The organism is Janthinobacterium sp. 1L-D-8-B-C4 (assembly GCF_057291295.1).
Genome location: NZ_JBXAVX010000003.1, coordinates 1 through 115,343, shown reverse-complemented (window position 1 = coordinate 115,343; position 115,343 = coordinate 1). Strand labels below are relative to the sequence as shown.

Annotated in this window: 93 protein-coding genes and 1 tRNA gene (1 of these 94 running past the window's edge); 45 read left to right on the top strand and 49 right to left on the bottom strand. The window is 62.9% G+C overall.

Going from position 1 to position 115,343, the window contains the following annotated elements:
• From lpdA to AC0Z42_RS06345, 13 genes are all read right to left on the bottom strand, one after another.
• On the bottom strand, positions 1 to 624 hold the beginning of the coding sequence (gene lpdA, locus AC0Z42_RS06405; protein ID WP_485467412.1) for a dihydrolipoyl dehydrogenase. 807 nt of this gene lie to the left of the window's left edge; 624 of the gene's 1,431 nt are visible here — the first part of the coding sequence; the start codon lies at positions 622 to 624; its stop codon lies off the left edge, out of view.
• A complete protein-coding gene (locus tag AC0Z42_RS06400; RefSeq protein WP_485467411.1) occupies positions 614 to 985 on the bottom strand; it encodes a PspC domain-containing protein in 372 nt (123 codons plus the stop codon). The genes lpdA and AC0Z42_RS06400 overlap by 11 nt, the downstream gene beginning before the upstream one ends.
• A gap of 117 nt (positions 986 to 1,102) precedes the next feature.
• Positions 1,103 to 2,359 (bottom strand): 2-oxoglutarate dehydrogenase complex dihydrolipoyllysine-residue succinyltransferase, encoded by a 1,257-nt coding sequence (gene odhB, locus AC0Z42_RS06395; RefSeq protein WP_485467410.1) that lies wholly within the window; start codon positions 2,357 to 2,359, stop codon positions 1,103 to 1,105.
• Positions 2,360 to 2,439: 80 nt separating this feature from the next.
• The gene (locus tag AC0Z42_RS06390) at positions 2,440 to 5,292 is read right to left on the bottom strand and encodes a 2-oxoglutarate dehydrogenase E1 component (RefSeq protein WP_485467409.1); all 2,853 of its coding nucleotides are present in this window, start codon (positions 5,290 to 5,292) and stop codon (positions 2,440 to 2,442) included.
• A 318-nt stretch (positions 5,293 to 5,610) separates the two neighbouring features.
• A complete protein-coding gene (locus AC0Z42_RS06385) occupies positions 5,611 to 6,150 on the bottom strand; it encodes an NAD(P)H-dependent oxidoreductase (protein WP_485467408.1) in 540 nt (179 codons plus the stop codon).
• A gap of 160 nt (positions 6,151 to 6,310) precedes the next feature.
• A complete protein-coding gene (locus AC0Z42_RS06380; RefSeq protein ID WP_485467407.1) occupies positions 6,311 to 6,655 on the bottom strand; it encodes a winged helix-turn-helix transcriptional regulator in 345 nt (114 codons plus the stop codon).
• A 145-nt stretch (positions 6,656 to 6,800) separates the two neighbouring features.
• Positions 6,801 to 8,105, bottom strand: a complete 1,305-nt coding sequence (gene gltA / locus AC0Z42_RS06375; protein ID WP_485467406.1) for a citrate synthase — start codon at positions 8,103 to 8,105, stop codon at positions 6,801 to 6,803.
• A 121-nt stretch (positions 8,106 to 8,226) separates the two neighbouring features.
• Positions 8,227 to 8,508, bottom strand: coding sequence for an FAD assembly factor SdhE (locus AC0Z42_RS06370; protein WP_485467405.1), 282 nt, complete (start codon positions 8,506 to 8,508; stop codon positions 8,227 to 8,229).
• Between the two features lie 123 nt (positions 8,509 to 8,631).
• Positions 8,632 to 9,342, bottom strand: coding sequence for a succinate dehydrogenase iron-sulfur subunit (locus AC0Z42_RS06365; protein WP_485467404.1), 711 nt, complete (start codon positions 9,340 to 9,342; stop codon positions 8,632 to 8,634).
• A 9-nt stretch (positions 9,343 to 9,351) separates the two neighbouring features.
• Entirely contained in the window at positions 9,352 to 11,133 is a 1,782-nt protein-coding gene (gene sdhA, locus AC0Z42_RS06360; protein ID WP_485467403.1) for a succinate dehydrogenase flavoprotein subunit, read from the bottom strand.
• A gap of 2 nt (positions 11,134 to 11,135) precedes the next feature.
• On the bottom strand, positions 11,136 to 11,501 hold the full coding sequence (gene sdhD, locus AC0Z42_RS06355) for a succinate dehydrogenase, hydrophobic membrane anchor protein (RefSeq protein ID WP_485467402.1): 366 nt from the start codon (positions 11,499 to 11,501) through the stop codon (positions 11,136 to 11,138).
• A 2-nt stretch (positions 11,502 to 11,503) separates the two neighbouring features.
• Positions 11,504 to 11,926, bottom strand: a complete 423-nt coding sequence (sdhC, locus tag AC0Z42_RS06350; RefSeq protein ID WP_485467401.1) for a succinate dehydrogenase, cytochrome b556 subunit — start codon at positions 11,924 to 11,926, stop codon at positions 11,504 to 11,506.
• A 313-nt stretch (positions 11,927 to 12,239) separates the two neighbouring features.
• A complete protein-coding gene (locus AC0Z42_RS06345) occupies positions 12,240 to 13,106 on the bottom strand; it encodes a GntR family transcriptional regulator (protein WP_485467400.1) in 867 nt (288 codons plus the stop codon).
• Between the two features lie 305 nt (positions 13,107 to 13,411).
• On the opposite strand from AC0Z42_RS06345, the gene AC0Z42_RS06340 reads away from it, so the two are divergent.
• The 5 genes from AC0Z42_RS06340 (at position 13,412) to AC0Z42_RS06320 (ending at position 20,323) form a co-directional block, all read left to right on the top strand.
• Positions 13,412 to 14,401, top strand: coding sequence for a malate dehydrogenase (locus AC0Z42_RS06340; RefSeq protein ID WP_426078304.1), 990 nt, complete (start codon positions 13,412 to 13,414; stop codon positions 14,399 to 14,401).
• Between the two features lie 120 nt (positions 14,402 to 14,521).
• Positions 14,522 to 15,520 carry an HpcH/HpaI aldolase/citrate lyase family protein gene (locus tag AC0Z42_RS06335; RefSeq protein WP_485467399.1) on the top strand — a complete coding sequence of 333 codons (999 nt, stop codon included), beginning with the start codon at positions 14,522 to 14,524 and terminating at the stop codon, positions 15,518 to 15,520.
• A gap of 12 nt (positions 15,521 to 15,532) precedes the next feature.
• Positions 15,533 to 16,072, top strand: a complete 540-nt coding sequence (locus AC0Z42_RS06330; protein ID WP_485467398.1) for a hypothetical protein — start codon at positions 15,533 to 15,535, stop codon at positions 16,070 to 16,072.
• A 64-nt stretch (positions 16,073 to 16,136) separates the two neighbouring features.
• A complete protein-coding gene (gene acnA / locus AC0Z42_RS06325; protein ID WP_485467397.1) occupies positions 16,137 to 18,857 on the top strand; it encodes an aconitate hydratase AcnA in 2,721 nt (906 codons plus the stop codon).
• A 212-nt stretch (positions 18,858 to 19,069) separates the two neighbouring features.
• Positions 19,070 to 20,323: a DUF2863 family protein gene (locus AC0Z42_RS06320; protein ID WP_485467396.1), complete on the top strand. Its 1,254-nt coding sequence runs from the start codon at positions 19,070 to 19,072 to the stop codon at positions 20,321 to 20,323.
• Positions 20,324 to 20,405: 82 nt separating this feature from the next.
• Here the strand turns inward: AC0Z42_RS06320 and AC0Z42_RS06315 are convergent, their stop codons facing one another.
• The 3 genes from AC0Z42_RS06315 to AC0Z42_RS06305 are packed head-to-tail and all read right to left on the bottom strand — an operon-like array spanning position 20,406 to position 22,258.
• The gene (locus tag AC0Z42_RS06315; protein ID WP_485467395.1) at positions 20,406 to 20,870 is read right to left on the bottom strand and encodes a CYTH domain-containing protein; all 465 of its coding nucleotides are present in this window, start codon (positions 20,868 to 20,870) and stop codon (positions 20,406 to 20,408) included.
• Positions 20,871 to 20,880: 10 nt separating this feature from the next.
• Positions 20,881 to 22,002 carry a M14 family metallopeptidase gene (locus AC0Z42_RS06310; RefSeq protein WP_485467394.1) on the bottom strand — a complete coding sequence of 374 codons (1,122 nt, stop codon included), beginning with the start codon at positions 22,000 to 22,002 and terminating at the stop codon, positions 20,881 to 20,883.
• Positions 21,992 to 22,258, bottom strand: a complete 267-nt coding sequence (locus tag AC0Z42_RS06305; RefSeq protein ID WP_485467393.1) for a hypothetical protein — start codon at positions 22,256 to 22,258, stop codon at positions 21,992 to 21,994. The genes AC0Z42_RS06310 and AC0Z42_RS06305 overlap by 11 nt, the downstream gene beginning before the upstream one ends.
• A 57-nt stretch (positions 22,259 to 22,315) precedes the next feature.
• Here AC0Z42_RS06305 and AC0Z42_RS06300 point away from each other — a divergent pair, with 57 nt between their 5' ends.
• Positions 22,316 to 22,972 (top strand): TetR/AcrR family transcriptional regulator, encoded by a 657-nt coding sequence (locus AC0Z42_RS06300; RefSeq protein ID WP_485467392.1) that lies wholly within the window; start codon positions 22,316 to 22,318, stop codon positions 22,970 to 22,972.
• Positions 22,973 to 22,975: 3 nt separating this feature from the next.
• On the opposite strand, the gene scpC is transcribed toward AC0Z42_RS06300, so the two are convergent.
• A complete protein-coding gene (scpC, locus tag AC0Z42_RS06295) occupies positions 22,976 to 24,469 on the bottom strand; it encodes a succinyl-CoA:acetate CoA-transferase ScpC (protein ID WP_485467391.1) in 1,494 nt (497 codons plus the stop codon).
• A gap of 151 nt (positions 24,470 to 24,620) precedes the next feature.
• Here scpC and AC0Z42_RS06290 point away from each other — a divergent pair, with 151 nt between their 5' ends.
• Positions 24,621 to 25,514, top strand: a complete 894-nt coding sequence (locus AC0Z42_RS06290) for a LysR substrate-binding domain-containing protein (RefSeq protein ID WP_485467390.1) — start codon at positions 24,621 to 24,623, stop codon at positions 25,512 to 25,514.
• Positions 25,515 to 25,674: 160 nt separating this feature from the next.
• On the opposite strand, the gene fucP is transcribed toward AC0Z42_RS06290, so the two are convergent.
• Positions 25,675 to 26,979: an L-fucose:H+ symporter permease gene (gene fucP, locus AC0Z42_RS06285; RefSeq protein WP_485467389.1), complete on the bottom strand. Its 1,305-nt coding sequence runs from the start codon at positions 26,977 to 26,979 to the stop codon at positions 25,675 to 25,677.
• A 307-nt stretch (positions 26,980 to 27,286) separates the two neighbouring features.
• Between fucP and AC0Z42_RS06280 the strand changes: the two genes are divergently transcribed.
• Both AC0Z42_RS06280 and AC0Z42_RS06275 read left to right on the top strand, forming a co-directional pair.
• Positions 27,287 to 27,520: a DUF3563 family protein gene (locus AC0Z42_RS06280; protein ID WP_485467388.1), complete on the top strand. Its 234-nt coding sequence runs from the start codon at positions 27,287 to 27,289 to the stop codon at positions 27,518 to 27,520.
• Positions 27,521 to 27,780: 260 nt separating this feature from the next.
• Positions 27,781 to 28,209 carry a hypothetical protein gene (locus AC0Z42_RS06275; protein ID WP_485467387.1) on the top strand — a complete coding sequence of 143 codons (429 nt, stop codon included), beginning with the start codon at positions 27,781 to 27,783 and terminating at the stop codon, positions 28,207 to 28,209.
• A 164-nt stretch (positions 28,210 to 28,373) separates the two neighbouring features.
• Here AC0Z42_RS06275 and AC0Z42_RS06270 read toward each other — a convergent pair whose 3' ends face one another.
• Positions 28,374 to 28,586 carry a hypothetical protein gene (locus AC0Z42_RS06270; RefSeq protein WP_485467386.1) on the bottom strand — a complete coding sequence of 71 codons (213 nt, stop codon included), beginning with the start codon at positions 28,584 to 28,586 and terminating at the stop codon, positions 28,374 to 28,376.
• Positions 28,587 to 28,745: 159 nt separating this feature from the next.
• On the opposite strand from AC0Z42_RS06270, the gene AC0Z42_RS06265 reads away from it, so the two are divergent.
• The 6 genes from AC0Z42_RS06265 (at position 28,746) to AC0Z42_RS06240 (ending at position 34,852) form a co-directional block, all read left to right on the top strand.
• On the top strand, positions 28,746 to 30,971 hold the full coding sequence (locus tag AC0Z42_RS06265; RefSeq protein ID WP_485467385.1) for an ATP-binding protein: 2,226 nt from the start codon (positions 28,746 to 28,748) through the stop codon (positions 30,969 to 30,971).
• A gap of 102 nt (positions 30,972 to 31,073) precedes the next feature.
• A complete protein-coding gene (locus tag AC0Z42_RS06260) occupies positions 31,074 to 31,520 on the top strand; it encodes a hypothetical protein (RefSeq protein WP_485467384.1) in 447 nt (148 codons plus the stop codon).
• 126 nt (positions 31,521 to 31,646) lie between these two features.
• Complete coding sequence (locus tag AC0Z42_RS06255) at positions 31,647 to 32,684, top strand: acyl-CoA dehydrogenase family protein (protein ID WP_485467383.1); 1,038 nt, start codon at positions 31,647 to 31,649, stop codon at positions 32,682 to 32,684.
• Between the two features lies 1 nt (position 32,685).
• Positions 32,686 to 33,456, top strand: coding sequence for a PIG-L deacetylase family protein (locus AC0Z42_RS06250; protein WP_485467382.1), 771 nt, complete (start codon positions 32,686 to 32,688; stop codon positions 33,454 to 33,456).
• A complete protein-coding gene (locus tag AC0Z42_RS06245) occupies positions 33,453 to 34,097 on the top strand; it encodes a class I SAM-dependent methyltransferase (protein WP_485467381.1) in 645 nt (214 codons plus the stop codon). The genes AC0Z42_RS06250 and AC0Z42_RS06245 overlap by 4 nt, the downstream gene beginning before the upstream one ends.
• Entirely contained in the window at positions 34,094 to 34,852 is a 759-nt protein-coding gene (locus AC0Z42_RS06240; protein ID WP_485467380.1) for a glycosyltransferase family 2 protein, read from the top strand. Before AC0Z42_RS06245 ends, AC0Z42_RS06240 begins: the two co-directional genes overlap by 4 nt.
• A gap of 367 nt (positions 34,853 to 35,219) precedes the next feature.
• On the opposite strand, the gene AC0Z42_RS06235 is transcribed toward AC0Z42_RS06240, so the two are convergent.
• The 5 genes from AC0Z42_RS06235 to AC0Z42_RS06215 all read right to left on the bottom strand — a co-directional run bounded on the left by AC0Z42_RS06235 (position 35,220) and on the right by AC0Z42_RS06215 (position 46,093).
• On the bottom strand, positions 35,220 to 36,416 hold the full coding sequence (locus AC0Z42_RS06235; protein WP_485467379.1) for an FAD binding domain-containing protein: 1,197 nt from the start codon (positions 36,414 to 36,416) through the stop codon (positions 35,220 to 35,222).
• A gap of 128 nt (positions 36,417 to 36,544) precedes the next feature.
• Complete coding sequence (locus AC0Z42_RS06230) at positions 36,545 to 37,525, bottom strand: alpha/beta fold hydrolase (protein ID WP_485467378.1); 981 nt, start codon at positions 37,523 to 37,525, stop codon at positions 36,545 to 36,547.
• Between the two features lie 157 nt (positions 37,526 to 37,682).
• Positions 37,683 to 38,087 carry a DoxX family protein gene (locus AC0Z42_RS06225; RefSeq protein WP_485467377.1) on the bottom strand — a complete coding sequence of 135 codons (405 nt, stop codon included), beginning with the start codon at positions 38,085 to 38,087 and terminating at the stop codon, positions 37,683 to 37,685.
• A gap of 23 nt (positions 38,088 to 38,110) precedes the next feature.
• Complete coding sequence (locus AC0Z42_RS06220; protein ID WP_485467376.1) at positions 38,111 to 41,896, bottom strand: ATP-binding protein; 3,786 nt, start codon at positions 41,894 to 41,896, stop codon at positions 38,111 to 38,113.
• A gap of 126 nt (positions 41,897 to 42,022) precedes the next feature.
• Positions 42,023 to 46,093, bottom strand: a complete 4,071-nt coding sequence (locus AC0Z42_RS06215; protein ID WP_485467375.1) for a CheR family methyltransferase — start codon at positions 46,091 to 46,093, stop codon at positions 42,023 to 42,025.
• 221 nt (positions 46,094 to 46,314) lie between these two features.
• Between AC0Z42_RS06215 and AC0Z42_RS06210 the strand changes: the two genes are divergently transcribed.
• Positions 46,315 to 47,328 carry a chemotaxis protein CheB gene (locus AC0Z42_RS06210; protein WP_485467374.1) on the top strand — a complete coding sequence of 338 codons (1,014 nt, stop codon included), beginning with the start codon at positions 46,315 to 46,317 and terminating at the stop codon, positions 47,326 to 47,328.
• 59 nt (positions 47,329 to 47,387) lie between these two features.
• Here the strand turns inward: AC0Z42_RS06210 and AC0Z42_RS06205 are convergent, their stop codons facing one another.
• Positions 47,388 to 47,891 carry a hypothetical protein gene (locus AC0Z42_RS06205; protein WP_485467373.1) on the bottom strand — a complete coding sequence of 168 codons (504 nt, stop codon included), beginning with the start codon at positions 47,889 to 47,891 and terminating at the stop codon, positions 47,388 to 47,390.
• A gap of 185 nt (positions 47,892 to 48,076) precedes the next feature.
• Here AC0Z42_RS06205 and AC0Z42_RS06200 point away from each other — a divergent pair, with 185 nt between their 5' ends.
• Positions 48,077 to 48,259, top strand: a complete 183-nt coding sequence (locus AC0Z42_RS06200; protein WP_485467372.1) for a type II toxin-antitoxin system HicA family toxin — start codon at positions 48,077 to 48,079, stop codon at positions 48,257 to 48,259.
• 8 nt (positions 48,260 to 48,267) lie between these two features.
• Entirely contained in the window at positions 48,268 to 48,657 is a 390-nt protein-coding gene (locus tag AC0Z42_RS06195) for a type II toxin-antitoxin system HicB family antitoxin (RefSeq protein WP_485467371.1), read from the top strand.
• 58 nt (positions 48,658 to 48,715) lie between these two features.
• On the opposite strand, the gene AC0Z42_RS06190 is transcribed toward AC0Z42_RS06195, so the two are convergent.
• From AC0Z42_RS06190 to AC0Z42_RS06170, 5 genes are all read right to left on the bottom strand, one after another.
• Positions 48,716 to 48,792 (bottom strand) — tRNA-Pro (locus AC0Z42_RS06190).
• A 90-nt stretch (positions 48,793 to 48,882) separates the two neighbouring features.
• On the bottom strand, positions 48,883 to 49,494 hold the full coding sequence (locus AC0Z42_RS06185) for a TetR/AcrR family transcriptional regulator (RefSeq protein ID WP_485467370.1): 612 nt from the start codon (positions 49,492 to 49,494) through the stop codon (positions 48,883 to 48,885).
• 63 nt (positions 49,495 to 49,557) lie between these two features.
• Positions 49,558 to 51,003 (bottom strand): AdeC/AdeK/OprM family multidrug efflux complex outer membrane factor, encoded by a 1,446-nt coding sequence (adeC, locus tag AC0Z42_RS06180; protein WP_485467369.1) that lies wholly within the window; start codon positions 51,001 to 51,003, stop codon positions 49,558 to 49,560.
• Between the two features lies 1 nt (position 51,004).
• Positions 51,005 to 54,178 carry an efflux RND transporter permease subunit gene (locus AC0Z42_RS06175; RefSeq protein ID WP_485467368.1) on the bottom strand — a complete coding sequence of 1,058 codons (3,174 nt, stop codon included), beginning with the start codon at positions 54,176 to 54,178 and terminating at the stop codon, positions 51,005 to 51,007.
• A 15-nt stretch (positions 54,179 to 54,193) separates the two neighbouring features.
• On the bottom strand, positions 54,194 to 55,423 hold the full coding sequence (locus tag AC0Z42_RS06170; protein WP_485467367.1) for an efflux RND transporter periplasmic adaptor subunit: 1,230 nt from the start codon (positions 55,421 to 55,423) through the stop codon (positions 54,194 to 54,196).
• A gap of 116 nt (positions 55,424 to 55,539) precedes the next feature.
• On the opposite strand from AC0Z42_RS06170, the gene AC0Z42_RS06165 reads away from it, so the two are divergent.
• On the top strand, positions 55,540 to 55,674 hold the full coding sequence (locus tag AC0Z42_RS06165) for a hypothetical protein (protein WP_485467366.1): 135 nt from the start codon (positions 55,540 to 55,542) through the stop codon (positions 55,672 to 55,674).
• A 159-nt stretch (positions 55,675 to 55,833) separates the two neighbouring features.
• Here the strand turns inward: AC0Z42_RS06165 and AC0Z42_RS06160 are convergent, their stop codons facing one another.
• Positions 55,834 to 57,720, bottom strand: coding sequence for an MFS transporter (locus AC0Z42_RS06160; RefSeq protein WP_485467365.1), 1,887 nt, complete (start codon positions 57,718 to 57,720; stop codon positions 55,834 to 55,836).
• A gap of 242 nt (positions 57,721 to 57,962) precedes the next feature.
• Between AC0Z42_RS06160 and AC0Z42_RS06155 the strand changes: the two genes are divergently transcribed.
• Complete coding sequence (locus AC0Z42_RS06155; protein WP_485467364.1) at positions 57,963 to 61,223, top strand: DUF2339 domain-containing protein; 3,261 nt, start codon at positions 57,963 to 57,965, stop codon at positions 61,221 to 61,223.
• Positions 61,220 to 62,659, top strand: coding sequence for a DUF3999 family protein (locus tag AC0Z42_RS06150; RefSeq protein ID WP_485467363.1), 1,440 nt, complete (start codon positions 61,220 to 61,222; stop codon positions 62,657 to 62,659). The genes AC0Z42_RS06155 and AC0Z42_RS06150 overlap by 4 nt, the downstream gene beginning before the upstream one ends.
• Positions 62,660 to 62,663: 4 nt before the next feature.
• Here AC0Z42_RS06150 and AC0Z42_RS06145 read toward each other — a convergent pair whose 3' ends face one another.
• Positions 62,664 to 63,407, bottom strand: a complete 744-nt coding sequence (locus tag AC0Z42_RS06145; RefSeq protein ID WP_485467362.1) for a helix-turn-helix domain-containing protein — start codon at positions 63,405 to 63,407, stop codon at positions 62,664 to 62,666.
• Between the two features lie 150 nt (positions 63,408 to 63,557).
• Between AC0Z42_RS06145 and AC0Z42_RS06140 the strand changes: the two genes are divergently transcribed.
• Positions 63,558 to 63,980: a hypothetical protein gene (locus AC0Z42_RS06140; RefSeq protein ID WP_485467361.1), complete on the top strand. Its 423-nt coding sequence runs from the start codon at positions 63,558 to 63,560 to the stop codon at positions 63,978 to 63,980.
• A 3-nt stretch (positions 63,981 to 63,983) separates the two neighbouring features.
• Positions 63,984 to 64,769 carry a DUF2145 domain-containing protein gene (locus AC0Z42_RS06135; protein WP_485467360.1) on the top strand — a complete coding sequence of 262 codons (786 nt, stop codon included), beginning with the start codon at positions 63,984 to 63,986 and terminating at the stop codon, positions 64,767 to 64,769.
• Positions 64,770 to 64,787: 18 nt separating this feature from the next.
• Here the strand turns inward: AC0Z42_RS06135 and AC0Z42_RS06130 are convergent, their stop codons facing one another.
• The 5 genes from AC0Z42_RS06130 to AC0Z42_RS06110 form a co-directional block, all read right to left on the bottom strand.
• The gene (locus tag AC0Z42_RS06130) at positions 64,788 to 65,861 is read right to left on the bottom strand and encodes an ABC transporter ATP-binding protein (RefSeq protein WP_485467359.1); all 1,074 of its coding nucleotides are present in this window, start codon (positions 65,859 to 65,861) and stop codon (positions 64,788 to 64,790) included.
• Between the two features lie 20 nt (positions 65,862 to 65,881).
• On the bottom strand, positions 65,882 to 67,672 hold the full coding sequence (locus AC0Z42_RS06125) for an ABC transporter permease (RefSeq protein WP_485467358.1): 1,791 nt from the start codon (positions 67,670 to 67,672) through the stop codon (positions 65,882 to 65,884).
• Positions 67,673 to 67,738: 66 nt separating this feature from the next.
• On the bottom strand, positions 67,739 to 68,836 hold the full coding sequence (locus AC0Z42_RS06120; protein ID WP_485467357.1) for an ABC transporter substrate-binding protein: 1,098 nt from the start codon (positions 68,834 to 68,836) through the stop codon (positions 67,739 to 67,741).
• Between the two features lie 44 nt (positions 68,837 to 68,880).
• On the bottom strand, positions 68,881 to 69,870 hold the full coding sequence (locus AC0Z42_RS06115) for a Bug family tripartite tricarboxylate transporter substrate binding protein (RefSeq protein ID WP_485467356.1): 990 nt from the start codon (positions 69,868 to 69,870) through the stop codon (positions 68,881 to 68,883).
• 3 nt (positions 69,871 to 69,873) lie between these two features.
• A complete protein-coding gene (locus tag AC0Z42_RS06110) occupies positions 69,874 to 70,935 on the bottom strand; it encodes a porin (protein ID WP_485467355.1) in 1,062 nt (353 codons plus the stop codon).
• A gap of 187 nt (positions 70,936 to 71,122) precedes the next feature.
• Between AC0Z42_RS06110 and AC0Z42_RS06105 the strand changes: the two genes are divergently transcribed.
• From AC0Z42_RS06105 to AC0Z42_RS06090, 4 genes are all read left to right on the top strand, one after another.
• The gene (locus AC0Z42_RS06105) at positions 71,123 to 71,833 is read left to right on the top strand and encodes a response regulator (protein ID WP_485467354.1); all 711 of its coding nucleotides are present in this window, start codon (positions 71,123 to 71,125) and stop codon (positions 71,831 to 71,833) included.
• 41 nt (positions 71,834 to 71,874) lie between these two features.
• The gene (locus AC0Z42_RS06100; protein WP_485467827.1) at positions 71,875 to 73,359 is read left to right on the top strand and encodes a sensor histidine kinase N-terminal domain-containing protein; all 1,485 of its coding nucleotides are present in this window, start codon (positions 71,875 to 71,877) and stop codon (positions 73,357 to 73,359) included.
• Between the two features lie 127 nt (positions 73,360 to 73,486).
• Positions 73,487 to 74,047 (top strand): outer membrane beta-barrel protein, encoded by a 561-nt coding sequence (locus AC0Z42_RS06095; protein ID WP_485467353.1) that lies wholly within the window; start codon positions 73,487 to 73,489, stop codon positions 74,045 to 74,047.
• A 124-nt stretch (positions 74,048 to 74,171) separates the two neighbouring features.
• Positions 74,172 to 74,528: a ribonuclease E inhibitor RraB gene (locus AC0Z42_RS06090; protein WP_485467352.1), complete on the top strand. Its 357-nt coding sequence runs from the start codon at positions 74,172 to 74,174 to the stop codon at positions 74,526 to 74,528.
• 134 nt (positions 74,529 to 74,662) lie between these two features.
• Here the strand turns inward: AC0Z42_RS06090 and AC0Z42_RS06085 are convergent, their stop codons facing one another.
• Entirely contained in the window at positions 74,663 to 75,985 is a 1,323-nt protein-coding gene (locus tag AC0Z42_RS06085) for a homoserine dehydrogenase (protein WP_485467351.1), read from the bottom strand.
• 72 nt (positions 75,986 to 76,057) lie between these two features.
• Positions 76,058 to 77,287, bottom strand: a complete 1,230-nt coding sequence (locus tag AC0Z42_RS06080) for a pyridoxal phosphate-dependent aminotransferase (RefSeq protein ID WP_485467350.1) — start codon at positions 77,285 to 77,287, stop codon at positions 76,058 to 76,060.
• Between the two features lie 382 nt (positions 77,288 to 77,669).
• Between AC0Z42_RS06080 and AC0Z42_RS06075 the strand changes: the two genes are divergently transcribed.
• The 9 genes from AC0Z42_RS06075 (at position 77,670) to AC0Z42_RS06035 (ending at position 87,741) form a co-directional block, all read left to right on the top strand.
• Positions 77,670 to 78,074: an Mth938-like domain-containing protein gene (locus AC0Z42_RS06075; RefSeq protein ID WP_485467349.1), complete on the top strand. Its 405-nt coding sequence runs from the start codon at positions 77,670 to 77,672 to the stop codon at positions 78,072 to 78,074.
• A complete protein-coding gene (locus AC0Z42_RS06070) occupies positions 78,071 to 79,744 on the top strand; it encodes a glycosyltransferase family 39 protein (protein ID WP_485467348.1) in 1,674 nt (557 codons plus the stop codon). The genes AC0Z42_RS06075 and AC0Z42_RS06070 overlap by 4 nt, the downstream gene beginning before the upstream one ends.
• Positions 79,745 to 79,992: 248 nt before the next feature.
• Positions 79,993 to 81,144 carry a DegT/DnrJ/EryC1/StrS family aminotransferase gene (locus AC0Z42_RS06065; RefSeq protein ID WP_485467347.1) on the top strand — a complete coding sequence of 384 codons (1,152 nt, stop codon included), beginning with the start codon at positions 79,993 to 79,995 and terminating at the stop codon, positions 81,142 to 81,144.
• Positions 81,141 to 82,136 (top strand): glycosyltransferase, encoded by a 996-nt coding sequence (locus AC0Z42_RS06060; protein ID WP_485467346.1) that lies wholly within the window; start codon positions 81,141 to 81,143, stop codon positions 82,134 to 82,136. Before AC0Z42_RS06065 ends, AC0Z42_RS06060 begins: the two co-directional genes overlap by 4 nt.
• Positions 82,136 to 83,068 (top strand): formyltransferase, encoded by a 933-nt coding sequence (locus AC0Z42_RS06055; RefSeq protein ID WP_485467345.1) that lies wholly within the window; start codon positions 82,136 to 82,138, stop codon positions 83,066 to 83,068. Before AC0Z42_RS06060 ends, AC0Z42_RS06055 begins: the two co-directional genes overlap by 1 nt.
• The gene (locus AC0Z42_RS06050) at positions 83,065 to 84,117 is read left to right on the top strand and encodes a bifunctional UDP-4-keto-pentose/UDP-xylose synthase (RefSeq protein ID WP_485467344.1); all 1,053 of its coding nucleotides are present in this window, start codon (positions 83,065 to 83,067) and stop codon (positions 84,115 to 84,117) included. Before AC0Z42_RS06055 ends, AC0Z42_RS06050 begins: the two co-directional genes overlap by 4 nt.
• Entirely contained in the window at positions 84,117 to 85,076 is a 960-nt protein-coding gene (locus AC0Z42_RS06045; protein WP_485467343.1) for a polysaccharide deacetylase family protein, read from the top strand. Before AC0Z42_RS06050 ends, AC0Z42_RS06045 begins: the two co-directional genes overlap by 1 nt.
• 74 nt (positions 85,077 to 85,150) lie before the next feature.
• A complete protein-coding gene (locus tag AC0Z42_RS06040; RefSeq protein WP_485467342.1) occupies positions 85,151 to 85,621 on the top strand; it encodes a peroxiredoxin in 471 nt (156 codons plus the stop codon).
• A gap of 269 nt (positions 85,622 to 85,890) precedes the next feature.
• On the top strand, positions 85,891 to 87,741 hold the full coding sequence (locus AC0Z42_RS06035; RefSeq protein WP_485467341.1) for a PhoH family protein: 1,851 nt from the start codon (positions 85,891 to 85,893) through the stop codon (positions 87,739 to 87,741).
• 94 nt (positions 87,742 to 87,835) lie between these two features.
• Here AC0Z42_RS06035 and AC0Z42_RS06030 read toward each other — a convergent pair whose 3' ends face one another.
• Complete coding sequence (locus AC0Z42_RS06030) at positions 87,836 to 93,421, bottom strand: DUF3320 domain-containing protein (protein ID WP_485467340.1); 5,586 nt, start codon at positions 93,419 to 93,421, stop codon at positions 87,836 to 87,838.
• Positions 93,422 to 93,550: 129 nt separating this feature from the next.
• Positions 93,551 to 93,952 (bottom strand): DUF3304 domain-containing protein, encoded by a 402-nt coding sequence (locus AC0Z42_RS06025; protein WP_485467339.1) that lies wholly within the window; start codon positions 93,950 to 93,952, stop codon positions 93,551 to 93,553.
• A gap of 213 nt (positions 93,953 to 94,165) precedes the next feature.
• Between AC0Z42_RS06025 and AC0Z42_RS06020 the strand changes: the two genes are divergently transcribed.
• On the top strand, positions 94,166 to 94,834 hold the full coding sequence (locus AC0Z42_RS06020) for a site-2 protease family protein (RefSeq protein ID WP_485467338.1): 669 nt from the start codon (positions 94,166 to 94,168) through the stop codon (positions 94,832 to 94,834).
• Positions 94,831 to 95,817: a TPM domain-containing protein gene (locus AC0Z42_RS06015; protein ID WP_485467337.1), complete on the top strand. Its 987-nt coding sequence runs from the start codon at positions 94,831 to 94,833 to the stop codon at positions 95,815 to 95,817. Before AC0Z42_RS06020 ends, AC0Z42_RS06015 begins: the two co-directional genes overlap by 4 nt.
• A 33-nt stretch (positions 95,818 to 95,850) precedes the next feature.
• Here AC0Z42_RS06015 and AC0Z42_RS06010 read toward each other — a convergent pair whose 3' ends face one another.
• The gene (locus AC0Z42_RS06010; RefSeq protein WP_485467336.1) at positions 95,851 to 97,218 is read right to left on the bottom strand and encodes an NAD-dependent succinate-semialdehyde dehydrogenase; all 1,368 of its coding nucleotides are present in this window, start codon (positions 97,216 to 97,218) and stop codon (positions 95,851 to 95,853) included.
• Positions 97,219 to 97,382: 164 nt separating this feature from the next.
• Here AC0Z42_RS06010 and yidD point away from each other — a divergent pair, with 164 nt between their 5' ends.
• From yidD to AC0Z42_RS05995, 3 genes are all read left to right on the top strand, one after another.
• A complete protein-coding gene (yidD, locus tag AC0Z42_RS06005; RefSeq protein WP_485467335.1) occupies positions 97,383 to 97,760 on the top strand; it encodes a membrane protein insertion efficiency factor YidD in 378 nt (125 codons plus the stop codon).
• A gap of 201 nt (positions 97,761 to 97,961) precedes the next feature.
• Positions 97,962 to 98,903: a bestrophin family protein gene (locus AC0Z42_RS06000; RefSeq protein WP_485467334.1), complete on the top strand. Its 942-nt coding sequence runs from the start codon at positions 97,962 to 97,964 to the stop codon at positions 98,901 to 98,903.
• Between the two features lie 73 nt (positions 98,904 to 98,976).
• Positions 98,977 to 99,183 (top strand): heavy-metal-associated domain-containing protein, encoded by a 207-nt coding sequence (locus AC0Z42_RS05995; RefSeq protein WP_485467333.1) that lies wholly within the window; start codon positions 98,977 to 98,979, stop codon positions 99,181 to 99,183.
• 1 nt (position 99,184) lies between these two features.
• Here AC0Z42_RS05995 and AC0Z42_RS05990 read toward each other — a convergent pair whose 3' ends face one another.
• The 3 genes from AC0Z42_RS05990 to AC0Z42_RS05980 are packed head-to-tail and all read right to left on the bottom strand — an operon-like array spanning position 99,185 to position 101,895.
• The gene (locus AC0Z42_RS05990) at positions 99,185 to 99,925 is read right to left on the bottom strand and encodes a glutathione S-transferase (RefSeq protein ID WP_485467332.1); all 741 of its coding nucleotides are present in this window, start codon (positions 99,923 to 99,925) and stop codon (positions 99,185 to 99,187) included.
• A 12-nt stretch (positions 99,926 to 99,937) separates the two neighbouring features.
• The gene (locus AC0Z42_RS05985) at positions 99,938 to 101,011 is read right to left on the bottom strand and encodes an AI-2E family transporter (protein WP_485467331.1); all 1,074 of its coding nucleotides are present in this window, start codon (positions 101,009 to 101,011) and stop codon (positions 99,938 to 99,940) included.
• A gap of 11 nt (positions 101,012 to 101,022) precedes the next feature.
• Positions 101,023 to 101,895 (bottom strand): c-type cytochrome, encoded by an 873-nt coding sequence (locus AC0Z42_RS05980; RefSeq protein ID WP_485467330.1) that lies wholly within the window; start codon positions 101,893 to 101,895, stop codon positions 101,023 to 101,025.
• Positions 101,896 to 102,026: 131 nt separating this feature from the next.
• On the opposite strand from AC0Z42_RS05980, the gene AC0Z42_RS05975 reads away from it, so the two are divergent.
• From AC0Z42_RS05975 to AC0Z42_RS05960, 4 genes are read left to right on the top strand one after another with little or no spacing between them, the layout of a single operon-like run.
• Positions 102,027 to 102,419 (top strand): c-type cytochrome, encoded by a 393-nt coding sequence (locus AC0Z42_RS05975; RefSeq protein ID WP_485467329.1) that lies wholly within the window; start codon positions 102,027 to 102,029, stop codon positions 102,417 to 102,419.
• A complete protein-coding gene (coxB, locus tag AC0Z42_RS05970) occupies positions 102,416 to 103,354 on the top strand; it encodes a cytochrome c oxidase subunit II (RefSeq protein ID WP_485467328.1) in 939 nt (312 codons plus the stop codon). The genes AC0Z42_RS05975 and coxB overlap by 4 nt, the downstream gene beginning before the upstream one ends.
• Entirely contained in the window at positions 103,351 to 105,867 is a 2,517-nt protein-coding gene (locus AC0Z42_RS05965; RefSeq protein WP_485467327.1) for a cbb3-type cytochrome c oxidase subunit I, read from the top strand. Before coxB ends, AC0Z42_RS05965 begins: the two co-directional genes overlap by 4 nt.
• Positions 105,868 to 105,876: 9 nt before the next feature.
• Positions 105,877 to 106,191 carry a hypothetical protein gene (locus AC0Z42_RS05960; protein WP_485467326.1) on the top strand — a complete coding sequence of 105 codons (315 nt, stop codon included), beginning with the start codon at positions 105,877 to 105,879 and terminating at the stop codon, positions 106,189 to 106,191.
• Position 106,192: 1 nt separating this feature from the next.
• On the opposite strand, the gene cueR is transcribed toward AC0Z42_RS05960, so the two are convergent.
• From cueR to AC0Z42_RS05940, 4 genes are all read right to left on the bottom strand, one after another.
• Complete coding sequence (cueR, locus tag AC0Z42_RS05955; RefSeq protein ID WP_485467325.1) at positions 106,193 to 106,615, bottom strand: Cu(I)-responsive transcriptional regulator; 423 nt, start codon at positions 106,613 to 106,615, stop codon at positions 106,193 to 106,195.
• Positions 106,616 to 106,618: 3 nt separating this feature from the next.
• Positions 106,619 to 109,009, bottom strand: coding sequence for a heavy metal translocating P-type ATPase (locus AC0Z42_RS05950; protein ID WP_485467324.1), 2,391 nt, complete (start codon positions 109,007 to 109,009; stop codon positions 106,619 to 106,621).
• 72 nt (positions 109,010 to 109,081) lie between these two features.
• Complete coding sequence (locus tag AC0Z42_RS05945) at positions 109,082 to 109,828, bottom strand: FecR family protein (RefSeq protein ID WP_485467323.1); 747 nt, start codon at positions 109,826 to 109,828, stop codon at positions 109,082 to 109,084.
• A gap of 4 nt (positions 109,829 to 109,832) precedes the next feature.
• Positions 109,833 to 115,343, bottom strand: a 5,511-nt coding sequence (locus AC0Z42_RS05940; protein WP_485467322.1) for a YDG domain-containing protein, incomplete at its 5' end; no start/stop codon positions are given.

The window sequence follows — 115,343 nt, the reverse complement described above, 5'->3', positions numbered from 1 at the left end:
GGAACCCAGGCGGCGCCATACGCTGCCCATTTCCAGGCCGATCACGCCGGCGCCGATCACGCCCAGCTTGGCCGGTACGGCGTCGATCGCCAGTGCGCCGGTGTTCGACAAAATCAGTTTCTCGTCGAATGGCGCGCCTGGCAGTTCGCGTGCGTTCGAACCGGTGGCGATGATGACGTGCTTGGTGCTCAACGTTTCATTGGCTTCGCCAACCACGCTGATCTCATAGCCTTCGCCAGCGGCGCCGGCAAACGATGCGCGGCCGTGGAAGAAGGCGATCTTGTTCTTCTTGAACAGGTACAGGATGCCGTCGTTGTTCTGCTTGACGACGGTATCCTTGCGCTTCAACATCTGGCCCAGGTTCAGCGTCAGGCCGGCAACATCGATGCCGTGCTCGGCGAAGCTGTGGCCAGCGTGTTCGAAATGCTCGGACGATTGCAGCAGCGCTTTCGACGGGATGCAGCCGACGTTGGTGCAGGTACCGCCAGGAGCGGCGCCGCCCTTGGCGTTCGACCATTCGTCGATGCAAGCGACGGTAAAGCCCAGCTGGGCTGCGCGAATGGCGGCGATATAGCCGCCAGGGCCGGCGCCGATGACGACGACGTCAAATTGTTTAGTACTCATGTTTTGTTATTCCAATCTCTTCGTCCGGGACGAAAATCCACAATAGAAGGTAAATCACCACGCCAAAGCCGAAGGTCAGCGTAAACAGCACGAACACCAGGCGCCAGATCCACGCTTCCATGCCGGAAGCGCGGCCCAGGCCGCCACATACGCCACCCAGCCAGCGGTCGCCGCGCGAGCGGCGCAGCCGGCTGAATTCCTGTACCAGGTCGTTCGCGGGACCATCGTCGAACGCGGTGTTCGGCTGGTCCGGCCTGATGCCGCCCAATAGCTTGGCCTTGGCTTGCGCAAATTCAGTATCGCTTAATGCGCCAGCCAGGTGTAACTCATGCAGACGCTTGATTTCTTCAGAGACGTTCATAGGAATCCTCTTTGAGTTGAGATCAGCCAGCTGCGTCTTCTGGCACGGGGTACAACGGTACTGCCTGCGCTGCCCCGGCGGCTGCGCCGGGGTGAACGCGGTACTACAGCTCCGGCATTACAGGTCCAGCAGCAGGCGTGCCGGATCTTCCAGCGCTTCCTTCATCGCGACCAGGCCCAGCACGGCTTCGCGGCCGTCGATGATGCGGTGATCGTACGACATGGCCAGGTAGTTCATCGGACGCACCACGATCTGGCCGTTTTCCACGACTGCACGGTCCTTGGTCGCATGCACGCCCAGGATCGCCGATTGTGGCGGGTTGATGATCGGGGTCGACAGCATCGAGCCGAAGGTGCCGCCGTTCGAGATCGAGAAGGTACCGCCGGTCAGGTCGTCCAGGGTCAGCTTGCCTTCTTTGGCTTTCGCGCCGAATTCGCCGATTTTCTTTTCGATCTCGGCGATCGACATCTGGTCGGCGTTGCGCAGGATAGGCACCACCAGGCCGCGTGGCGAACCGACCGCGATGCCGATGTCGAAGTAGCCGTGGTAGACGATGTCATTGCCATCGACCGAGGCGTTGATGATCGGGTACTTTTTCAGGGCGGCGACGGCGGCCTTGACGAAGAACGACATGAAACCCAGCTTGACGCCGTGCTCTTTCTCGAACTTGTCCTTGTACTTGTTGCGCAATTCCATCACTGGCGCCATGTTCACTTCATTGAACGTGGTCAGGATGGCGTTGGTCGATTGCGATTGCAGCAGGCGCTCGGCGATACGGGCGCGCAGGCGGCTCATCGGCACGCGCTCTTCCGGACGGTCGCCCAGGCTGGCGGCGCCAGGTGCGGCAACTTGCTGCAGGGCCGGCTTGGCGGCAACCGGCGCAGGCGCGGCAGCAGCTGGCTTGGCGGAAGCGGCCAGGGCGTCGCCCTTGGTGACGCGGCCGTCTTTGCCGGAACCGGCAACGTCGCCAGCGGCCAGACCTTTTTCGGACAGGATCTTGGCAGCGGCAGGCATCGCCACGTCACCCTTGGTAGCAGCGGCAGGCGCCGAAGCAGTCGAGGTTTCCTGGGCGGCGGCCGCCAGTGCTGGCGCAGGGATGGCCGACACTTCCAGCGGGCTGACCTTGGCCGAACCTTCGGTATCGATGATGGCGATGACTTCGCCGGCCACCACGGTGGCGCCGTTGTCCTTGATGATTTGCACGATCACGCCAGCGACCGGCGCCGGCAATTCCAGTACCACTTTATCGGTTTCGATATCGATCATGTTCTCGTCGCGCGATACTGGCTCGCCGACTTTTTTATGCCATGCCAACAGGGTTGCTTCCGCAACCGATTCCGACAACTGGGGTACTTTGACTTCGATTTGTGCCATGTAAAACTCCGTTTATTTTGTTATTGCGGCGCCGCCGCTGCGTAGCAGTGGCGGCGCTCCGTGACGTTACAGTCGACCGCTTACTTGGTGAGAATAAAGCCCTTGAGCTTCGAGAACGCCGTTTCCAGCAGGTCTTTTTGCTGGGCGTAGTGCTTGTCATAGTAACCGACAGCCGGCGACGCCGAAGCAGGACGGCCGGCGTAGGCCAGGCGTTGACCCGATTCCAGGCCTTCGAAGATGTTGTGCTGGATCTGGAACCAGGCGCCCTGGTTCTGCGGCTCGTCCTGGGTCCATACCACTTCGACCAGGTTCGGGAACTTTTTCAGTTCCGCAGCGAACGACTTGTGCGGGAACGGGTACAGCTGTTCCAGGCGCACGATGGCCGTGTCGGTCTGGCCGCGCGTCTTGCGTGCGTTGACCAGGTCGTAGTAGACCTTGCCCGAGCAGGCGATCACGCGCTTGACCTTCTTGGCGTCGATTTTGTCGTCGACTTCGCCGATCACGGTCTGGAAGCTGCCCTTGGCCAGGTCGGTCAGCGGCGAGCCGGCGTCCTTGTTGCGCAGCAGCGACTTCGGCGTCATGATCACCAGCGGCTTGCGGAACTGGCGCACCATCTGGCGGCGCAGCAGGTGGAAAATCTGCGCGGCCGTGGTTGGCTGCACCACTTGCATGTTGTTGTCAGCGCACAGCTGCAGGAAACGCTCTGGACGGGCGGACGAGTGCTCCGGACCCTGGCCCTCGTAACCGTGCGGCAGCATCATCACCAGGCCCGAAGCGCGGCCCCATTTCACTTCGCCGGAGCTGATGAACTGGTCGATCACCACTTGCGCGCCGTTGGCGAAGTCGCCGAACTGGGCTTCCCAGATCGTCAGGGTGTTCGGCTCGGCCGTCGAGTAGCCGTATTCGAAGGCCAGTACGGCTTCTTCGGACAGCACCGAATCGATGACGGTGAACGGGGCCTGGCTGTCGGACACGTTTTGCAGCGGAATGTAGGTACCGGCATCCCAGCGCTCGCGGTTCTGGTCGTGCAGCACGGCGTGGCGGTGAACAAAAGTACCGCGGCCGGCGTCCTGGCCGGTCAGGCGGATCGCGTAGCCGGACGATACCAGCGAGGCGTAGGCCAGGTGTTCGCCCATGCCCCAGTCCAGGTTCATTTCGCCGCGGCCCATGGTGGCACGGTCGCCCAGTACTTTTTCAACCAGCGAGTGGACCTTGAAGTCTTCCGGCACGGTGGTGATACGGGTGGCCAGGCGTTTCAGTTCGGTCATCGGCACGGCGGTGTCGGCCGAGTCGGTCCATTTCTTGTTCAGGAACGGCAGCCAGTCGACCGCGTACTTGTTCTTGAAGTTCGAGATGACCGGGTCGACGGTGTGCTTGCCGGCGTCCATGGCGTCGCGGAAGGCGGCCACCATCTTGTCGCCGCCATCGGCAGGAATCACGCCCTGGGCAATCAGTTTGTCCGCGTACAGCTTGCGGGTGCCTGGATGCTGGCCGATCTTCTTGTACATCAGAGGCTGGGTCAAGGCAGGCGTATCTTGCTCGTTGTGGCCCAGCTTGCGGTAGCAGATGATATCGAGGACGATGTCCTTCTTGAATTCCATGCGGTAGTCGAGCGCGATTTGCGTCGCCAGCACCACGGCTTCAGGATCATCGGCATTGATATGCAGGACCGGTGCTTCGATCATTTTCACGACGTCCGAGCAGTACAGGGTCGAACGTGCATCGCGCGGGTCGGAAGTAGTGAAACCGATCTGGTTGTTGATGACGATGTGCACGGTGCCACCGGTGTGGTAGCCACGCGTTTGCGCCAGATTCAGCGTTTCCATGACCACGCCCTGGCCGGCAAAAGCGGCGTCGCCGTGCACCAGGATCGGCAGCACTTGCGCGCCTTGCGCGTCGCCGCGGCGGTCCATGCGGGCCTTGACGGAACCTTCGACCACCGGGTTGACGATTTCCAGGTGCGACGGGTTGAACGCCAGCGACAGGTGGACCGGGCCGCCTGCGGTGGAGATGTCCGACGAGAAGCCCTGGTGGTATTTCACGTCGCCGGCCGGCAGGTCGTCGCCATGCTTGCCTTCGAATTCTTCGAACAGTTCCTGTGGCGCCTTGCCCAGGGTGTTCACCAGTACGTTCAGGCGGCCGCGGTGGGCCATGCCGATGACGATTTCCTGCACGCCTTTTTCGCCGGCGCGCTGGATGGTTTCATCCATCGAGGCGATAAAGGTTTCGCCGCCTTCGAGCGAGAAGCGCTTCTGGCCGACATAGCGGGTGTGCAGATAGCGTTCCAGGCCTTCGGCTGCCGTCAGGCGGTCCAGGATGTGGACTTTTTTCTCGGCGCTGAAATTCGGGGTGGAGCGGATCGATTCAAGTTTCTCTTGCAGCCAGCGCTTTTCGGCCGGGTCGGAGATGTACATGAATTCGGCGCCGATCGAGCGCGTGTAGGTATCGCGCAGGAAGTTGAGCAGATCGCGCAGGGTGGCGGTCTCGGGGCCAAAATAGGTATTGCTGATGTTGAACACGGTGTCCATGTCGGCATCGTTGAAACCGTAGAAGCTCGGTTCCAGTTCCGGGATCATCGGACGTTCCTGGCGCTGCAGCGGGTCCAGGTTGGCCCAGTGCGAACCAAGGTAGCGGTAAGCGGCGATCAGCTGGGTGGCGGCGACGCGCTTGCGGCCCATTTCGGCGTCGAAGGAAGCGGTAACGGTGCGGATCGGACCGGCCTTGGCGCGCTCGGCGAACGAGGCAACCACGGAAGCGTGGGCGACATCAGGCTTGTTGGTGCCATCGACGGCAGGCACGTGCTGCATTGCGTCGAAGTAGGCACGCCAGTTGTCAGGCACCGAGCCGGGATTGTTCAGATACGCTTCGTACAGGTCTTCCACGTACGGAGCATTCCCACCGAACAGGTAGGAGTTGGTCGTTAATTGCTGCATATATTGCTCACCTCTCTTCGCGTTTCGCGAGGAATTAGCGGGTTAGTCTAACCTTCCGCGACACGGCCTGACCGGTTAGCGGATTGCACATCAAGTTGTGGGGAAGGGCTTGTTTATTGCACCAGCATTCTGCATACCGTCATTTAGAATAGCACGCAGTATTGTAACGCAACAACCGCCGCCTGACTTTTATTTGGCAAGCAAATGTAAGCCTTGCGGGGCTTGCGGGCCGCATTGTTGCACTGATGCGAATGCCGCGCAGCACCATCGCTACCGGCCCGCGACGCCGCCGGCAAGCGCCATGGCGCTGGAATATGCTTACAACGCGGACAGGAAACGCACATAGTCTTGCGCGCTGCGTCCCAACCGCTCGGCATAGCCGTGCTCCGACGGCCCGTCTTCGGCGCCGTAGAAGGCAAAGAGCGGCCTGCTCTCGGCGCCGATATAGGCCAGCGTCACATCGAACGGCGCCAGCAGCTGCGCCAGGGTGATGCGCCACTTGCCTTGCGGGGTGAAGTCCTCCTCGCGTATGCCGGCCGTCACGGCCAGCGCCACCTTGCGGCCGCGGAAGGCGTTGCCGCCGCTGCCGTAGGCCCAGCCATGCGCCAGCACCTCGTCGAGCCACCGCTTCAGCAGCGGCGGGCAGTTGAACCAGTACACGGGGAACTGCAGCACCACGCTGCCGTGCGACTCGACCAGCGCCTGCTCGCGCGCCACGTCGATCTGGCCGTCGGGATAAGCCTGGTGCACATCGTGGATGGTGTAGCGCTGCGGCTGCAGCGCCACTTCCTGCAGCCAGCGCTGGTTGGCGACCGAGGTGGCGATGGAGGGATGAAAAACGATCACAAGGGTTTTCATAACAGGGCTTTCATGAGGATGGAACGGTAGGCGCCTGCGCAGGCAAACGCAGCATAGCGTTAGCGAGTATCTTTCACAAGTACGCATATTTATCACTCATACAGTAACAAAAGTAAGCTTGGCGGACGCAGCAGCCCCATCCAGCCACCACTTCCTGTCGCTACCGTGTTGCCCTGTGCTGCTCGCCCCACTCGCACAGCGTATTGAGCACGGGGATCAGCGATAGCCCCTTGCTGGAGAGAAAATATTCGACCTTGGGCGGCACTTGCGGATATTCCTTGCGGATGATCAGTGCATCGGCTTCCAGCTCCTTCAGGACCACGCTGAGGGTCTTGAAGGCGATGCCGCCAAGATGGCGCTTGAGCTCGTTATGCCGCAGCACCTTGTTTTCTGCCAGTGCATACAGGATCAGCATCTTGTACTTGCCGCCGATTAGCGACAAGGTATGGCCGAACCCCGTCTCGCCCAGCGCCACGCCGCCGGGGGCGCATGTTACATCGTTCATCACGTTCCGCTTCCTGTTTATTCGGCATGAGCATGCCAGCCTGGCGGCTGTCATCAAGGTTTCAGCGCAGCAAAAAAAAGCGAGCCATCAGGCCCGCTTTTTTTGCGCCGGACCCGAAGGCCCGGCAAGAACACGGCGCCGTAACTTAAGCGCGCTTGTCCAATGGCGGCACGTCGCGGGTGGTGGCGCCGACGAACAACTGACGCGGACGGCCGATTTTCTGTTCCGGATCGGCGATCATTTCGTTCCATTGGGCGATCCAGCCGATCGTACGGGCCATCGCGAAGATACCGGTAAACAGCGATACCGGGATGCCCAGTGCGGACTGCACGATGCCCGAGTAGAAGTCGACGTTCGGGTACAGTTTGCGCGAAACGAAGTATTCGTCGTTCAGTGCAATCTTTTCCAGTTCCATCGCCAGCTTGAACAGCGGGTCGTCCTGCAGGCCCAGCTCTTGCAGCACTTCGTAGCAGGTTTCACGCATCAGCTTGGCGCGCGGGTCGAAGTTCTTGTACACGCGGTGGCCAAAGCCCATCAGTTTGACGCCGGAGTTCTTGTCCTTGACCTGCTCGATGAAGGCCGGGATATTGTCGACCGAACCGATTTCCTTCAGCATGTTCAGTGCCGCTTCGTTGGCGCCGCCGTGGGCAGGGCCCCACAGGCAGGCGATACCGGCAGCGATACAGGCGAACGGGTTGGCGCCCGACGAACCGGCCAGGCGGACGGTCGACGTCGAAGCATTCTGCTCGTGATCCGCGTGCAGGATCAGGATGCGGTCCAGGGCGCGCACCAGCACGTCGTTGACCTTGTACTCTTCGCACGGGTTGGCAAACATCATGTGCATGAAGTTGGCGCTGTACGACAGGTCGTTGCGTGGGTAGGTGAACGGCTGGCCGATCGAGTACTTGTAGGTCATGGCGACCAGGGTCGGCATCTTGGCGATCAGGCGGATGGCCGACACTTCGCGGTGGCGCGGGTCGTTGATGTCGAGCGAATCATGGTAGAACGAGGCCAGCGCGCCGACGGTGCCGACCAGGATCGACATCGGGTGCGCGTCGCGGCGGAAGCCACGGAAGAAGAATTGCATCTGCTCGTGCACCATGGTGTGCTTGGTGACGGTGTCGACGAACTTGGCTTTCTGCTCGGCGTTCGGCAGTTCGCCGTTCAGCAGCAGGTAGCACGATTCCATGAAGTCGGCGTTGACGGCCAACTGTTCGATCGGGTAACCACGGTATTGCAGTTCGCCCTTGTCGCCGTCGATGTAGGTGATCGACGAGTTGCAAGAAGCGGTCGACATAAAGCCTGGGTCGTAGGTGAACTTGCCGCTACCGGCGTACAGCTTGCGGATGTCGATGACGTCCGGGCCAACGGTGCCTTTGTAGATCGGAAATTCAAGCGATGGGCTGCCATCGGAGAACGACAGGGTAGCTTTTGTGTCAGAGGTATTCATGGGCTCTTCCTTCTCGGGAGTGAGTCGAAATTAAAATCAAAAATTCTGGCTGCAATTCGCCCCGCGTCTTGCGGAGCTACAGCGCGCCACTCGCACCGTTTGCAATATATCGCCCAGGCGCCTAGGCAATGCGCAGTCGTTGCAGCAGTGCGCGCACGTGCGGCAGATCGACTTCGCCTTCCGGCTCTTTACGGGCCAGTACCAGATCCATTAACGCATTGTCCGACAAATCGAGCAAACGCGTCAGCGCGTCGACTTCTTCGTCGGTCAATTCGGTTTCATGCGCATCGAGAAAACGGGTCAGGATGATGTCGTTTTCCAGCAGGCCACGGCGCGAGCGCCAGCGCAGGCGGGCGCGGTTGGCCGGGTCGGCCTGATGCGAGGACAAAATTGATTCTGTCATTGGGTTTTACCATCTTGCGCGTGCCGTAAAAACGGCACGGTACTGCTTTGCCGGCGCCGCCAGACAGGACAAGGGCCACTCCCTTGCCCTGCCAGCGGCGCCGGCGGGATACGTTCTGAACGATCAGATCGCGCGGCGTACCATCAATTCCTTGATCTTGCCGATCGCCTTGTTCGGGTTCAGGCCTTTCGGGCAAACGTCGACGCAGTTCATGATCGAATGGCAGCGGAACAGACGGTAAGGATCTTCCAGGTTGTCCAGGCGCGCGCCGGTCGCTTCATCGCGCGAATCGGCGATGAAACGGTAGGCTTGCAACAGGCCGGCCGGGCCGACGAATTTGTCCGGATTCCACCAGAACGACGGGCACGAGGTCGAGCAGCAAGCGCACAGGATGCACTCGTACAGGCCATCGAGTTCTTCGCGCTGCTCCGGCGACTGCAAACGTTCTTTTTCAGGCGGGATCGATTCGTTGATCAGGAACGGCTTGATCGAATCGTACTGCTTGAAAAATTGCGTCATGTCGACGATCAGGTCGCGGATCACCGGCAAGCCTGGCAACGGACGCAGCACGATAGGCTCGGTCAGCTCGTTCAGGTTGGTGGTGCAGGCCAGGCCGTTCTTGCCGTTGATGTTCATCGCGTCCGAACCGCACACGCCTTCGCGGCACGAGCGGCGCAGGGCCAGCGAGTCATCGACGTCCGACTTGATGCGCTGCAGTGCGTCGAGCAGCATCTTGTCGGTGTCTTTCAATTCGACCGTGACATCCTGCATGTACGGCTTGGCGTCCTGGTCGGGATCGTAACGGTAAATTTTCAGTTTGAGAGTGCGTGCCATGGTATAGCCTTAGAAAGTACGTGGTTTCGGTTTGAAGGTATCTACCGTCAGCGGCTTGGTCACGACCGGCTTGTAGTCCAGGCGGTTGCCTTCCGAATACCACAGTGTGTGCTTCATCCAGTTGTCGTCGTCACGGGTCGGGTGATCGTCCTGGGCATGCGCGCCGCGCGATTCCTTGCGCGCTGCTGCCGAGACGATGGTCGCTTTCGCCGTTTCGATCAGGTTGTCCAGCTCCAGCGCTTCCACGCGGGCGGTGTTGAACACCATCGACTTGTCCTTGAACGAGACGTGCTTGCGGCGCTCGTCCAGTTTCATGATTTCTTCGACGCCCTTGTTCAGCATCTCGTCGGTACGGAACACGCCGCAGTACTTCTGCATGGTGGCGCGGATGTCGTTCGCCACGCCCTGCACGGTTTCCGTGCCGGTCGAGTTTTCCAGGCGCGCCAGGCGGCCCATCGCGAACTCGGCTGCATCGGCTGGCAGAGGCTTGTTTTCCTTGGCCTTCAAACCGCTGTTGACGATATGGTTGCCGGCCGCGCGGCCGAATACCACCAGGTCGAGCAGCGAGTTGGTGCCCAGGCGGTTCGCGCCGTGGACCGACACGCAGGCGCATTCGCCGATCGCGTACAGACCGTTGACAACCTTGGCCGACTTCTCGGGACCGGTCGGGGTGACGACCTGGCCGTGAATATTCGTCGGGATGCCGCCCATCTGGTAGTGAATCGTCGGTACCACAGGAATCGGTTCCTTGGTGGCGTCGACGTTGGCGAACTTGTGGCCGATTTCCAGGATCGACGGCAGGCGCTTGGCGATGGTGTCGGCGCCGATATGGCGCAGGTCCAGCATCACGTGGTCCTTGTTCGGACCGCAGCCGCGGCCTTCCTTGATTTCCTGGTCCATCGAACGCGACACGAAGTCGCGCGGCGCCAGGTCTTTCAGGGTCGGCGCATAGCGCTCCATGAAGCGTTCGCCTTCCGAGTTGATCAGGATGCCGCCTTCGCCGCGCACGCCTTCGGTAATCAACACGCCCGCGCCGGCCACGCCGGTCGGGTGGAACTGCCAGAATTCCATGTCCTGCAGCGGCAGGCCGGCGCGTGCCGCCATGCCCATGCCGTCGCCGGTGTTAATGAAGGCGTTGGTCGAGGCGGCAAAGATACGGCCCGCGCCGCCGGTCGCCATGACGGTGGTCTTGGCTTCCAGGATCATGCATTCGCCGGTTTCCATTTCCAGCGCAACCACGCCGATAACGTCGCCTTCGGCGTCGCGGATCAGGTCGAGCGCCATCCATTCGACAAAGAAGTGGGTACGTGCGCGCACATTGCGCTGGTACAGCGTGTGCAGCAGGGCGTGACCGGTACGGTCGGCTGCCGCGCAGGCGCGCTGCACCGGCTTTTCGCCGAAGTGGGCGGTGTGGCCGCCGAACGGACGCTGGTAGATCGTGCCGTCAGGGTTGCGGTCGAACGGCATGCCGAAGTGTTCCAGTTCGTACACGACTTTTGGTGCTTCGCGGCACATGAATTCGATGGCATCCTGGTCGCCCAGATAGTCGCCACCCTTGACGGTGTCGAACATGTGCCAGAACCAGTTGTCTTCGGCCATGTTGCCAAGCGAGGCGCCGATACCGCCCTGCGCCGCAACAGTGTGCGAGCGGGTCGGGAAAACTTTTGACAGTACAGCGACGTTCAGGCCGGCTTCGGCCAGTTGCAACGACGCGCGCATGCCGGAACCGCCGGCGCCAACGATCACCGCATCAAAGCGGCGGGTAGGAATTGCAGATTTATATGCTGCCACGATTACACACTCCAGAGTATCTGTACCGTCCAGCCGGCACAAGCGATCAACCACAGCATGGTGGCAATTTGCAAGGTCAGGCGCAGGCCCGTGGCTTTCACGTAGTCCATCCAGACATCGCGCATGCCGACCCATGCGTGGTAAAACAGCGCCAGGAAAGTCACCAGGCTGAATAATTTGAACCATTGCTGCGCAAACAAGCCAGCCCAGCCTTCATAGCTGAAGTTCTGGCCGGTCAGGAAGGAAATCAGCAGGATGGCGACATAGGCCACCATGACGATGGCGGTGACGCGCTGGGCCAGCCAGTCGCGCATGCCGTAGTGGGCGCCGACGACGAGGCGTTTCGGTCCGATGTTATTGTCTGCCATGTTTAAAATACTCCAAACAGTTTCAAAGCGACCAGTGCGGTCAGCACCAGGCTGATCACCAGCACGGCCGAGGCGGTCTTGCGGGCCGGTTCTTTTTCGATGGCGACGTGCACGTCCATGAACAGATGGCGGATGCCGGCGCAGAAGTGGTGCAGGAAAGCCCAGACCAGGCCCAGCGTGATCAGCTTGACGAACCAGTGCGAGGCGATGCCCTGGAAGTAAGCGTAGGACATTTCGGAACGCAGGCTCAGTTCCAGCATGTACAGGATGCACGGCAGCAAGGCGAAAATGATGAATCCGCTGATGCGATGCAGGATCGAGACGATGGCGCCAACCGCCATGCGGTAGTTCGACAATTCGGTAACATGAATGTTACGGAATTGCGGCCGCTCTTTTTTTGGTACTTCTTTTACGGCTTCAGACATAACAAAAACCTCCCCTTTGAACTGAACTAAATATTGGAAGCCGCGATTTTCGCCGATTTTCGCAGGCCATACCACTATCTATTGTTACATATAACCAAAATGGTTTTTTACTACACAATCCCGCGCTACTTTCCGTAGTTCACGTAATTTAATTACAGAAACGCTGGCAAAAAACAAGCCGCCATGGCGGCAGCCGAAACGACCCATGCTTGCCTGCAATTTCTGCTGTCTCCAGCACCTGCTTGCGCAAGCACTTTTCCAACGATGCACTTGAGCCTGTCCGCTTGTCCGGGCGCCACGGCGCCCCGCAGCTTCAGCTCAGTTCATTCTGATAATGGTGGCGGCTGGTCAGGTACAGGCCACGGCGCAATTCCACCGGCTTGTCGCCGTACGTAAACGACACGCGCTCGGAACTGAGCAAGGGCGTGCCTGCCTCGATATTCAACAACTGGGCCGCGCCCGCATCGGCGCACACTGCACGGATCTGCTCGGAGGCGCGTATCATGCGCGTGCCGAATTCGGTTTCGAACAGGCCATACATCGGTCCCTTGTATTCCACCAGACGCTCGGCCGTCAGGCCCTTGAAGATCAGGCCGGGCAGCCACAGCTCTTCGACAATGGTCGGCACGCCGTCGAAATACTGCACCCGCTTGATAAAGATGACCGCATCGCCCGATTTCAGTTCCATCAGGCGCGCCACGTCGGCCGGCGCGCGCACGCGCTTGACTTCGATGAACTTGCTTTCGGGGTAATGCGGCACGCCTTCGTCAGGCACCAGGCGCAGGAAGCGGAAATGCGCGCGCGCTTCGTGGTGGGTCGACACAAACGTGCCCTTGCCCTGGCGGCGCATGACCAGGTTTTCGGCCGCCAGCTCGTCGATCGCCTTGCGCACCGTGCCCTGGCTGACCTTGAAACGGCCGGCCAGCTCGACTTCGCTGGGGATCAGTTCGCCCGGCTTCCACTCGCCCGACTGCAGGCTTTGCGTAATCAGCGCCTTGATCTGCTGGTACAGCGGACTGAAGGTGGGCGAAGCGGTGGTTGCAGCGGGGGTGGGTGCCGGTGGGGCAGCCGTCATGGCAGCAGCAGGCGGATTCGGCGTGGCCGGTGCGCCCGCGGTCGGACTGACCGCCCCGCTTGCAGCAGTGGCATTGTTGGTCAGATTGGACGAGGCGGAATTCATAGTCCGACATTTCAACACAAATCACTGCCCGCGTCCAGTAAAACACCCACGGTTATCTGTCTTATATAAGACATAAGATAGGATTGACAGATGTAAATCGGAGGCCTACACTGCCCCCGATAAAACTGTGATAACGGCGTTTATTGTTGTTGGCCAGCCACTCTGGCATGTAACGGCAAGGGCGCAGCGGCGCACACCACCGTCAATTCGATGGCGAGAGCCGGTTTTGGTATCATTACAGTTTTTCCGAACAAGCGTAAGCCCGGCTACAAGCCCGTTTTCTTTCCCATTTTTGGAGATTCATCATGGCAAAAACCCCTATGCGTGTTGCAGTGACCGGCGCCGCCGGCCAGATCGGCTACGCCCTGTTGTTCCGCATCGCCAATGGCGACATGCTCGGCAAGGACCAGCCAGTCATCTTGCAATTGCTTGAAATCGCCGACGAAAAAGCCCAGAAAGCGCTCAAGGGCGTGATGATGGAAATCGACGACTGCGCCTTCCCGCTGCTGACCGAAATGACCGCCCACTCCGATCCGCTGACCGCCTTCAAGGATGTCGACGTGGCCGTGCTGGTTGGCGCCCGTCCGCGTGGCCCTGGCATGGAACGCAAGGACCTGCTGGAAGCGAACGCGCAGATCTTCACGGTGCAAGGCAAGGCCCTGGACGCCGTCGCTTCGCGCAACGTGAAAGTGCTGGTGGTCGGCAACCCTGCCAACACCAATGCCTACATCGCCATGAAATCGGCGCCGTCGCTGCCAGCGAAAAACTTCACCGCCATGCTGCGCCTGGACCACAACCGCGCGCTGTCGCAAGTTGCAGCCAAGACCGGCACCGCCGTAAAAGACATCGAGAAGCTGACCGTGTGGGGCAATCACTCGCCAACCATGTATGCTGACTACCGTTTCGCCACCGTCAACGGCAAGGCCGTGAAAGACCTGATCAACGACCAGGAATGGAACGCCAACACCTTCCTGCCTACCGTCGGCAAGCGCGGCGCGGCCATCATCGAAGCGCGCGGCCTGTCGTCGGCAGCGTCGGCAGCGAACGCCGCCATCGACCACGTGCATGACTGGGTGCTGGGCACCGCCGGCAAGTGGACCACCATGGGCGTACCGTCCGATGGTTCGTACGGCATTCCTGAAGGCACCGTGTTCGGCTTCCCTGTCACCACCGAAAACGGCGAATACACCATCGTTCAAGGCCTGGAAATCGATGCATTCTCGCAAGAGCGCATCAACCTGACCCTGAAAGAACTGACCGAAGAACGCGAAGGCGTGAAACACCTGCTGGCTTAAGTCCGCTGCAGTTCCGGCGGCGCGGTGTACACTGCGTCGCACGCCATCAAGGCCGCACCGCGCATGTCGCGGCGCGGCCGTTTTATCAAGCAGTTTTCATCAGTAGAGATGCCTTAAAGCATGCACCCTTCCGAGGTTTTATTCCAGGGCAAACGCCAGCCGCTGCTGCTCGCCGCTTGCGACCACTATGCCGGCTCCGAAAAGCTGATGCGTAAATCGATTGCTTTGCAACAAGAGCTTGGTCCTTTGTTCGACATCACCTTCGATTGCGAAGACGGCGCCAGCGCCGGCAATGAAGAAGCCCATGCGCAGATGGTCGCCGGACTGCTGGCCAGCGACGCCAACCAGTTCAACCGCATCGGCGTGCGCGTACATGACGTCGACAGCCCGTTTTTCGCGCGCGACGTGGAAATCGTCTGCGCTGCCGCCCAGCGCATCGCCTATATCGCCGTGCCGAAAGTCAACAGCGTGCAGGACGCCATGCTGGCGATCGAGCTGATCAACCTGCATGCGCGCCGCGCCGGCCGCGACAACCTGCCGGTGCATATCCTGATCGAGACCCACGGCGCGCTGCGCGACGCCTACGCGATCGCCGCCCTGCCGCAGGTCGAATGCCTGTCGTTCGGCATCATGGATTTTGTTTCGTCCCACTACGGCGCCGTGCCGGCCGCGGCGATGCGCACGCCGGGCCAGTTCACCCATCCGCTGGTGGTGCGCGCCAAGCTCGAAGTAGCGGCCGCCTGCCACGCCCATGGCAAGGTGCCGTCGCATAATGTCACCACCGACGTGCGCGATTCGGCCGTGGTGGCCAACGACGCCCAGCGAGCGACAGCCGAGTTCGGCTACACGCGCATGTGGAGCATCCACCCCGACCAGATCAAGCCCATCATCAAGGCCTTCACGCCGCGCCTGTCCGAGGTGAATGAAGCCAGCAACATCCTCAACGAGGCGCTGCGCGCCAATTGGGGACCGATCGCGCAGAATGGCCGCTTGCATGACCGCGCCAGCTACCGATATTATTGGACCGTTTTGCAACGCGCCAAGCTGGCGGGCCTTGGCCTGCCCGAGGCGGCCGCCGCATTACTGAATCCGCCATTGACCGGCACCACCGAAAACTGACAGGAAAGCACGATGTCCCTCTCCAAATTAGCCCTGGCCTGCAGCGTTGCGCTGGGCGCCATGACGCTGGCCCTGGCGCCGGCCAGCGCCGCCACCGACACCAAGGCCAAGGCCAAAACCGTCAAGACCACCAAGGCCAAGGCAAAGGCGCCGGCCAAGCCCAAGGCCGAGAAACCGGTCGCCATGCCGGCCGAACCAAACGAAGAAGCCGACGAACCGGATACCACCGGCTCGGCCACCACCGAATTCAATTGCGAGCTTGGTAACAAGATTACCATCTACAGCAACGCCACCGATGACTCTCACATCGCCCTGCGCTGGCAAAAGCGGCTGCATCGCCTGAGCCGTGTCGGCACCACCACCGGCGCCCACCGTTTTGAAAACCGCTTGTACGGACTGATCTGGATCGGCATCCCGGCCAAAGGCATGCTGCTCGATTCCAAGCAGAACCGCCAGCTGGCCAATGAATGCAAGGATGCGGAGCAGGCCAAGCCGACGGTGGCGGCCGAAGCGCCGGTGTCGCTGGGCGTAGTCAAGCCTGCCGGCGGCTGATGTCAGCAGTCATGTTTTGCACCCGAATAATCAATACCCAGACGATACCCAACAAGGAGAGGTCATGCCCAGCAACACTTTGAACACGCTCAAGGACTTTACGATTTCAGCCAGCAAAAAGGGACAGTTCTACTCCCTGCCCGCACTGGAAAAAAGCCTGGGCATTAATGTCTCGCGCCTGCCGGTGTCGATCCGCATCGTGCTCGAATCGGTGCTGCGCAACTGCGACGGCAAGAAGGTCACCGAAGAACACGTCAGGCAACTGGCGAACTGGGGTCCGACCGCCGAACGCACCGACGAGATCCCGTTCGTCGTGGCGCGCGTGGTGCTGCAGGACTTCACCGGCGTGCCGCTGCTGGCCGACCTGGCCGCCATGCGCAACGTGGCCGCCAAGATGGGTATCAACGCCAAGAAGATCGAGCCTCTGGTGCCGGTCGACCTGGTGGTCGACCACTCGGTCACCATCGATCACTACCGCGAAAAGAAAGCGCTGGACCTGAACATGAAGCTGGAATTCTCGCGCAACAACGAGCGCTACCAGTTCATGAAATGGGGCATGCAGGCGTTCGATACCTTTGGCGTGGTGCCACCGGGCTTCGGCATCGTGCACCAGGTCAACCTGGAATACCTGGCGCGCGGCGTGCACAGCACCGGCAAGAAAGCCGGCGACGTGTACTACCCTGACACCCTGGTCGGCACCGACTCGCACACTACCATGATCAACGGCATCGGCGTGGTCGGCTGGGGCGTGGGCGGCATCGAGGCCGAAGCCGGCATGCTGGGCCAGCCGGTGTACTTCCTGACGCCGGACGTGATCGGCGTGAACCTGTCGGGCGCGCTGCGCGAAGGCTGCACCGCCACCGACCTGGTGCTGACGATTACCGAACTGCTGCGCAAAGAGAAAGTCGTCGGCAAGTTCGTCGAGTTCTTCGGTGAAGGCACCGAGTCGCTGACCTTGACCGACCGCGCCACGATCGCCAACATGGCACCGGAATACGGCGCCACCATGGGCTTCTTCCCGGTCGACGACGCGACCATCGACTACTTCAAGGGCACCGGCCGCAGCAAGGCTGAAATCGACGCCTTCCAGGGCTACTTCAAGGCGCAGAACCTGTACGGCGTGCCAAAAGCCGGCGAGATCGACTACACCCGCGTGGTGGAACTGGACCTGGCATCGGTCGCGCCATCGCTGGCCGGCCCGAAACGCCCGCAGGACCGTATCGAAATCGGCAACGTCAAGGCCAACTTCGCCGAGCTGTTCGCCAAGCCGACCAGCGAAAACGGCTTCAACAAGAATCCGGCTGACCTGGCTGCCGTATACGAAACCACCAACGGCCTGAAAGTGTCGAACGGCGACGTGCTGATTGCCGCGATCACCTCGTGCACCAACACCTCGAACCCGAGCGTGATGCTGGCGGCCGGCCTGCTGGCAAAAAAAGCCGTCGAAGCGGGCCTGAAAGTGGCACCGCACATCAAGACCTCGCTGGCGCCCGGCTCGCGCGTCGTCACCGAATACCTGACCGCCGCCGGCCTCTTGCCGTACCTTGAAAAACTCGGCTTCGGCGTGACCGCCTACGGCTGCACCACCTGTATCGGCAATGCCGGCGACCTGACGCCGGAACTGAACGCGGCGATCGCCACGTACGACATCGTCGCATCAGCCGTGTTGTCGGGCAACCGCAACTTCGAAGCGCGCATCCACCCGAACATCCGTTCGAACTTCCTCGCTTCGCCGCCGCTGGTGGTGGCCTACGCGATTGCCGGCAACATGACGCGCGACCTGATGACCGAACCGGTTGGCAAGGGCAAGGGCGGCAAGGATGTCTACCTGGGCGATATCTGGCCGACCTCGGCTGAAGTGTCGGCGATGATGAAGTTCGCCATGAACGCCAAGGTGTTCAAGGAAAACTACGCCGACGTCAAGGGCGCGCCAGGCAAGCTGTGGGAAAAAGTCACGACGGTTTCCGGCCAGGTCTACAACTGGCCTAAATCGACGTATATCGCGGAACCACCGTTCTTCGACAATTTCTCGATGACGCCAGCGGCAGTGGCCACCGGCATCGAAGGCGCGCGTGCGCTGGGCGTGTTCGGCGACTCGATCACCACCGACCATATCTCGCCAGCCGGCTCGATCCAGGAAAACGGCCCGGCCGGCAAATGGCTGAAGGAAAACGGCGTCCTGAAAGCGGACTTCAACTCCTACGGTTCGCGCCGCGGCAACCATGAGATCATGATGCGCGGCACGTTTGCCAACGTGCGCATCAAGAACCGCATGATCCCTGCCAAGGCCGACGGCTCGGCTGTCGAAGGCGGCATCACGATCCACCAGCCTTCCGGCGAAGAAATGTCGATCTACGACGCAGCCATGAAGTATGTTGCCGAAGGCACGCCAACCATGGTGTTCGGCGGCGAAGAGTACGGTACCGGCTCGTCGCGCGACTGGGCCGCCAAGGGCACCCAGCTGCTGGGCGTGAAAGCCGTGATCACCCGCTCGTTCGAGCGCATCCACCGCTCGAACCTGGTCGGCATGGGCGTGTTGCCGCTGCAATTCATCGGCGACGACAGCGTGCAGACGCTGGGCATCACCGGCAAGGAAACGTTCGACCTGAAGGGCCTGGAAGGCGAGATCAAACCGCAGCAACTGGCAACCCTGGTGATCCACCGCGCCGATGGCAGCTCGCAGGAAGTGGCCGTGCTGCTGCGCATCGACACCCCGATCGAAGTCGATTACTACAAGCACGGCGGCATCCTGCCATTCGTGCTGCGCCAGCTGCTGGCTGAATAAGCCATGCAGCTGTAGCGTACTGAACAAAACGCCGGTTTCGACCGGCGTTTTTTTTGGTTTCGCTTTTCGTTTCAAGACTTGAAATTGAAGCAAATGCCATGATCTGCAGTCAGCTTGTCACCTGTGTGGGCTTATCCTCTACAATACGGTTATAAGGGTTATCATTGTTTGACTGATCCATTTTTTTCACTTTCCGAGACTCTTATCCCGTTATGCGTCGTCCTTCAAAAGATTCATCTCATAAACTGACTGCCGACAGCCAGCGCCTGGTCACCTTTGCCCAGGCGATCGTCCAGGCAGCGAGCCGTCTCGAAGAGCGGTCCTGGGAACACAGCCTGGATACACAGCTCCAGAAGTTACTCAAGACCGGTCATCAGGACACCATCGACAACACCCTTGGCAACCTGTTCAAGGAAGACCTGAACGCCTATGACGTGCTGATGGACGGCGTCGAAGCCGTCAGCGAAAGTACCGTCATTGTGCATGAAGACGTGCGCTACGACGCGCTGCTGGTGGCCGTGCCGATCTTGGCCTGGACGCGCTTTTCGATCGCCTCCGGCCCGATGGCTGGCGACGCCCACGGCGTGCTGTCGGCGCATTTTGCCGCCCATCTGCTGGCCGACGGCACCAAGATGGCGATGGCGCCGACCCTGTACTCGATCGATCAGCTGCCGCGCAGCCATGTCGAAACCTATGCCAAGACGCAAAAGCTGGCGCAGGCTGCACTGAAAGGCTCGACCCTCAAGCCGTCAAGCAAGGAGCCGGAAACGGCGCCTTTCCTGGCCGACACACGCTACCTGCTGGTGGCGGTGGTGGCGCCCGCAGGTGCGCCGCTGTTCCGCTGGCAGGTGCCGGCGCTGCAGAACGACTTCATCATCGAACGCAGCGCGGCGCTCGACCAGTGGCGCGTGCAGGCCACGCCGACGATTGCCCGCCTGCTGCCCGGCTGCGGCCTGGAACTGCTGCTGCCCGAAGCGTATTACGTGGCCTGCCGCGAAGCCGACAAGCTGATCCGCCCGGTCTCGGTGCGCGCCGCCGTGCACTACCTGACGCATACGCTGGCGATCGAGCCGTCGGAACTGCGCGCCGTGATCGCCGGCTTCGGCGAAGAGTCGGCCGACGGCCAGGTCGACGAATATCGCATCGCGTTTACCTTGCGCCAGGCGCCGGAAGTGATTTACGGCATCGTCTGGCCGCTGTATGGCCAGGAAGACGAAGACGGCACGCCAATCGAAGGCCTGATCCAGGTCGGCATCGCCGCGCTCGACAAGCAGAAGACCCCCGTCGATGAAATCATCGAACACCTGAACGCGGCCGGCATCACGCAGATCAAGCGCCATGCCGAGCGTTTCGTGGGCGAATACTGCGACGACTGCGGCGCGCCATTGTTTGCCGACCCGGTTGGCGAGCTGGCGCATGCGGAAATGCCGGAAGATACGCCACAGGGCACCGAGCATTTTCATTGAAATTGGCCGACAACACCGTTAGCGCATGACAAAAAAAAGGCGGAACCGAGGTTCCGCCTTTTTTACGTTCAAAGCAGCCGCATTACCACTGCGAATACGGATGGCGTATCAGGTTCGCATTGTAATAGCGCGCATCATCGGATACTTCCTCGCCGATCCAGTCGGGCTTTTCAAACGGCTGGTCTTCCGAGTGCAGCTCGATCTCGGCCACTACCAGGCCGAAGTTGGCGCCCAGGAACTCATCGACTTCCCACACCATGCCTGCATACATGATGCGGCGCCGGTATTTTTCAATCAAAGGCTGCTCGCACAGGCCGTCGAGCAGTTCGTTGGCGTCGGCCAGCGGGATGGCATACTCCCACTCGCCCCGGCTGGCACCGACATTCGGCCCCTTGATGGTCAGCATCGCATGATGCCCCTCGATGCGCACGCGCACCACGCGTTCGCGCGTGGACGACAAGTAGCCCTGACGCAGCAGTTCCGGGTCGGCCAGTTCGCGCCAGTCATCGTTGGCGAGCAGGAATTTACGTTCGATCTCGACGCCCATGATCACGCCCTCAGTCGAGCGACAGCAGGATAGGCTGCAGCATTGCCGCACCCAGCGCCGCGCTGCGTGCGCCGTTCCAGCCCACGCTTGGGTCGGGCAGGTCGGCGTTTTCCTTGAACGGCATTTCCAGGGTCAGCGCCAGGCAGCTGAAATGGTGGCCGATATATTTCGAGGCCAAGGTCAGCATGTCGGACTTGTACTTGCTGGCGGCATAGCCGAACTTGTCCTGGAAGTCGGGGCTGGCCTGCTTGTAGCGCTCGATGAAGGCTTTCTGGTGCGCGGCCTGGGCCGGCGTGAAGTTTTCCAGCATCTCGTTGCCAGCCACAAAGTTGTACGGCAGCGCTTCGTCGCCGTGGATGTCGAAGAACATGTCGACACCGGTTTCGTGTATCTTGTTCTTCACGCACAGCACTTCCGGGCTGGAGGCCAGCGACGGCGTCATCCATTCACGGTTCAGGTTGGCGCCGGCCGCGTTGGTGCGCAGGTTGCCACGGATCGAACCGTCCGGGTTCATGTTCGGCACGATATGGAACACGGCGCGCTGCAGCAATTTGCGCGCGATCGGGTTGGCGTCGTCGAGCAGGGAATCGATCAGGCCTTCGACAAACCATTCGGCCATCGATTCGCCCGGATGCTGGCGCGCGATGATCCAGATTTTCTTTTCCGCCTGCGGGTTGCCGATGGTCACCAGGTTCATGTCGCGGCCATCGACCGTGCTGCCCAGGTCGGACACGCGCGCCAAGGGATGCTCGGCCACTTCGCCCAGCAAGCGCAGATGGCGTTCCCACGAATACGGCTCGAAATAGGCGTAATACACGCTGTCGAGTTCCGGGGTATGCGTGATCGTCATGACCTGGCCATCGAAGGCGGTCGGCACGCGGAACCAGTTTTCGCTGTCGTAGCTGGCCACCGCCTGATAGCCCTCGTAGCCGGCTGGATAGGTGGCCTGGCCGGCGTTCAGGAAGCGCAAGGTGCAAGCCTGGTCGCGCGCGCCTTGCAGGCGGAAATGGAACCACTGGTGGATGTCGGCGTGGCTATCCTTGCGCAACTTCAGGTCGATGGCATCAAAGCTGGCGGCGTTCACCACCTCGATGGCGCCGGAGTCGAAGTTCTGGCTGATTTTAATGGTCATGTAACGATCCCGTAGAGATATATAAAGCCGTTGTCAGTGCTGCGGCGCAATCTTCTGGAGCATGCCGCAGCGGTAAAACTGCAGTGTAAGCGATCCCGCCATTTTCCGCCCTTTGCCCTGATTCGCCTAGCCTGGCCAGCGATTTTTTGCACCATTCAAGGGCATTGTTGGCAAAGTTCATCGCCGCGCCGCAAAAAATCGGCCAGCGATGAAAACAAGCATGTAAAAAACTCTTTTGTAACAAGGCTGGAAACATTCCAGGCCCCTGCTGCACCCTATAATTCCTTTTTTTTGTGAATCAACAGGAAAGAGTGTGGACAAGAAGTTAAGCAATATCCAGGAAAGAAAACTGCGTGAAGCGCAGGCGCGCCGGGAACATATCATCGCCGTGGTCAAGGACCTCATCAAGAAAGGCGGCGCACGCGCCGTCTCGATCCGCAAGGTGGCCGAAGCAGCCGGTTTTTCCACCACCGTGGTGTACGCCCTGTTCCGCGACAAGGCCACCCTGATCGGCCAGGCCATGGACAAGGACCTGCTGGCGCTGGTGCACGCCATGCGCAGCGCCAGCGAAACCGGCGCCAGCGCCTGGGAACGCATCGACCTGGTGGGGCGCGCCTATGTGCAATACGGCCTGCGCCACCGCGACGAATACGCGCTGCTGTTCATGGAATTGCGGCCGCATGCGGAGATCGCCGCAGTGGAGGTCGAACACGGCAATATCGAGCAGGACCCGTACGCCTACGCGCTGCACCTGTTCGGCGAACTGGCGCGCAGCGGCCAGGTCCGCGCGGGCGAAGCGGCGCAGCACGCGATGACGCAGATCTTCTGGCAATCGCTGCACGGCCTGGTGTCGCTGCGCATCGTGATGGATGAAGGCGACCCCTGGACGCCCCATCTGGCGCCCGACGAGCACCTGGACGACTTGCTGGCGGTAATGACGGAAGGCATACGGCTGCGCTTCCAGCCGTAGCGCCTAGTCTTGCCGCATGCTGCCGCTTTCCTGGTAGCGCGCATGCCATGACAGCGCCTGCTCCAGGATATGCGGCGTATGGCCGCCACGCTGGCAGGCGCCATCGTAATAGGCGCGCAGCTGCGCCCGGTAGTCCGGATGGGTGCAGCGCTCGATGATCAACGGCGCCCGTTCACGCGGCGCCAGGCCGCGCAGGTCGGCATAGCCCCACTCCGTCACCAGCACATCGACGTCGTGTTCCGTATGGTCCACGTGCGAGACCATCGGCACCACGCTCGACACGCGCCCTTCCTTGGCGGCCGACTTGCTGACAAACATCGATACCTGCCCGTTGCGCGCAAAGTCGCCCGAGCCGCCGATGCCGTTCATCATGTGCGTGCCGCAGACGTGGGTGGAATTGACGTTGCCGTAGATATCGAATTCCAGCGCCGTATTCAAGGCGATGATGCCGAGCCGGCGCACGATCTCGGGGTGGTTGCTGATCTCTTGCGGGCGCAGCACGATCTTGTCGCGGTAATGGTCGATATTGTCCATCAGCTTCTGGTGCACGCCGGCCGACAGGGTGATCGACGAGGCCGAGGCAAACGCCAGCTGGCCCGAATCGAGCAATTCGATGGCGCTGTCCTGCAGCACTTCCGAGTACATCGTCATGTTGCGGAAGGGCGAGCCGATCAGGCCGTGCAGCACGGCGTTGGCAATGGTGCCGATGCCTGCCTGCAAGGGCAGCAATTCCGGCCCCATGCGCCCGGCCGCCACTTCGCCTTGCAAAAAGGCGATCACATGGCCGGCAATCGCCTGGGTTTGCGCGTCCGGCGGCAAGGCGTTCGACGGGCTGTCCGGGCTGTCGGTGATGACGATGGCGGCAATGCGCGCCGGGTCGATGGCAATCGCCGTGCCGCCCAGGCGCTGGTCGACGCGGCTCAACGGTATCGGTTCACGCCCTGGCAGTGCTTGCGGGATATAGATGTCGTGCAAGCCTTCCAGCGCCAGCGGCGTCGACAGGTTGATCTCGATGATCACCTGGCTGGCCTGCTGGGCAAACGCGGCCGAATTACCGACCGACATGGTCGGGATGATGGCACCAAAGGCCGTGATCGCGGTCGCCTCGATGACGGCGATATCGACCGCAGCCAGGTTGCCCGAACGCAGTTGCTCGGCCGTTTCCGACAGGTGCTGGTCGATGAACATCACTTCGCCGCAGTTGATCTTGCCGCGCAACACCGGGTCGACCTGGAACGGCATGCGGCGCGCCAGCACGCCGGCCTCGGCCATCAGGCCATCGCTGCCGTTGCCCAGCGAAGCGCCGGTGATCAGGGTCAAGCTCAGTGGTTCCGTGCGGGCGCGCTCGGCCAGCGCGCGCGGCAAGGCCTTGGCGTCGCCGGCGCGCGTAAAGCCGCTCATGCCGACGCGCATGCCGGTGCGGAACAACTTGGCGGCCTCATCGGCACTCATGATTTTATCGAGCAGGCCCGGGTGGCGTATGCGATCCTGATACATCGAAAGACTCCTGGTTATTCTTGAAATGGATGGCGCTTATACATCAGCACGATAAGTGGCTTCAGTATAAAATCCGGGACACATGCATGGCATGAATTAATGGCGGCATATCCAGTCGCAATTTTCATGCTTTGACAAAGCGATACTTATTGTGGATATCCGTTCCCTGCGCTATTTCGTGGAAACCGTGCGCCTGTCGAGCTTTACGCAGGCGGCCGAATCGCTGCACCTGACGCAATCGACCATCAGCAAGATGGTGCGCCAGCTCGAAGACGAGGTCGGCGCCCAGCTGCTGGTGCGCGACGGGCGCAAGCTGAGCCTGACCGACACCGGCCGCATCGTCTACCAGCACGGCCAGGAAATGCTGGCCAGCATGCGCCAGCTGACCCTGGAAGTGCGCGACACGCAGGCGCTGGCGCGCGGCAGCCTGACGGTGGGCATCCCGCCGATGATCAATCTGCTGTTTACTCCCGTGCTGAAGGCGTTCCGCGCGCGCCACCCACAGGTCAAGCTGACATTGCAGGAAGATACCGGCCAGCAGATCGAGCGCAAGGTGGCGGCGGGTGAACTGGAAATCGGCATGACGGTGCTGCCGGCCGATCCCGAACTGGACCTGGTGACGGTGCAGATCGCCAGCTATCCCATCTGGGCGCTGGCCGAGCCGGGCACCTTCCAGCAGCAGCGCACCAGCCTGCCGTTCAAGGCCCTGCGCGATCTGCCGCTGGTACTTTTGAGAGACGATTTTGCGCTCACGCGCAGCCTGCGCCAGCAGTTTGCGCTGGCCGGCTTCGAGCCGGCGATTGCCGCCCAGAGCGGCCAGTGGGACTGGCTGGTCGCCATGGCCTCGGCCGGCCTGGGCGTGGCGCTGCTGCCGGAACCGTTCATGCACCGGCTGGCTGGTGTACCGCTGGCGGCGGTGCGCATCGTCGAGCCTGAGCTGACCTGGCAGGTGGCGCATATCTGGAATGGACGTTATCTGTCGCATGCTGCGCGCGCCTGGCTGGCCGTATGCCAGGACGTGCTGGGCACGGCGTTCGAGCCCTGAATGCAAAAAAGGTGGCCGAGGCCACCTTTCTCGTTATTGCATGCGTGATTGTAAGTGGCGTAGGTCGGATTAGGCCGCAGGCCGTAATCCGACAACATTGTTGGCTCGGCCGGTGGTGATGTCGGATTACGGCCCGAAGGGCCTAATCCGACCTACGCGCTTATTTCACAGCCGCATCGTTATACATGCTGGCGTATTTCCAGCCGAAGTACAGGATGAAGGTGTAGCAAAGGGCCGGCACCAGGAACGACAGTTGCAAGTTCATATGGTCGGCCAGGAAGCCCTGGATGAACGGCACGATGGCGCCGCCGACGATGGCCATGCACAGGATGCCCGAACCCTGGCCGGTTTGCGCGCCCAGCTTGTTCAGCGCCATGCTGAAAATGGTCGGGAACATGATCGAATTGAACAGGCCGACGGCGATCAATGCCCACATCGCGGTGTGGCCGGTGCCAAACACGGCCACCAGGATCAGCGCGATCACGATGGCGGCGTTGAAGGCCAGGGTCTTGCCCGGGCTGACATAACGCATCACCGCAAAACCGATGAAACGGCCCAGCATTGCGCCACCCCAGTAGAAGCTGACGAAATGCGCGGCGTCGGCAGCCGTCAGGCCGGCGATATGGCTCTCGCCCAGGAAGTTGATCAGGAAGCTGCCGATGCTGACTTCGCCACCGACGTACAGGAAGATGGCGACTGCGCCCAGCACCAGGTGGCGGTGCGACCAGATCGATACCTTGTGGCCGTCGCGGTCCAACTCGGCCTCATCGTCCGCATGCGAAATCGTTGGCAGCTTGGCCAGCGCAAACAGCACCGCCAGCACCACCAGGGTGGCGGCCAGCGCCAGGTATGGACCCTGTACGGCAGCCGCTTCCTTGGCGCGGTAAGCCAGTTGCTCGGCCGCCGGCAGCAGGTCGAACTGCTGCACCGTCAATACCGTGCCCGACAGAATCAAGATACCACCCAGGGTAGGCGCCACCGTGGTGCCCAGCGAATTGAACGCCTGCGTCAGGGTCAGCCGGCTTGACGCCGTTTGCGGGTCACCCAGTTCGGTGACATACGGATTGGCCGCCACCTGCAGCACCGTGATGCCGGCTGCCAGGATAAAAAAGGCCAGCAGGAACAGCGCATAGCTGCCGGTGGACGCCGGGTAGAACATGGCGCAGCCGGCAGCGGCGATCAGCAGGCCGGCGACAACGCCGCGCTGGTAGCCGATGCGCTTGATCAGCGCGCCGGCCGGCATGGAAACGATGGCATAGGCGCCAAAGAAACAGAATTGCACCAGCATTGCCTGCACATAGGTCAGCGTATAGATCGAGCGCAGGTGGGGAATCAGCACATCATTCAACGATGTCAGCAGTCCCCACATGAAAAACAGCACCGTGACGATCACCAGGGCGCCTGTATTGTTTTGCGTACCGGCCTGTGGCGCGCGCGCGCCCTGACCCTGTTTTACGTATTCCATACCTTCTCCATTTTCAGTTCCACAGATTGCGCTGTCTTGCTTTTGCCTTATATCTGTCATGCGCCGCACAGCGGGTCATTCAGCGTCGAGGTCTGAAAACAACATCAGCAAGTGTTTGAGTGTCGTAGTAATACTACTTCATTGTGGGCGCATTATGCCTGAAAGGCCCGAAACGCGCAGCTTTCACACCCATTATTCGATAATTGAATGGCTGACATTTGAAATCAAAAGTGTACTTATAACTTGAAAGGGCTATACTTATGTTGCGGTGCAGCAGTTGCTACACCCCAACTAACCGGAGCCCGCCATGTCGACCACTTTCATGTATCACAGCACCCCATCGAACAACATCGTTGCCACCCTGTCCAATATCGTCAAAGGCATCACCGCCTTTCTGTCGCAAAGCCCGGATCACCGCGAACGTGCTTACGAAGAAGCCTACCTGGCCGAATCGACCGACCGCTACGACCTGGAATACCGCATGCGTGAACTGTCGCGCGCCCACCCGCAGCCAAGCTGGATGAGCGGCCTGGGTCGTTAAGCAACATTGCAATACCTGGCTGTACACGTATCTGCAACAACATCAGCAACACCCTTGTCCACGCCTTGCGCGTACGCGACAATACCGATAGCACCATCCTGCTCGCCATCCGGCTTGAGCCCAGGATGGGCTAGGCAGGCGATAAAATAACAAGCTTGCAAGATCGCTCATGTTGCGCCGCATCACTGTATTTTCTGCCTTGATGACCAAGTTTTGCTAGTTTTACTACGAGATTCTACTTAGGTTCTACCGTACCCTCCATGACCGTCGTCAGCCATCACCATCCCCTCGTCCTGTGCATGGAAGCGGAACTGCTGCCCTTGTTCCAGGCCGCACTGCCTTCGCTGGCGCAGGCCGCGCCGCAGGTGCTCGCTTCCGTGTTTGCGTTTTCTACCGGGACACAAGGCGCTTTTCTCGAATACCGTTTCGGCATCTCCTGCCTGCTCGACGCCGTGCCTGACGACCAGCCCGATGAGCTGGCCCTGGTGGTAAACGTGTCGGGACTCGATGGCGACGCCAGCGTTGCCGCCGAGGTGCGCTGGGGCCAGCCATCCGGGCATTGCGAAGCGCAGGCCGTGCTGGCGACAGCGTCCATGCCGGCACTGCACGCAGCCTTGCCGGCCTTGCTGGCGACGCTGCGCAATGCGCTGGAGCGTGGCCAGCCAACCGATGGCGCACACTCAACGTAGTGCTTCGAAACAACAAATCATCCTTAGCCTGGGCATCACCGCTGCCGTGATTGGCTTCAAGAGCAGCGCCAACGCAGAGGCCGCCTCAATGGCCCTGGCCCGCACCTCGGCGCGGGAAGTGTCGAGCACCTTGCAAGCGCGCATCAGCGGCAACCTGGCCGCCGTCACCAGCCTGGCCGGCGCCATGCGCGGCGGCGGCCGAAAGCCTGCAGGACCAGGCGCACCACCTGGCCGGGGTGATTGGCGTATTCAAGCTCGGCGAGCAGGCGCGCCAGCCGGCGCAACGACGGGGCAGCGCTCCAGGCAAGCGCCAGGGCCAGGCGCACGCTGCGGCAACGGCGTGCGCCTGGCCCGCGCGCTGAAATGCAGGTGGACATAATATAAATTCAAGCGCATGATGACTTGGTTCGAGTCAGTTTTCCCGCTCCCGTCGCTCGCCGCAGGCCGAGCTCATCCCTGATTTCCTTCCATCTTTTTGCCCGTTCCGGCCTGCCGGAGTCAAGGGCGGCCGCGTGCATACTCTGGAGCAACACCTGATGGATCATCCGTCTTCAACACCCGCACGACCTGCCGGCGTGCCGGTCACGCTGGCCAATTGCGCCGACGAAGCGATCCACCTGCCGGGCCAGATCCAGCCCCATGGCGCGCTGCTGGTCTTCGATCTTGACGGACTGCTGACAGGCTGGTCCGGCAATGCCGCCAGCCTGCTGCAATTGTGCATGCCGCCCTCACCCGGCTTGCCGCATGATGCACTGGGATTGCCGGCCGAAGCGGCAATGCTGGTGCAGGCCTGCCTGCAGGAAATCAGCGAAGGCGAAGCGGCGCCGATGATGGCCGCGATGCATGTCGATGGTCTGCGCGTCGATTGCATCGTGCATGCCCACCTGGGACGGGTGCTGCTGGAATTCGAGTGCTGCGTGCAGCCGCCGCCGGAGGTCACGCGGCAGGTATTGATGGCGCAGCAAATGTATGACCGCCTGAAACGCCAGAAAGACATCACCGCCCTGCTGCAGTTTGCCGTCGAGCAAGTGCGCGCCATGACCGGTTTCGATCGCGTCATGGCTTACCGCTTCCGCCCGGATGACAGTGGCGAAGTGGTGGCCGAAGCGCGGCTGGACAGCTGGCCGCCCTACCTGGGGCAGCGCTATCCGGCCAGCGACATCCCGGCCCAGGCACGGCGTTTGTACATCATCAACACGGTGCGTTTGATTCCCGACGTGAACTATGCGGCGGTACCCATGTTCGGCAGCGCTGCCGGTGCCGCGCTCGACATGAGCCACGGCGTGTTGCGCAGCGTGTCGCCGGTGCATGTCGAATACCTGCAGAACATGGGCGTGGCCGCTTCGATGAGCATCTCGATCCTGATCAACGACCGCCTGTGGGGCATGCTGGCCTGCCACCATGGCAGCGCCCGCCATGTGCCGTATGCGGTGCGCATGGCTTGCGATGTGCTGGCGCAGGTACTGGCGTCGACCGCGCAGGTACTCGACAGCCGCGCCCAGAGCGCGCACCTGGCGATGACCGCCGCCGTCTGCGAGCAGATCACGGCGGCGCTGCTGGTCGAGGAAGACCTGGCCAGCGTGCTGCCGCGCCATGCCACCGCGCTGGCCGACGCCTTTGGCGCACAGGCCCTGGTACTGGCGCAGCACGGCAAGCTGCAATGCCATGGCGACCTGCCGCCCGAACTGGCGGCCGCGATGGTCGCGACCTTGCCGCAGCACAGTGACAAGATAGTGCAGCGCTGCGCGCGCGAAGACTGGCCACCCGCGATCCAGGGCGCGCTGGGCAAATGGGTCGGTTTGCTGGCCCTCAGTTTCAATCCTGCCGGCAACGGCTGGCTGCTGTTGCTGCGTACCGAGCAGATCGAGAACGTGCGCTGGGGCGGCAAGCCGGAAAAAATCCTCAAGGTCGGCCCGCTGGGTGCACGCCTTACGCCGCGCGGCTCGTTCAGCCTCTGGTCCGAAACCGTGCACGGCCGCTGCGAACCGTGGGAATCGTGGCGGCTCGACGCCGCCATCGGCCTGCTGGCCGAATTGCATCGCGTCAGCCTGTTCGCCCAGGTCGAAGCGGACCGCGTGCGTGCGCTGCTGCTGGCCATGCTGGGACACGACCTGCGCGATCCCTTGCACGCAATCCAGATGGCGGCCACCATCTTGCAACGCGACGAGCGGCAACAGACGCTGGCGCGTCGCATCCAGTCATCGAGTGCGCGCATGCAGCGCCTGATCAGCCAGGTGACCGATCTGAGCCAGCTACGCATCAGCAACGCCATGCCGACCGAACTGCGCAGCGTCGACCTGGCGGCGCTGCTGGCCGACCTGGTCGACGAATCGCGTACCGCGCACCCCGGTGTCGAGCATCGGCTGGAACTGCCGGCGCGCTGCATGGCGATGGTCGACGCCGACCGCATCGCCCAGGTCATCAGCAATCTGCTGGGGAACGCCTTGCACCACGGCGCTTGCCTGCGGCCATTGCAGGTCGCGCTGGTGCAACAGGCAGGCGCCGTCATGATCAGCGTCAGGAACGAGGGGCCACCGATCAGCATGCTTGCCGCCGGCACCCTGTTCGATCCCTTCAAGGCGGCGGGCCTGCACAATGTGCGCAATCCGGGCGGCATGGGGCTGGGCCTGTATATCGTGCAGGAAATCGTCAAGGCGCATCGCGGCACCATCACCTATCATTACGAAGCGCCGCATGTGGTGTTCAGCGTGATGCTGCCGGTCGCCGTACAGGATGCCCCGGCGCGTTTGCCGGCCGGATAGTTTTCGATAGTTTCAAGAAGGAAATATTTCATATAATTACGGCATTCAGGCGGGTATGCCGGCACCTGGCAAGTCCCGTGCGACGACCATGAATTCGATAGCGTGACGCTGACGGCCAAGGCCGATGGCACACTGGAGGTGGTCACCAAGGCGGAATACTTTGCCACATCGAACTGCAGCGGCACTGCGCTGGCCACCCAAACCACCTCGGCCAATGCCAGCATCACGTTGACAGGTTCGGCGGATTCGCCGATCAAGCTTGCCACCGGCGGCGCCACCACCACCACCGTCAAGGTCGACAAGGTGAATGTCGCCATTCCTTCGTACAAAACCCTGATTACCGGCAGCGCGGTGCAATACCTGACCGAACTGGGGCAGGCAAAATGGTGCATCAATTTCAGCGCCTCGTCGCGCAGCTGCATCCTGGACACCGGCACCGAACCCGCTTCGGCGACATCGGGCGCCATGTATATCAATGGCAACACGCTGTATCTGCTGTCGCTGGCGAACGGCACCTGGGTGCCGGACGAAACTTATACCCGCAAATAGCCAATATTTACCAGCCGGTCTGGACGGGAAGCCGGCCAACATGCATCTGTTTGCCGGCAACTGTGCAGGATCGTACATACATTGCAAAAACATAAAGCTAACCTGTTCCAAACACAGGAGCTTGCAATGTCTGCCATCCCCCATTCCATCGCACCATCCGATGCCTTCAGCGCCGAGGCGCTCGCCGCGCTGCTGCCCTCCCACGTTGCGCCACCGCTGGAACAACTGCAACGCCTGATCAACGCCGGGCTTGATCGCTTGCCACTGCCAGGCCACGGCGCCACCCTGCAGCGCTGGCAAGCGCTGGCGGCGGTGGCTGCCATCGACCTGTCGCTGCTGAAACTCTACGAAGGCCATACCGATGCGCTGGCCATCCTGGCAGAAATCGACGGCACGCAGGTGCCCGCTGGCAGCAGCTGGGGCGTCTGGTGCGCGGAGATGCCGGACGCGCGCGTCACCTTGCACCAGGGCGCCGACGGCCGCTGGCAGCTCGATGGCCGCAAGGCCTGGTGCTCGGGCGCTGCCGGCATCAGCCACGCGCTGGTCAGCTGCTGGAACGCGGCCGGCGACGCCTGCCTGGCGTCGGTGGCACTAAGCCAGCCTGGCGTGACGGTCACGCAAGAAGGCTGGCAGGCGGTCGGCATGGCCGGCAGCGCCAGCGTCGACGTGCTGTTTTCCGCCGCCCATGCGACCCCTGTCGGCGCGCCAGGCGCCTACCTGGCGCGGCCCGGCTTCTGGCATGGCGGCGCCGGCATCGCGGCCGGCTGGTATGGCGCCGCCTGCGCCATGGCCGGCTACCTGCATGCGCGCGCCGGCCATGCCACGCCCGACCCGGTGCGCCTGGCGCAGCTGGGCCGGATCGACTGCGCGCTGCGCGCCGCCGGCGCCCTGCTGCGCGAAGGCGCGGCCACCATCGATGCCCAGCCGCAGCGCGACGCCATGGAGCTGGCGCTGCGCCTGCGCCTGGCCGTCGAAGACTGCGCCACCCTGGTGCTGCATTTGACCACCCGCGCGCTGGGCGCCGGCCCGCTGTGCCGCGATGCGCATTTTGCCCGCCTGGCGGCCGACCTGCCGGTCTTCCTGCGCCAGAGTCACGCCGAGCGCGACCAGGCCACCCTGGGCAGCATCGTCGCCGGCGTGGCCGAGCATCCCTGGAGGCTGTGACATGCGCATGTTGATGATCCCCGAACAGGAACGCCAGATCGAAGGCGAAGGCACGCCGGACGCCGACTGGCAGGCCTGGCCCGGCCTGGCCGCCCTGCCGCCCGTCACGGCGCGCGAACTGGTGCCGGGCAGCGCACGCGCGGTGGTCGTCGCGCCCCACCCCGATGATGAAATCCTGGCTTGCGGCGGCCTGCTCCAGCTGCTGGCGCAACAGGGCAGCGAAATACTGCTGGTCGCCGTCACCGACGGCGGCGCCAGCCATCCCGGTTCCAGCCTGTGGCCAAGCGAGCGCTTGCGCCGCGTGCGCCCCGAAGAATCGCTGCAGGCGGCGGCCGCGCTGGGCATATCGCCGGCGTGGCTGCGCCTGCACCTGCCCGACGGCGGCGTCACCGCGCGCGAAGCCCACCTGGGCGCCATGCTGCGCGAAATCCTGCGTCCGGGCGACACCGTGCTGACCACCTGGCGCTTCGACGGCCACCCCGACCATGAAGCCTGCGGCCGTGCCTGCGCCGCGGCGGCGCCCGCCTGCGCCGCACTGCTGGTGGAAATGCCGGTCTGGACCTGGCACTGGGCCGCGCCCGGCGACGCACGCGTACCCTGGCAGCGCGCGCGGCGCCTGCTGCTGCCCGATGATGCCCTGCGGCGCAAGCGCGAAGCCGTGGGCTGCTTTGCCAGCCAGCTTGGCGCCGACACTTCCACCGGCCAGGACGCCATCCTGGCGCCGCACGCCCTGCAACGCCTGCTGCACCCCTGCGAGGTCTACTTCCGATGAACCTGACATTACCCCCCGGCGACGCGCGCGACGCCTACTTTGAACAGTTGTACCAGCAGGACGCCGATCCGTGGCGCGTGCGCCAGCGCTGGTATGAGGCGCGCAAGCGCGCACTGCTGCTGGCCTGCCTGCCGCAACAGCGCTACCGCAACGCCTATGAACCGGGCTGCGGCAATGGCGAGCTGACCGTCGAACTGGCGCGCCGCTGCGAACGCCTGCTGGCGGCCGATTTTTCCGCCGAAGCGCTGCAACTGGCGCGCCTCAGGCTGGCCGGCGCGCAGCAGGACGGCAACGTCACGCTCGAGCGCCACCGCCTGCCCCAGGACTGGCCGCGCACCACCAAAGGCGTGGAAAAATTCGACCTGGTGGTCATCAGCGAAATCGCCTATTACCTGTCGGCAGACGAACTGGCGCTGGTGGTCGAGCATTGCGTGGCCGGCCTGGCGCCGGGCGGCAGCATCGTCCTGTGCCACTGGCGTGCGCCGTTCACGCAGCGCATCCTGTCGACCGTGCGCGTGCACGACGCCTTCCAGCATGCGCCCGGCCTGCACTGCCTGGTGCGTCACGAAGAAGCCGATTTCCTGCTCGGCGTATGGTCCAACGATGAGCGCTCGGTAGCGCAGAAAGAAGGTTTCGCATGATCGGCGTGGTGGTTCCCGTACACAATGAAGAAGCCTGCCTGGCCGCCTGCCTGACAGCACTGGCCAGGGCCGCCACCTGCACCGAACTCGCTGGCGAAGCGGTCTGCATCGTCGTCGTCCTCGACGCCTGCAGCGACCGCTCGCAGCGCATCGTGCTGGCGCACGCCATGCAGGCCGACGCGCGCTGGCGCCTGGACTGCATTGCCGTCGACGAGCGCAATGTGGGCGCCGCGCGCGCTGCCGGCGCCAGGCTGCTGCTCGAACGCGGCGCGCGCTGGCTGGCATTTACCGACGCCGACACCTGCGTCGCGCCGGACTGGCTGCGCACGCAACTGAGCCTGAACGCCGACGCCGTCTGCGGCACCGTCGCCGTCGACGACTGGTCGCCGCACGCCGATCATGCGGGCGCGCTGCGCGAGCATTTTGCTCGCACCTATACCGATTGCGACGGCCACCGCCATGTCCACGGCGCCAACCTGGGCGTCTGCGCCCGGGCCTACCGGCGCGCCGGCGGCTTTGCGCCGCTGGCCTGCAGCGAAGACGTGGCGCTGGTCGCCGCCCTGCAGGCCAGCGGCGCCAGCATCGCCTGGAGCGCCGCCCCGCGCGTGACCACCAGCGCCCGCCGCGACGCCAAAGCTCGGGGCGGCTTTGGCGATACCCTGCTGCAAGTGGTGGGGGCGATGGGGGTGGCGGAAGCAGTCAGGGAACTGGTGACATCGACGGTGCAGGGACCGGGGCCTGTGCCCAGTGCCTGAGAAGCGGCATATCTGCGCAGTAGCCTGTCAGCACACCGCGCCCGTGTCACTTTTCCCCTTGCGCAGATCGAGGCCAAGATAGCAGGTATGGCCATCTTCTTTCGTATGCACACATAACAAGTGCCCCCTGCGCCGCTCACGATAGCCTGCTGCGCCGCTGCAGGCATTCGGATTCTGACGTCCGGGCCTATCGAATCAACGAGAAGAGTATCAGCAGCATCAGACGGCTGCTCATGACTGCCACCACAGGCTCACGTCAAGCATCACTGGCTCCCTGGCATACGATTGATAAAACCCCATTGCGCATTTTCGCTCCGCTTGCGCCAGGCGAATTGTGCAACGTCAACCATATCAGCCTGTCGGCAAACTAAAACATGCCCTCGCGCGGCCTGCCATCCGATGCGTCTTGCGGCGCGATATCCATGATGCGCTCGCCCAATGCGATGCCCCACTCGCTTATCTGCCTGCCGTGGCGCAGGGCCTGGCCCTGCCAGCGCGCCAGCGCCGCGTCGATGGCCGCGCTCGTGTCGGCCGAACGCAGGCTGCGTGCCAGGCTCAGGGCGTTGGCGGCTGCCTTGGCGGCGCCGCCCGCCGTATGCGGGCGCGGCACACTGGCCGCGTCGCCGACCAGCAGCACCCGGCCAAACACCATCTGCGGCACCTGCATGTCGAGTATTGCCTGCACGAAGGGCTCGGGCGTGGCCCCGACCAGGCGCGCAAAGCTGGGCGCCAGATGCTGCGCCGCAGCGTCGCGCAGGGCCGTGACGGCGGCGTCCGTCATGGCGCCTGGCGGCAAGGAAAACGCATGCGCCACGCCCTCGCGGTCGGTCAGCGCGGCAGCCAGTGGCGCGCCTGGCGCAATCTTGCGGTACCAGACCCAGTTGCGCCGGCGCTGTCCAGGCAAGGTCGACTCATTGTCGCCCGGCACCAGATATTCAAGCAGCATATGATCGTCGCCTTGCTGGAAGGCGAAACTGTCGCTGAGCTTTGCGTCCAGTTCCGGCGACAGCTCGCGTTCGGCGGCCAGGCCGCGCCAGGCGACATAGCCGGCATACTGTGGCGCGACCTGCGGCAGCAGTTGCTGGCGCACGGTAGAACGGGCGCCATCGGCGCCGATCAGCAAGTCGGCCTGCTCCACCCGCCCGCTGGCGAAATGCGCGCTGACCTTCTCGCCATGCTGTTCGAAGCCCAGCAGGCGCTCGCCGGCCTGCAGCACGCCGTCCGGCAAGGCGCGCCGCATGCTGCCATGCAGGGTGTTCCACGAGGTCTGCACCTGCGGCATCATGGCGCGGCTGACGATGTCGTCCTGCAGGTTCAGATAGATACGTTCGCGCGACATGACGCCCAGCGGCACGGCGTGCGGTACGCGGGCAAAGTCGAATACGGCTTCCACCTCCGGCTGCAGCACGATGCCGCCGCCACGGCTGTCCGGCACGCCGGCCGAACGCTCGAACACCTGCACCTCCCAGCCGATGGCGCGTAATGAAACGGCGGCAAACAGGCCGCCGAGCGAGCCGCCGATAATGACGGCACGTGGCCGTGGCGCAGTGTGTTGTGCGGACATGCTGTTTTCCTTCAGAGGGGTAGCCAGGACTCCAGCTTAGCGCAACGGCTGTAAAATGCACTTGCACTTAGGTATGGCTGACTCATGCTTTGGTATGCCCTCCGTCACCGGCCGCATGATGGCGCCGGCTACTCATTTTCACGCTCGCCGGCCCGTTCCACCCGCGCCACCGCCGCCACCAGCACCTGCTGCGACAAGTGCTGGATCATGTGGCCCTCGCCCGGCAACAGGGTCAGCTCGCTGCCGTCGATATCGCGCTGCAAGCGTATGGAATTGTGCTGCGCGCTGGCGATCGCATCGGCGTCGCCGGCCACGATGGCCACCGGCATGCGCAGTTCCGGATAATGCGCACGCAGCATGGCTGCACTCGGTATCATCATCGCCGTTTCTTCCGCTTCGGCGCGCAATTGCTTCGGCCGCAGCGCCATCCATGGCGACAGGCGCTTGAAGCTGTCCGGCACTGGCGACGGCGCGAACGCGCGCTTGATCGCCAGCGGCCACAGTAATCGTCCCAGCAAGGGCGACACGGTATGGCTCAGCACATCGCCGATCACCGGGATCGCCGGCGTCGCCGCCAGCACGTCGAGCCGCACGCTGGGGTAGTAGTAACCGGACGCCAGCACCAGCGCCTGCACCAGTTGCGGGCGTTGCAGGCCCAGCGAAATGGCGATCAGGGTGGCCCAGGAATGGGCCAGCACCACGGCGCGCCGCACTCCCAGCTGGTCGAGCGCGGCGGCCAGCAGCGCGGCCTGGGCGTTTGGTGTCCACCACATGCCGCGCGGCCGTTCGCTGTAGCCATAACCGGGCCGGTCAAAAGCGATCACGCGATGGTCCAGGGCCAGTTGTTCGACCAGGCCGGCGTGGCGAAAGTCTTCCGCAAGCACGCCATTGCCATGCAACAGCACCACCACCGGCCCCTCGCCCTGGCTCAGATAATGCAGGCGCACGCCATTGACTTCGATAAAGTCGCCGGTGGGCGGATGCGCGCTTTCCGCCTGCCGGCTCTTGCTGCGCACCAGCAGCCATGCCGCGCCCAGCGCAGCGGCGCCCAAAGCCCAGCAGCCCAGGCCACCGCGCCGCGCCATGTTTCCTGATCGATGATTGTCCATGGTTTCTCCTGATTAGTTGGTGAAATTGCATGATGCCGATTTGGCGAGGGCATGACGATAGGAGCCTCGCGGCAGGCCGCGTAGGAAAAGCGCTTGCACGGGGCCTGACGCGCGCTGCAAAATGACAACGGCCGCTCATGGAGCGGCCGTTTCCACGTCATGACTGGCGCATTCGCACGCGCCAGGTACTCCACCATATCAGCCACAGCAAGGCCACCTGCACCGGCAGGCGCAGCCACAGCGCCCATAGCGGCACCGGGAACAGTTCGGGCCGTTGCAGCATGTAGACATGCGCGGGCGTAACCGCGATGGTGAGCAGGAACAGGCCGATGCCGGCCGCCTTGCGCGTGGGCGGGTACAGGATGCCGAAGGCGCCCAGCAATTCGAACACGCCGCTGGCCAGCACCGCCGCCACCGGCCAGGGTATCCAGGGCGGCACGATGCGCGCCTCGGTGTCAGTGGCCACGAAGTGCATGATGCCGCCGATAAAGAACCAAAGGAAGACGAAGGCTATTCCAGCCCACTGGCCCCGGCCCGGCTTGTGTTCAGGTAAAACAGCCATCGGCATCCCTCGCAACAATCTGGCTATGGTTGCCTGGCCGCCACTTCCGCCAGGGTCGTTTGCAAGGCCGTGAAATCGACCGGCTTGGTCAGGTGCAGGTCAAAGCCGGCCTGCTGCGAACGCAGCCGGTCCTGTTCGCTGCCCCAGCCGGTCAGCGCGATCAGGGTCGCGTCGGCCATGCCGTCCATCTTGCGCATGGCCAGCGCCACCGCGTAGCCATCCATGTCGGGCAGACCGATATCGAGCAGCACCAGCGGCACCGGTGATTGTGCCGCTTTTTCCAGCGCGCTGGCGCCATCATGCGCCACCATCACTTGGTAGCCGCTGAATTCGAGCAGCGCGCTCAGGGTTTCCGCCGCGTCGATATTGTCGTCCACCAGCAGCACTTGCATGGTTGCCACCGGCGCCGCCGACGCAATGCGCCCGGGCGCCGTGGCAGGCGCCACCTCGGCGCCGGACAGCGGCAGGCGCACGGTAAAACGGCTGCCGTGCCCGATGCCGGCGCTGGCCGCCTCGACCTGGCCGCCATGCAGCTGCACCAGCCGCTGCGCCAGGCTCAGGCCCACGCCCAGGCCGCCCTGCGACATGCCCTCGCTGCCGGGCGCCTGCGCATACAGGTCGAATACCGTGACCAGCACGTCGGCGGCGATGCCGACGCCATTGTCCGTCACATCGATCACGACCTGGGCACCGTCGAGGCGCACGGCGAGTCCGATATCGCCCTCTTTCGGCGTGTACTTGGCGGCGTTGTTGAGCAGGTTGCTGAGCACCTGCGCAATGCGGTGCCGGTCCACATGCAGCGCCACCGCTTGCGCCGGCAGGTCGACGGTCAGCCGGTGGCCGCCGCTGCTGACCAGCGGCATGCTGATTTCCACCGCCTGCCTGACGACGGCCTCCAGCGTGACCGCCTCGCACTTGAGCGTGAGCTTGCCGCTGGTCAGGCGCGCCATGTCCAGCAGGTCGTCGACCAGGTGCACCATATGATTGACCTGGCGCTCCATCATGCCGCGGATATCGTGGCGCGAGGCGGCCGGTGCACCGGCGCGCATCAGTTCCAGGCCGGTGCGGATCGGCGCCAGCGGATTGCGCAGTTCGTGCGCCAGCGTGACCAGAAATTCGCTTTGCATGCGGTTCTTTTCACCCAGCTCGCTGGCCAGCGCTTCGGCGCGCTCCTGCAGCAGCTTGAATTCATGCACGTCGATGACGGTGCCGACATAACCGAATGGCGCGCCCGCCTCGTCCAGGCGGGGCTGGCCGACATCGATCATCCAGCGGTACTGACCGTCGTGGCGGCGCAGCCGGTAGTCGATCGAAAACGCCGCATGCCCCGCGTTGGCGGCGATGAATTCGGCGCGCGTGCGGCCGATATCGTCGCCATGCACGCTTTCCAGCCAGCCAAAACCCAGTTCCTGCTCGGGCGAGCGGCCCGTGAAATCGCTCCAGCGCCGGCTCAGGTAAGTGGCGCGGCCGGTGGCGTCGGTGGTCCACAGCATCACCGGCGAGGCGTCGATCAAGGTGCGGAAATACGCTTCCTGTTTCAGCGCTTCCTGGCGCGCGCGCGACAGGTCGATCTGGCGCTGCACCCGCGCCTGCAGCTCATTGGCCGAAAACGGCTTGACCAGGTAATCGTCGGCGCCCGCGCGCAAGCCTTCGACCTTGGCTTCCTCGCCGGCGCGCGCCGACAGCAGCATCACCGGCAAATGGCGCAGTGACGCGGTGGCGCGCACCCTTGCGATCAGGCCGAAGCCATCGAGCCTGGGCATCATCACGTCGCTGACCAGCAAATCGGGCGGGTCGGCCAGCAGCAGCTCATACGCCGCTTCGCCATCGGCGCAGGCCGTCACGTCGGCGTAGGCGCCCAGCAGCGACTTGACATACGCGCGCATGTCGTTGTTGTCGTCGGCGACCACGATGCGCGGACGCGCGTGCGCCGCTTCAACCACCTGCGGCGCCACCAAGGCCGCCACGGGATCGGCGGCATCGGGCAGCCAGCGCAAGGCTTCTTCGACGAAAGAGGCGCCCTGCTGCTGCGACCCCTCCTCATCGAAACCGCGTCCCAGGCGCTCGGCCGGCAGGTGCGCGCTGCCAAACGGCAGGTCGACATCGAAGCGCGTGCCCTCGCCTTCCACGCTGTGCACGGCAATCATGCCGCCGTGCAGGCGCACCAGTTCCTGTATCAGCGCCAGACCAATGCCGGTGCCCTCGTAAGTGCGCCCCGGCGCGCCCTCGATGCGGTGGAAACGCTCGAACATGCGCGGCAATTCCTGCGCGGGGATGCCGCTGCCGGTATCGCGCACCGACAGGCGCGCCATGCCTTCGTGGCGGCGCAAGCTGACCGCCACCTCGCCCTGCAAGGTGAACTTGAAGGCGTTCGACAGCAGGTTGAAGACGATCTTTTCCCACATGTCGCGGTCCACATGGACTTCTTCGCCCAGGTCCTGCAAGTCCAGCGTGTAGGCCAGACCGCCTTTTTCCATCGCCGATTCGAACACCCCGGCCAGCTCCAGGGTCACCTTGCGCAAGTCGGCGGCCACATAGGTCGCCATCACCCGGCCGGCCTCGATGCGCGAAAAATCGAGCAGCGAGTTGACCAGTTTCAGGAGGCGCAGCGAATTGCGGTGGGTAACCTCGATGCGCTGGCGCTGCACCGGATCGAGCTGGTGGCGCGTGTCGGCCAGCGACTCGGCCAGCGGCCCCAGGATCAATGTCAGCGGCGTGCGAAATTCGTGCGATACATTTGAAAAGAAGGCCGTCTTCGAGCGATCGATCTCGGCCAGTTCTTCGGCGCGGCGCTGTTCGCGTTCATACGCCACCACATTGCCCACCGCCGTGTTGACGGCGCCTTTCAACAGCGCATAAAAATTGAAGTAATCGGCGTCGAGCGCGCGGCAGGCGCTGGCGCCGGCGACCAGGAAACCGAACAGCGCTTCCTGTCCGGGCAAGGCCAGCGGCAGCACCATGGCGCTGCGCGGCAGTTGCTGGTACGGGCCACAGGCGGCCAGGCCAAAACGCGCCTCCAATCCGTCGACCTGCTGCATCACGCCCGTTTGCAAGGTGGCGGCAAACGGCCAGACGGCGTCGTCCAGCGCCGCCATGGACGGCGCCAGCGCGCTGTCCACCGGCATGCCGGAGCTGCCGCGCAGCACCACCTGGCCGCTGTCCGCATCGATCTGGTAGAACAGCAGAAAAGGCACGTCCAGCGCCAGGCTGTCGTACTGGCTGGCCATCTGCGCACCCACCTCGGGGATGGTGCGCGCCGTGCCGATGGCAGCGCTCAGGTCGCGCAAGCCCTGCGTGCGCCGCGCATTGAGCACCTGCCCGGTCGACTCGGTAATCGGGTGAAACACGCCACCGACCTTGCCCGATTCGTCGCGTATCGACGAAAACGAAAACGTCATGAAGGCTTCTTCCAGGTAGCCATAACGGTCGAGGAACATGCGCTGGTCGCGGATATACGCGCCCTCGCCTTCATGCGCGCGGTCAAAGGCATCGCCCACTACCGGCAAGGCGGTGGCCCAGCACACCTTGAACGGCTCGCCCATCGACTCCGGATGCTTGGCGCCGCAAATCGGGCGATACGCATCGTTATAGATCTGCACATCTTCCGGCCCCCACGCCACCAGGATCGGAAAGGTCGACGACAGGCACAGGCTGACGGACGTGCGCAGGCTTTGCGGCCAGCTTTCCAGAGGGCCCAGCGAGGTTCTGGACCAGTCGATGGTGCGGATCAGCGCCCCCATTTCGCCCCCGCCCGAGAGCCAGTTGAGGTCAGGGTTCAGCGGTGGCGGCGAAGCAGAGTAAGGGGGCATGGTCACTGATATGGGCGGACAAGGTAGACGCGGCGCAGCTGCGCCAAGTGACATATTATATGCCAGCGTAACCATAGTCCGCCTGCCAGGAGCGCCGCGGCCACGCACCAGTGCAGCCGGCGCGCCTCAAGTCTTGCCGAGCAGGCGGCAGGCGATACGCTCCAATTCCTGGATATCGACCGGTTTGTTGACGTGACTGCTGAAACCGGCTGCCAGCGCCTGCTCGATATCGCTCTGGCGGCCGTAGCCGGTCACGGCAATGGCCGGCAGCTGCTGGGCGTCTAGTGTCTCGCGGATTGCCCTGATGAAGCTGAGGCCATCCATTTCGGGCATGCCGATATCGGATACCAGCAAATCGAAGGGCTGCTCCTGCAGCATCCGCAGCGCTTCGCGCGGCGACGAGGTGGTCTGCACCACCGCCTCGCCAAACTGCAGCAGCTGGCTCATCGCGTCCATGGCGTCCTCGCTGTCATCGACCAGCAAGATGCGCACGCCCCTCATCGGCGCCATGGCGTCGGTGGCCGCTGGCGCCATGCGCTCTTTCGATCGTTTATCCAGCGGCAACCAGATGGTAAAACAGGCGCCTTTGCCGCTCCCTTCGGATGCCGCAACGACCCGGCCGCCATGCAGTTCGACGATTTGCTGCACCATTGCCAGCCCGATGCCCAGGCCCTTGGTGCCCCGCACGATGCTTGGCGTCCCCTGTCCGAACATATTGAATATGGTCGGCAGGAACTGCGCGGCAATGCCCTGGCCCGTATCGCACACATCGAGGCGCGCCTCGCCCTGCACGTCCGAGATGGTGATGCTGACAGTGCCTCCGGCAGGCGTGAATTTGATCGCGTTATTGAGCAGGTTCCAGATCACCTGCTCGATGCGGGTCTGGTCGGCGTACAGCCAGACCGGCTGCACGGGCTCGCTGAGTTCGATCTGCAGGCTGGCCGTGGACGGATCGGCCCGCAGCATGTCGATGATGGTGCGGGTCATCTCGCGCAGGTCGATGCGGTCGCGGTTGATGGTCATCTTGCCGGTTTTCAGGCGCGACAGGTCGAGCAGGTCGTTGATGATCTTGGCCTGGCTCGCTGCCGAGGCGCGGATGGTTTCAGCCGCCCGGCTCAGCATCGGGTTCGTTTGCGTGACGGGCATGCGCGCCACCAGCTCGGCGTTCAGGTGGATCAGGTTCAGCGGATGTTTCAGCTCATGCGACATCACGGCAAGGAATTCATCCTTGAGCGCATTGGCCGACTGCGCCTGGGCCCGCTCGGAGCGCTCGGTATTGAGCTGCTCGGTGCGCTGGTTGTCATGTTCGATGCGGCCGGTCAGGTCGCGGCCGATCTTGGCATAGCCAAAAAACTCGCCATCGACCAGCGGCGTCATCACGCCACTGCAGAAGAAGCGGCTGCCGTCCTTGCGCAGATGCCATCGTTCGTCCTCGGCGCGGCCGTCGGTGCGCGCGCGCAGCTTCTCGTCTTCGGGCACGCCGGCAGCCTGGTCTTCGGGGGTAAAAATGATGCTGTCGGGCTGGCCCAGTATTTCTTCTTCGGTGTAGCCGAACAGGCGTTCGGCGCCGCTGTTGAAACTGCTGATGCGCCCGTCGCAATCCATCGTCATGATGGCGTAGTCCTTGGTACTGGCGGCCACCAGGCGCATGCGTTCTTCCTGGCTGCGCATTTGCTCTTCGGCCTGGCGGCGCCCGGTAATGTCGATGAAGGTCAGCACCGCGCCGTCGATGCGGTCCTGCACCGTGCGGTAAGGCAACAGGCGCGCGATGAACCAGCGCCCGTCGGTGCTGCGCACTTCGCGCTCGACCGCACGCAGCGTTTCAAAGGAGGTGGTGGCGTCTTCGGCCAGTTCAGGATAAACCAGCTTGTGGGTAATGTCGTGCAGCGGGCGCCCCACGTCACCGGGAATCAGATTGAACAGCCCGGCCGCATGGGGCGTGTAGCGCTTGATGCGCCGGTTTCGGTCGACAAAAATGGTGGCGAAATCGGTCGAGGCAATCAGGTTTTGCAGATCGTCGTTGACCTTGCCCGCCTCTTCTACCTTGTTTTTCAGCTCGTAATTGACGGTGACCAGTTCCTCGTTGACCGACTGCAGCTCTTCCTTGCTGGTTTCCAGTTCTTCGGTGGCCGAGCGCAATTCCTCGTTGATTGCCTGCAATTCCTCGTTCGACGCCTTCAGTTCCTCGTTCGACGTTTCGGAGTGCTCGATGGTGTCCTGCAACTGCGCCTTGACACGCCTGAGGTCTTCTTCCAGCCCGGTCAGGATCGCGTCCTGCTCCACGCCGCCGGTGCTGGCCACTTGCTCTTCGGTTGTCTGTTCCACTTTGTGAAACAGCACCAGCACGAAATCGGTGCTGGAATTGACGTCGTACACCGGCCGCGCGGTGATGTTGACATAGAAAGCGCGTCCGCCGCGTTCCATGCTGATGCGGCGCGTTTCCACGCTTTTTCCGCTTTGTATGGCCTGGAACAGGGCGGTGCGCAATTCCAGCCGCAGCTCGGGCTCGACCAGGGTAATCAGGTTGCGCGAAGGCTCGCCCGCCGCGTGGCGCAGGAACTGATACGTGCCCTCGGACAGGTGGACGATGCTCGATTGATGATCGACCAGCACGCTCGGTGGCGCGTAGTCGGCCAGCACGCGCTGGTGTATCGACGCGTAGGAAAACTTGCCCTTTTCCGCTTGCGTCAGTTCCGGCAGCGCCGCACGTGGCAGCGGCGCCACCGCCATCGGGATGGCCGAGCGCGGAAAGCGCGACACCGGGCGGGCCCGGTAGATACGGTTCTTTTTGTCCACCGGAACAAAGAAATCGGCCAGCATTTCTGCCGATTCGGAGTTGCCCAGGAACAGATAGCCGTTCGGCCTCAACGCAAAGTGAAACATTTCAAGCACTTGCGCATGGGTTTCACGGCTCAGGTAGATCAGCAGATTGCGGCAACTGATCAAGTCGAGTTTTGAAAACGGCGGATCGCGCAGCACATTCTGGTTGGCGAACAGGATGGTGTCGCGCAGTGGTTTCCTGATACGGTAGCGCCCGTCTTCCTTGCTGAAATGCTGGCTCAGGCGAAACTGGCCGATATCGTCGGCAATGCTGGGCGGGTAGATGCCCGCGCGCGCCACGCCGATGGCGCGTTCATCGATGTCCGAGCCAAACAGCTGGAATTCATTGCTCAGGTTGAGCTTTTCGGCATGTTCGGCCAGCAGCATGGCCAGCGTATAGGTTTCCTGCCCGGTCGAACAGGCCACGCTCCACACCCGCACCATCTCGCCTTCCTGGCGCTCGCTGAACAGTTGCGGTATCACCTGCCGCTCAAGCGCCTCGAACGCTTCACGGTCGCGGAAAAACTGCGTCACGCCGATCAGCATGTCGGCCAGCAGCGCCTGGCATTCGCCAAGATCCTGCTTGAGCATGTCGCGATAGTGTACCAAGTCTTTCAGTTCGCACACCTGCAGGCGGCGCTCGATGCGGCGCAGCACCGTCGCCCGCTTGTATTTGGAGAAATCATGGCCGCACTTCGCGCGCAGGATATTGAGGATGTCGCGCAGCGCTTCTTCATCTTCCTGCTTTTCCGGCACGGCCTCGTCTTCGGTATTGCCGTTCAATACCGGCAAGCGGATCTGGCCGGCATTGCGCCACAGGTCCACCAGCTTGCCCGGCATCTCGGCCACCGGCAGCACGAAGTCGGCCAGCCCGGTGGCGATCGCGGCGCGCGGCATGCCGGAATGACCGGCCTCCTCGGGCAGCTGCACGAACACGACGCCGCCCTGGTCCTTGACCAGCGACAAACTGCTGACGCCATCGGTGCCCGTGCCGCTCAGTATCACGGCGACCGCCTGGTCGCCGTGCGCCAGCGCCAGGGTACGCATGAACTGGTCAATTGCCACTGGCAGGCCACCGGACTGGCGCTCGCGCACGCGCAGATAGCCGTCGTTCATTTCCAGATGCTTGTTGGGCGAAATGACGTAGATGGAATTTTGTTCCACATGCACCGGCTTGACCACGGCGGTGACCGGCATGCCGGTGGCGCGCTGCAAGATCGCGTCCACATTGCTTTCGTGCGCTGGCGACAGATGCATCACGACCACATAGGCCGCGCCCGTATCCGGTGGCGCATGTTCAAAAAACCGGATCAGCGCTTCCACCCCGCCGGCCGAGGCGCCGATGCCGACGATGGGGAAACTTTGCGAACTGCGCATGACCTTTTCGCGGTCGGGCGGCGCTGCGTGCGACGATGAATCAGCTTGCGCCATAGCGATGATTTCCGTTTAATACTACTGCTGTAGAAGTAACGATTTTACACCGTTGAAAATAAAGCATGACGCGTTTTTTCCCAATTGAATTCCACGATGCCTGTGCGTCAGCGCACGGAAACACTCGGGCCGCGCAGCCATCATGGATGACAGAAAAGGAGAGCGGCATGCATAAAATCGTCGTGATCGGCGCCTCGGCCGGGGGAGTCAGCGCACTGACCAGCATCACTGCAGCGCTGCCGGCAGATTTGCCGGCAACGGTATTGATCGTGATGCACGTGGGTGCACGCCGCAGCCTGTTGCCGCAGATCCTGCAGAAGCTGTGCCCGCTACCGGTCAGGCATGCCGTCGACGGCGAGCCCCTGCTGCCCGCGCAGGTCCTGATTGCGCCGCCCGACTGCCACCTGACCGTGGAAAAAGGCGACGGCTACCCGCGCGCGCGACTGTGGCACGGGCCAAAAGAAAACCATACCCGGCCGGCGATCGACCCGCTGTTTCGTTCGGCAGCGGCCGATTTTGACGGTCATGTGATTGCCACCATCCTGACCGGCTATCTCGACGACGGCACCGCCGGCCTGCAAGCGGTCAAGGCCTGCGGCGGCTACGCCATCGTGCAGGACCCCAAGGACGCTCACGCGCCCGACATGCCCATGAGCGCAATCACCTATGTTGCCGTGGACAAGATCCTGGCCCTCGCCGATATCGCACCGGCATTGATCGCGCAGGTGGAACAGATGAACCAGAAAACCGCACCCGGCCAGGAACCGGCCACGCCTTGCTGTGCCAAGCCGGCATGGGTGGACGTCGAGAACCGCCATGTCCGTGGCACTGCCGGAATCGATGACTTGCAACGCATCGGCACGCCGTCCGGCTTTACCTGCCCGGAATGCGACGGCGCCCTGTGGCGCATCAATGAGGCGTCGCCGCCGCGCTTCCGCTGCCATACCGGCCACAGCTTTACCATGCGTGTCTTGGCCGAACTGCAAAATGAAGCGGTTGAAAATGCCTTGTGGTCATCGCTGAGGGCGGTGCAGGAAAAAGAGCGCATCGAGCGCGAAATGAGCCAGGCTGCGCTGGTGCGGCACGACGAAAGCGCCGCCGCGCATCATGCCCGGCTTGCCGACGAACTTCACACCGACATCGAGACGCTCCATGCGCTACTGTCCAGGCGGCCTGGCTAACGCGGCCGCAAGCTGGCAATTAGTTACGGGGAGCGGAGCAACAGAAGGCGGAAGCGGCATCATTTGGCCACCGTGTATTTGTCGACAAACTCGAATGCATTGAGATAAAGCTCACGCAAATACTGCTTCACGTCGTGGTCGAATGTCGGCGACGCCAGTTTCAGGTCGTCCTTGTAGCCAAGCTGCGACGGCTCATAGGTCGAGCCGATATTGAGCTTGGCTTTGCCGTGCAGCACCGCCGTGCCGTCGGCCTTGCCGGTCAGGGTAATCGTCACGACCGGCGCACCGCCCCTGATGTCGCTCGTCGCCGCCATCGAGAAAACCATCGCCGTGCTGTAAGACGCTTCGGCATGCGAGCTTTTCACCTGGCAAGTGCCGCCATCGCCGATGATCGTCAGCCGCTCCTCTTCAAAAATCGCTTCGAATCGTGCGATCCCTTTATTGGTGATCGCCAGGAACGCCGAAATGGCCGACATGCGCTCCCGCTCCTTCTCTTCCAGCGCCAGTTTCTCCGCCAATTTCTTGCTCGCACGCTCTTGTCGCGCCTGCTGATAAGCTGACATGTTTAGCTCCATTGATGGATGAAATCAATCATATAACAAACAGGAAATTGGCGGTTTTGGCTGCGGCGACGTCGCCTCCGGCGTACGATTGGAGAGCATTGATTTCGAATGAGAAAAGCCCGCCGCCCATAAAACCACACATCCACAACCAAATTTTTGTGTAGTTTTTGTGTGCAATTTGGCGTATGAACAGCGCAGACATCATCAAACAACTAACGTCCGATGAATGGGAGCATGTCTCCACGCGCGGCAACCATCACAAGTATCGCACCCCTGAAACTGGCAAGTCTGTGATCGTCCCGCACCCGAAAAAAGACCTGCCGATTGGCACGGTAAATTCGAGACTGAAACAAGCTCAATTAAAGTGAGGCCAAAAATGTTATATCCACTCTACGTGTGGAAGGATGCCGACAGCGCCTATGGCGCTTCGTTTCCCGATCTGCCTGGCGTCAATACTGCCGCCGACGAACTGCAAGATATCAATACAGCCGCCCAGGAAGCCGTTGAGGCGATGTATGAAGGAGAAGCGAATATTCCTGCCGCTTCCGCCATCGAGAAATGGACCAGCAATCCAGACTATGCCAAAGGCTTCTGGATGCTGGTTAATATCGACCTGTCGAAAGTCAACACAAAGCCGGTACGCTTGAATATCTCGTTGCCAGAAAGCCTGCTGCGAGATATCGACCTGTACGCAAAATCACGTCACCTCACGCGCTCGGGTTTCCTGGCCCAGGCAGCCATGAAGGTCATGGCGGAATCGGCATAAGGACCGCTCATAATTGAAAAAGGCCCATCCGAAGATGAGCCTTTTTTCCTGATTCTATTGGTCGGGACGAGAGGATTCGAACCTCTGACCCCGTGCACCCCATGCACGTACGCTACCAGGCTGCGCTACGCCCCGACGAGGTAAAGATTATAGCAGACGCTTTTGGGTTTTTGCCATGGTTTCCATGCGATTCATTGCCAAGATCAAAAACCCGCAGACACCAACTTATTCGCCCAGCATCAGTGCGCGCATCGCCGTGCGCACGCCTTCGACCAGGCCGGGGTTCAGCACGCCCGGGTTGTGCACATGGCGCACCGCCAGGCCCTGGTACATGGCGATCATGGCGTTGATGCGCCCTTCCACCAAATCTTCGCCGGCGGGCAGGCCGCGCTTTTCGCGGGCGGCCGTGACGATGGCGAACAGCTGGCCGCGCGAGCGCTTGTCGGCCGCCTGCATGGTGGCGGCGATCTTCGGGTTGCGCGACGCTTCCGAGTGGATTTCCAGCGGCACTGCCCAGATGCTCGGGTCCAGGCATTCCTGCACCCTTTCCTCGACGTCGTCGATCATCGCCTGCAGCGGGTCTTCCCGTTGCGCCAGGTCGTGCATGATGTTCGACACGCGTTCCATGTTCTGCTCGACAAAGGCGGCGATGATGGCGTCCTTGCTGTCGAAGTAGTTGTAGATATGGCCGGCGCTCATGCCGGCGGTCTTCGAAATTTCCGCCATGCTGGCGCCGTGAAAGCCGTGCCGGCTGAAACAGCAGGCGGCCGCATCCAGCACCTGTTTGCGGCGGCTGTTGGCGCGCTCCAGGCTCGGATGTTTTTTCTCTTGATTCATGATTTTTCCCGTTGCGCGCCGGCCCTGCCCTTGCAGGCAGGACCGGCGTCGGCACACCCTGGTTTACTGGGCGCCGCCGGCCGCTGCGACGGCCGTTTGCTCAGGCTGCCAACCGCCGCCCAGGACCTTGTACAAGGTCACCAGGTTGGTCGATTTGGCCAGGCGCGCCGTGATCAGGCTTTGCTGCGCGGTGTACAGCGCGCGCTGGGCGATCAGGGCGTTCAGGTAGGTTTCCGCGCCCTGCTTGTAGCGCGCATCCTGGATCGTGTAGCTGCGCGTCGACGCCTCGACCAGCGCTTCCTGCGACTGCAGGCGCTCGTCGATGGTGCCGCGCTGGGCCAGCGCATCGGATACTTCACGGAAGGCGACCTGGATCGCCTTTTCGTATTGCGCCACCGAGATTTCACGATCGACCTTGGCGATATCGAGGTTGGCGCGGTTCACGCCACCGTCAAAAATCGGCAGGCTGATCTGCGGAATGAAACTCCAGCTGCCGCTGCCGGCCTTGAACAGGCCCGACAGGTTGCTGCTGAGCGAGCCGGCGGTAGCCGTCAGCGAGATGCGCGGGAAGAAGGCTGCGCGCGCCGCGCCGATATTGGCGTTGGCGGAGCGCAAAGTGCGCTCGGCCACCAGCACGTCGGGACGGCGTTGCAGCACCTCCGACGGCACGCCGGCCGGGATGTCGGCCAGCGTTGTTACCGCGCCGAATTCGGCTTGCGGCATCAGTTCGGCTGGCACCGTGCTGCCGACCAGCAAGGCCAGCGCGTTCTGGCCGAGCGCGACCTGGCTGGTGTAGATGGCGACGTCGGAACGGGCCAGCTCGACGCTGGTCTGAGCGTCGTACTTGTCCAGGCCCGAGGTGGCACCGGCATTGAAACGGCGCTCGGCCAGGGTATAGCTGGACTGCTGGCTGCGCAGGGTGTCCTGCGCCACGCGCAATCGCTGCTGGTCCGCCACCAGATTCAGGTAGCTGCTGGCCACTTCGGACACCAGCGAGATCTGCTGGGCGCGGCGGGCTTCTTCGGTGCCCAGGTATTGCTCCAGCGCGCTGTCGGACAGGCTGCGCACGCGGCCGAAAAAGTCCAGCTCGTAGGCCGAAACGCCCAGGTTGGCCGTGTACTGGCGCGTGATCGACGATTGGCCGTTCGGGCTTTCGTTCTTCGGCACACGCGTGGCCGTCTGGCCACCCGCAGCCGACAGGGTCGGCACCAGGGCGGCGCGTTCGATACCGTAGGTAGCGCGCGCTTTTTCGATATTCAAGATCGACACGCGCAGGTCACGGTTGTTGGCCAGCGCCAGTTCGATCACCTGGCGCAGGCGCGCGTCGGCAAAAAACTCGCGCCAGGCGATGTCGGACACCGCCGTCGCGCCGGCCGGTGCATCGGCCTTGTACGACGGGCCGGTCGGCCAGCTGGCGGGCGACGGCGCCGCCGGACGCTCGTAGGTGGGAGCCAGGCTGCAGCCGGCCAGCAAGGCCAGCGCCGCCATGGAAAGTAGCGTTTTTTTCATATTAATGTGCATCCTTGGAAAGCGTGACGGCTGGTGCACCAGGCGAAGCTGGCGTGCTTGGCGTGGTCTTGTCGTCGGACTTCGAGAAGAAGCCGCGCACCAGCACGAAGAACACCGGCACGAAGAAGATACCGAGGAAAGTGGCCGACAGCATGCCGCCCAGGACGCCGATACCGATGGCGTTCTGGCTGCCCGAACCGGCGCCGCTGGAAATTGCCAATGGCAATACGCCCAGGCCGAAAGCGATCGAGGTCATCAGGATAGGGCGCAGGCGCAAACGTACCGCGTGCAAAGTCGCGTCCAGCAGCGACATGCCCGATTCCTGCATTTCCTTGGCAAACTCGACGATCAGAATCGCGTTCTTCGCCGACAGGCCCACCACCGTCAGCAAGCCGACCTGGAAGTACACGTCGTTCGACAGGCCGAACAGCCAGGTGCCAAGCACGGTACCGATCACGCCCAAAGGCACCACCAGCAGCACCGAGAACGGAATCGACCAGCTTTCATACAGCGCGGCCAGGCACAGGAACACGATCAGCAGCGAAATCGCATACAGCTGCGGCGTTTGCGAACCGGACTCGCGCTCTTCGAGCGAGGTGCCGGTCCACGACAGGCCGATACCGGCTGGCAGCTTGGCGACCATTTCTTCCATTGCATTCATGGCCGCGCCCGTGCTCTGGCCAGGCGCCGGCGTACCGAGGATTTCCATCGACGGCAGGCCGTTGTAGCGTTCCAGGCGTGGCGAAGCATAGATCCACTTGCCGGTGGCAAAGGCCGAGAACGGCACCATTTCGCCGGCGCTATTGCGCACATACCACTTGTTCAGGTCTTCCGGCACCATGCGCGCACTGGCTTCGCCCTGCATGTAGACCTTTTTCACGCGACCGCGGTCGATGAAGTCATTCACGTAAGCACTACCCCAGCCGACGGACAGCACGCGGTTGATTTCGTCGATCTTCAGGCCCAGCGAGGTGGCTTTCTGCTGGTCGATGTCGATCTTGTACTGTGGCGTGTCTTCCTGGCCGTTCGGGCGCACGCCGACCATGACCGGGTTCTGCGAAGCCATGCCCAGCAACTGGTTACGCGCAGCCATCAGGGCGTCGTGCCCCACGCCGCCCGTATCTTGCAGCTGCATGTCGAAACCGGTGGCGTTACCCAGTTCCAGCACGGCTGGCGGGGCGAACGTAAACACCATCGCGTCTTTCAGCTGCAGCAGCGCGCCCATGGCGCGGCCGGCAACAGCGGACGCCTTGGCATCGCCAGCCTTGCGCTCGGACCAGTCCTTCAGACGCACGAAGGCAATACCGGTGTTCTGGCCATTGCCGCCGAAGCTGAAGCCGGCCACCGCAAATACGGAAGCGACATTGGCTTTTTCATTCGTCATGAAGTGCTTTTCGACCTGCTTGATGACGTTTAGCGTACGCTCTTGCGTGGCGCCCGTCGGCAGCTGGATCTGGGTAAACAAAATACCCTGGTCTTCTTCCGGCAGGAACGAGGTCGGCAGGCGCATGAACACCAGCACCAGCGCCACCAGCAGCACGGCATACATCAGCATCGAGCGCAGGCGGTGGGTGATCATGCTGCCCACGAAGCCCTGGTATTTGTCGCTGCTGCGGTCGAAACCGCGGTTGAACCAGCCGAAGAAACCCTTGTTGGTGGCATGGTGGCCCTTTTCAATCGGCTTCAGAATGGTGGCGCACAAGGCCGGCGTAAACACCATCGCGACGATCACCGACAGCACCATCGACGAGACAATCGTAATGGAAAACTGGCGGTAAATCACGCCGGTCGAACCGGCAAAGAAGGCCATCGGCACGAACACGGCCGACAGCACCATGGCGATACCGACCAGCGCACCGGTAATCTGCGTCATCGATTTGCGCGTCGCTTCGAGCGGCGACAAGCCTTCTTCGCTCATCACACGCTCGACGTTTTCCACCACCACGATGGCGTCATCGACCAGCAAGCCGATCGCCAGCACCATCGCGAACATGGTCAGCGTATTGATGGAGTAGCCGAACGCGTTCAGGATACCGAAGGTGCCAAGCAGCACGACCGGCACGGCCATGGTCGGAATCAGGGTGGCGCGGAAGTTCTGCAGGAACAGATACATCACCAGGAACACCAGGATCACCGCTTCGACCAGGGTTTTCACCACTTCTTCGATCGACAGCTTGACGAATGGCGTGGTGTCGAACGCCACCACGGCTTTCATGCCGGCCGGGAACTGCTTGCCCAGGGTCTCGACCATCGCCTTGACGGCGGTGGCGGTATCGAGCGCATTGGCGCCGGTCGCCAGCTTGATGGCGATACCGGTGGCGGCATTGCCGTTGTAGCGGGCAACCGTATTGTAGTTCTCGCGGCCCAGTTCCATGCGCGCCACGTCTTTCAACAGCACTTGCGCGCCGCTGGTGGTGGTTTTCAGCAGGATCGCGCCGAACTGTTCAGCGGTCTGCAAGCGGCTTTGCGCCGATACGGTAGCGTTCAGCTGCTGGCCAGCAACGGCTGGCGCGCCACCCAGTTCACCGGCAGACACTTCGGCATTCTGGCCCTGGATCGAGGTGATGACGTCCGCTGGCGTCAGCTGGAAGCTTTGCAGCTTGGCCGGATCGAGCCAGATGCGCATCGCATATTGCGAACCGAACAGGGTGACGTCGCCGACGCCGGGAACGCGGCTCAGCGGATCGACCACGTTGGCGGCCACATAGTCGCTCAAGTCGGTCTGGTTCATCTTGCCGTCTTCGGAAATGAAGCCGAACACGATCATGAAGTTCTTGGTTGCCTTGGCCACCACCAGGCCCTGCTGGGTAACAGCGGTCGGCAGCAGTGGCGTGGCCAGCTGCAGCTTGTTCTGTACCTGCACCTGGGCGATGTCGGGATTGGTGCCGTTGGTGAACGTCAGCGTGATGCTGATGCCGCCGGTCGAATCGCTCGACGAAGACATGTAGCGCAAGCCATCGATGCCTTTCATCTTCTGTTCGATGACCTGGGTCACGGCGTCTTCCACGGTTTTCGCCGAGGCGCCCGGGTAGGAGCCGCTGATCGAAATCGATGGCGGCGCGATGCTTGGATACTGCGCAATCGGCAAACTGAGGATCGAGATTATGCCGGCAAGCATGATCACGATCGCGACCACCCAGGCAAAAATCGGGCGGTCAATGAAAAAACGGGCCATTAATATTCTCCTGAATTATTGGGCGCTGGCCGCTGGTGCGGACGCGGCTGGTGCGGCACCCGGTGCGGCTGGTGCGCCACCGGCGGCGGCAGACGCAGCGGCAGGTACGGCGACGGCAGGCGCGCCCGGCTTGATTTTTTGCAAGCCTTCCACGATCACGCGGTCGCCGGCGGCCAGGCCCGACGTCACGATCCAGCTGGTGCCGGAGGTGCCGTTGGTGGTGATGACGCGCTGCTCGACCTTGTTTTCCTTGTTCAGGATCATGGCGGTGGCTTCACCCTTCTGGTTGCGCGACACGCCCACTTGCGGCACGGTAATGGCTTTGTCATCGATACCCGTTTCCAGCTGGGTACGCACGAACATGCCTGGCAACAGCTCGCCTTTCGGGTTCGGGAACAGCGCGCGCAGGATCACGTTGCCGGTGGTCGGCTCGACGCTCACGCCGGCAAATTGGAGCTTGCCCGATTCGCTGTACTTGGTGCCGTCAGGCAAAATCAGGCTGACCTTGGCCTGGCCGTCGCCAGCTTTCTTCAGGCTGCCATCGGCCAGCTGGCGCTTCAGGCGCAGCAGGTCGGTACTGGACTGGGTCACGTCGACATAGATCGGGTCGAGTTGCTGCACGGTGGTCAGGGCGTCGGCCTGGCCGGCCGTGACCAGCGCGCCGGCCGTCACGGTCGAGCGGCTGGTGCGGCCGCTGATCGGCGCCGTCACGGTGGTGTAGCGCACGTTGATATTGGCCGATTCCAGCGCCGCGGTGGCCGCTTCGACATCAGCCTTGGCCTGCTCGTAAGTAGCGACGGCATCGTCGTATTCCTGGCGGCTGACGCCTTCGATGGCCACCAGTTCCTTGTAGCGCGCGACTTTCGGACCGGAAGTGAGCAGGTTGGCCTTGGCCTTGGTCAATGCGGCCTTGGCCGAATTGTAGGAAGCCTGGTAGCTGGCCGAATCGATCTGGTACAGCGGCGTGCCGGCTTTCACATCGGCGCCCTCGACGAACAGGCGCTTCTGGATAATGCCGCCCACTTGCGGACGCACATCGGCTACTTGATAGGCATTGGTCCGGCCGGACAGGTCGGCCACCATCGGCAACGCGGCCGGATTAACAGTAAACACGACAACCTGCGGCGCTTGCTGCGGCGGAGGCGCTGCCTGTTTTTTACTGCAGCCGGCCATGATTACAGTGGCGCACAGAACGGCAATAGCGCCGCTCGTACGCGGCGACGTCAGGGAAAATGTTGGTTGCATCTTGGACTTTCTGAAAAAGAAGCGGGCTAGTGTCGTTAGAAATGGGGTAATTTATTAACGCAGATCAAAGAATGAACGATCATTCTAAAATCGTCAAGCAGATTTACAATTGATACATGGAAACTTTTTTCGTTTTTGATGATCGGTACAGCAATGATTCGGGCACAGCAGGGCTCGCCTTGCATGAAACAGGGCTGGCAGGCGACGATAAAAATGGTGCAGCGGGGAAGTGGCTTGAACAGCTACTGTAGCAGGGTCGTGTTTTCTTTGCTTGCCTGCATGGCAAGCGTTGCGGCGGCGCAAAAACAAGTGCGGGATTTATGCGCCGTATTGAAAGGCATGCCATGGCGCGGCTACCTGATGGCCGCACTGCGGGGCGGCATTGGTCTGCCGCACCGCAGCGCCGAGGATTATTTCCACTTGCCGCGCAAATCCTGCACTTTTTGCTGCAGCAATTCCGGCGTGGCGTCCTCGGGCGCCACCGGCAGGCCGACTGCCAGCGACAGGCGCGAGCGCAGGCCGGCCTTGAAGGCGCGTTCGAACAGGTGACCGTTGCGGTGGCTGAGCAGATGGCCCCACAGGCCGCGCAGCGCCAGCGGAATCACCGGCACCTTGCTGCGCGCCACGATCTTGGCGATGCCGCCCTTGAACTCGCTGATCTGTCCCGTGCGCGTCAGCTTGCCTTCAGGGAAGATGCACACCAGGTCGCCTTCATGCAGGGCCTGGGCGATATCGACAAAGGCGCGCTCCATCAGGAAAGGATCGTCCTTGGCCGACGCAATCGGGATCGCCTTGGCGGTGCGAAATAACCAGCCCATCAGCGGCATCTTGAAAATCTTGTGGTCCATCACGAAACGGATCGGGCGCGGGCTGGCCGCGACGATGACGATGGCGTCCACATAGCTGACGTGGTTGCATACCAGCACGGCCGCGCCTTCGGCGGGAATCCGCTCGCCATCGACCACTTTCACGCGGTGCACGGTCTGTATCAGGATCCAGGCCAGGAAACGCATCAGGAATTCCGGCACCAGCGAGAAGATATACGCCGCCACCAGCGCGTTCAGGATGGCGGTGACGAGGAACAGCTGCGGTATCGTGAAACCTTGCCCCAGCAGCACGATGGCCACGCCGGCCGCCGCCACCATGAACAGCGCGTTGAGGATATTCATGCCGGCAATCGTGCGCGAAATGTGTTTCGGGTCGCAGCGCGTCTGGATCAGCGCGAACAGCGGCACGATGAAAAAACCGCCGAATACGCCGATCATGACGATGTCGAACAGGATGCGCGGCACGCCGGCCTGGCTGACGAACGCCAGCGCGTCGACGATTTGCGTGTTCGCATAGGCATTGCTGGCAAAGTACAGGTCGATGCCGAACAGCGACAGGCCGATCGAGCCGAACGGCACCAGGCCGATCTCGACCTTGTGGCCAGACAATTTCTCGCACAGCAGCGAACCGGTGCCGATACCAACCGAGAACACCGTCAGCAGCAGCACGAACACGCTATGGTCGCCATGCAGGAAATCCTTGGAGTACACCGGGAACTGCGCCAGGATCAGCGCGCCGTAGAACCAGAACCAGGAGTTGCCCAGCATGGCCAGGAAGACGGGACGGTTCTTGCGCGAAAAATTCAGGTTGCGAAACGACTCGGCCACGAAATTGATGCTGATTTTCAGGTCCGGCTCGGGCGCCGGCGTGCGCGGCACGCGGTAGCTGGCGATCAGGCCAAAAATGGCGACCACGATGGTCGCGCCGGCCACCAGTTCCACCCCCAGCGGCTTGTGCACGATCAGCACGGCGCCCAATATCTCGCCAAGCAGAATGCCGACAAAGGTGCCCATTTCGATCAGGCCATTGCCACCGACCAGTTCCTCCGGTTTCAGCTGCTGCGGCAGATAGGCATACTTGACGGGGCCAAACAGCGTGGAATGGATGCCCATGCCGACCACCGCCGCCACCAGCAGCCACAGGGTATGCGTCATCCAGCCGGCAGCAGCCACGCCCATGATGACCAGTTCCATCCATTTCACGAAACGGGCCAGGCCAGCCTTTTCAAATTTGTCGGCCAGCTGGCCGGCGGTGGCCGAAAACACCACGTAGGGCAGGATGAACAGGCCGGGGATCAGGTTGGTGATGGTGGACGGGTCGAGCGAGGTCCAGCTCAGCGCGTCGTAGGCCAGGATCACCATCAGCGCCGTCTTGAACAGATTGTCGTTGAAGGCGCCGAAGAACTGGGTCCAGAAAAACGGCCCGAAGCGGCGCTGCGACAACAAGGAAAACTGGCTGCTCTGACTCATGGCGTGGAAATGGGAAGTGAACGAATTGCTAAAATACAGCACTATCCTGCGCACGACAATCTGAATGTCGCGCTATTGCTTCTAGTCAATACCGGCAACAGCACGGCATTGCATGCTGACAACCTCTGCGGAGGAATTGCCGCATGGCTATAAGAAAACCCCGTTTCTTGATAATAAGGTAAGGTGCGCATACATCGGGTGCCGCTCCCTGTTGCGCCCTGTCCTGCCAGGAAAGCCGACCTATGTTTGTACTGATACCGCTGGTATTGCTGGGCTTGTTGATTACCGCCTTTGTCGTCGCGCTCAAAAGCCGCGCCAAAGTGGCGGCCCTTGAAGCGGCCACGGCACGCTTGCGGCGCGAAGTCGACAGCATCCAGGAACGCCTGAGCAGGCTCGATCTGGGCCCTGCCGTGCCGCGCAAAAACGCCGAAGCTGCGGTGGAGACCCGCGCCGAGGCAAGGGTGGAGCCGGCGCCGCCAGCCGAGGCTGCGCAGCCCACCCCCACACCCGCGCCGGCGCCCGCGCAGTTACCCGAGCTTGTGCCGCCAGCGATCACCATTTCGCTCGACAAGCGCCCGCGCCAGACGGTTCCCGCGTCTGAAGCACTACCGCCAGCACCGTTACCTGCAACACCCGTGCCGCCGGCCAAACCCGTGCCGCCAGCGCCCACCGCACCCAATACCCCGGCCTGGGTCAACGACACGGAAGACCTGTTTGCCAAGGCCAAAGCCTGGCTGTTCGAGGGCAACTTGGTGGCCAAGCTGGGTTTGCTGATTTTGTTCCTCGGCGTCAGCTTCCTGCTCAAATATGTGTCGGCGCAAGTGACCTTGCCGATCGAACTGCGCCTGGCCGGCATCGCGCTGGCCGACATTGCCCTGCTGGCCTGGGCCTGGCGCATTCGCGTGGCGCGCCCCGGTATCAGCCTGCCGCTGCAGGGCACGGCGCTGGCGATATTGATGCTGGTCACCTTTGGCGCCTTCCGCCTGTATGAACTGATGCCGGCCGGCCTCGCCTTCGCGCTGCTGTTTGTGCTGACCGCATTTACCTGTTTGCTGGCGGTGCTGCAGAACGCCGTCTGGCTGGCCGTGTTCGGCATTATCGGCGGCTTTGCCGTGCCGATCCTGGTGTCGACCGGCGGCAGCAGCCATATCGGCCTGTTCAGCTATTACGCGCTGCTGAACGCCGGCGTGTTTGCCATCGCCCTGAAACGCGCCTGGCGCGTGTTGAACGTACTGAGCTTTGGCTTCACGTTCGTGGTCGCCACAGCCTGGGGCCTGCTGCGCTACACGCCGGAAAATTATCTGTCGACGCAGCTGTTCCTGGTCCTGTTCGTGCTGTTCTATGTCGGCATTGCGATCGCCTATTGCGCACGTCAGGCACCGCGCCTGAAACACTATGTCGACGGCACGCTGGTGTTCGGCACGCCGCTGGCCGCCATGGGCCTGCAGTACGGCCTGGTCAAGGACGTCCATTTCGGCCTGGCGTTTTCGGCGCTGGCCGGCGGCCTGTTCTATACCGGCCTGGCGGTGGCGCTGTGGCGCCGCCACGGCGGCCACTTCAAGCTGCTGGCCGAAGCCTTCCTGGCGCTGGGCATCGTGTTCGGTACGCTGGCGATACCGTTTGCGCTCGACGGCCGCTGGACTTCCGCCGCCTGGGCGCTGGAAGGCGCCGGCATCGTCTGGGTCGGCCTGCGCCAGCGCCAGCCGCTGGCTTGGGCCTTTGGTCTGCTGGTGCAGGCGGGAGCATGGATCTCTTTCCTGGGCATCCTGGCGGACATGAATACGGAAATCGCGCTGCAATCGAATCTGTGGCTGGGCTTCTTGCTTCTGGCCGCCGCCGCCCTGCTGATGGCGATCAATTTCCGCCGCCAGCAAGGTGTGGTACACGTCAAATTGCCGCCGGAACTGATGCAGGGCCTGTCGGTGGTGTTTTTGACCGGCGCCACGGCCTGGCTGCTGGGTGGCTTGTGGACCGAAATTTTGCTGCGCACCGACGCCATCACGCAGCTGAACCTGCTGACCGTCAGCGCGCTGGCGGTGGCCGCCGGCCTGTTCTGGCTGGCGCAGCGCTTGCAATGGTCGGTGCCGCGCGTGCTGCTGCTGCTGGTGCAACTGCTGGCCGGCGCCGTGCTGTTGCTGCGCATGGGCCTGGAGTGGAACGACCATTCCAGCAACCTGTTCCATGGCACCCTGGTCAGCGCGCTGCTGCTGTGCACCGCCGCCCTGGCCAGCGCCCGCTACACACAGCGCCAAGTACAGATGGAACCCGGCGCGAAGCTGGCGCTGGCCGCGCTGCCGCTGCTGCAATGGAGCGGCCTGCTGTGGTTTGTCGGCATCCTGTTCCCGCTCACCAGCTGGCTGCTGCGCCTGGTCGATGGCAGCGACAGCATGCATCCGCACGCCGGCGAACACTGGCTGGCGCTGTACCTGATTGCCATCAGCGTCACCACGCCGCTGTTCGCACTGCTGGCGCGCCGCCTGGCATGGCCGCAATTGCGCTGGTTTACGCCAGCCGTCTGGATCGGCCTGGGCCTGTGGAGCGCCAACATGCTGCTGGCCTTGTATTTGCGTGAATACCTGCCGACCGGCCTGTCCTGGCTGGCGCTGGCCTGCATGCTTGCCAGCGGCGAATTCATGCTGCGCACCTGGTCGCGCGCCGGCTGGCGCATCGACCTGCGCATGCTGCGCCTGCTGCATACGGTGCGCACGGCCGCACCCTGGCTGATGCTGTGGCCGGTAGGTGCCATGCATATCGACGCCTGGCTGGCTGGCCAGGGTGACGCCGTCAGCCCGGCCTGGTCGCGCTATTTGCCGGCCTGGGCCATGATGCTGGCGCTGGCACTGCTGATCCGCCGCTGCCGCGCGGGCGGCTGGCCGGTGGCGCCGATCGCCGGCTGGTACCAGCGCACTCTGATACCGCTTGGCGCGCTATGGTCGCTGGTGCTGATTGCCGTCTGGAACGTCGTCGACAACGGCGCCATGGCACCCCTGCCCTATCTGCCTCTGCTTAATCCGCTTGACCTCAGCAGCGGCTTTGCGATCCTCTTGGGCGTCGCCGCCTGGCGGCTGCTGCAGGCTGGCCGGCCGCTGTGGCTGGAACAGTTCCAGGCGCGCGTGCCGGTAGTGGCCGCCTGTTTCACGTATGGCTGGTTCAACCTGATGTTGCTGCGCACGGTATCGAATTACATGGGCGTGCCGTACGAATTCGATGACATGATGGCCTCGCAGTTCGTGCAGGCCATGCTGTCGCTGGTGTGGAGCATTACGGCGCTGCTGCTGATGCGCCATGCGGCCCAGCACCAGCGGCGCCAGCAATGGAGCCTGGGCGCGGTGCTGCTGGTGCTGGTGGTATTGAAATTGTTCCTGGTCGACCTGTCGAGCGTGGGCGGCATCGCCCGCATCGTGTCGTTTGTGGGCGTGGGCCTGCTGATGTTGCTGATCGGCTACCTGGCGCCGTTCCCCAAGGCCGACCCCTTGCTTGAGCCAAAACCGGAGGGTGCATGAAACTGAACTTGCTGCTATGCGCGGCGCTGGCCTGCGGCACGGCGCTGGCCCAGGCCACGCCGGACCATCCTGCCAACTATGGCTGGACCATGGCGGTGCAGCCACCGGCCGGGGCCGGCATTGCGCGCCTGCCGCTGCCGAAGGAAGTCTATCTGCATGCGCGCTCGGCCAGCCTGGCCGATGTGCGCCTGTTCGACCGCGACGGCCAGCGGCTGTCGTTCGCCATCAGCGCGCCACCGGCCCGCTCGAGCACCCAGCGCAGCAGCATGGCCGCACGCATCTTTCCCGTTATTGGCAAGCCCGGCAGCGGCGGCGGCCTGCAAAACGTCGAGATACGTACCAGCACCGATGGGCGATTGCTATCGGTCAATGCAAGCAGCGCTGCGGCGGACAACGCGTCCAGCCTGCAGGCGCTGATCCTCGACCTGGGCCAGCCGGCCGACGGCAAGCGCATCGCCGCGCTGCGCCTGACGCCACCCGCCGCTCTGGGCGACTACAGCGCCCAGGTGCTGCTTGAAGCGAGCGACGACCTGAAGCACTGGGATGCGATCGGCACCACCACCCTGAACTGGCTGCGCAACAGCGATACGCAAACCCTGGCCAATGACAGCATCGAGTTTGCGCCGCGCGCCTTCCGCTATGCCCGCCTGAGCTGGCAGGATGGCGCACCGGTGGTGTTTGCCGCCGTTACCGCGCAAGCCGTCAGCCAGTCCGAAGCAGCACCGCCGCGCGCGAGCATCGCCTTGCAGGCCGCGCCCGGCAAAGCGGCCGGCGAATGGGTCTACGCTACCCCGCTGGCGATTCCCGCCGACAGCATCGCGCTGCAATTTGCGCAAACCAATGTGGTGCTGCCGGTCACCTTGGGTGTGTATCGCCAGGATTCGTATGTAGCGCCACGCCGCCTGCAGCTGCACCGGCAAACGCGGCCTGCGCAGGGCGTGTATTTCGAACCGCTGCTCAGTACCAGCTTTTACCGCATCAGCGACACCGGCAAGGAGCGCGTCTCGGGCGAACTGGCGATGCCGGTGGTGCAGACGACGCAATGGGTGCTGCGCGCGCAAAACGAACAAACCCCACTGCCGGCCAGCGCGCCCGCCTTGCGCCTGGGCTGGACGCCGGAAACGCTGGTGTTCCTGGCCAGCGGCAAGGGGCCCTATCAACTGGTGTTCGGCAAGGTCGATGCGGCCCAGGCGGCGCTGCCGCTGTCGCAGGTGGCGCCCGGCTATGACGCGGGGGAATTGCAGGCGCTGCCGCTTGCCAGCCTGGGGCCGCTGACGGCGCGCGCCGGTGCGCAAACAGCGCCTGCCCCGGCCGGCAAAGGTGCGCCCTGGCGCCTGGCGGCGCTGTGGGCCGCCCTGCTGCTGGGCGTGGGCGTGCTGGGCTTTTTTGCCTGGCGCCTGCTGTCGCAGATGAAGCAAGAACAGACGCCGCCATAAGCTGTCACTGGCGCAACAGCGCTTTGAAGGTCTGCGGCATCCACGGCCGCGCCGCCAGCATGAAACTGATCGCCAGCCGTTCTTCGCCAGGCAGGCGCGCGTCTTCCTGGTGCAGGCGCGAAAATTCCACCGCCACCTGCCGCAGGCGTTCGAGCAGCGCTGCGGTGGACTTTTTCGACAGCATCACGTTCACCAGGCGCAGCAGTTCGCTCTCGCCATCGAACTGCGAGTTCAGATAGTCGTCGTAGGCTTCCTGCTTGAAATAGGCATGGATGGGGCCGTTCGGTATCCAGGCAAAAGTGCGCGCCACCAGCAGCTTGACCCGGTTGTTCGGCAGCAGCTCCAGGAAACCGATCTTGTCCAGGCGCAGCAGGCATCTCACTGCCTGCGCTTCGCTGATGTCATAGATGGCGATGATCTGTTCCAGCGGCAAAAGATTCAGGGCCGATACGGCGACGATGAACAGCCTGGTGTCTTCGATGATTTCCTTTTCCTGCGCATACGTCAGCCCCGTGATCAGGGCCGGCGCCGCCTGCGCCGCCTGCACGGCCAGCGCCAGCTGCTGGAAATCGCTGTCGATGGCGACCAGTATCTGCTCAACCCGCTGCAAGGTAAATTGTTTCAGCGAGAACATGCGCTTGACGCTGGCCTCGGACACACCTATCCTGCGCGCCAGTTCGGCATAGGTCACCGAGCGTGCCTTGAGCAGGCGCTTCAGGGCTTCGATCAGGGCGTGGGTTTGCTGCATGGCCATCCTTCGCTTGACTAGGAACAACATAGTATCAAAAAGTGATACTCGCAGTATGACTGCCCACTACGAGTAGCATTTTCGTTGACCAAACTCACCCCATCGACAATGATGGTCATGCCAATTCGGCAAATCTGAAGGAGAAACACCATGAAACTGCGTGCCCGTCTGTTGCCCCTGTACCTGATGCTGAGCTTGTCCGCCGCACTGCCCGCCATGGCGCATGCGGAAGCTTCCGAAAACCTGTCGCGTGGTTCGCAAAACCTGAGCCAGGGTTCGGCGGTGGTGGTGGCCGGCTCCATGTCGATGCTGGTGGCCTCGGGCCAGGTGATGATCGCCAGCCTGGAAGCGGTCGGCGAAGGCGTCGTCATCGTGCTGAAAGGCGCGTCCGAAGCCGGCAGCGCCTCGATCCAATTGAGCGGCCAGGCGGCGCAAGGCCTGTCGCTGGCGGTCGGCACGGTGGTCAGCGTGGTGGCGGTGTCGACCGGCCATGTGCTGGTGGCGTCGGGCAAGGCGATTGCCTTTATTCCCAATGAACTGGGCAAGTCGCTGCTGTACCATTCGAAGGCATAAGCCATGAAACAGCTGACCGCCCTCGTATTGAGCCTGCTGCTGGCCGGCGCCGCCCATGCGGGGCGCTCGTGCGAAGAAAAACCGGCCGAAGCCAACGATGTCGTCAAATCGATGGCGCTGGCGCAAAAGACCCTGCAGGCGCTGGACGCTTCCGGCGCACAGGTGGCGCTGCTGGCGCGCGCCGGGCAGGACCTGTCGAAATACCAGCTGCGCTATTCGCACATGGCGCTGGCCTGGCGCGACCATCCGAACGGGCGCTGGCTGGTGGTGCATGAACTCAATGAATGCGGCACGGCGCAGTCGTCGCTGTACAACGAAGGGCTGGGCAATTTTTTCATGAGCGACGTGTTCATGTACGAAAGCATGATCATGATCCCGTCGCCGGAAACCCAGCAGCAGCTGGCGCGCTTGCTGGCCTCGAATACGCCCAAGCGCTTGCACGAGGCACACTACAATATGCTGGCCTATCCGTTCTCGACCAAATACCAGAATTCGAACCAGTGGGTACTGGAAACCCTGGCCGCCGCCAGCAACGATCCGGGCAAGATCGAAACGCGCGCCGAAGCGCAGACCTGGCTGCGCAGCGCCAGCTACGCGCCGCAAACGCTCAGCATTCCCGCCGCCACGCGCCTGGGCGCGCGCATGTTCCGCGCCAATATCGCCTTTGACGACCACCCGTTCGAGCGCCGCATGACGCGCCAGATCGACGTCGTCACGGTCGACTCCATCGTGCGCTTCATGCGCCAGCGTGAACCGCAGGCGCAGGAAATCGTGGTGCGGGGCGACTGATCGCCACGCACCACAGGCTTAAAACACCCAGAGTTTATCGGCCGGCATATGCAGCCAGTATTTGCCGGCATCGAGTTTATGCCGGGAATAAGCGCGCAGGCTGAGATTATCCACACCGCCGCGCTCGAACAGGCACTCCCAGCGGTCGCCCAGATACATGCAGGTCAGCAGCGGCAGCTCGATCGCGTTCTCGACCTGGGTGGCGCTGACCTTCACCTCCTCCACGCGTATCATGGTGGTTACTTCCGTGCCGGTATTGGCGCCGCGCGCCACGCCCTGCAGCGGCGCGCCGTCGATCTGCAGGCTGACCCGGTTGCCCTCGCGGCGCAGCACCTTGCCCGGCAGGCGGTTGTTGCTGCCCATGAATTCGGCGGTGAACAGGGTATCGGGCGTTTCATACATGCTTTGCGGCGTGCCCTGCTGCTCGATCTTGCCGTTGTTGAGCAGCAAGATGCGGTCCGAAATGGCCATCGCCTCGCCCTGGTCGTGGGTCACCATCAGCGCCGACAGGCCCAGGCGCACGATCAGTTCGCGCAAAAAGGCGCGCGCTTCCTCGCGCAGCTTGGCGTCCAGGTTCGACAGCGGTTCGTCGAGCAGGATCACGGGCGGGTTGTACACCAGCGCGCGGGCGATCGCCACGCGCTGCTGCTGGCCGCCGGACAACTGATGCGGATAGCGCTCGCCCAGGTGCCCCAGGCCCAGCTGCGTCAGCACTTCCTTGACGCGTTCGGCGATGTCGCTGCTGCCCATCTTGCGCAGTTTCAGGCCGTAGGCGACATTGTCGAACACGGTCTTGTGCGGCCACAGCGCGTAGGACTGGAATACCAGGCCCAGGTTGCGCTGCTCGGCCGGCATCTCGAAGCGTTTCGCGCCGTCAAACACATTGCGCGGGCCGATTTCGATGCTGCCCGCCTTCGGGCTTTCCAGCCCGGCCACGGCGCGCAGCAAGGTGGTCTTGCCGCTGCCCGAAGGCCCCAGCAAGGCGACCACTTCGCCTTTTTTCAGGTGCATCGAGACACCCTTCAGTATCTGGTTGGCGGATGCGCCGGTGCCATAGTCCAGGTACAGCTCATTGACGGTCAGTTCATTCATGATAGGGTCTCAGTGTATTTTTAGTTATGTAACTTGACGCCAAAGCGCAGCGCGATGCCCAGGCCAATGGCCACCAGGGTGATGTTGATGAACGACAGCGCCGCCACCAGGTCGGTCGAGCCGCCGGCCCACAGCGACACCAGCATGGCGCCGATCACTTCGGTGCCGGGCGAGAGCAGGTACACGCCGGTCGAGTATTCGCGTTCGAAAATCAAAAACACCATCAGCCAGGCGCCCAGCAGGCCATATTTGATCAAGGGCAGCGTGACGTCGCGCGTGACCTGGCCACGGTTGGCGCCGACAGCGCGCGCCGCCTCTTCCAGTTCCGGACCCACCTGCAGCAGCGCGGTGGAAATCAGGCGCATGCCGTAGGCCATCCACACCACCGAATAGGCCAGCCACAGCGCGAAGATGGTCGAGCGCACTTCGCGCAGCACCGGAATCACATGGCCGCTCAGCCACAGGGCCACGCCGTTGTCCATGCCTTTCAAGATGCCGTCGAGCCAGGCCGGCACGAACAGGAACACCCACAGGAACGACAGGCCGGCCAGCAGGCCCGGCACGGCGCGCGGCACCAGCACGCTGTAGTCGAGCAGGCGGGTAATGCCGTCCTGCTTGCGGTGCATGGCCAGCGCGATGAAGCTGTAGCAGCCAACGGCCAGCGCGCCGCCGACCACGCCGATCAGGATGGTGTTGACGATGCCGCGCACCAGGGAGGGCTGGTCGAAAATGTCGCGGAAATGCTGCAAGGTCAATACGTCGGCCAGGTGCACGCCCTCGCCCCAGTACTGCACGAACGAACGCAGCACGATGCCGGTCAATGGCAGGATGATGGTGAAGATCAGCCAGCCGGCCAGCAGCGCGAACGCCAGCCACTTCCAGCGGCCCAGCGGCATGGCCTTGCTGCGCGCGCCCTTGCCCTTGATCGACACGTATTTGTTGGCGGACTTGAGCAGCCAGCGCTGTATCATCACCAGCGGCATGGTCACCATCACCAGGCAAACGGCAACGGCGGCCATCAGGTGGTACGACGGCGTACCGAGTTTGTTGGTCAGCTTGTACAGGTAGGTCGGCAGCACCAGGTGGCCTTCCGGGTCACCCAGCACCAGCACCAGCCCGAACACCTCGAAGCCGAGGAAGAACACCAGCACGCCGGCATACGCCAGCGCCGGCATGATCATCGGCAGCGACACATTCATCATCACCTGCACCGGCGAGGCGCCAGCCACGCGGGCCGCTTCTTCCACATCCGAACCGAGGCTTTTCAGCGCCGACGACGCGTACAGATACACGTGCGGCACGTGGGTCAGGCCGGCGATGATGACGATGCTGGTGAACGAATAGATATTCCACGGCACGAAGCCGAGCAGCTCCTTGGCCCAGGTCGAGTAGAAGCCCACCGGCCCCATCGACACCACATAGCCAAAGCCCATCACCATCGGCGACACGAAGATCGGCACCAGCAGCATCGGCGCGACCCAGCCGCGGCCCGGCAGGTCGGTGCGCACCATCAAAAAGGCCAGCATGCCGCCCAGCGGCACGGCGATCACGGTCAGGCCGAAGGCCAGCATCAGGCCATTCTTGAAGGCCATCGAGAAATCGGGATCATCGAAAATGAAACGGTAGGAATCAAAACCGAATTCGCGCACCGGCATGAAGAATGGCGCGGACAAAAAGCTTTGATAAAAAATCAGGAACAGCGGCAGGAAAATGGCCACCAGGGTGATCGCCACGACCACGCCGCGCGGCCAGTTCAGGCGCGACAAGGGAGAGCGCGACCGTGCAGGCAGCGGCAAGATAGCAGTTTGCATGAGAAATCCAATGAATGAGGGTGCGGCATCGAGCTGCGGGCGAACCCGCAGCTGGCCAGGACGGCATTATTTTTTGCCGGCTGTTTCTTTCCATTGTTTTAAAAAGGCCATGCGCTTGGCAGGCCCCAGGAACTGCAGGATGATCGGGTGCACCGGCACCGGTTTGACATTGGCGGCGCCGATTTGCTTGATCAGGTCGGCTGAGGTGGTCTCGCCGGTGACGTCGGCGCGGATCGCATACAGCTTGGCGCCGTTCGCGATGATAGTCTGGCCGCGGTGCGACAGGATGTAATCGAGCCACAGCTTGCCGGCGTTGACGTTTTTCGCGTTCTTGTTGATGAACTGCACGCGCGACAGAATCAGCGTGTAATCCTTGGGCAGCACCACGCCGATCGACGGATCGTTCTTGGCGCGCACCAGTGCGTAAGAGCCCAGCACGTTATAGCCGATCAGGTTTTCGCCCGACGAAATGCGCTCCATCATGGTGCCGGTCGACGACTGCACCCGCACCTTGGCCGTGCCGAACGCGTTTTGCAGCGCCAGGAACTGCGGATACTCTTTCGCATCCTGCGACATGAACATGAAGCCCACGCCCGATTTTTCGATATCGTAGGTAGTGACCTTGTCCTTGAATTTCGGCGTGGCGATCAGCTTGACGAAGTCGTCATGGTTCTTCGGCACTTCCTTCGGGTCGAGCAAACGCTTGTTGTAGACGATGGCAGCCGGCTCGAACGTGGTGCCGTAGGCCTGGTCGTCCCACATTGCCCAGCCAGGAATCTTGGCCGCTTCGACCGACTTGTATTTCAGTGCGTAGCCGTCCGAGGCCAGGCGCATCTGCAAGTCCATCGCCGACGACCACATGACGTCGGCCGTATTGCCGCCGGCGGCCACTTCGGAAATGAAGCGGTTGTACACCTCGGTCGAATTCATGTCGTTGTATTCGACCGAAATACCGGGGTACAGGGCGCTGAAATCCTTGATCAGGGGCGCGGCGGCCTTGCTGTCGGTGGCGCTGTAGATCACTACCTTGCCTTCCTTTTTCGCCGCGTCGATGATCTTCTGGTAGTCGGCCGGATAACCTGCCGGCACTTGCGCAAAGGCGGCACCGGTGGCGCCGGCGAAAGCGGCGGCCAGGGCGATGGCGAGGATGGTCTTGGTTTGCATGGTTGTCTCCGTCTGTGATTGTTGTAAGGTTGCTTGCTATGGCTTCAGCGCATCAGGCCCAGTTCGGCTGCCTGCCTGGAGTATCGTTCGACTGCCTGCGTTACGTACTGTGTCAATTTGTCGCCCGTCAGCGCGAACGGATACATGCCCGCCTGCGTGCGCCACTGGGCAAACTGCGGCGTGGCCATGGCGCGGTCAAACGTGGCCACCCAGCGCTGGTAATCCGCTTCCGGCACCTGCGGTCCCATCCACACGCCGCGGATAATGGGCCAGACCACGTCGATGCCCTGCTCGCGCGCCGTCGGCACGCCGGCCAGCACGCCGGGCAGGCGTTTTTCCGACAGCACCGCCAGCACCCGCGCATGATTCTGGCCGGCGTTCAGGGTCGCTTCGGACGTATCGCCCGACATCACCTGCACGTAATCTGCCTGCATCGCCGTGAAGATCTCGCCGCCGCCCTCCAGCGCCACGAAGCGCAGCACTTTCGGGTCGATGCCGGCCTGGCGCGCCACCAGCGCCATCTTCAGCCAGTCCTGGCTGCCGATGGTGCCGGACACGCCGATCAGCACCTTGTCGGGGTGGCGCTTGAGTGCAGCGATCAGGTCGCCCAGGCTTTTGTAGGGTGAATCGCTGCGCACGGCGATCATGCCGTAGTCGGCGCCCAGCGCCGCCACCCAGCGCACGTCGCCCGCCTTGGCGTTGCCAAACTTGCCTTGCGCCAGGTTCAGCAGCGAGCCGCCCGAAAACACCACCAGGGTGTTGGCTTCGGCGCGGCGGCGCTGCGAACCCATCGAGCGCCAGGCCACCGCGCCAATGCCGCCCGGCAGATAACTGATGCGCACCGACGAGGCAAACGGCGCCGCCGTGGCCAGATCGGGCTGCAGCAGGCCCTTCTGCGCCAGCTTGCACGTCAGGTCCATGGCGCCGCCCGGCTTGGACGGCACCACGCAGTCGACTTCAGGCGCAGCTGCCGATGCCATTGCGGGCAGCAGCAGGAGCAGCAGCGACAGGAAAGCGGTGCGCAGCATCGTCATGGCTTAGAAGCGGTGCTGGATGCCGGCGATCAGGCCGCGCTGCGTGTCGCCGAAACCGGCGTCGTCGCGCGACAGGCTGACCAGCTGGCCGTGCTTGGCCTTGGCGTAGGCGCCCGCCACATACAAGTCGGTGCGCTTGGACAGGGCGTAGCGCAGGCGCGCCACGTACATGATCGGGTCGGCGTCGAGGTTGGCGGCGACGTTTTTCACGTCCTGGTAGTACACCACGCCGGTCAAAGTGATCACTGGCGTTGCCTTGTAGCTGACGCCGCCCCAGTACAGGGTACCGCGCACATCGGCGCGGTTGGCGGCAGCCGGATCGAGCTTGTAGTCGCGCGCCGCGGCCTGCACCTTCCAGGCGCCCTCTTCGTACATGGCGGCCAGGTGCACCACCGTGTTCTTGTCGCGCGCGCCGCCGGCGATCGTGTTGCCGTTGATGCGTTCATAGGTGGCCAGCACGCTGACCGGGCCGCTCTTGTAGTTGACCGCGGTCGACAGCTTGGCGCTGTCCGAGGTGCTGCTGGTCTGTTCGCCAAAGCCGTAGGAAGCGCCGTAGGTGAAACCGCCGGTCTTGCCCGAATACTTGACCAGATTGTCAAACGCGGTGGTCATGCCGTATTTGCTTGGGCCGGTCGCATTGCCGGAAGTGGCCCAGGAATAGAACGGCGCATAGGCCATCGGATCGTACGGCAGCACGAAGTCGTACACGGTGGTAAACGAGCGGCCCAGCACCACGCGGCCGAACGCGCCTTCCAGGCCGACGTTGGCCTGGCGCTTGAACAGCGCGCCGTCGGCTGCGCCGGTATCGACCAGGATGCCGCCTTCGAGGTTGAATACGGCTTTCAGGCCGCCACCCAGGTCTTCGCTGCCGATGATGCCCCAGCGCGAGGTATTCATGCCGCCCGAACTGACTTGCGTGACCGAATCTTTCGACGGGCCGGCATTGCTGGTGGTGCTGACGCCGGCGTCGAGACGGCCGTACAAGGTGACGTTGGACTGGGCCTGGACGGCGCTGGCGGTAACAAACAAGGCCAGGGCGGCCAGGGGCAATGCGGTGTTCTTCACAGGAGTCTCCCAATAGTTATATTTTTTGGTGATATGCCTGATTCGTTTTCTGAATCAGGATCACACTATAGGGTCTGCATCCTTTCAATTGGCTTTCAGACTCGGCGCTGTCGCCGGCCAGCCACAAGCACCCCAAAACGGCGGCGCCTCGCTTACACTGCACCCACGACAACGAATGGCGGAGACCATGCGCATACTATTAGTGGAAGACCATCTGGAGCTGTCGCACTGGCTGGCGAAAGCCTTGCGCGACGCGCACCTGACGGTGGAGACAGCCCATAACGGCGCCGACGCCGATGCCCTCTTGCATACGCAGGACTATTCACTGGTGCTGCTCGACCTGACGTTGCCGAAAATGGACGGCCTGGACGTGCTGCGCCGGCTGCGCGCGCGCGGCGGCACGCGCGCCAAGACCCCCGTCATGATACTGACGGCGCGCGGCGGCATCGATGAAAAAGTGCAGGGCCTGAACCTGGGCGCCGACGACTACCTGGCCAAGCCGTTCGAACTGGCCGAACTCGAAGCGCGCGTGAAAGCGCTGCTGCGCCGCAGCCAGGGCAACGAGGCTCTGGTGCATGCCTGCGGCGCGCTCAGTTTCGACACCATCACGCGCATGTTCAGCTATGGCGGCGCGGCGATGGCCCTGACGCCGCGCGAACACGCCGTGCTCGAAGCGCTGATCTCGCGCCAGGGGTGGGCCGTGTCGAAAGAAAAGCTGTTCGATGAAGTGTTCGCGCTGGCCGACGACGTCAACCTGGACGCGATCGAACTGCTGATACACCGCGTGCGCAAGAAGCTCGAACAGGGCGGCCTGGCCGATGCCGCCGCCATCACCACCCTGCGCGGCATCGGCTATCTGCTGCAGCCGCGCAGCGCCATGCCGGCCACCGCCAGGTGAGTCAGCGCATCACTGAGCGCCGCCGCAGCTGGCTCGAACGGCTGCAGCGCCACCTGCAGACGCGGCGCCTGGGCAGCCTGCGCAACCAGCTGCTGCGCTGGCTCTTGATTCCGCTGGTGATGCTGGTGCTGCTCGACGCCGTTTTTGTGTACCGCAATGCGCTTGACGCGGCCGACATGGCCTACGACCGCTCCTTGCTGGCGTCGACGCGCGCGCTGGCCGAACGCGTCTCGATCGAAGGCGGCAAGGTGGTGGCCGACGTGCCCTACGTGGCGCTCGACAGCTTCGAGACCGACACCCTCGGCCGCATCTACTACAAGGTGACTGGCATCCAGGGCGAGCTGGTATCGGGCTATGGCGACTTGCCGGCGGTGCCGGCCAACGTGCCGCGCTCGCAGAATTACCCGGCACTGGTGCGCTTTTATCACGCCGACTACCACGGCAAGCCGATCCGCATCGCCGCCCTGCTGCAGCCCGTGTATGACGACTCGATGCGCGGCATCGCGCTGATCCAGGTGGGCGAAACGCTGGACGCGCGGCGCGGCCTGTCGAACCAGATTCTGCTCGACACCTTGCTCTGGCAGGCGGCGATGGTGCTGGTGATGGCGGCGCTGGTGTGGTTTGCCGTGCGCCTGGTGCTGCAGCCGCTGATGCGCCTGAAAAACGAGGTCGAGACGCGTGCGCTGTCGGACCTGTCGGACGTCGACCCGGCCCTGGTGCACCGCGAAATGCGCCCGCTGGTGTCGGCCATGAACGGCTCGATGGCCAGGCTGCAGCAGCTGATCGCCAGCCAGCGCCGCTTTATCGCCGACGCCTCGCACCAGTTGCGCACGCCGCTGACGGTGCTCAAAACCCAGGCCGAACTGGCGCTGCGCGCCTGCGACCGCCAGCCCGACAATCCGCAGGCCGTGGCCGCGCTGCGCGACATCGTCGCCAGCATCGCCACCACCACCGATTCGACCGTGCTGCTGGCGAACCGCCTGCTGACCCTGGCGCGCATCGAGCATGGCGGCGAACACCTGCTGATGGAAACGGTGTCGCTGCGCGAACTGGCGCAGCAGGTGGGGCTGGAGATGGCGATGGCGGCGGTCAACCGCGAGATCGACCTGTCGCTGGACGCCGAGCTGGACGCAGCGGTGCAGGGCCAGGCGCTGCTGCTGCACGAACTGCTGGTCAACCTGGTCGACAATGCGCTGCGCTACACGCCGCCGGGCGGCAGCGTGGCGCTGCGCGTGCATCCGCCCGGGAAGCCAGGCCAGGGAGCGGTGCTGGAAGTGCAGGACAGCGGCGCCGGCATTCCCGAGACCGAACGCGAACGCGTGTTTACGCCCTTTTACCGCGTGTCGTCGGCGCTGGAGCGCAATCCGGGCGGCGCCGGCCTGGGCCTGGCCATCGTGCGCGATATCGCCGCGCTGCATGGCGCGCGGCTGGAACTGGGCACGGCCGACAATGGCCACGGCTTGCGGGTGCGCGTGCATTTCAGCGCGGGCGCAGCGCCCGTGCCTGACCGAAAAATATTACTTTGAAGACATTAATGTGAAATTTTTGGGGTTTTATATCGTGCGCACCTGACATAAAAAATAACCTTGTTATAAAATCCGGCTCCCATCAAGCGATGAATCCCTCGCCGCATTGGTGCTCACTGGATTAATCATGAAAAAACAATTGTTCGCAGTCGTCGTTGGCGCCGCCCTGTCCCTGCCCCTGTTTGCACAAGCGCAAAGCAGCTATGTCGGCATCAATGCCGGCCGTTCGGAATTGAAATTGTCGGGCGACCTGGGTTCGGGCAAGGAAGACAAGACCGGCTACAAAGCCTACGCCGGCTACAACTTCACGCAAAATTTCGGCCTGGAAGCCGGTTACGCCAACTTCGGCAAGCTGAAAGACAGCGACGCCGGTACCGCCGTCAGCATGGAAACGAGTTCCTTCTACCTGGCCGGCACCGCCACCATGCCGATCAACCCGCAGTTCTCCGCTTTTGCCAAAGTCGGCGTCGCGCAAAACCGCACCAAGGCCACCGTCAGCGGTTTCGGCCTGCGTTTCAGCGGCAAGGAAGATAAAACCGCCGCCATGTTCGGCATTGGCGCGGCCTACCAGGTCAACCAGAACGTGTCGCTGGTTGCAGAGTACGAAAACTTCGGCAAGACCTACAGCGAGAATGGCGCGAAACTGAAAGCGTCGATGCTGTCGGCTGGCGTGCGCTACCAGTTCTAACAGCTGGCCACAGGCTGGCCATCATGAAAACCGGCTCTCGCAGCCGGTTTTTTTCTGCGCGCATGGTGTGTGGACACGGCCAATGTTACCATCGCGCCCTCTGTATCCTACAAGGGCGCACGCCATGATGACCAAAGAAGAAGTGACCGAACTGTTTGACAATATCGCCGAAAACGCACCCTGGGACCTGACCCAGCCGCTGCTGTGGGGCTATTACTTCACCAACCCGACGCCGGAAGCGCTGGAACAGGCAGCCGGCCTGCTGGCGATCGACGGCTATCGCCCGGTCGAGCTGTACCAGCCCGAACTGGAAGACGCGGCCGCGCCGCCGGTATGGGTGCTGCACGTGGAAAAAGCGGAAGTGCACAATGTCGACAGCCTGCACGCGCGCAATGGCGAACTGCAGCAGTTCGCGCTGGAACAGAAGCTGGCCAGCTATGACGGCATGGATGTGGGGCCGGTGGGTGAAGCAAAACAATGACCGTGTCATCAGGATATGCAGATCGCGTAGGTCGGATTAGCGGCGAAGCCGCGTAATCCGACACCACCACCGGGCAGGCCAACAATGTTGTCGGATTACGCTGCGCTAATCCGACCTACGCGCTGGCAAAAATGTCAGCTGAGGTTTTCCAGCCTGATCTTGGTCACCGTGCCGACCACAGTATTCAACGCTTCCATCTGTCCGATAGCGGCCGTAACGTTTTTCTCCTGCGTCTGATGCGTCAGCATGATGATGTCGGTATGCGTCTCGCCTTCGGCCGGCTCCTTTTGCAGCATGGCGTCGATCGAGATGCTGCGGTCGGCCAGGATGCGCGTCAGGTCGGCCAGCACGCCCGGCTGGTCGGCCACGTGCATGCGCAGGTAGTAGCTGGTGGTAATTTCCGACATCGGCAGGATCGCGATATCGGTCATCGCGTTGGGCTGGAAGGCCAGGTGCGGCACGCGGTGTTCCGGGTCGGCCGTGGCAAGGCGGGTGATGTCGACCAGGTCGGCAATCACCGACGAGGCGGTCGGCTCGGCGCCGGCGCCACGGCCAGAATACAGGCTGGCGCCCACTGCATCACCGTGCACCAGCACCGCGTTCATCGCGCCTTCGACATTGGCGATCAGTCGCTTGGCCGGGATCAGCGTCGGATGCACGCGCAGCTCGATGCCTTCCACGCCATCGACGGTGGCGCGCTTGGTGATGCCCAAGAGCTTGATGCGGTAGCCCAGCTCTTCGGCGTAGCGGATATCGATGGCATTGAGGTTGCTGATGCCTTCCACATAGGCCTTGTCGAACTGCACCGGGATGCCGAAGGCAATCGCCGACATGATGGTGGCCTTGTGGGCCGCGTCGACGCCTTCGATATCGAAGGTCGGATCGGCTTCCGCATACCCAAGCTCCTGTGCCTGCTTGAGCACGGTGGCGAAATCGAGGCCCTTGTCGCGCATTTCGGACAGGATGAAATTGGTGGTGCCGTTGATGATGCCGGCGATCCATTCGATGCGGTTGGCCGTCAGGCCTTCGCGCAGTGCCTTGATAATGGGAATGCCGCCGGCAACAGCCGCCTCGAACGCCACCATCACGCCTTTTTCCTGGGCGGCGGCAAAGATTTCGTTGCCATGCACGGCCAAGAGCGCCTTGTTGGCGGTGACCACGTGCTTGCCGTTGGCGATCGCCTGCAGCACCAGGGTTTTCGACAGGTCGTAGCCGCCGATCAGTTCGACCACGATATCGATTTCGGGATCGTTGACGATGATGGCCGGATCATTGACGACCTTGCAGGCGCCCTGGATCAAGCCTTCGGCGCGCGCCACGTCGCGCACGGCCACGGCCACCACTTCGATGCCACGCCCGGCGCGGCGCTTGATTTCTTCCTGGTTGCGCTTTAAGACGCTGAACGTGCCGTAGCCTACATTGCCCAGGCCCAACAGGCCGATCTTGATGGATTTCATAATGGTCTTGTGCTCATGAGTGGCGCCGGCAAGCGGCCCGCGCCAGGTTGATCGATGCTGCTGCTGGCCGGCTCAAAGCCGGCTGTGACGCTTGCGGTAACCTTCGAGGAAGCGCGCAATGCGCCCCATCGCCTCGGTCAGGTCGTCCGAGTTCGGCAGGAAGACAACGCGGAAATGATCGGGCGCGATCCAGTTGAAACCGGTACCCTGCACGATCAGCACCTTGGCCTCGGCCAGCAACTCATAGGCAAACTGCTGGTCGTCGGCGATCGGGTAGACGGCCGGGTCCAGCTTCGGGAACATGTACAGCGCGGCTTTCGGCTTGACACAGGTAACGCCCGGGATATCGGTCAGCAGCTTGTGCGCAAGGTCGCGCTGTTTCAACAGGCGCCCGCCCGGCCCGACCAGGTCCTGTATGCTCTGGTAGCCGCCCAGCGCAGTCTGGATCGCAAACTGCCCCGGCGCATTGGCGCACAGCCGCATCGAGGCCAGCATGTTCAGGCCCTCGATGTAATCCTTGGCGTGGCGTTTTTCGCCCGAGACCACCATCCAGCCGGAACGGTAGCCGCAGGAGCGGTAATTTTTCGACAGGCCGTTCAGGGTAATGAACAGCACGTCGTCCGCCAGCGAGGCGATCGACACGTGCTCGGCTTCGTCGTACAGCACCTTGTCGTAGATCTCGTCGGCGAAAATGATCAATTGATGCTGGCGCGCCAGTTCGACGATCTGCAGCAGCAACTCGACCGGGTACAGCGCGCCGGTCGGATTGTTCGGATTGATGACGACGATGGCGCGGGTATTGGGCGTGATCTTGCGGCGCATGTCTTCGATATCGGGATACCACTCGTTCTGCTCGTCGCATACATAGTGCACCGGATTGCCGCCCGACAGGCTGACGGCAGCCGTCCACAGCGGATAATCGGGCGCCGGCACCAGCACTTCGTCGCCGCTGTTGAGCAGGGCGTTCATCGACATGACGATCAGTTCGGAGGCGCCATTGCCCAGGTAAATGTCGTCGATGGTAACGCCGGCGATATTCTTGCCCTGCGTGTAGTGCATGACGGCCTTGCGCGGCGCGAACATGCCTTTCGAGTCGGTGTAGCCGGCCGCGTTTTGCAAGTTGAGCATCATGTCGCGCACAATCTCGTCCGGCGGATCGAAGCCGAACACGGCCAGGTTGCCGATGTTGAGCTTGGTGATCTTGTGGCCTTCTTCTTCCATTTGCCTGGATTTTTCCAGGACCGGGCCGCGGATGTCGTAGCAGACATCCGCCAATTTATTCGATTTCTGAATCGGTCGCAAAATAAATCCCTGTCGTGATGCGGCGCGTCCGTCAAAAGCCGCGCGCCTGAAGCCATTAACTATGATCATGCAAGGCGAAAACAATCATTCTCGCCGAAAGCAGGCCATTTTATCAAATTAAACATGGTCAACCCCAGCAATTCGCGCCCATCCTGCCAACACTGCCTGCGTATCGGGCAGGCGGGCATGATCGCCTTCTTCATGTTCTCTTAATCTTCGCTGGTTAGGATGACGCTGTCTGTCAACATCTAGATTGCAGTTTGGAAAGGAAAGCTTTTTCCATTCGCACTTTGATGTTGTTTATGGCATCCTGACGGCTTTCGCCGCATGCTTTTTTTGCAAGCACGCACACCGAACCACCGAACTGAGCACCCGAACCACCATGAAACTGCACGCTTCCAGCACCCAGCAATACCAGACCGTGACCGGCTATGACGATACCGGCGTGGAGATCAATGCCGAACACTTTGGCTACAGCCTGATCGTACTGCCGGAAACGGCGCCACGCGCCTGGAATGTGACGCGTTTCGAGGACCTGACCGAGGCGCATTTCGAGCAGATCCTGGCCGACGCGCCCGACGTGGTGATCCTTGGCACCGGCGAGCGCCAGCGCTTCGTGCATCCGAAACTGACGGCGGCGCTGACCATGCGCCGCATCGGCGTCGAATGCATGGACAGCCAGGCCGCCTGCCGTACCTACAATATCCTGATGGGCGAGGGCCGCAAGGTCACGCTGGCCCTGATTTTGCCCGTCTCTCAGCCTGTGACTGCCGACACGCCTGCATGAAAGCCGCTGTCCGCGAACTGCACTCGTCAAAAGTGGCGATGTGGACCCTGTTCGGATTCTTCGTCATCGTCACCCTGTATGCGCTGGGCATCCGCACCCTGGTGCCGCCAGACGAGGGCCGCTACGCCGAAATGGCGCGCGAGATGTTCGCCAGCGGCGACTGGATCACCACGCGCCTGAACCAGATCAAGTATTTCGAAAAACCACCGCTGCAAACCTGGATGAATGCGCTCACCTTTGCCGCCTTCGGCCTCGGCGAATGGCAGGCGCGGCTGTGGACGGGCTTGTGCGGCATCATCGGCGTCGGCATGACGGCCTGGGCCGGCCGCAAGGTGTTCGGTCCACGGGTGGGCCTGTATGCGGGCCTGGTGCTGGCGTCGAGCCTGTTCTGGCTGGCTTCGGGCCAGATCAATTCGCTCGACATGGGCTTGTCGGGCATGATGACCTTGACCCTGGCCAGCCTGTTGGTCGCCCAGCGCGACGAAGCGACTGCAAGCGAGCGCCGCAACTGGATGCTGGTGTGCTGGGCCGGCATGGCGCTGGCGGTGCTGGCCAAGGGCCTGATCGGCCTGGTACTGCCGGGCGCCGTGCTGATCCTGTACAGCCTGTTCGCCCGCGACTGGCGCATCTGGAGTCGCTTGCACCTGGTCAAAGGCATGCTGGTGTTCTTTGCGATTGCCGCGCCATGGTTCGTGCTGGTGGCTATCCGCAACCCGGAACAGCCCTACTTTTTCTTTGTCCACGAACACTTCCAGCGCTTCCTGATGAAGGGCCACAAGCGCGAAGGCGGCTGGTATTACTTCCTGGTGCTCTTGATCCCCGGCATGCTGCCGTGGATCACCTTGTTGCCGCAAAGCCTGGCCGCAGGCGTCAAGCGCCAGGCCGGCGCGTTCCAGCCACGCCTGATGATACTGACCTGGGCCGTGTTCATTTTCCTGTTCTTCAGCTATTCGACCTCGAAGCTGCCCGGCTACATCGTGCCGATCTTCCCGGCCCTGGCGCTGCTGGCGGCGCTGTTTCTCGACGCCGCCTCGCGCCGCCAGCGCCTGATCTTCGCCGGCGTGCTGGCCGTGCTGGGCCTGGCCACTCTGGTCGCCGTGCCGGTCACGCTGGCCTTGATCACGGCCCGCGACGAGGCCCACCTGGCGGCCCTGCGCGGCTACCAGCCGTGGGTCATGGCGGCAGGTATCCTGGTGATGGCCGGCGGCCTGCTGGCGCTGCTGCATGAGCGCCAGTCGCGGCGCGACATGGCGGTGCTGACGATTGCCGTAGCCGGCTTCCTGGCCACCCACAGCATCCTGGCCGGCTCGGAACTGTATGGCCAGAACCGCGCCGGCACCGACCTGCTGCCGCAAATCCAGGCCGAGCTGAAACCCGGCACCAAACTGTATTCGGTCGGCATCTACGAGCAGTCGCTGGTGTTTTATCTGCAACGTCCGGTAACCCTGGTGGCCTACACCGATGAATTCGCATTTGGCCTGCAACAGCAGCCTGAATTGTCGATTCCGGTGCTGGAGACTTTCATCACGCAATGGACAAATGACGCCAAAACAGGCGTACGCAGTCTGGCCATCATCAGCCTGGACCGGTATGAAGACCTGAAACACCGCGGTGTTCCCATGCGTGTCGTGGCCGAAGATGCACGCCGCATGATCATTGCCAACTTGTAATAAAGCCGTGACCCAAGCCTGCGCCACGGCAGCAACACCGGCAAGAGCGGCCAGCCATCAGGGTTTGCCGCGATTGCCACCCCTTCCGCAGCACGGATCTCAGCCCCGCCCCCGCTGAAATTGGCCGTGCCGCAAAATTGAGAAGCTTTAAAATGGAAGTGCCTGCAAACACGTTTTTTGCGGGCGGCTTTCGCGAGCGCGCCGCATGGCGAATGACCAGCCTGAACCGAGAAACAGTGAGTGCCCCCATGACATCGACCCTGCCCTTTTTACCGTTTTCCAAGCCCACCATCGATGAGGCCACCATCGCCGCCGTCGGCGAGGTGCTGCGCTCGGGCTGGATCACCAGTGGCCCGAAAGTGCAGGCCTTTGAAGCGCAACTGTCCGAGTACTTTGGCGGGCGCCCGGTGCGCACCTTCAATTCCGGCACCTGCACCATGGAAATCGCCCTGCGCGTGGCCGGCATTGGTCCCGGCGATGAAGTCATCACCACGCCCGTATCGTGGGTAGCGACGGCCAACGTGATCATCGAAGTGGGCGCCACGCCGGTGTTTGCCGATATCGACCCGGTCACGCGCAATATCGACCTCGACAAGCTGGAAGCGGCGATCACGCCAAGAACCCGAGCCATCATCCCGGTCTACCTGTCGGGCTTGCCGGTCGACATGGACCGCCTGTATGCGATCGCCAGGCAATACAATCTGCGCGTGGTGGAAGACGCCGCGCAGGCTTTCGGCTCCTCGTGGAACGGCCAGCGCATCGGCGCTTTCGGCGACTTCGTCTCGTTCAGCTTCCAGGCCAACAAGAACATCACCACCGGCGAAGGCGGCGCGCTGGTGCTGAACAACCTGGAAGAGGCCAAACTGGCCGAAAAATATCGCCTGCAGGGCGTCTCGCGCAGCGGCGTCGACGGCATCGATGTCGATGTGCTGGGTGGCAAATACAACATGAGCGACATCATGGCCGCCATCGGCCTGGGCCAGTTCGCCAACATCGAGGCGATCACCGCCCACCGCCGCGCCCTGGCGCGCCATTATTTCGAGCAGTTCGGCAGCGGTTTCGAGGCGGCCAGCGGCGCGCAGCTGCCGCTGGCCGACTTTGACAACAGCAACTGGCATCTGTTCCAGATCATCCTGCCCGATCGGGGCCCCGACACGCGCGCCAGCTTCATGCGCCAGATGGCCGAACTGAACGTGGGCACGGGCTTTCATTACGCGCCTATCCACCTGTTCAGCCTGTACCGTGCCCGCGGCTTTACCGAAGGCATGTTTCCCCATGCGGAAAAAATCGGCCGCCTGACCGTCACCTTGCCGATGTTTTACGCCATGACCCTGGCCGACGTGGAGCGCGCAGTAAACGCCGTCAAATCCATCCTCGTCAAGGAAGGAGCCTCATCATGAAACCCGAACTGTCGGTCATCATTCCGATATACAACGAACAGGAAGGCCTGGCCAGCCTGTTCGCGCGCCTGTATCCGGCGCTCGACGCCTTGCAGACCAGCTACGAAATCATTTTCGTCAACGACGGCAGCCGTGACAATTCCGTGGCCCTGCTGGCCGAGCAATTCCGCCAGCGCCCCGAAGTGACGCGGGTAGTGCTGTTCAACGGCAACTACGGCCAGCACATGGCGATCCTGGCCGGCTTTGAAGTGTCGCGCGGCCAGATCATGGTCACGCTCGACGCCGACCTGCAAAACCCGCCCGAGGAAATCGGCAACCTGGTGGCAAAAATGCGCGAAGGCTACGATTACGTGGGCTCGATCCGGCGCAAGCGGCAAGATTCCGCCTGGCGCACGGTGGCCTCGAAAATGATGAACCGCCTGCGCGAGCGCATCACCAATATCAAGATCACCGACCAGGGCAATATGCTGCGCGCCTACGGCCGCAATGTGATCGACCTGGTCAACCAGTGCGCCGAAGTCAATACCTTCGTGCCGGCGCTGGCCTACACCTTTGCCCGCAAGCCGACAGAGATCACGGTCGAGCATGAAGAGCGCACGGCGGGCGAATCGAAATATTCGCTGTACAGCCTGATCCGCCTGAATTTCGACCTGGTGACGGGCTTTTCGCTGATACCGCTGCAGATCTTTTCCATGCTGGGCATGCTGCTGTCATTCAGTTCGGCACTGCTGGTGATCTATTTGCTGGCGCGCCGCTTCCTGTTCGGCGCCGAGGCCGAAGGCGTGTTCACCCTGTTCGCCGTCGCCTTTTTCCTGATGGGCGTGATCCTGTTCGGCATCGGCCTGGTGGGCGAATACGTGGGCCGCATCTTCCAGCAGGTACGCGCCCGGCCGCGCTATGTGGTGCAGACCATCTTGCAAGACGGCATGGCACAAGCCCAGGCCGAGGCCCTGCCGTATGTGCGCCTGGAGAAACGTCAGGTGGCCCGCTGATGCGCGCCGTGGTTTTCGCCTATCACAATGTCGGCGTGCGCTGCATCAAGGTGCTGCTGGCCGGCGGCGTCGATATCGCGCTGGTGGTCACGCATGAAGACAATCCGCAGGAAAACCTGTGGTTCGAATCGGTGGCCAGCCTGTGCCGCATGGAGGGCCTTCCATTCATCACGCCGCCCGACGCGCGTGACCCCGCTCTGCTGGCGCAGGCGCAAGCGGCCAGGCCCGACCTGCTGTTCAGCTTTTACTACCGCCATATGCTGCCGGCCAGCATCCTCGACCTGGCGCCTGCGTACAACATGCACGGCTCGCTGCTGCCGCAGTTTCGCGGCCGCGCGCCCGTCAACTGGGCCGTGCTGCACGGCGCCACGCAAACCGGCGCCACCCTCCATGCGATGACGGTGAAACCGGACGCCGGCGCCATCGTCGCGCAAACCGCCGTGCCGATCCTGCCCGACGACACCGCTTTCGAGGTGTTCGGCAAGGTCACCGTGGCCGCCGAGCAAACTTTGTGGGGCGTGCTGCCGGCGCTGCTCGATGGCAGCGCGCCACACTTGCCAAACGACCTCAGCCAGGGCGGCTACTTTGGCGGCAGGAAACCTGCCGACGGCCGCATCGACTGGCGCCAGCCGGCGCAGCAGGTCTACAACCTGCACCGCGCCGTCGCGCCGCCCTATCCTGGCGCATTTACCGAGCTCGATGGCGTGACCTATGTGATCCAGCAGGCCCGGCTGGGCAAGCAAGCTGCCGTGGCCTTGCCGCCAGGCCTGGCCGTCATCGATGGCGCCATCGCCGGCGTCTGCGGCGACGGGCGCCTGCTGGCCATTTCTTCGTTGCACGCCGATGGCGTACCCATTTCTGCCGCACAACTGCAAGACCGCCTGGCGTCCCATGCCAGCAACCTGACTACCACCCAAGAGAATCTCACATGAAAAAAGTCCTTATCCTCGGCGTCAACGGTTTTATCGGCCACCACCTGTCCAAGCGCATCCTGGAAACCACCGACTGGCATGTGTACGGCATGGACATGAACAGCGACCGCATCACCGACGTGCTGGACAATCCGGAATACAAATCGCGCATGCATTTTTTCGAAGGCGACATCACCATCAACAAGGACTGGGTGGAATACCACGTCAAGAAATGCGATGTGATCCTGCCGCTGGTGGCGATCGCCACGCCATCGACCTATGTCAAGCAGCCGCTGCGCGTGTTCGAACTGGACTTCGAGGCCAACCTGCCGATCGTGCGCTCGGCCGCCAAGTACGGCAAGCACCTGGTGTTCCCGTCGACCTCGGAAGTGTATGGCATGTGCCACGATGAAGAGTTCGATCCGGAAAACTCGGAACTGATCTGCGGCCCGATCAACAAGCCGCGCTGGATCTATTCGAACGCCAAACAGCTGATGGACCGCGTGATCTGGGGCTATGGCATGGAAGGCCTGAACTTTACCCTGTTCCGCCCGTTCAACTGGATCGGCGCCGGCCTCGATTCCATCCACACGCCAAAAGAAGGTTCGTCGCGGGTGGTGACGCAGTTCTTCGGCCATATCGTGCGCGGCGAAAACATTTCGCTGGTTGACGGCGGCGCGCAAAAACGCGCGTTCACGTATATCGACGACGGCATCGATGCGCTGATGCATATCATCGCCAATCGGAACGGCGTCGCCAGCGGCAAGATCTATAATATCGGCAATCCGGACAATAACTATTCGATCCGCGAGCTGGCCGGCATGATGCTGACCCTGGCCGCCGACTACCCGGAGTACGCCGACGGCGCGCAGCACGTCAAGATCGTGGAAACCACCTCGGGCGCCTACTATGGCGCCGGCTACCAGGACGTGCAGAACCGCGTGCCGAAGATTACCAATACCTGCGAAGAGCTGGGCTGGGCGCCGACCACCGTCATGAGCGACGCGCTGCGCCATATTTTCGACGCCTACCGCAGCCAGGTCACGCAGGCGCAAGCGCTGATGGATTAATGTTGAGCAAACCCTTATTGACACTGAAGATCGACGTCGACACCTATCGCGGCACCCGTGAAGGTATCTTGCCACTGGTGCGCATGCTGGCCGCGCACCAGGCCCAGGCGACGTTCCTGTTTTCGCTGGGTCCCGACCATACGGGCTGGGCCTTGCGCCGGGCGCTGCGGCCCGGTTTTTTCAGCAAGGTCTCGCGCACCTCGGTGGTCGAACACTATGGCTTGAAAACGTTGATGTACGGCACCCTGCTGCCGGGCCCGGACATCGGCAAGCTGTGCGCGGATGAGCTACGCGCCGTGCGCGACGCCGGCTTCGAATGCGGCATCCATACCTGGGACCACACCTTGTGGCAGGACAACGTGGCCCGCCGCGACGCCGGCTGGGCCACCGCCATGATGCGCAAGGCCGCCGCCCGCTTTGCGCAGGTGTTCGGCGCGCCGGCGCGCACGATAGGCGCTGCCGGCTGGCAGATGAACCTCGGCGCCTTTGTCGAGCACGATGCAGCCGGCTACCAGTATGCTTCCGACGGGCGCGCCATGCTCGACGAACGCGGCGCCATGGTGCGCGCCAGCGACGGCCCGCATCGCCTGCGCAATGGCAATACGGTACTGCAATGCGTGCAGTTGCCGACCACCCTGCCGACCCTCGATGAATTGCTTGGATGCCAGATTGATGGCAAAATGCTCACCACCAGCAATATTGCCGACCATATCCTGTCGCTGACGGCTGAAAACCGCCGCGATCATGTCTATACTTTGCACGCAGAGCTTGAAGGACAGAAACTCGCCCCCATTTTCGAGCAACTGCTGACAGGCTGGCAAGCCCAGGGTTACCAATTTGCCTCGATGGCCGAGTATCATGACAAGGTCAAACAGTCCGAATTGCCCGTTTGCCCCATCACCTGGGATGAGTTGCCGGGCCGCTCGGGCCGCCTGATCGTGCAGGGTAAAGCCGCCTGAATGCTGTATTGTTCCACCTGGATGCGTTGCCAGGTTAAAAACAGCGCTGATGATCACCGTTCAGGAGAGAACCTGTGGCTGAGAGCCTATCCCTCGTCGCCGTACCCGATTTCACTGCCGCCATGACCAGCGGCAAGACTTTTCAATTGCTGGGCCGTCCAGCCAGGGCCAGCGTGCTGTTCTTTTATCCGAAAGACAATACGCCTGGCTGCACCACGGAAAACATCGCGTTTCGCGACGCCTACGACAAATTTACCGCCGCCAATGTGGATATTTACGGCATCAGCCGCGACTCGCTGCGCTCGCACGAAAGCTTCAAGGCCAAACTGGAGCTGCCGTTCGAACTGATTTCCGACCCGGACGAAGCCATGTGTTTGCAGTTCAACGTCATGAAGATGAAACAGATGTATGGCAAGACGGTGCGCGGCGTCGAGCGCAGCACGTTTGTGATTGACGCTGAGGGGCGAATAGTGAAAGAATGGCGAGGCGTGAAGGTCGCAACTCACGTGGAAGAAGTGCTGGAATTCGTGGCGCGTCTGAACTGATGCGCATGTCGGGTTTGCAGCAAGCGTCGTTCAACCTATCGTTCAGTTCACAGCAGCTATCGCCATTTTGAGTCAACGAAGCGCCTCACTCCACTCCGCCAGCCGGGCCGTGCGCCCGCTGATGGACCTCCTTACCGGCCCCACGGCCGGCCAGCCGGCAGTCATATCGTCCTGTTCCATTGTTGTTCCCGCATCCACCCCATGCTGTGCCGCCATGAATTGGCTGCCGGTGGGAGATTCATTCCAGAAATTTTTTGATTGAGATCCTGATGCCACTGCCAAAATTACCGAGCAAGCCAGCCACCATCCTGGCCACAGAAGATTATCCAACCGCAGGCGCAGCGCGCCCGGCCACCAAAACCCCGGCAGCCAAGAAAGTGGCTGCACCGATCATTGAAGCGGCGATCGCCGAAGTTGCAAAACCGGTCCGCAATGCGGCCACCAAAATCAAGCAAGTGGCGGCATTGATGGTCGCCAAGCCGGTGCCAGCGCCGGAAGTTGCACCGGTTGCACCGATTGCGGCCGCGCCAGCACCAGCGGCCAAGGCCAAGCCTGCAGCCAAGGCCAAGGCGCCAGCCAAGGTCGCCGAAGTGCCAAGCGCCAAAGTCACGCCGATCAAGCCTGCCAAGCAGGCAGAGCAATCCCATCCGGCCAAGCACAAGCCGGTCGAAGTGCAACTGAAATCGTCGGCCAGCCGTTCTGCCGACCAGCGTGGCGTGTCGAAACTGTTCGTGCTCGATACCAACGTGCTGATGCACGACCCATCGTCGCTGTTCCGTTTCGAAGAGCACGACGTCTACCTGCCGATGATGACATTGGAAGAGCTGGACAACCACAAGAAGGGCATGACGGAAGTGGCGCGCAATGCCCGCCAGGTCTCGCGCACGCTCGACGCCTTGATCAGCAACACCGATGACGACGCGATCGAACACGGCATTCCGTTGGCCAAGCTGGGCAACAAGGACGCCAAGGGCCGCTTGTTCTTCCAGACGCGTTTGCAAAGCGCCGACCTGCCCGCCGGCCTGCCTGTCGGCAAGGCCGACAACCAGATCCTGGCCGTGGTCCGTTCGCTCGAATCGGAACAGGATGGCCGTCCGGTGGTGCTGGTGTCGAAAGATATCAACATGCGCATCAAGGCTCGTGCGCTGGGCCTGCCCGCCGAAGACTACTTCAACGACCATGTGCTGGAAGACACGGACTTGCTGTACTCGGGCATCGTGCAGCTGCCGGACGACTTCTGGAACAAGCACGGCAAGGACATGGAATCCTGGCAGGAAAGCAAGAACGGCTACAGCTCGACGTTCTACCGCGTCACCGGCCCGTTCATTCCATCGTTGCTGGTGAACCAGTTTATCTACCTGGAACCGAAAAACGGCGAAACGCCGTTCTACGGCCAGGTGAAACAGATCAACGGCAAGACGGCCGTGCTGCAAACCCTGCGCGACTTCAGCCACACCAAGAACAATGTGTGGGGCGTGACGGCGCGCAACCGCGAGCAGAACTTCGCCCTGAACCTGTTGATGAATCCGGAATGCGACTTCGTCACCCTGCTGGGCCAGGCCGGTACCGGCAAGACCCTGCTGGCGCTGGCCGCTGGCCTGGCGCAAGTGCTGGAAACCAAGCTCTACAACGAAATCATCGTCACCCGCGTGACGGTGCCGGTCGGCGAAGACATCGGTTTCCTGCCGGGTACGGAAGAAGAAAAGATGTCGCCATGGATGGGCGCCTTCGACGACAACCTGGAAGTGCTGAACAAGTCCGACTCGGACGGCGGCGAATGGGGCCGTGCCGCAACGCAGGACCTGATCCGCTCGCGCATCAAGATCAAGTCGCTCAACTTCATGCGCGGCCGCACCTTCGTGAACAAGTTTTTGATCATCGATGAAGCGCAGAACCTGACGCCGAAACAGGTCAAGACCTTGGTCACGCGCGCCGGTCCCGGCACCAAGATCCTGTGCCTGGGCAATATCGCCCAGATCGACACGCCGTACCTGACGGAAGGCTCGAGCGGCCTGACCTATGTGGTCGACCGCTTCAAGGGCTGGTCGCACAGCGGCCACGTCACCCTGGCGCGCGGCGAACGTTCGCGCCTGGCCGATCACGCCAGCGAAGTGTTGTAAGTTTTATCAAGGCAGCGCCAGCTGCCGCAGTATTCAAAAGCCCCGGCCGCAGCGATGCGGTCGGGGCTTTTTTCTTGCCCGGCGCTTCAGGCGCTTATGTGCTTTCCTGCTGGCGCAACTCGAAGACCTCGCCATTTTTCTGCAGCAAGCCGCGCAACAGCAGGTCGTCGAGACGCAGCCGGATGGTTTCGCGCAGTTGCGGGCTGGTCGCCTTGAAGCCGAACAGGCGCGCCACATACTGGGCAATCTCGACCAGCCCGGCGCCGTAGTTCTTCTGCAAGGTGTCGAGTATGGCCACCTCGATTTCCTGCGGCGGCAGCATGTCGGGCTTGCGCAAGGTGTCGGACACCACGGCGCCACGGTCGCGGATGGCGACCACCGTATCGGCCATGCTGAGGAAGCGCCCGGTCATCAGCATGCCATCAAAACGGATGGCGGCATGGATGGCGCGTTCCACCGCCGCCTGGATGCGCGCGCCGCTGCGTTTCAGACCCCAGGCGGCGCGCAGGCGCACCATCACCTCATCGGCATGCACCGGGCCTTCCAGGCGCACGATCTGCTTGACCAGTTCGCTCAAGGCCGCCACCGTCATGTCGTGCAGCTCGTCGGCATAAGCGGGCTTGACGGGAGTGGCCTCGACATAGGCAGCGGGCCGCTTGCTGCCCTGCCGTTCCAGGCCGATTTCCGCATGGTCTTCGCGCTCGACAGTGACCACCGACACACCCGGCTTGCGTTCCTGGCGGCCATGGAGTTCGGCGCGCGCCGCCAGCTCCACCTTGGCCGCATCGATGGCGAGAATCAGGCGCTGCAATTCGTTGTTGGGCCGTTGAAACCAGTCCAGGCTCCAGATGCGGTGGATGATCCAGCCATGGTCTTCCAGCACCGCCTGGCGCAGCCGGTCGCGGTCGCGCGCCGAACGCGAGCGATGGTAGGACTCGCCGTCGCATTCGATGCCCAGCAGGTAGCGGCCCGGATGCTCGGCGTCGGCAATGCCCAGGTCGATGAAAAAGCCGGCGATGCCCACCTGCGGATGCACTTCGTAGCCGCAGGCCTTGACGACGTCGGCCACCTGCACTTCGAACGGGCTGTCATACTCTCTGCCGGACACGCGCGACAGGCCCAGCTTGCCGGTGCGGGCGAAATGCAGGAACAGCTTGAAGGCGGCCACGCCACGGCCCCTGGCCCGCTCCAGGTCGATGTCTTCGTCGGTAATCGAGGCGAACACCTCGCAGCGGCGCTTGGCGCGGCTGATCAGCACATTCAGGCGCCGCTCGCCGCCCTCGGCGCTCAGCGGGCCAAAGCGCATGGCCATGGTGCCGAGCTTGTTGCGGCCATAGCCGACCGAGATAAAAATCACGTCGCGCTCGTCACCCTGCACGTTTTCCAGGTTCTTGATGAAGAACGGTTCGCTGGCATGCTGCTGGAAAAACGCTTCCACGTGCGGATGCTGGCGGCGCAACAGTTCCAGTTCATCCTGGATCGCGCGCCTTTGCTTGACCGAAAAGGTGGCCACGCCCAGCGAGTGTTGCGGCGCGTTGCGCGCATGGTCGATGATGGCGGCGGCAATCACCTTCGCCTCTTCCGCATTGGTGCCGGTATTGCCGGAATCGAACACGCCGTTGGCGATATGGTGAAACTGCAGGCCCATGCCCGCTTCCTGGGTGTACGGACTGGGCACGATAAACAGCTTGTTTTCATAGAACTGACTGTTCGACACCGCGATCAGCGACTGATGGCGGCTGCGGTAATGCCAGCGCAACATGCGCTGCGGCAAGCCGCGTGCGGTAAACAAGCCCAGGATGCTTTCGATATCGGACACCTGCGCGTCATCGTCGCCATCTTCGTCCGGCTCGGCGCTGGTCATCTTGGAGAAGAATTTGGTCGGCGGCAACTGGCGTTCATCGCCGACCACCACCACTTGGCGCGAACGCGCAATCGCGCCCAGGGCATCGACCGGCTGGATCTGGCTGGCCTCGTCCATCACCAGCAAATCGAAACTCAATTGCCCGGCCGGCAGGAACTGCGCCACCGACAACGGGCTCATCATGAACACCGGTTTCAAGGCCTGGATGGCGGGCGCGGCCCTTTGCATCAGGCGCCGGATCGGCATATGGCCCTTGCGCTTGGCCATTTCGCCACGCAGCACACCCAGCGGGCCGATGGCGCCACCGCCCTGCGGAATGCGCCGGTGATGGGCGCGCACCACTTCCAGGCTGGCGGCGGCAATGCGCTCCTTGTCCATCTGCGCGAAATTGGCGGCCAGGCGGCCGTGCAGGTGGCCGTCGAAATGCGCCAGCGCCTCGTCGTTGCGCACCTGGTCGGCAAACAGCGCCTCGAAGTACGCCATGGTAAATGTGCGCATGGCGTCCCTCGGCACCAGCGCGCCCGCTTCCAGTTGCGTGACGATCTCGCCGATGCCCAGCTGGCGCGCCTTGGCGCAGCGGTCGCGGTACATCACCCATTTGGACAGTTCTTCGGCAAACTCGATCCACAGTCCCAGCCGGCCCAGCAGGGCAAACGCCGGCAAGTCGATGATGGCCGGCACCTGGAACAGTTTCTCGTTATTGGTGCACAGCTCGCCGTACAGCGCGTCGAGCTCAAGCAGGAACTGGCCCTGCGCCGCCTCGATTTCCAGCGCGCGCCGCAAGGGCGCGGCGCGGTCATCGTGGCGCGCCACCATATGGCGCAGTCGTTGATGTCCGGCCAGCCACAGCGCACTGGCGCGCAAATGGCTCCAGTCCGAGTGCGATCCCTGCCATGCCGCGCCGAAGGCGCCAGCTGCCAGCTGGCCTGCGGCGTCGAGACGGGTCTGCAGCGCCTGCATCTCGATCAGCAGGTCGAGCCGGGCAATTTTTTCAGCCGTGCCGGGCGGCACGTTCAGCATGACGGACGCACAGCCGACCTGGCAGCCATCGAGCCGCGCCACCTGCTCCGCTATCCGTTCCAGCGATGCAAGCTCCACGCTGGTCCACTCGCGAAACGCGGGTTCATCCTTCCAGCCGTTGAACCACATCGCGTCCAGCAGTGGCCGGATTTCCTGCAGCAGGCTGGCCAGCAGCACAGCGCGCCGGCTGATCTCCGCGCGGTCCGGCAGCTTGCTGGCGATCATGCGCGGCTGCGCGCCCAGGCCACGCAGGCTGCGCATCCATTCCACCAGCGCCAGCAGCGGCGCCGAACGCGTCTGCTCGCCGCGCCAGTCGGCGCCAAAAGCGCCACTGCCAAAGGTCTGTTGCGAGGCGATGCGTTCGATGAGTTTGCGGCCTTCGGCAAGCTCATCGAGCATTTCCAGCTGCTCCGGCAGCGGCGCGTCCGGATTGCGCAAGATGCCCTTGACCTGCTTGCTGGCGGCGCGCCATTCGCCATTGACGAAACGCAGCAGGCTGTCGCCATGGGCGGCCAGCGTTTGTCTTGCCGGTACCAGGTCGAGCTGCCAGGCGCCACTGCTGACCTTGCCTTCCAGCCGCGCCTGCAAGCCTTCCAGCGCGGCAACTGCCTGCGCCAGGTCGGCAGCCTGTTCCACGCCCTGGTCCCACACGGTAGAGACGAACACGTCGGGACTCACGTCGGGCGCGGTCGCCACCTTTTGCGCCGTCTGCACCAGGCGGTTGATCTCGCCGTAGCTGGCCAGATAAATCGCCGCATCGACACCGAGCAGGCGGCCCAGCAAAGCCACCTCGCCGGCCAGCCGGCCAAGCAAGGTTTGCAAGGTGGCGGCCCGCTCGAATGCCTGCGCATTCGCATGAGGCGGCAAGCCGGCCAGTTGCTGGCGCAAGTCCAGCACATCGCGCTGCCAGGCATCGGGCTTGACCTCGCCGGCCAAGGCGGCCGTGACACTCTGCAACCGCAGGCCATCGTCGACCAGGGAGACAAGCTCCGCTGCCTGGCTGTCCGAGACGGGCGAGCGCAAGGCTGCGGCGGACAGATTGGGCGCGGCGGCGACCTCGCGCGCCAGCTCGATCAGATAATCAACGTCGCGCAGCACGGCCGGCGCCACGGTGTCGAGCGACAGGGCCAGATCGGCCTGCTGCGCGGCAAGCTCCTGGCAACGCGCCCGCAAGGCCGTGATGCGCGCCACCAGGCGCTCGACGTCATTCGGCAGTATCACCTTGAGCGCCACGCCGCGCCATGGATGGTCCTGCGGCTCGCCGATATCGACGATGCGCTGCGCCAGTTCCTCGACCACGGCCAGGCGCTGCTGCACCTCGTCGGGCGACCAGCTTTCGGGCTGCTGCAGCCGGATATCGACCGGTTTCACATTTTCCTGGCGCAGCTTGCTCAGTTCACCGATGACCTGGTAGGGCGTCAGCCCGGCGGCGGGGTGCCGCTGGTGCAGGCGCGCGCTGTGCGCGTTGAGCTCATTGCGCGCCGCCAGCAGGCGGCTGTTCAGGGTGGTGGCCGTGTCGCCCTTGGGCGAGCCCAGTTCCGAGGTGCGGCGCAGCTCGTCGAGAAACATCTTCTTGTTGGCTTTATTGCTGTGCAATTCGATACAGGCGTCGCCCACGCCGGCCTGGTCCAGGCGCCGCTTGACCACTTCCAGCGCGGCCATTTTTTCCGCCACGAACAGCACCGTCTTGCCGTCCGCAATTGCCGAGGCAATCACATTGGCAATCGTCTGCGATTTGCCGGTGCCGGGCGGACCTTGTATCACCAGATTGCGCCCGGCCCGTACATCGTGCACGGCCAGCGTCTGCGAGCTGTCGCAATCGACGATATGCAGCAGCTCGGCCGGCGAAATATGCTGGTCCAGATTGGCGTCTTCGGGGATGGTCGACTCTTCAAACGCAAAACCATCGGCCAGCAGCCCGCGCATCAGCGGCTGATTCGTCAGCCCGCCTTCCGGCCAGGTGGCCGGATCGAGGTCGCGGTACATGAGGAACTTGGAAAACGAAAAAAAGCCGAGCACGATATCGTCGCCATCGACCACCCAGCCTTCCTTGGATTTGACGGCTTCGCGCACGGCCTCGATATACGCCAGCGGATCGAATTCGTCGCCCGCTTCATAGGCCGGCATTTTCAAATGATGCACGCGTTCGAGAAACGCTTCCAGCGACAGATTCGAGGAATGGTCTTCCTGGCGCCATTTCAATTTGAATTGTTCGGCCGCGTTACCGCGTTCCAGGCTGACCGGTATCAGTATCAGCGGCGCATGGCGCACGTTTTTGGCATTCAATGGATCGAGCCATTTCAGGGTACCGAGTGCCAGGAAGAGGATATTGACGCCCTGCTCTTCTTCCAGCGTACGCGCATCGAGATACATGTCGAGCAGGCGTTTCTGCAGCCCTTTTGACGTCAGCCGCGTTTGCAGTTTCGTATCGGCATGGCGATTGAAGACGCCGCGCTCATCGACACCGTTATTCTCGGGCTGCGCCAGCTCGCCGATTTCATCGGCGTCTGCTGCATCTCCCGTTTTATCGAGGTCGACCTTGTTTGCTTCCCTGCCCGGCAAAAAAGTGAAAGGCCGGCTTTCCGACACCATCAGGCGAAAGACTTCGCTGGTCTTTTCATCGACCACATCGATGGTGCGCGCCGTGGTGGACGAACGCGGAATATTGAGCAGGCGGTTGCGCGCCGTCAGGTCCAGCAATTCGGTGCGGGCGCGTTCCAGTTTCGCATCCGCCGACAGGCTGGCCTGTAAAAACGTTGATTCAAATGCTGGTACTACGACGTCGGCGTCATTCATTGTCGTCTCATCACTTCACTATAAATTGAACCGCTCGGGTTTTATCTGCAACTTTACTCCCTAACTATCCTGAATGAAGTGCAAGCGACGTTAAAACACTTTGAATCGTATCGGCGTGATGTTTCAAAATCACTCCCAGATGATTTCCAGCGGCTTGCCCGGCTCCAGTTCCGCCTCCTTGCCGGACAGCGGGTATTCACGGTGCCCCAGCAGCACACGGGTAACCAATATCCTGTAGCTGCCGTCATGCAGGAAATGCACGACAAAGTAGTTGGCATGGGAGTCATAACGGGGTACCGGCACGACCTTTTCCACCCGGATGTCCTGGCCGTTTTTTACCGTGTACATGAAGACCGTGACTGTCATGCCCGGCTTCCATCGCGTGGGGACTGACACAGAACCCATCATGCTGCCGCCGCCCTCGCCTGGCCCCAGATAACCTGCCTCATCCCACGAGCCGTCCGCCAGCCGTACGACATAGCCACCGATCCCATGCTCGGTATGGTTATAGCCGACCAGACTCAAAAGCATGGTCCGCTCACCACAGCCGGCGCTGAAACAGGATAAAACGATCGCCAGCAAAGCCACAACGCATCTGTTCCTGCACCTCATTCCCTGTTCTCCCTGTCACGGCCGCAATGCCGCATTTCTGCACAAGATTGCCCATCTTATAACATCCCAAGCGGAGCGCAGTTTCTGCAGGCAACATGTTCTAATGCGGTTCGCCAACTTTTCCTCCGTCCTATGCACCCGGTCTTCCAGTTCCTGCTCGCCACCTTTCTGTTCATGCTGATCCATGTGTCCGTGATGGCCCTGTGCGCCCGTGCTTTTGGCATCACGATACGCCGCATCGCTTATGGCGTGGGCCCGACCCTGCTTTCAATCGGCAAGGCGCAGCTCAAGCTGCTGCCGTTTGCCGGCAGCGTGGTGCTCAAAGATACGCGTGAAGAAGACATTTACGACGACGATCGTGGCAACGACATTTATAACGAGCGGCCCCTGTGGCAGCAACTCACCGTGCTGCTGAGCGGGGTGGCGATGCCCTTGATACTGGCGCTGGGCTTGCTGGGCGCGCAGGGCTGGCCCATTTTTACGGCCGCGTTTCCACAGATTATCGCGGGTGCGCTGGCGCCGTTGAGCACTGCGCAACTGCTGCTGTCCGATGGCGAGGCGTTTGCCGCTGCGCACGGCTTTGTGCTGGTGTTCGCCCTCGTCAGTGTGAAACTGTGCGCGCTCAACCTGCTGCCGTTTGGCGGGCTGAACGGCGGCCAGGCGCTGCTGGCCCTTGCGCGCGGCGGCAAACCGTATGTGGCGTGGGAAGAGACGGTGGCGAAATGGCTGCTGTTGCCGGGACTGGCGGTGTTGCTGGCGTGGCTGGTGGCGTTCGGGGCGTATTGCTGGAGCCAGGCATGAGCACGCTGCCCTGGACACGACAGTGGGCATGGCTGTGCGCACTATGCCTGATGGCAATAAGCCTCGCCCATGCCGCCATAACGGTGCCGCCGCTGCAATCGCATGTCAATGACGTGGCAGGCGTGCTGGCCGCGCGTGGCCCGGCGATCGACGCGACACTGAAAGCCTTCGAAGCGCAGAGCGGGCACCAGGTATTCGTGCTGACGGTCGACCGCCTGCCTGCGGACACCTCGATCGAGGCCTATGCCGTGGCCGTATTCGAACAGTGGCAGCCGGGCCGCAAGGGTCGTGACGATGGCGCGCTGTTGGTGATCGCCACCGGAGATCGCAGCATGCGGATTGAAACGGGGTATGGACTGGAAGACAGGCTGACGGACTTGGCTAGCGCGCGCATCGTGCGCGAAGTCATCACGCCACGCTTCAAACAGGGCGATATCGAGGGTGGCGTGGCCGATGGCGTCGAGGCCATGCTGACCGTGATTGCCGGCCAGCCCTTGCCGACCCAGGCGGCGGCCGCCCAGCCTGAAGAGAAGACTATCTCGGGCGCGGCAAAATGGATCGTGCTCGGCATCTTCGGTTTGCTGGCGCTGTTTGCGCTCGGCATGTCGCTGTTTGCCGGCGTATTCGGCCTGCTGGCCAGTATCGCGGTCGCCGTGGTGGTGGTCATGCTGGCGGATGGGGACGTTCGCGCCTGGGTGGGTGGCGGCGTGCTGGTGCTGGCCTGGCTGCTGCTGCGCTGGAAAATGGTGGCGGCGAATGTGCGCAAGTATCACCTGCCCAAGGCGCGGCACAAGGCGCTGGCCTGGCTCAAGGTGTATCTGTTTGCACTGGGATTTGCACGCGGCGGGCCGCAACGCAAGCGCGAACGAGATGACCGAAGCAGCGGCGGTAGCCACAGCTCGTCGGACAGCGGTTCGTCAGAAAGTGGCACTTCAGGAGGAGGCGGACGCTCCGGTGGCGGTGGAGCGTCTGGCTCGTGGTAAGACCAGCAGGCCTCACCACGATATGATGGATGCTTAGCCTACCAGCACCAGCTTGCGGTTAACGAACTCCATGATGCCCAGGTCCGACAGTTCGCGGCCATAGCCGGAATGCTTGACGCCGCCAAACGGCAGGTCCGGCGCGGTAATTGCCGGCGAGTTGATAAAGACCATGCCGGTCTCGATGCGGCTGGCCAGTTTCTTGCCGCGCGCGATGTCGGCCGTGATGATGGTGCCGCCCAGGCCGAATGGCGAATCGTTGGCCAGGGTGATCGCCTCGTTCTCGTCTTTTACGCGGAAGATCATGGCGACGGGCGCAAAGAACTCCTGGTAGTAGACGGGATTGTCGGGCTTTACATCGGTCAGGATGGTCGGCTCCATGAAATAACCGGTGCGGTCAACTTGCTTGCCACCCAGCAGCACTTTCGCGCCGCCTTCGACCGCCTGGCCGACTTGCTTGACGGCCAGCTCCAGTGCCGCCTTGCTCGACAGCGGCGCCAGGGTGGTGGCCGCATCCATCGGGTCGCCCGCCTGCAGCTTGGCCAGTTCGGCCTGGAAGCGCTCGACAAAGGTATCGGCGATGCTGTCGACCAGGATGAAACGTTTCGAGCCGTCGCAGACCTGGCCCGAGTTCTGGATGCGGCCGATCACCGCCAGTTTCACGGCCAGGTCCATGTCGGCGTCGTCGAGCACGATAAAAGCGTCGCTGCCGCCCAGTTCCATGGTGGTTTTTTTCAAGGCCTTGCCGGCGGTGGCGGCAACCGATGCGCCGGCGCGTTCGCTGCCGGTCAGCGCCACGCCCTGCACGCGCGGGTCGGCAATCGCGGTGGCCACCTGCTCGCTGGAGAAGAAGGCATTGGTGTAGGCACCGGCTGGCGCACCCGCGTCGGCAAACAGTTTTTCAAACGCCAGCGCGCATTGCGGCACGTTGGACGCATGCTTGACGACCAGGGTATTGCCGGCCATCAGGTTCGGGCCGGCCACGCGGGCCAGCTGGTAGTACGGGAAGTTCCATGGCTCGACACAGAAGATCACGCCCAGCGGCGCGATTTCCACGCTGGCTTCGCCACGCTTGACGTCGAGTTTCTTTGGCGCCAGGAACTGCTCGGCATTGTCGGCGTAATAGTCGAGAATCTTCACGCACAGCGACACTTCCTGCTGCGCTTCCTTGAACAGCTTGCCCATTTCCAGCGTGATCAGCTTGGCGAAATCATCGCGCTGCTCTTTCAACAGCATGGCCGCTTTCTTGACCACTGCCTTGCGCTCGGCGAAGCTGCGCTGGCGCCAGTCGCTCTCGAAGGTGGTGGCTGCCTGGGCCAGGATGGTTTCCATTTGCGCGTCGCTGTGCGGCGTGAAGGTTTGTTCGATCTGTTCGCTGTACGGATTCGTGGTCTGATAGCTCATCTGTTTTCCTTTGTCATGACGCCCCGCGATTGCATGGGTAGCTTTTAAGTATGCGCGGTGAAAGCAAACGCTACCGTTCGGGGACGTACATAGTGGCGGCCTCAAATATTTGCCCAAAAGCAGGACTGGACGTATCCTTGTTGTTTTAAATCTGCTTGTTTTAAATGCATGGGAGCACCATCATTTTCCGCTACCCCGCCCTGCTGGCCATTCGGGCTTACCAGCGCTATCTGTCGCCGCTAAAGGGATATGCGTGCGCCTTGCGCGTGCTGACCGGGCGCGACAGCTGTTCCGCCTACGGTTACCGCGCCATCGCACGCTTCGGCCTGCGACGCGGAATGGCGTTGCTGCGGCGGCGCCTGCAAGCCTGCAGCCAGCACTTGCATGCACACCGCGCCGCATCACCAACCACGCCAGCCACACGCTACGTTACTGCACGTCATCGGGCGCAAGCCGGCGATTGTGACTTGCCGTGCGCCTGCGACGCCATCGACCTGCTTGATTGTTGCGACTGGCCGCGCAAAAAGAAGAAACGCGATTGATTATGATATTTATGAAATATACATTCATAAAATGAATAACTGCCATAGCGACTCTGAATTGGCCGCCCGCCTGCCAGCGGCCTATACTCCCGCCGTCTCCTCACCACTGCCACCCATGCTTACCCTTCCCAGCCCGCACCCCCTGCGGGCTCGTTGTTCGCCATACTTTTTCGCTCTGCCTACCCTCTTCGGGAGCACGCCATGATCGTGCGCGAACGCCCTTCGGCGCTAAGGCTGTTCCTGATCGTGCGCGGGTCGATTCTGCCGCGCATCCGCGTCACCCTGATCGTCAATACCCTGATCGCCACCCTCGTCACCTGGTGCCACGGCACGCTGTTCGACCACAAGGTGATTCTCACCACGATACCGTTTACGCTGATCGGCCTGCCGCTGGCGATCTTCCTCGGTTTTCGCAACACGGCCGCGTATGACCGCTACTGGGAAGGGCGCAAGCTGTGGGGTGAACTGGTGCTGCGCAGCCGCAATTTTTCGCGCCAGTGCCAGAGCATGATTACCGGCGACACGGTGGCCCATGCGAAACTTGGCCTGGACGACGTGCGCGTGCGCATGGTCTGCCGCACGATTGCCTTTTGCCATGCGCTGCGCCACCAGTTGCGCGACTCGAAATGTGCGGCCGACCTGCAGCCGCTGCTGCGGCCCGGCGAATGGGCACTGGCCTGCAAGTCGTCGAACCCGTCCGACTACCTGATGCAGCAGATGGGCCATGACCTGGCCACCTGCGTGCGTGAAAAACGCATCGACACCATCCTGGCGGCACAGCTCGACAATTCGATCTCGGCCATGGTGGGCGCCGGCGCCTCGTGCGAACGCATCCGCGGCACGCCGATTCCGTTTTCGTACTCGCTGCTGCTGCACCGCACGGCCTATCTGTACTGTTTCCTGCTGCCATTCGGCCTGGTCGATTCGCTTGGTTTCATGACGCCGTTCGTGGTGGCCATCGTTGCCTATACCTTCTTTGGCCTCGACGCGCTCGGTGACGAGATCGAAGAGCCGTTCGGCGAAGACGCCAATGACCTGCCGCTGTCGGCCATCTGCCGCACGATTGAAATCAACCTGCGCGAATCGTTGCAGGACGAGCAGCTGCCGCCACCGATGCAGCCGCAAAACTTCATGCTGACCTGAGGCGTACACCGCTTGACCTTCCCATGGCGGCAAGGCTTATAGTGGTATCACACTCACTTACAGGAGCATGAATATGTACCAGTTACAAGTTGAAAACATGACTTGCGGCCATTGCGTCAGCGCTGTCACCAAGGCCGTGCAGTCGGTCGATCCGCAGGCGCAGGTGCAGATCGAGCTGGCAGAAAAAAGCGTCAAGGTCGGTTCCGACAAGGCGCTCGCGGCCATCAGCGCGGCCATCGTCGAAGCCGGTTATCCGGTGACCAGCGCGCAGCCGCAATAGTTCAGCCATCGAGTTCCGGGTAATGCCGGAATATCCCTTCTTCAGTAAATGGCAGCCGCCTTGCTGACTTGAGGTAGCGCGCGATATTGGGCCGCGCCGCCACGCTGTCGTGCAACTCGAACAGCGCCTGGCAGCGCGGCGCCAGCCGTTCCATTGCCTGCGGAAATGCGTAGCGCAGGCCGGCAATCATCTGGAACAGCGACAGGTCGCCGTAGGTCAGTTTCGGCCCCACCAGGAAACGGCCTCGGCTGCCGTTGTTGGCCAGCACCTGCGTGAAATAGTCGAGGAATTTCGGCAAGCGCGTGGTGCGAAAGTCCCTGGCACGCAAGGCGGCGGCCGCCGCCTGGTCTTCATAATACTGGCCCATGGCAAGCGGATGATGCGTGTCGTGCACTTCCGTCAGCCAGTCGGCCATGGTCAGCTGCAGCTGGTTCAGCCACAGCCGGCCAGCCTCGGCGCGCGGCGCCAGGCCCAGTTGCTTGCCCAGATAAAACAAAATATTCGGCGTCTGCGCGATCAGCAGCTCGCCATGGCCAAGCACGGGCGGCGCATACGCCACCTGCGGCGTGACATCGCCGTCGAGGCAGGCCAGCATGGCCGGCATGCCCTGATGCTTGCCCTTGCGCTCGGGCAGACGCGCCACATCCTGGTAGCTGGCGCCCGCTTCTTCCAGCGCCAGGCGGACGAATTCGCCGCGCCCCTGGATGGTGGGCCAGTAATACAGCAGATACGGTGCACTCATGGGGCTTGCCTTTCAGGAATCGTTTTGGGAAGGCGGCTTGACGTCGTCGCCCAGCACATCCTGTACATATAACATGATCATCAAAATGACGAGCACGGCCGTCAACGGTGTGGCCAGCGCCACCCCGGCCAGGCCGAACAGGGCGCCGAACAGCAACTGCATCACCACCGTCAGCGCTGGCGGCAACGACACGGTTTTCGCCTCGATCAGCGGCGAGACCAGATAGCCTTCGAGCAACTGGATCACCACGAACAGGGCGATGGTCGACGCGCCCAGCGTAGGGCTGGTCGAGAACGCGATCAGTACCGCCGGCACGCCGGCCATCAGCGGCCCCACGTAAGGAATAAAGTCGAGCAGGCCGGCGATCACGCCGAGGATCAGCGCCAGCGGCACGCCCAGCAGCGACAGGCCGATGGCGGTGGCGCAGCCGACCACCAGCATGGACACCGATTTCCCTACCAGCCATTGCGCCAGCGTATGGCCGATCTCGTCGATCACCTGGCGCGCACGCAGGCGGTGCGCCTGCGGTATCAAGGTAATGAAGCCTTCGATATACACCTTGGGCTGCGCCGCGAAATACAGGCCGACAAAGGCGATAATGATCACATTGCCGAAGGCGCCCAGCAGGCCGGAAAAGAACAGGCCTGCGTTCGGCACCAGGGAGAGCAGCTGTTTGCGGATCTGTTCGCTCGACGGCAGGTCGGTGGCCAGGCTGCGCAAAAAGGCATTCTTCTGCACCGCGGCCCTCAATTGTTCGATGGTCTCCGGCACCACCGTGCCCAGCTTGGCCGCCTGCTCGCCGATCTGCGGCGCCATCAGCGCGCCGCCGCCACCGATCACCGCCAGCAACACCAGCACCACCAGCGCCAGCGCAATGCCGCGCCGGCAGCGCAGGCGCGCAGCCAGGCGCCGGCTCAGTTCGTGCAACAGCAGCGCGAACAGGGTGCAGGCGAAGATCAGCAGCAGCACATCGGCGCCAAACCACAAGGCGGCCAGCGCCAGCATGAACAGCACGCCCAGGGCATAGACCACGGCCACGCGCTGCACGAAGCTGCGTTCGACGGGAGGAGGCGATTTGGAATGCATGGCCCGCCGCGCTAATCCAGGCTCAGCAGATACGCTGCCATGTCGCGCGCATCGTCGGCCCCCACGCCCAGGTCGGGCATGGCCGTGAGCGGCTTGATGGCTTGCGGATCGCGTATCCATTGCTGCAGGTGCGCTTCGGTATTGGGCAAGCGGCCAGCCAGGTAGCGCCGCTGCGCCAGCTTGTCTAGCGGCGGGCCGACATGCACAGTGGAGCCCGGAATGCCGGGGATCATGTGGCAGGCCTGGCAGGCAAACTGCGTCAGCGCCACCTTGCCGCGCTCAATGCTGCTTGCCTTGCCCGGCACACGGTTGTGCGTCGTTTGCGGCTTGTCGTTCAGCGGCGCCGGTGCCTTGGCCAGCTGCGCATACTCCTGCGTCGAGACGGTCGGCAACTGGCGCAGAAAGGCCACCACCGCCCACAACTGTTCCTCGTCCAGTTGATGGCCCCAGGCCGGCATGCCGCTCATCTTGATGCCGTGCCGCGTGATCCAGTACAGCTCGTTTGCGTGCCAGCGCCTGGCCGCCTCCACCAGCGGCCCCGGTATCGGCTGCATGCTCTTGCCGATGGCCTCCTGCGCCACGCCCGGTGCGCCATGGCACTGCGCGCAATGCTGGCGGTACAGCCCGGCGCCGGCCACCAGTTGCGCCCTGGCGGCCCCGCCCGCCAGCGCTTCAGGCGTCACCACCTCGCGCGCATGATGGCGCACCGATTCGTGCATGCCCTGCTCCAGCAAGGTGTAGACCGGTTGCCAGTGCTGCCTGGTGGCGCCGATGTTGTACCAGCCGCTTTTCAGCACAAACACGCCGCCCAATGCGCCAAGGACGCCGCACACCAGCAAGGTGGCGGCAACAGTGCGAACGATGGTGGCGCGGCGTGTTGTCATCAGGACGGCTCCATGGCACGGGGCGATTCTATTGAAAACAATCAAATAATGTCTTTGTCGTATTATAAAGATTGATCAGATTTCAGCAGGAAGCAATCGTGCGCAAGCTCATTCCCCACTGTCGGATCTCCTTGTCCCTGGCCTCAAGCCGGGGCCCGCGCCTGCTCGGCTGCGCGCTCTCGCTGTTGCTGAGCGCCTGCGACAGCGCACACAGCCCCCCGCCGCCCGCCTCGCCCGCTACCATCGGCAACGCCGAACGGGGCCAGCGATTGCTGGCGCAATTCCAGTGCGGCACCTGCCACCAGATCCCCGGCGTGCCGGCCGCGCGCAGCTACGTCGGCCCCAGCCTGGCCTACCTGGGCCGGCAAAGCTATATCGCCGGCCAGTTTCCGAACCACCCCGAAACCCTGGTGCGCTGGATCGTCGATCCGCAAGCCCTGCAGCCAGGCAGCGTGATGCCGGCCATGGGCGTGTCGCCGGAACAGGCGCGCGACATGGCGGCTTATCTGTATGGACTGCCATGAGCGCAAATTTCTGGCAATCCGCACTGCATCCGGCCGGCCCCGACGCGGCCATCATCCACAACCTGTCGTGGCTGCTGATCACCGGCGCCACGGTAATCCTGCTGGGCATGATGGTGCTGCTGGCGCTTGCCCTGCGGCGAAAAAAGCCAGGCGCGCCGGTGCGCCCGCTGCGCTGGCTGGTCGGCGGCGGCGTGCTGTTGCCGCTGGTGCTGCTTTCTGCGCTACTGGCCTGGAGCACCCTGCGCAGCGCCCAGCTGACCCGCCCCTCGTCGCAGCATGCGGTCAAGATCGCGGTCACCGCCAAGATGTGGTGGTGGGAAGTGCGCTATACCGACCCTGCCAGCGGACGCGACATCGTGCTGGCCAACGAAATCCGCCTGCCGGCCGGGCAAAGCGTCTACCTGGGCCTCACCAGTGACGATGTGATCCACAGCTTCTGGGTGCCGGCGCTGGCCGGCAAGGTCGACATGCTGCCAGGACGCCTGCACGGCATGACGGTGCGCGCCGACCAGCCCGGCATCTATCGTGGCCAGTGCGCCGAATACTGCGGCGAACAGCATGCGCGCATGGCGCTGCATGTGGTGGTGCAGACGCCTCAAGAGTTCACCGCCTGGCTGGCCAATCAGGCCAGGCCCGCTATCACCCCTACCGGCGCGCTGGCCCTGCGCGGCCGCGACGCCTTTGTTGCCCAGCGCTGCGTTGCCTGCCATGCGGTGCGCGGGGTGGCCGACGATGCCAGACTGGGGCCTGATCTGACGCATGTCGGCAGCCGCCTGTACCTGGCGGCCGGCACCTTGCGCAACAGCCGCGGCGCCATGGCCGGCTGGATCGCCGATCCGCATGCCAGCAAACCGGGCGTGCGCATGCCGGCCTCCAGCGACCTCGACGGCCCTGCCCTGGCCGCCATCACCGCTTATCTGGAGCAGCTGCAATGACACCGACCACATTGCCAAGCTCGCTGCCGCGCCCGCCCGGCGAACTGGAGCAGCTGGAAAAAATCTGGCGCACGCCGACCGGCTGGCGCTTCTTTACCACCGTCAACAACAACAATATCGGCCTGCTGTATATCGGTACGGCGCTGCTGTTTTTCGTGCTGGCCGGCATCCTGGGCCTGTTGATACGGCTGCAGCTGGCGGTGCCGGAAAATGATTTTTTGTCGCCCGGCACCTATAACCAGATCTTCACCATGCATGGCACGGTGATGATGTTCCTGTTCGCCATACCGGTAGTCGAGGCGATTGCCGTGTATCTGCTGCCCGGCATGCTGGGCGCGCGCGATCTGCCATTCCCCCGCCTGTCGGCATATGCCTTCTGGGCCTATGCGGTGGGGGGACTGGGCTTTTTCACCAGCCTGTTCTGGGGCCTGGCGCCCGATGGCGGCTGGTTCATGTATCCACCACTGACGGGCAAGGAATATTCGCCGGGTCTGAATGCCGATTTCTGGCTGCTGGGCATCGGCTTTATCGAGATCTCGGCAATTGCCGGCGCCATCGAATTGATCGTCGGCATTCTGTACACGCGTGCGCCGGGCATGAGCCTGTCGAAAATGCCGGTCTACGCCTGGGCCATGCTGGTGGTCGGGGTGATGATCGTGTTTGCCTTTCCGGCCGTGATCGCCGGCACCACCCTGCTGGAAATGGAACGCGCGTTTGACTGGCCCTTTTTTATCGTCGAGCGCGGTGGCGACCCACTGCTGTGGCAGCATCTGTTCTGGTTCTTCGGCCACCCGGAGGTCTACATCATCTTCCTGCCGGCCGCCGGCATGGTCTCGACCATGATACCGACCCTGGCCGGCACGGCACTGGTCGGTCACCGCTCGATCGTGGCGGCCTTGCTGGCAGTGGGCTTTTTCAGCTTTGCGCTATGGGCCCACCATATGTTTACCGCCGGCCTGGGCGTGCTGGAAATGAGCCTGGTGTCGGCCGCCAGCATGGCCGTGGCGATCCCGACTGCTGTGCAGGTGTTTGCCTGGATCGCCACCTTGTGGCGCGGCCAGGCCACGCCCGCCAGCGCACCGACGCTGTTTTTGCTGGGGTTCATGTTCATCTTTGTGCTGGGCGGCCTGACGGGCGTGATGGTGGCCGTGCTGCCGTTCGACTGGCAGGCGCACGACACGTATTTCATCGTCGCGCATTTGCACTATGTGCTGATCGGCGGCATGGTGTTCCCGATGTTTGCCGGCTTTTATTACTGGCTGCCGCTGGTCAACGGCCACCGCTTGTCGGAGCGCTGCGCGCGCTGGGTCTTCGGGCTGATGTTTGGCGGCTTCAACCTGGCGTTTTTCCCGATGCACCTGACGGGCTTGTGGGGCATGCCGCGCCGCGTGTATACCTATCCGGCCGACATGGGCTGGAACAATCTGAACCTGGCGTCGAGCATCGGCGCCCTGATCCTGGCGCTGGGCATCGTGCTGTTCTTTGTCGACCTGGTGCGCACCCTGCGCAAGCCCAAACAGGAGCACGGCAACCCGTGGCGCGCCGCCACCCTGGAGTGGTTGCCGATGGAAGACTACGCCGTGCGCAGCATTCCCGATATCGGCTCGCGCCACCCGCTGTGGGATCAGCCGAACCTGCCCGAAGAAGTGGTGGCCGGCCGGCACTGGCTGCCCGGCACCGTCACGGGACTGCGCGAAACCATCATCACCAGCCCGATCCAGGCCCGTCCTTTGTACCTGCAGATATTGCCTGGCGACAGCGCCTGGCCGCTGGTTGGCGCGCTGGGCACGGCCGGCTTCTTTTTGCTGCTGACGATAGAACAGACCCTGCTGGCGTGGGCCTGCGGGATTGCCGCCATCGTGGCGGTCATTGCCTGGATGTGGCAGTCGGACAGCACCCCGCCACTGTCCAGCGCGCAGGTATCCGATACGGTAACGCTGCCGGTCGGCATCACGGGCCCCGCGTCCCACTCCTGGTGCGCCACCATTATCATGCTGGTGGTCGACGCCAGCATCTTTGCGGCGTTTGCGTTTGCGCATATCCATAGCGCCATGGCGCTGCAGATCTGCCCGCCGCCGGGTGCCAGGCTGCCGGCGCCGATGTGGCCATGGGTCGCCTGCGCGCTGTTGCTGCTCGGTTCGGCGATAATGCTGTGGGCGCGCCGCTTGCAACTGCAGCAGCGGCAAGCGCTGCTGCGCCTGGCGGTGCTGCTGGCGCTGGCCTGCACCGTGGCCGGCTTCGGCATGGCCTGGTTCAGCCAGGCGCAGGCGGGCCTGTCGCCGACGTCCAGCGCCTGGGCCGCCACCGTGGCGGCATTGCTGGCCTATCAGGGTTTCCATGTGGTGATCCTGGTGCTGGTGGCGGGCTTTCTATGCGCCCGTTCGTGGGCGGGCCGCTTGCTGCCGCTGCACCGCGTGACGCTCGACAACTGCAGCCTGTTGTGGCACGGCACCGCCCTGCAGGGCATCATCGGCATTGCCGTGGTGCACTTGATGCCATCGCTGATGGGCTGAGGAACGATCATGCGCGCACAGGACCATCTGCTTCGCCATATGCTGCAAGCCTCGCTGCCGCTGCTGGTATGGGGCGTGCACTTTTTTTTCTGCTATATCGTCGCCGCCGAGCAGGCGCGCTTTACCAGCACCTCGCTGCCATGGACGGTGGGGATCGCCTCGCTGCTGGCGCTGGCGCTGCAAAGTGTGCTGTGCTGGCGCGCGCTGCGCCGGCTGCATGCGGGAGGCGACATCAGCATGCAACACTGGGCCAGCGCTGCGTGCGCCGTGCTGGGCTGGGTCGGCGTGGCGCTGACTTGTTTGCCGATGGTGCTGCTGAGCTAACTCAACCGCAGCATGATTTTGCGCCGTCTTGCGCCGCCGGCAAGCCCAGGTTCTGCAAGATCGGGCAATCAGGCTGGTCGTCGCCGTGGCAGGAACCGGCCAGCTGGCTGAGGGTGTCGCGCATGTCGGTCAGTTCGGCGATGCGCTGGTTCAGGTCGGCCACATGGGCCAGGGCAATGGTTTTCACGTCGGCACTCGCGCGCTGGTCGTTCTGCCACAGCGACAGCAGTTCGCGGATCTGTTCCAGCGAAAAGCCCAGGTTACGCGAGCGCTTGATGAAGTGCAGCGCATGCAGGTCCTGCGGCGTGTAGATGCGGTAGCCGGCATCGCTGCGCGCGCTCGGTTTCAACAAGGTAATGCTCTCGTAGTAACGTATCATTTTTGCCGAGACCCCGGTCTCGCTTGCCGCCTGGCCGATATTCATTGCTTATCCCTCTTTGTGATGCGCATTGCCGGCCTTCCAGCGCCGCAGCAACAGCGCATTGCCGATCACGCTGACCGAACTGAATGCCATCGCAGCGCCCGCCACCATGGGGTTCAGCAAGCCGAAGGCGGCCAGCGGAATGCCGATCAGGTTATAGATAAATGCCCAGAACAGGTTCTGCCGTATCTTGCCGTAGCTGCGGCGCGAAATGTCGATGGCGTCCGCCACCAGCGCCGGATCGCCGCGCATCAGGGTAACGCCGGCCGCCTGCATGGCGACGTCGGTACCGGTCGACATGGCGATACCGACATCGGCCGCCGCCAGCGCGGGCGCATCGTTGATGCCGTCGCCCACCATCGCGACCTTCGCGCCGGCCGCTTTCAGCTCCATGATTCTAGCGGTTTTATCGGCCGGCAGCATTTTGGCCACCACCGTGGCGATGCCCAGCTGCTTGCCGACCGCCTCGGCGCTGCCCTGGTTGTCGCCCGTCAGCATGACGGTGGCGATGCCCAGCGCGTGCAGCCGGGCGATCGCCTCGCGGGCGCCGGGCTTGACCTGGTCATTAAAAGCGAACAGGCCCAGCAGTTGCGTGCCGGAAGACAACCAGGAAATCGTATTGCCGGCCGCTTCCAGCGCCTGCGCCTGGCTGGCCAGGGCCGACATGTCCACGCCCTCTTCCTGCATCAGCCGCGTGCTGCCCAGTTTCAAGGCCATACCATCGACCTGCGCCGCCAGGCCGCGGCCCGGCAAGGCCGACACGCCGCTGGCCGTCAACGGCGCCAGCTGGCGCGCGCTGGCCGCTTCCAGCACCGCCTTGGCCAGGCTGTGTTCGCTACCCGACTGTATGCTGGCCGCCAGTTGCAGCAAGCGCTCTTCCGTCACGCCGTAGGCATGCAGCGCTGCCAGGGAAGGCTTGCCCACCGTCAGGGTGCCCGTCTTGTCGAACACTACCGTGGTGACGCCATGCGCCACTTCCAGCGCTTCGGCATCCTTGATCAGGATGCCGTAACGGGCCGCCACGCCGGTGCCGGCCATGATGGCGGTCGGTGTGGCCAGGCCCAGCGCGCATGGGCAGGCGATCACCAGCACGGCGACAGCATTGATGATGGCCTTTTCCAGGTCGCCATTCGTGAGCCACCAGCCCAGCAGGGTCAGCAGCGCCAGGCCCAGCACCACGGGAACAAAAATGGCGCTGACCTTGTCGACCAGATGCTGGATTGGCGCCTTGGCGGCCTGCGCGTCTTCCACCAGGCGAATAATGCGCGACAAAGTGGTCTCGAGGCCCACGGCGGTGGTGCGTACCAGCAGCAGGCCGTCGCCATTGATGGCGCCACCCGTGACCTGCTCGCCCGCATGCTTGGCGATGGGCAGGCTCTCTCCGGTGATCAGCGATTCATTGACGTCGCTGTCGCCTTCGAGCACGACGCCGTCGACCGCGATGCGCTCGCCGGGACGTATCACCACCAGGTCGCCCAGCCTGACCTGTTCCACCGGCACATCGCTCTCCACGCCGTCGCGGCGCACGCGCGCCGAGGCCGGACGCAGCACTTGCAAGGCACGGATCGCCGAAGCCGTCTGGCGCTTGGCGCGCCCTTCCAGCCATTTGCCCAGCAGTACCAGCGTAATGACCACTGCCGACGCTTCGAAATACAGGTGCGGCAGCATCGCGCCCGCCGTCAGCCATTGATAGACCGACAAGCCATACGCGGCGCTGGTACCGAGCGCCACCAGCAGATCCATATTGCCGCTGCCCGCCTTGAGCGCCTTCCAGCCCGCCTTGTAGAAGCGCGCGCCCAGGTAAAACTGCACCGGCGTCGCCAGCGCGAATTGCAGCCAACCGGGCAGCATCCAGTGCACGCCCATCCACTCCAGCAGCATCGGCAGCATCAACGGCAAGGCCAGCAGGCCGGCAAAGACGACCTTGATCCCGTCATGCGATGACGCCGGCGCACTGGCGACGCCACCGGCTCGCGCCGGTACGCTGGCCTGGTAGCCGGCAGCGGTGACGGCCGCCACCAGGGTGGATGCCTCGACGCCGCTGACCGTCACGCGCGCGCTTTCGGTGGCCAGGTTGACGCTGGCTTTCATCACGCCCGGCACTTTCAGCAGGGCTTTTTCCACCCGGCCCACGCACGAGGCGCACGTCATGTCGGCCACCGACAGGTCGATGTCCGTACTGGCCACGGCATAGCCGGCCTTGTCCACCGCCGCCTGCAAGGTGGCCAGCGGAACGTTCTGGCTGGACGCCACCCTGGCCGTATCGGTGGCCAGGTTGATGCTGGCGCTGGTCACGCCCGGCACGGCCGCCAGCGCCTTTTCAACGCGGGCGGCGCACGAGGCGCAGGTCATGCCTTCGACCGTGAACGATTGCAAATAAGGGGCAGCTGGCGACATGGCGCGGATCCTGTAGACAAGAGGTGATGTCTACAGGATCGTCCCTACCATGATGGGAAGGTCAAGCGAAAATCAGCGTACCACGCAGTCGACATTGTTCGACTTGTCGGCAGTGCTGTTGCCGGCGGTTGGCTCCGCGATGGAATTGAACACCGGCGGCAGCGTAAACGGAATGCCCGGATTGGTCGGCAACAGCACCGGCGGCTGCTTGAAGCTCGGCGTGTAACCAAACTGGCCGGCGACGATATCGAGCGTGCCGCCTGGATTGCTCACCACGATTTGTCCGGTAGTCACCGATGTGTACAGCCCTGGCGCAAGGGTCGGCCCTGCCGGCGCCCCCGTCTTGGGTAGCGACGAGCCTGGTGCCGCATAGCCACCGGCGCCGACATACTCGGCAGTGAAATACGTGCCGCGGATGCCGATGGTGGCGACCGGCGTTTTCAGCGAAAACTTTTCCTTGTTGCGCTTGCCCAGCAAGCCCGACAGCGAACGCAGACCGCCCTTGACCAGGTTGAACGAGGCCCGGTCACCGTCCGGCTGGTCGGCCTGATAGGCGAACTGCTCGACCACGAACGTGGTGGCCGGCTTCAGGGTGATTTCGCTGTTGTCGATGAATTTCACCAGGGCATAGGTGTTTTTCTCCGTCACCAGCGTATCGCCCGATTCCACCTCGGACTTGAGCGACAGCACCTTGATCTTGCCGTCGGCCTTTTTCGCCATCATCGGCCCGCTCAGCTGCGTCACCGTGCCGGCCACCTGGGCGAACGCATGCAGGCTGATGCTCATCAGCACCAGCCACAGCACGGCGCCCGCCAGCATCGACCTAGTTGCAAAAGGTCTTCTTGATACCATTTTGAGGGTCATCTGTTGCTTTCTTCGTCGATTCTTTGGATGTCGTGTCCGCCAGCAGCGGCGTGGTCACGTTGTTGGGCGTATTGAACTGGTTGAGCGGATTGTATTGTTCACTGAACGCCGGCAAGGTATTGCTGGCGCTGATGATGGTGCTTGGCGGCACCACGGGCGTCGTCACCGGCTGGGCAACCAGCACCGAGGCCGGCACCGTCACCCGGCCATTCAGCGCCAGCAACGACACGGGAGCGCCGCGGCTATTGATGCGTACGGTCTCGGCGGCGGTCAGGTCGCCGTTTTTCGCCAGCACGGTAATGCCGCCGGTGGCCTGCACATCGAGCGTGGCCGCGCCGCCAAAGGTAACGCCGGTACCGGCCGTGACCGCGATGGCGCGCGCCGCATTGACCCGCGCGCCGTCGCCGAAGGCCACGTCCGTGCTGGCGTCGATGGTGACGTCGTTGCCGCTTATGGCACCCTGCACATTGACGGGGCTATGCGCGATCAGGGTCACATTGCCGCCATTGGCATTGATCGCATGGCTCTCGATGCCGCCCGTGCTTTCGATGCGCACGTCGCCGGAACCGGTCGACAGGCCGCCCAGCACCAGCACGTCAGGCGCACTGGTATTGGTCAGCGCAATGCCGCCGGCGCCGCTGTTGACGGCGCTGAAGTTCTTGACACGGTTGCCGGCATCGTTCAGCACGGTGCCGGTTTGCGATTGCGTGGCCAGGCTGCGGGCCACCACGGCGCCGCTCTGGCTGATGGCCCCTGCGGCAGCGTTCAGGCTGATCGCATTGGCGCTCAATGCCGCGAAACGCAGGTCGCCGGCGGCCTGGGTCACGGCCAGGTTACCGCCGATATTGATGGCGCCGGCGCTCTGGCTGAAGCTGTTGTTGACCGTGATATTGCCCAGGCCGCCCAGCAAGCCGCCGGTCTGCGCATAGTTGGCCACCGTCAGCGCATTGTTGACCAGCAGGCTGCCGCCGGTGAGGTTCAGGCCGCCGCGCGAGGTGAGGCTGTTGAGCACGGTATCCCCGGCCGCCGCCGTGTACACCACGTTACCGGTGCTGGCCGCGAAATCGGCCGCCAGCACATTCGCGCCGCTTGGCGCCACGCCGCCTTCCCAGTTGGCAGCGTCGCTCCACAAGCCGCCAGCCGCGCCGATCCAGGTCGACAAGGCGCGCTGCGCAATGCTGGCCTGGGCCACGCCGCTGTTCGATGTCAATGCGTAATTGCCGGCATCGCTGCCTGCCAGCTGGAAGCCGCCCACCGCCACGGTTTTACCTGTGCCAAAGTTACGGTCGGCAAAGGTGCCGCTGCCGCCCGCCAGGCTGACCGCATCCTGGCCGATCACGCCCGCCACCGTGCCGCTGACACTGGCCACTTGTGTGCCGTCATATACCTTGTCGCTGGCGCTGATGCTGGCCAGGGTCAACGCGGCGCGGGCAATATTGGCGCTGGTCGCGCCGGCCCTAGTGGCCAGGCGGTAGTTACCGGCATCGCTGCCGGACAGGCTGGCATTCTGTACCGTGACCGTCTTGCCGCTGCCTGCATTCTTGTCGGCAAAAGCCGCGCTGGCCGAGGCACTCAGCACGTCACCAGCGATCCGGTTGTCGCTAATGGCCACCTGCGCGCCGGTCACGCCGTCATACACCTTGTCGACACCGGTGTAAGCCAGGCTCAAGGTCCGCTGCGCAATGGTCGCCGTGCTCACACCGCCGGTGCTGGCCAGGCGGTAGTTGCCCGCGTCAGTGCCGGACACGCTGGCGTTCTGCACGGTCACCGTCTTGCCGCTGCCTGCATTCCTGTCGGCAAATACGCCAGCGGCCGTTGCCGTCAGCACATCGCCGGCAATACGGTTGTCGGTCACGGCAACCGTGGCGGCGGTGCTGCCGTCATAGGTCTTGCCCGCTGCCGCAAAGCCAAGCGCCAGTTCACGCTGCGTAATGGTGGCGCTGGTGGCGCCGGTGGTCGAGGCCAAGGTGTAGTTGCTGGCATCGGCTCCGGATAGGCTGGCGTTCCGCACCGTCACGACTTTGTTGCTGCCAGCGTTCTTGTCAGCAAATGCGCCGCTGGCCGTTGCCGTCAGCACGTCGCCGGCGACACGGTTGTCGGTCACGGCGACTGTGGCGGCGGTGTTGCCGTCGTAGGTCTTGCCCGCCGCCGCAAAGCCCAATGCCAACTCACGCTGGGTAATGGTGGCGCTGGTGGCGCCGGTCGTCGAGGCCAGTACATAGTTGGCCGCGTCGGTACCGGACAGGCTGGCATTTTGAACCGTTACGGCCTTGTTCACACCAACATTCTTGTCGGCAAATGCACCGGCCGCTGTTGCCGTCAGAACGTCGCCAGCAATACGGTTGTCAGTGATGCCAACCGTGGCGGCGGTGTTGCCATCATAGGTTTTGCCGGCGGCAGTGAAGCCCAGCGCCAGGGCGCGTTGCGTAATGGTGGCGCTGGTGGCGCCGGTGGTCGAGGCCAAGGTGTAGTTGCTGGCGTCGGCTCCGGACAGGCTGGCGTTCTGGATCGTCACGGCCTTGTTGGCGCCGGCGTTCTTGTCAGCAAACGCGCCGCTGGCCGTTGCCGTCAGCATGTCGCCAGCGACACGGTTGTCGGTCACGGCGACAATGGCGGCGGTGCTGCCGTCATACGTCTTGCCCGCCGCCACAAAGCCCAGCGCCAGTTCACGCTGCGTAACGGTGGCGCTGGTGGCGCCGGTGGTTGAGTTCAGCACATAGTTGGCCGCATCGGTACCGAAAAGGCTGGCGTGCTGCACCGTCACGACTTTGTTGCTGCCGGCATTCTTGTCCGCAAACGTGCCGCTCGCCGTTGCCGTCAGCATGTCGCCGGCGACACGGTTGTCGGTCACTGCGACAATGGCGGCGGTGCTGCCGTCATACGTCTTGCCGGATGCCGCAAAGCCCAATGCCAACTCACGTTGCGTAATGGTGGCGCTGGTGGCGCCCGTGGTCGAGTTCAATACATAGTTGGCGGCATCGGCACCAGACAGGCTGGCGTTCTGAATCGTCACGACCTTGTTTGCGCCCGCATTTTTGTCGGCAAACGCAGCAATTGCGTTCGCCGTCAGCACGTCGTTCGCGATACGGTCGTCGCTGATCGCCACGGCAGCGCCCTTGCCGCCGTCGTAAATCTTGTTGACGCCGGCAAAGCCCAATGTCAATTCACGCTGGGTGATATCGGCCTTGACCTCGGCGCCGACATTGGCCAGTTTGTAGTTGGCCGCATCCACGCCGGACAGGCTGGCATCTTTTACCGTGACGGTTTTCCCCGCACCCGCATTCTTGCCGTCAAACGTGCCGGTGGCCGTGGCTGTCAGCACGTCGTTGGCGATGCGATCATCGGTGATGGTCAATGAGGCGACCGTGCCGCCATCATAGGTTTTGTTGACACCGGCAAAATCCAGATTGAGCACGCGCGCCGTAATGTCGGCGCTGGTACTGCCTTTGCTGTCGCCGAGAATGTAATTCCCCGCGTCACGGCCGGCGAGATTGCTGCCGGTAACGCTGTAGCCGACGACCTTGCGCGTTCCCACATTCTTGTCGACAAAGCTGGCTGCCGCATTCGACAGCTGCACCTGGTCATCGGCGATCAGACCGTCAAACGTGCCGCTGAGACTGGCCGCCACAGTGCCGTCGTAAACCTTGCTGGCCGCGCTGGCCGTGGCCAGTGCCAGGCTGGCGCGGCTGATCTCGGCCGTGCCGGTGGCGGTCTCGGCCACCGTGTAATTGCCCTTGTCGCTACCGGACAGCGACACGCCAGTCGCATTGACGATCTTGCCGGTGCCGGCATTCTTGTCCGTGAACGCCACGCTGCCGCTGGCACTGACCGTATCGCCCGCCACCGCATTGCCCAGCGTGAAGCTGGCGCCATTCAAGCCGAGCTTGCCATCGTAGACCTTGCTGCCGCCGACGCTGGCCGTCAGGGTCCGTGGCGTGATGTCGGCCAAGCCGCTGGCGGTGGACGCCAGCGTGTAATTACCCAGTTCATTGCCCGCCAGGCTGACGCCGGTGGCGTTGACAAGCTTGCCGGCGCCGGCATTCTTGTCGGCAAACTTCACGCTGCCGCCAGCGCCCAGGCTGGCAGCGAGCGAATCGCCGGCGACCAGGTTCGCCAGGACAAAACTGGCGCCGTCCAGATTCAGGCCACCATCGTAGACCTTGCTGCCGCTCACGCCGGCCGTCAGCACGCGTGGCGTAATGGCCGCCGTCGCCGTGCCGCCCGTATTGGCCAGCGCATAGTTGGCCGCATCGGTACCGGACAGGCTGGCATTCGCCACCATCACCGTCTTGCCGCTACCCGCATTCTTGTCGGCAAACGTACCGGTGGCCGTCGCCGTCAAGACGTCGCCTGCCACGCGGTTATCGGTCACCGTCACCAGCGCCGCCGTGCCACCGTCGTACGTTTTATTGGTGCCAACAAAACCCAGGTTCAGCGCGCGTTGCGCGATATCGGCGGTGGTGGTGCCACCAGTATTCACAATGGCATAGTTCGCCGCATCCGTGCCGGACAGGCTGGCATTCGCCACCGTCACCGTCTTGCCGCTACCCGCATTCTTGTCGGCAAACGCACCGATGGCCGCAGCCGTCAAGACGTCGCCTGCCACGCGGTTATCGGTCACCGTCACCAGCGCCGCCGTGCCGCCATCGTACGTTTTATTGGTCCCAACAAAACCCAGGTTCAGCGCGCGTTGCGCGATATCGGCGGTGGTGGTGCCACCAGCATTCACAATGGCATAGTTCGCCGCATCCGTGCCGGACAGGCTGGCATTTGCCACCATCACCGTCTTGCCGCTACCCGCATTCTTGTCGACAAACGTACCGGTGGCCGTTGCCGTCAGCACATCGCCCGTCACGCGGTTATCGGTAGCCGTCACGACCGCCGCGGTGCCGCCATCGTACGTTTTATTGGCGCCAACAAAACCCAGGTTCAGCGCGCGTTGCGCGATATCGGCGGTGGTGGTGCCACCAGTATTCACAATGGCATAGTTCGCTGCATCAGTGCCGGACAGGCTGGCATTTGCCACCATCACCGTCTTGCCGCTACCCGCATTCTTGTCGACAAACGCACCGGCGGCCGTCGCCGTCAAGACGTCGCCTGCCACGCGGTTATCGGTCACCGTCACCAGCGCCGCCGTGCCGCCATCGTACGTTTTATTGGTGCCAACAAAACCCAGGTTCAGCGCGCGTTGCGCGATATCGGCGGTGGTGGTGCCACCAGTATTCACAATGGCATAGTTCGCTGCATCCGTGCCGGACAGGCTGGCATTTGCCACCATCACCGTCTTGCCGCTACCCGCATTCTTGTCGGCAAACGTACCGGTGGCCGCAGCCGTCAGCACATCACCCGTAATCCGGTTATCACTCACGGCGACAGTGGCGGCGGTGCTGCCGTCATAAGTCTTGCCGGCTGCTGCAAAGCCCAGCGCCAGTTCGCGCTGCGTAATCGTGGCAGTGGCGGCACCGGTGGT

Bases quoted from the DNA above. Each gene is read 5' to 3' on its own strand.
- AC0Z42_RS06400 (WP_485467411.1), bottom strand. From the start codon at position 985: ATGAACGTCTCTGAAGAAATCAAGCGTCTGCATGAGTTACACCTGGCT.
- odhB (WP_485467410.1), bottom strand. From the start codon at position 2,359: ATGGCACAAATCGAAGTCAAAGTACCCCAGTTGTCGGAATCGGTTGCG.
- AC0Z42_RS06390 (WP_485467409.1), bottom strand. From the start codon at position 5,292: ATGCAGCAATTAACGACCAACTCCTACCTGTTCGGTGGGAATGCTCCG.
- AC0Z42_RS06385 (WP_485467408.1), bottom strand. From the start codon at position 6,150: ATGAAAACCCTTGTGATCGTTTTTCATCCCTCCATCGCCACCTCGGTC.
- AC0Z42_RS06380 (WP_485467407.1), bottom strand. From the start codon at position 6,655: ATGAACGATGTAACATGCGCCCCCGGCGGCGTGGCGCTGGGCGAGACG.
- gltA (WP_485467406.1), bottom strand. From the start codon at position 8,105: ATGAATACCTCTGACACAAAAGCTACCCTGTCGTTCTCCGATGGCAGC.
- AC0Z42_RS06370 (WP_485467405.1), bottom strand. From the start codon at position 8,508: ATGACAGAATCAATTTTGTCCTCGCATCAGGCCGACCCGGCCAACCGC.
- AC0Z42_RS06365 (WP_485467404.1), bottom strand. From the start codon at position 9,342: ATGGCACGCACTCTCAAACTGAAAATTTACCGTTACGATCCCGACCAG.
- sdhD (WP_485467402.1), bottom strand. From the start codon at position 11,501: ATGGCAGACAATAACATCGGACCGAAACGCCTCGTCGTCGGCGCCCAC.
- sdhC (WP_485467401.1), bottom strand. From the start codon at position 11,926: ATGTCTGAAGCCGTAAAAGAAGTACCAAAAAAAGAGCGGCCGCAATTC.
- AC0Z42_RS06345 (WP_485467400.1), bottom strand. From the start codon at position 13,106: ATGAATTCCGCCTCGTCCAATCTGACCAACAATGCCACTGCTGCAAGC.
- AC0Z42_RS06340 (WP_426078304.1), top strand. From the start codon at position 13,412: ATGGCAAAAACCCCTATGCGTGTTGCAGTGACCGGCGCCGCCGGCCAG.
- AC0Z42_RS06335 (WP_485467399.1), top strand. From the start codon at position 14,522: ATGCACCCTTCCGAGGTTTTATTCCAGGGCAAACGCCAGCCGCTGCTG.
- AC0Z42_RS06330 (WP_485467398.1), top strand. From the start codon at position 15,533: ATGTCCCTCTCCAAATTAGCCCTGGCCTGCAGCGTTGCGCTGGGCGCC.
- acnA (WP_485467397.1), top strand. From the start codon at position 16,137: ATGCCCAGCAACACTTTGAACACGCTCAAGGACTTTACGATTTCAGCC.
- AC0Z42_RS06320 (WP_485467396.1), top strand. From the start codon at position 19,070: ATGCGTCGTCCTTCAAAAGATTCATCTCATAAACTGACTGCCGACAGC.
- AC0Z42_RS06315 (WP_485467395.1), bottom strand. From the start codon at position 20,870: ATGGGCGTCGAGATCGAACGTAAATTCCTGCTCGCCAACGATGACTGG.
- AC0Z42_RS06310 (WP_485467394.1), bottom strand. From the start codon at position 22,002: ATGACCATTAAAATCAGCCAGAACTTCGACTCCGGCGCCATCGAGGTG.
- AC0Z42_RS06305 (WP_485467393.1), bottom strand. From the start codon at position 22,258: ATGTTTCCAGCCTTGTTACAAAAGAGTTTTTTACATGCTTGTTTTCAT.
- scpC (WP_485467391.1), bottom strand. From the start codon at position 24,469: ATGTATCAGGATCGCATACGCCACCCGGGCCTGCTCGATAAAATCATG.
- fucP (WP_485467389.1), bottom strand. From the start codon at position 26,979: ATGGAATACGTAAAACAGGGTCAGGGCGCGCGCGCGCCACAGGCCGGT.
- AC0Z42_RS06280 (WP_485467388.1), top strand. From the start codon at position 27,287: ATGTCGACCACTTTCATGTATCACAGCACCCCATCGAACAACATCGTT.
- AC0Z42_RS06275 (WP_485467387.1), top strand. From the start codon at position 27,781: ATGACCGTCGTCAGCCATCACCATCCCCTCGTCCTGTGCATGGAAGCG.
- AC0Z42_RS06270 (WP_485467386.1), bottom strand. From the start codon at position 28,586: ATGTCCACCTGCATTTCAGCGCGCGGGCCAGGCGCACGCCGTTGCCGC.
- AC0Z42_RS06265 (WP_485467385.1), top strand. From the start codon at position 28,746: ATGGATCATCCGTCTTCAACACCCGCACGACCTGCCGGCGTGCCGGTC.
- AC0Z42_RS06255 (WP_485467383.1), top strand. From the start codon at position 31,647: ATGTCTGCCATCCCCCATTCCATCGCACCATCCGATGCCTTCAGCGCC.
- AC0Z42_RS06250 (WP_485467382.1), top strand. From the start codon at position 32,686: ATGCGCATGTTGATGATCCCCGAACAGGAACGCCAGATCGAAGGCGAA.
- AC0Z42_RS06245 (WP_485467381.1), top strand. From the start codon at position 33,453: ATGAACCTGACATTACCCCCCGGCGACGCGCGCGACGCCTACTTTGAA.
- AC0Z42_RS06240 (WP_485467380.1), top strand. From the start codon at position 34,094: ATGATCGGCGTGGTGGTTCCCGTACACAATGAAGAAGCCTGCCTGGCC.
- AC0Z42_RS06235 (WP_485467379.1), bottom strand. From the start codon at position 36,416: ATGTCCGCACAACACACTGCGCCACGGCCACGTGCCGTCATTATCGGC.
- AC0Z42_RS06230 (WP_485467378.1), bottom strand. From the start codon at position 37,525: ATGGACAATCATCGATCAGGAAACATGGCGCGGCGCGGTGGCCTGGGC.
- AC0Z42_RS06225 (WP_485467377.1), bottom strand. From the start codon at position 38,087: ATGGCTGTTTTACCTGAACACAAGCCGGGCCGGGGCCAGTGGGCTGGA.
- AC0Z42_RS06220 (WP_485467376.1), bottom strand. From the start codon at position 41,896: ATGCCCCCTTACTCTGCTTCGCCGCCACCGCTGAACCCTGACCTCAAC.
- AC0Z42_RS06215 (WP_485467375.1), bottom strand. From the start codon at position 46,093: ATGCGCAGTTCGCAAAGTTTCCCCATCGTCGGCATCGGCGCCTCGGCC.
- AC0Z42_RS06210 (WP_485467374.1), top strand. From the start codon at position 46,315: ATGCATAAAATCGTCGTGATCGGCGCCTCGGCCGGGGGAGTCAGCGCA.
- AC0Z42_RS06205 (WP_485467373.1), bottom strand. From the start codon at position 47,891: ATGTCAGCTTATCAGCAGGCGCGACAAGAGCGTGCGAGCAAGAAATTG.
- AC0Z42_RS06200 (WP_485467372.1), top strand. From the start codon at position 48,077: ATGAACAGCGCAGACATCATCAAACAACTAACGTCCGATGAATGGGAG.
- AC0Z42_RS06195 (WP_485467371.1), top strand. From the start codon at position 48,268: ATGTTATATCCACTCTACGTGTGGAAGGATGCCGACAGCGCCTATGGC.
- AC0Z42_RS06185 (WP_485467370.1), bottom strand. From the start codon at position 49,494: ATGAATCAAGAGAAAAAACATCCGAGCCTGGAGCGCGCCAACAGCCGC.
- adeC (WP_485467369.1), bottom strand. From the start codon at position 51,003: ATGAAAAAAACGCTACTTTCCATGGCGGCGCTGGCCTTGCTGGCCGGC.
- AC0Z42_RS06175 (WP_485467368.1), bottom strand. From the start codon at position 54,178: ATGGCCCGTTTTTTCATTGACCGCCCGATTTTTGCCTGGGTGGTCGCG.
- AC0Z42_RS06170 (WP_485467367.1), bottom strand. From the start codon at position 55,423: ATGCAACCAACATTTTCCCTGACGTCGCCGCGTACGAGCGGCGCTATT.
- AC0Z42_RS06165 (WP_485467366.1), top strand. From the start codon at position 55,540: ATGGAAACTTTTTTCGTTTTTGATGATCGGTACAGCAATGATTCGGGC.
- AC0Z42_RS06160 (WP_485467365.1), bottom strand. From the start codon at position 57,720: ATGAGTCAGAGCAGCCAGTTTTCCTTGTTGTCGCAGCGCCGCTTCGGG.
- AC0Z42_RS06155 (WP_485467364.1), top strand. From the start codon at position 57,963: ATGTTTGTACTGATACCGCTGGTATTGCTGGGCTTGTTGATTACCGCC.
- AC0Z42_RS06150 (WP_485467363.1), top strand. From the start codon at position 61,220: ATGAAACTGAACTTGCTGCTATGCGCGGCGCTGGCCTGCGGCACGGCG.
- AC0Z42_RS06145 (WP_485467362.1), bottom strand. From the start codon at position 63,407: ATGCAGCAAACCCACGCCCTGATCGAAGCCCTGAAGCGCCTGCTCAAG.
- AC0Z42_RS06140 (WP_485467361.1), top strand. From the start codon at position 63,558: ATGAAACTGCGTGCCCGTCTGTTGCCCCTGTACCTGATGCTGAGCTTG.
- AC0Z42_RS06135 (WP_485467360.1), top strand. From the start codon at position 63,984: ATGAAACAGCTGACCGCCCTCGTATTGAGCCTGCTGCTGGCCGGCGCC.
- AC0Z42_RS06130 (WP_485467359.1), bottom strand. From the start codon at position 65,861: ATGAATGAACTGACCGTCAATGAGCTGTACCTGGACTATGGCACCGGC.
- AC0Z42_RS06125 (WP_485467358.1), bottom strand. From the start codon at position 67,672: ATGCAAACTGCTATCTTGCCGCTGCCTGCACGGTCGCGCTCTCCCTTG.
- AC0Z42_RS06120 (WP_485467357.1), bottom strand. From the start codon at position 68,836: ATGCAAACCAAGACCATCCTCGCCATCGCCCTGGCCGCCGCTTTCGCC.
- AC0Z42_RS06115 (WP_485467356.1), bottom strand. From the start codon at position 69,870: ATGACGATGCTGCGCACCGCTTTCCTGTCGCTGCTGCTCCTGCTGCTG.
- AC0Z42_RS06105 (WP_485467354.1), top strand. From the start codon at position 71,123: ATGCGCATACTATTAGTGGAAGACCATCTGGAGCTGTCGCACTGGCTG.
- AC0Z42_RS06095 (WP_485467353.1), top strand. From the start codon at position 73,487: ATGAAAAAACAATTGTTCGCAGTCGTCGTTGGCGCCGCCCTGTCCCTG.
- AC0Z42_RS06090 (WP_485467352.1), top strand. From the start codon at position 74,172: ATGATGACCAAAGAAGAAGTGACCGAACTGTTTGACAATATCGCCGAA.
- AC0Z42_RS06085 (WP_485467351.1), bottom strand. From the start codon at position 75,985: ATGAAATCCATCAAGATCGGCCTGTTGGGCCTGGGCAATGTAGGCTAC.
- AC0Z42_RS06075 (WP_485467349.1), top strand. From the start codon at position 77,670: ATGAAACTGCACGCTTCCAGCACCCAGCAATACCAGACCGTGACCGGC.
- AC0Z42_RS06070 (WP_485467348.1), top strand. From the start codon at position 78,071: ATGAAAGCCGCTGTCCGCGAACTGCACTCGTCAAAAGTGGCGATGTGG.
- AC0Z42_RS06065 (WP_485467347.1), top strand. From the start codon at position 79,993: ATGACATCGACCCTGCCCTTTTTACCGTTTTCCAAGCCCACCATCGAT.
- AC0Z42_RS06060 (WP_485467346.1), top strand. From the start codon at position 81,141: ATGAAACCCGAACTGTCGGTCATCATTCCGATATACAACGAACAGGAA.
- AC0Z42_RS06055 (WP_485467345.1), top strand. From the start codon at position 82,136: ATGCGCGCCGTGGTTTTCGCCTATCACAATGTCGGCGTGCGCTGCATC.
- AC0Z42_RS06050 (WP_485467344.1), top strand. From the start codon at position 83,065: ATGAAAAAAGTCCTTATCCTCGGCGTCAACGGTTTTATCGGCCACCAC.
- AC0Z42_RS06045 (WP_485467343.1), top strand. From the start codon at position 84,117: ATGTTGAGCAAACCCTTATTGACACTGAAGATCGACGTCGACACCTAT.
- AC0Z42_RS06035 (WP_485467341.1), top strand. From the start codon at position 85,891: ATGCCACTGCCAAAATTACCGAGCAAGCCAGCCACCATCCTGGCCACA.
- AC0Z42_RS06030 (WP_485467340.1), bottom strand. From the start codon at position 93,421: ATGAATGACGCCGACGTCGTAGTACCAGCATTTGAATCAACGTTTTTA.
- AC0Z42_RS06025 (WP_485467339.1), bottom strand. From the start codon at position 93,952: ATGCTTTTGAGTCTGGTCGGCTATAACCATACCGAGCATGGGATCGGT.
- AC0Z42_RS06020 (WP_485467338.1), top strand. From the start codon at position 94,166: ATGCACCCGGTCTTCCAGTTCCTGCTCGCCACCTTTCTGTTCATGCTG.
- AC0Z42_RS06015 (WP_485467337.1), top strand. From the start codon at position 94,831: ATGAGCACGCTGCCCTGGACACGACAGTGGGCATGGCTGTGCGCACTA.
- AC0Z42_RS06010 (WP_485467336.1), bottom strand. From the start codon at position 97,218: ATGAGCTATCAGACCACGAATCCGTACAGCGAACAGATCGAACAAACC.
- yidD (WP_485467335.1), top strand. From the start codon at position 97,383: ATGCATGGGAGCACCATCATTTTCCGCTACCCCGCCCTGCTGGCCATT.
- AC0Z42_RS06000 (WP_485467334.1), top strand. From the start codon at position 97,962: ATGATCGTGCGCGAACGCCCTTCGGCGCTAAGGCTGTTCCTGATCGTG.
- AC0Z42_RS05995 (WP_485467333.1), top strand. From the start codon at position 98,977: ATGTACCAGTTACAAGTTGAAAACATGACTTGCGGCCATTGCGTCAGC.
- AC0Z42_RS05990 (WP_485467332.1), bottom strand. From the start codon at position 99,925: ATGAGTGCACCGTATCTGCTGTATTACTGGCCCACCATCCAGGGGCGC.
- AC0Z42_RS05985 (WP_485467331.1), bottom strand. From the start codon at position 101,011: ATGCATTCCAAATCGCCTCCTCCCGTCGAACGCAGCTTCGTGCAGCGC.
- AC0Z42_RS05980 (WP_485467330.1), bottom strand. From the start codon at position 101,895: ATGACAACACGCCGCGCCACCATCGTTCGCACTGTTGCCGCCACCTTG.
- coxB (WP_485467328.1), top strand. From the start codon at position 102,416: ATGAGCGCAAATTTCTGGCAATCCGCACTGCATCCGGCCGGCCCCGAC.
- AC0Z42_RS05965 (WP_485467327.1), top strand. From the start codon at position 103,351: ATGACACCGACCACATTGCCAAGCTCGCTGCCGCGCCCGCCCGGCGAA.
- AC0Z42_RS05960 (WP_485467326.1), top strand. From the start codon at position 105,877: ATGCGCGCACAGGACCATCTGCTTCGCCATATGCTGCAAGCCTCGCTG.
- cueR (WP_485467325.1), bottom strand. From the start codon at position 106,615: ATGAATATCGGCCAGGCGGCAAGCGAGACCGGGGTCTCGGCAAAAATG.
- AC0Z42_RS05950 (WP_485467324.1), bottom strand. From the start codon at position 109,009: ATGTCGCCAGCTGCCCCTTATTTGCAATCGTTCACGGTCGAAGGCATG.
- AC0Z42_RS05945 (WP_485467323.1), bottom strand. From the start codon at position 109,828: ATGCTGGCGGGCGCCGTGCTGTGGCTGGTGCTGATGAGCATCAGCCTG.